This window comes from Arthrobacter sp. ISL-48 (assembly GCF_018613805.1).
Lineage (GTDB): Bacteria > Actinomycetota > Actinomycetes > Actinomycetales > Micrococcaceae > Arthrobacter.
Genome location: NZ_JAGGPL010000021.1, coordinates 56,546 through 144,488, shown reverse-complemented (window position 1 = coordinate 144,488; position 87,943 = coordinate 56,546). Strand labels below are relative to the sequence as shown.

Genomic DNA, 87,943 nt, shown 5'->3' with positions numbered 1-87,943 from the left:
ACTTTTCGACCATCGCTGACACCAATGCAGGTTGGTGACTGCGACGCCGCGCATGTGAGAATGGCGGCAGTGGCGGGATCACGTCCACCGGCTGCTGGACCGGGAACCCGTATTCGTCTCGCCCTGAAGGGTTAGTCAGGAAACCTTGAACCCTTTGGTATCACTGGGCGCTTAGCGGTCCGTCGTCAGGCTTGCCAGACGTTAAGCAATGATTTGCACACCCCAACCTGCCTCATAGGAGACACTCACGGAGGAACCGGGTGATGAGCTCCGTTTTCGATCGCACCTCGTGCTGTCACGGGCGTACCGATTCCGCATATAGCCCAGTCATCGAGGACCTGACGGACCCTTCCCCGATGACACGTTGAGCTACCGTCCACTCCCAGCCAACCTGATCACGGTCACCGAGCACTGCTTCATCTTTGGCTTGGAAGGCTGATTCCTCGTTTGGATGCAGGGAGAGATGCTGGATTGTTCCTTGTTCGTCTATGACCGTGAGAACCCAGATCAGTACGGATGCTTTGTCTCTGGCTAGCCGGGCGTTTACGTCGAGGACGCTTCCTGGGGTACATCCGAGTCGGTCGATGATAGCCAGTCTGTTCTCGGCGTAGTCAAGCATCAGGAGCCGTCGAGCGATAGATTCTTCGTCTATCCCGAGGGATTTGGAAAGCACTGGAAGGGACGGGGCCCCATTCTCCCAGGCAGAGAGAAGGGCACGGTCCGCTTCTGAATCCCAGAGGGCTTTTTGTTTGCTGCTGTGAGCTTCGCGTACATGGGCTTGCCAGTTGAAGGATTCATCGAGCGCGGCCTCGCGGAGTTTTTCTAAGGCGTCCTTCTGGCTGCTGATTTCCGTTCCCGCTGGAAGGAGCCATGGTGCTCGTGCGCGTATCCCACCGATGGTTCGTCGGACATGGATCGCGAGTTCCTCGTCGCTGTAGCCGTAACGGATGCCGCTGATGAGGGCTTCGTAGTCGGAGTACTCCCAGTCCTTACCATGTCGGCCAGGGCTGCCACCCGGGTCCGTTCCGGCTTTAAGGAATTCTCGCCCCACGGGGGCAGCCGGCGGTTCAACTACATGCTCGTCGTACACGACTGCTTGTGGTGGAAAAGACGTGGGATCGGTGTCGGTTTCCGGCGCCCTGGCTTCCTGCGTTTGGCCTTGCTCAAGCGCGTCCGCTTCGGGAGGTGCCGGCATGAAAAGGTCCGCGACCGTTTGGTCCTGTTGGCAGACCTTCAGCCGTGGTGCGAGCGCCTTGAAGTACTGCAGTTCTGTCCAGTGTTGGTGGTTGCCGATGATGTAGAGGCGTCGTTTGGCGCGGCTGACGGCGACGTTGAAGAGGTTGGGTGTGCCGACGGCCCAGTTGCGTGCGCCTCGGGATTTGCCTCCGAGAACGACGATGACGATGCTGGCTTCTTTGCCCTGTGCACGGTGAACAGTACCAGAACGTGTGCCGGTATCGATTTTGTGCTTCTTGGCGACTCTGACAATGCCGTTTGCTGCGTGGCGGAAGGGCGAGACGATGAGGACATCGTCCATGTCGTACCCGGTCTGTTGCAGGGCTCCGAGGAGCTCGTCCAGCTTGGTGAGTTCCTGGGGCGATGCGTGACCGTTCCATTGGCTGGTTTGCACGTGGAACCAGGCAGAGTCCGGTGCGGGCACAGGGCTGTCTTTGGGGAAGGGCCGATGTGGTTCCTTCTCGCTGTGGATCATGAGCCCGCCGTAGACTTCCTTGTTCACCACGTCGAACATGGGGTTATCGCAGCGCCGGTGGACCCGGAGCGGTGCCCCAACCCATAACTCATCGGCCCCCGGCGGCTGGATGGTTGTCCCGTATCGTGTGTGTCGGTCAGCAAGAACCTGGGCAGGGTTATGGGCTGGCAGCCACTGTTGGCCGGCCCCGGTGATCTCCAGAAGCCGGGCCTGGTACTTGTCCGGCAAATTGACCACGGGGGTGAGTTGGAGGGGGTCCCCGACAAGGAGAGAGCGGCGGACTCGTGCGATGCCGCAGAGTGCGTGTTGTGGGGCGGCTTGGCCTGCTTCGTCCACGAAGAGCCAGCCCAGCTGCTCGTTCTTTAGCGAGGCGAAAAGGCGTGGGACTGACGCGAAGGTTGTCGTGATCGTCGGTACGACCATGAACAACGCTTCCCATGCGTTCCTCACCACGGATGCCGTGGTCTCTGCAGGAACGTCGTTTTTCAGTACGTCCTGGACTGCGAGGAGATTTTGGCGCATGGCCGTTCTCTGGGCGTAGATAAACGCTTCATGCAGCTTCAACGCTTGCAGGAACAACGCTGACCGTGCCCGGTTGAATTCCTCATCGAGCCAGGGCGAGGACTTCTCCCGCGTGGAGCTGGCCGGGTCGAACCAATCATCAGGAGGCAACGATCCGCTTGCCTGCGCTTCGTCAAACTTTTCGCACTGTTTCTGGCGGTGGCTCAGTTTTGTTTCGGTTTGCTTGTACCGTCCTTGTAGTTCTTCGGCCGCGTTCCGGGAGTTTGCAAGGATCATCTTCAGGCCCGCGAAGGAGCGGCGGATCTGATCAATCTCGCCCGTGAGACGGTCGTGTCTGTCTCTCCACTGCGTCATGATCTCGCCCGAGGTGCGAATCTGTTCCAACAGTCCCGGCTTCGCAGCAGCATGAGCCTCCAGCTCAGCCCGCCTTGTTGACTCCAGCTGACGAAGCTCCGCCAACTCCCGGGTTTGTTCGGTGATGAGTTCTTCCTGGACGGCGCAGGAGTCCATGTCCGAAGCGAGGACCTGTTCCAGCTCCGCAACCTCCGTACGCAGTGCCGGCAATTCCCGGAATTCCTCATGGCAGGTCTGCCTTGCTGTCCGGAGCCGATCAACCTTGGCCTTGGCCGCGAGGAACGATGCCCTGGCCTCGGGCCAACCTGACACTTCTGGCCCCGGCGGGTTCTCTAAAAGCTGGATCAGTCCAGGCACGGCTTCACGGTCTTTGCGGGCTTCCCTGTCGCCATACAAGGCCGCCGAAACGAACGCTGTCCTGTTCTTGGAGTTCCCCAGTTTTGCCGAGACAAGCCCCCACGCATGCTTATCGGGCTCGTCCTCCCGCCGGTCTTTGCGGTCCCCGTCGTTCAACAGCTCCGTGGCAATGCCCGTGAAGTAGCCTGAGTTGCCCTGGAACTCCTTGGCGATGACGCCGTCATCTTTCAAGGGAATTTCCAGGCTGATGTTTTCAACCGCTCCGTTGTTGGACGAGGCGATCACCATCTCGAATCCGCGCAGGCTCGGATGCAGCTCATGGACAGTGCGTGAGAACTTTGTGCTTGATTTGAGCTGATGCCGGGCCACGAATGCCCCGGCGGGGTCGGCGAATGCCGCCAACGCGACAGCACGCCGTGTCGTTAACGCCGCGATCATGTCCCGCAACATCGTGGTCTTCCCCGTCCCGGGAGGCCCGTTGACCGAGAAGATACCCTCCCCGCCGCCAAGATCTTCCAACGCACGATTCACCGCGAACTGCTGAGACAACGCCAACGAATGACAGGGGTCGCTTGGCCAACGCCCGTCGGGAATCAAACGCGGGGCTACCGAGTCATAGACCGTGGTCAAGTCCTGGCGGACGTCAACCTGTTTCTGTCCACCGCTTCGGCCCAGATACTGGGCTGCGGCACCTGGAAGTGCCGTCTGCCGGGACAAGCTGTAAAGGTCCGCTGAGAATAGACTGTTCAGAAAGCCCGGTTCGGCCTCCATATCGCGCTTTTTCATGGAGATCTGTTCGCTCTTGATCCGGATCCCGCCCGCTGGAGCCCCATCGAACGTGAGCAATCCCGTCGTTCCTGTCTTTTTCAAAAACAGACCGAGGATAACGCTGAGATCGTCAAGCGAGACCGGGCGGCTGGCAAAACCTTCAGAAGAATCCGCCCCAACCCGGATGCCCCGGGCAACAATCAGAGCGTCAAGATCCTCACGCCACCGGGCCTCATCCGCGGCAAAATCAGCGAAAACATCGTCAAGACGCCCGCGGCGACGATGCATGCCTGCCGCCCAGACACACTGCGACAGGACCGCACTTTCCTGGCTTAATGTCCCATCTTCGTCCACAGTGACCATCGCGACGGCGCTCTGAGGCCCGGGGCGGGCGTCGAAATCCTCAGTCGGTGCAGGGTCAAGAACATCCCATGCTGACTCCAGATCAAACACTCCGAGATACACCGTGTGCCGCCACATAAACCCCTTGCGGGCCTGAGGCCAATCCGCCTCCGGAGCCCATGGCACAGCCATGGCAACACTGTAATCCGCTACGAACGGCACTTCGCTGCGGGATCGGGACCTTTCAGGAACGCTCTGAGGGGAGAACGCCTCAACCCCCAACCAAAAGTTCAACGGATCGTTCGAGCCCGTTCCGCGTGCGCGGGATATCCACGACGTACCAAAATCACTCACCGACATTTTTCCCTTTCGAAGTTGCACAGCATGCTACAAAGCAAATCTTCCTTGCCAAAGTCATATCTGCTGGCACGGATCATTCCCGCGGGAACTGTGCGATAAGAATCGATGGCCCCAGGGCGATCAAGCATATGAGGACGGCAATGATCAGTGCCCCAGCTCCGCTCAGACCAAGGAAGGGCAGATTGTCTCGCAGCTTGTGAAGATACTTGTGAGCCTTTTCGTGCTGCCTCAACCAACTGTTGATGTGTCTGGTCACTACGGAATAGCCGACCGAGGATGTTGCCCGTCCACAGCGCAGTTTGAGCAACTTGCGTCCTTGCCCTCTGGCTGCTGAGTTGAGGACAAGCCCGCGCAGACGCTTGGAGCCGAAGGTTCGACACATCCAGGTGGCTGCGTAGAACGGCGAAATTGTCACCAGCACGTAGAAGGCGATGTAGCGGAACAGTTTTTCGGCGACAACTGTGTCATCGGTACCGAACGCGCCTCCAAGAATGGCCTGAAAGATCCCAACCAGGAAAGCCGAACCGAACAGTGCCCAGAAGAGGATCCCAACCGCCAAGTGCCTCAGCAATGCCCATGGCCTTCTCAAATAGTGAAGAACGCACAACGTTCGGATGCTGTAGAACGCCACCACACCTAAGAGCGCCGACACTACGGTCCCAGCCAGCGCGACCGAAGGCGTGAACCAGCAAAACGCCGCAATCCCACTAATCGCGGGGCACCCTGCCAGCAGAACAAAGGCTTGTATTGTTTGCTGTCTTCTTGTCGGATGCCCCAGAGGCATCCTTGCCAGGACGTCTTCGCTGTCCTGGATTTCCTTCCTGCGATAGGCGTCGGTTCGTTCCGCGTGTTCGGCGGCATCACTGGCGAACAGCGCGATCAAAACCCCAAAAACGAGACTTCCCATCGCCCGCGTCGCATCGACTGCAACCCTGTTTGGCCACCTACTGAGATCAAAAGACTGCAGCATTGCCAGCGTCGTCAAGCCAGTATCGGCGAGAAGTACGAGCCAGCATGCCCAGCCCAGGAATTCAACCGGCCCTGGTCTGCTGCGCTTGTGATTTCTTCTGGTCGACCGGGCGAGAACCTGAATGGCCACCACAAGGGTTGCGAGCACACCGAAGCCGGAGAGGATGATGCTGCCGGAAACTGACCGGAGGCTAACCTCTGTGGCATCCTCAGGGTAATCGGCGACCTGCCAGAAATAGAAGAGGACTACCGAGCTAAGTATCCAAGCCGGAAAGACCCTCTTGAGGAGCTTCCATTGATAGCGGGACAGTTCGTCACGCAGTCGCTCCGTGGCAGGCTTCGGTCTATTCGCGGTGCATATCTGGGTCATGGGCTCTTGCTTTCATTCGTCGCGGTCATACCTCTGCCGTGCGCTGTGGGTTGCCCCCCGTGTCAGCAGCTATTCCAGATCCGTTCATGCTCCGGCCCGTACGTGCGCGTGATAGACACTCATGGCGTTCCCTGCCCGCTCGGCGAGGCAGACGGCGTCGGGGTGGGGGTGGGTCCCAGACCTTCAGGCCACAATGGTTGGGTCGGCGTCCACTCCAACTCGGGGACCCGCCAGTCAGGCCATTCAGACACCGGCGGGTTCGGAAACGTCGCTGTGACTACGTTGATGGCAACCTCTTTGTAGTCCATGCCGCCGTTGACGCTGAGGCGGATGAGACGGATGGTTCCCTTGCTCATACCCGTTCGTTGTCGAGGCGCTTCCGCGCGTGACAGCGGCGGTCAGTAGCGGTGACTTTGACGCTGCGGTCGAGATCGTCAATGTCGATCTTTCCGGCTACGACCGAGCACACGTTGAAACACTTCGATCCGGTCCTGCTTGGCCCAACCTCATGGAGCTGGCAGCGCCGGCCAGCGCAGAGCTACTGGCAATCAACCAATCTGTCTTCACGGCTCCGGGATCATGCGCTACGCCTACAACATTGATTGCAGGTGAGCTGAGCAGGAACCACTCACCTTATGGGCCAAGCGTTGAAACTACTGCATATTTCCTGGTTCGAGGGGGACCTTCTTTAAGTTTCGCCGTCGAATTCCAACTTGTCGCTGGGCAGCGGGACTGAGTCCCAGCAGGAAGACAAACACGGCGATGGCGGCCAATGATCCAGAAGCCAGCGCCGTGGTGCGGACGTCGAGGTTTTCTACAACTGCGCCACCAATAAGCGCACCTGATCCGATACCAATGTTAAACATCGTCGAACTGGTGGCCGAAGCGATGTCCGTGCTGCCAGGCGCCACGATGAGTACGCGTACCTGTACCGCGGCGGCAAAGGCGCTGAAGCCGAGGGCGACAACTGAGAACATCACAACCACCAGCATCACACTGGCCGCTCCCGCGTAGGCGCAAAACATGGCCACGGAGATGAGGGCAAGCGGTCCTGCAATCGCTACATTGGGCTTTCTTGGTGCCAGCCAGCCACCCAGAAAAACACCTAAAACGCCTGAGATGCCTGCTGCAAGAAGCGCCAGACTCAATTCAGAGGTTCTGAGACCAGTTGCCTCCGTCAGGAATAGCGTGATGTACGTCTGCGCGATAAATATGCCTGATACTCCCACCGCGGCCGTCAGCATGATAGCGCGAAACGTTCGCCGGTCCGGTGTTGATCCCGATGACGTGTCTTCATCGTCGCGAGAACCACCCGGCAGCAGGATGCTCAAAAGTATGAAAATGCATATACCCAGTGCGGACATTACTAGGAACGTTGGGCGCCACCCCTGCTGGTTAGCGATCCAGACGACGGCAGGAATTCCCAGAACTGTTCCCAATGAACTACCCGCGAAGACGATGGAAATTACTGTGCCATGTTTGGGCCGGTCGAACAGCGACACCGCGGTAGTGGCGACAATGGACCAGAAAACGGCATGTGCCAGGGCTCCTAGGATGCGGCCGCCGAGGAGAACGTAGTAGTTGGGCGCGAATGCGGTGCTCAGAGTCGCCAAAACAAGGAGGGCGATAGCCGAGCAAAGCAGTCGCCGACGAGGAATACCCATACTTAGCTTGGTCAGCGGGATTGAGGCCAGAGAGACAATCACCGCATAACCCGTTACGAGCAACCCGATCATGGCAGGCGGAGTCTCGAAAGATGGCGCCATGAGCGTAAGAAGACCAATGGGCATGTTCTCGACGGTTATGAACGTGAAAGTGGATGCCGCGAGTAGGGCGATTACGGCATAGGCTCTACCGTTTTTCCCAGGAGTGGACCTCATGGCCGTGCCGGCTTCAGTCAGCGCTGTCCTGTTCATTGGGCAACCTCATCGGACAGGCGCGTCTTCAGCGCGTGGTGAAGGGCAGTGTTAGACGCAATGATGCCGGTGGCACCAAGCCTTGTGGTACGCCCGCCTGCTTCTGCCACTATCAGCTTTCCCGCCGCCGTGTCCCATATTGCCAACTCATCCTCGAAATATGCGTCGAAGCGCCCCGAAGCGACCCAACACAGCTCGATGGCGGCACTGCCTCCACTTCGCATGTCTCTGACAGCAGGCAGGAGCGAGCATAAAGCCGTGGCTTGTCGGGCGCGTGAGGCGGAGTCGTAGGAGAACCCTGTCGTAATCAACGCTGCAGCCAGGTCCTCAACCGAACCCACCTGGATGTTCGCCCCGTTCATTCTGGCGCCCATGCCGGCCGCGGCGCTGAAGGTTTCTTCCCTTCCAATGTCGTGAACTACCGCAACCCATGGCACCCATTTCCCGTCGCGCAGAATCTCGCACGCAACGCTAACGGCAAAGGCAGGTATTCCGTAGAGAAAATTTACTGTGCCATCGAGGGGATCGATCACCCACCTGTATCCGCTTGAGCCAGATCGATGGCCGCGTTCCTCGCCGATAATTCCGTCACTGGGGCGGTAGCGTCGAATTAGCTCAACGATGGCATCCTCGCTCGCGCGGTCCGCCTCGGTGACCGGGTCAGTGGCGCTGGACTTCGTTGCGACTGCACCTGGCATGGCGACACGCGAGACTACTTCCGCTGCCCCTGCGGCTGCTGCCTGTGTGGCCAGATTCAGGAACCATTCCTTACTTCTGGCCCGCTCTCCCCCGTCAGTCATGTAGGTCTCGCGATATGGGGTCTGAGATTTGAAAGTCTCGGAACGTCGCTTCAAATCCCGCCCGTTCCGGAGCGCAGGACATCACGCCGACCTGGCAACTCTCTGACAAGTCGAGATAGCCCAGCCGCAGTAACTGCCAGATCCCCTCACCATCCAAATATTGAACCCGTATTGCCTCCCCGTGTCTGGTCAGCCGGATGGTGACTTCTTGCGGAACAGCGGCCAGAGGAAGAACTGACCAATCGGAGAACCCGTTGGTGATGACGGTACTCAGGTTGACCACCCCGTCGGCAAATTCCGCTCCTGTTTTGATCCAGGTTGTGTCACTTGCTCGCACCATCAAGCCGCACTGGTCGTAGAGTGAGGAAATATTTCCCCCGATTGTGACAGTGGCGGTAAAGTCTCCTGAAACCGTCCTGAAGTAGAAATGCCCTGTGTCTCTGGTGAATCCATAGAATGTTTTCCTCCAGAAATCTGTGCCTTGACCGGTCTCGACGTGCAGGACTTCGCCCTTCATCCGCCAGTTTTTTGGTTCGTTTATCCATTGCATATCCGAGTGCATCTGTTGTCTCCTCATTAGGCTCTTCCGGCTAAAGTGAATGAGTGTGTGCAGCAAAGTTTAGTTCCGTTGCATTTGTCTTTTCGCAGACTCGGATGGCCTCCGACTGCACTGCTTTCCGGTAATTATGGGAAAGGCCTCGGACAGGGGCCAGGGTAATTACATCGTGAAAGGACTTATCGCCAAACGGTAGTGCAAGACCGATCAGCGGGTAGGCTTCCCTGGTTTCGTTCGGCTCTGCTTCGGGAAGGCCTTCAAGGCTCCCATCAGCGGAAATAAGGGCGCCGAGGTAAAGACTTCGGACTTCTCCGCGGGTGGCGCAGACTGAGGCGAAAGACTTACCGGTTTCCAGGAGTTGATCCAGCTCTTGTCTCAGGGGGTTGATGAGCTGGTTTGCCTCGAAGTCCCCGAAGCACGCTGCGAGCTCCACCTCTATGGATGGCCACTTTTTTACAAAATATCGATAGTTAACGGCCTCAGCCTTCTTATTGTCAGCCAAGCTCCTGACGTGCGGCAGGTGGATGCCAAACGCACTTCGGCTCATCACGATGGGGATTCCGGCGGCGCTGATCCGATGGGCCCATTCAAGATCTTCGACACCGTAGCCCCAGAAGTTGAGGTCGAAGGTTAACTCGTGGCGCTCGACACTCTCGCGTGGCAGCGCGATCAGGGCGGTCCACGCGTAGGCCCAAGGAATTATATGGTCGAATTGAAGTCGAAGATCCGATTCGCCAGGGCCTTTAGCCTGCACCGCTTCGAGCCGGTCCTTGTAGTGGTTGTAGGGATGATGGTCGACGACGGTAACGTCTGTGTCATTGTTCGAGTAATCGATCATCTGGCCGACAACACATTGGTTCTCCCCGTTTGAGTAATGCTCATTCCATAAGCGGACGAGGAACTCGTCCGGCAGGACCATGTCGGCGTCGAGCAGGACAATTATCTGCCCGGAGGATAGGCGCATCGCCATATTGCGGGCCAGGCCCAGCTGCCACTTCTTCGCGCTGACGACAGAGACAATGTTGAGACGGTTCTCGAATTTTCTGCACAGCTGGGCATATTGCGGCGAGTTCTCCATGACACCGACTACGACTTCAAATTCATCAGTGGGGAGAGTCTGATGTGATAGGGACTCTAGCGCCAAACTCATGTTGGCCAGCCGGTCTTTGTACGGTATGACGATGCTGAACTTCATTGCGCCCATTTCATTCTCCTCCAATGCTTAAGAGAACCTTGCAGCTGGCATCGGGGGCAGGGCCTAGCTGCTGATTTCTGATGTCACATCCAAGCGTAGAGAAGGCCCGTTCATAATCCTCGAGACTTATCACGTCGCTGATCAGCTTCTCCGCCGGAAGGAGCCCCGATGCGATGAGGTTGAAAGCTTCTGAGAAGGAGCCATCACGGGAATCAATGGATCCGAGGATGGTAAGGCTGCGGTCGGCGAGCTGGAGGGCATCAATGGTCGCGTCTTGTGTTTTCAAGCCCACTGATAGGAAAGTGCTGCCGCAGGCCAACTGAGGGTACAACTCCATCAACATGCCCGATGTGGTGTCGATGACGAGATCGAGCGGGGCCTCAGGATCGTGGAAGTGAGATCGTCGCGCTTCTTCCAGTGAGCGGTATATTTTCGCTCCCTTGGGCAGGCGCGGGCCCGCGGACCGAAGCCGGGCTTCGGAACGTTCAATGACGATTGGGAGAACGCCTCTCAGGGACAGAGCCCATACATACAACAGGCCCAGGGGTCCCGCGCCAAAGACGAACGTGTACGGGCTGGGCAAGCTCAGGTCAAGTTGCCGGACACCCCCGAGGACACAAGCCAGCGGTTCGGTAAGCGCTGCTGCTTTAAGAGACACATCTTCCGGTAGAACGTGCACATATTCCTGGGTGGTGAGGAATCGGTCAGCGAATGCCCCGTCGTAGCTCACCCCACTTTCCGTGCCCATCTTGTTGGTGCAATGGTTCGTGCGGCGGCTCTCGCACATTCTGCATGCGCCGCAGAACGGTGTCGGGTTAATAACGACCCTGTCACCGACCTTGGCGTTTGTGACCTTCTCGCCAACTTCGGCCACTATGCCAGTTGCTTCATGCCCGATCGTGACTCCCTGCTGGGCGACCGGGTAGAATCCGGAAGCGATTCCCAGATCTGTCCCGCATATACCGCAGTAATGGATGTCGACAACCACATCGTGTGGCCGGAGAGCGTGAAGGGTTTCCACCTCAACCAGCCGAAGGTCCCAGGGGTCCGCGTATTTCAGTGCTCTCATGCCGTTTTCCTTATCGAGAGGTCGGCCAGGGCCGATCGTAGGGAGACGAGGATTTCGTCGACTTCGTCGTTGCTGATGATCAGCGGTGGTCTGACTTTGATCGTGTGTCCGAATCCGTAGCGGCTTCCGCGAAGGATCAGTCCGTGGCTCTTCGCAATGCTGATGAAGAGGGATGTTGTTTCTGAATTTGGAAGATCGAAACCAAGCATGAGCCCGACGCCGCGGACGTTTCGCATAATCGGGTATTCGGTCTCGAGTTCATGCAGTCCTTGTTTCAGGGCCGATCCAGCGACTTGCACGTTTTGGAGCACGTGATGATTCTTGATGTAGGCGATAGTCGCATCCATCGCGGCGAGGGCTAGCGGATTTGCGCCGGAGGTTGTCGAGTGTTCCCATGGCTCAAGCACGTCTAGTTCGGCGCGCATGACCACTCCGGCTGCCGGGATACCCACTCCGCCAGCGCCTTTCCCGAAGGTAATGATGTCGGGGCGAAGATCCTTGGCAAAACCGTTGCTGGCAAAGAAGCTCCCCGTTCTGCCGAACCCAGTTTGTACCTCGTCGGCGATGATGAGTATCTCGTTCTGATCGCATACTTCCCGGAGCGTCTTGAAGTAGTCCGGAGGAGGCACAATGTTTCCGCCGTTACCCAGAACAGGTTCGATGATTACTGCTGCTACTTGACCATTAGAGGCATATTCAAGAAAATCGTCGAGCCTTCTGGCGCACAGCATGTTGCATGAGTCGGGGTTTTTTTCATAGAAACAGTTCAAACAGTCCGGTGCCGGTATCTTCAAAGAACCGACAAAGGGAAGGGAGAAGCTTGCCTGCCGGAAAGCATTTCCCGAAACGCCTGCTGCTCCTACAGTCTGTCCGTGATGTGACAGGAACAACGACACAATGCCCGAACGGCCGGTGGCTTTTTGGGCGATCCTAATGGCACATTCGGTGGCCGAAGAACCGATAATGTCCCGGAACCAGAACGCCGCAATGTGCGGGGGTAAAAATTCTTTCAGCGACTCGAAAATGGCCGAAGTCTTTTCCTTTGTAAGCTCCGAGGAAAGGTGGGAACAGCGATCGATCTGCTCGTGGAGCGCGCTCGTCACTTCCGCATTCGAATAGCCGAGTGAAAGGTTGAAGGTGCCCGAAGCGCAGTCGATATAGGAACTGGCACCGTCGAACAGCCGCACCCCCTCTCCACGGTAAGACTGCCATTGTTCAACGAGGAGACTATTTTGTGTTGTCATGGTCAGCCTTCTCGACATCTCTCAGCATGGGTAGGCTGCTGCGCCGACATATAGCGTGTACTTCGATGGAGGCTGGACGCGGGATTGTGCATGTGCCTAGTGGGCCCAGACGGTTGCCGGTTTTGACCCGAATTTCAGAGTCACCGCGGTGCGCGCGCAAGAGCCGCACCACCGTCTACATCGAGTGTCTGCCCTGTAAGGTGTTTCGCCGCACTGGAACATAGGAAGGCGACGACCTTCGCTATGTCCCCAGGCGTCTGTTCCTTGCTAACGCGTTCGCCTGTTGATACCTGTGCCAAGGGGACTCTGTCCCTTACCACCTCGTCGAATTCCTGACGGGACACCTCCGCCCATTGCCTGCTCCAGACGAAGCCGGGCCGGACCGCGTTGACGCGGATCCCGCGGGGGGCTAATACAACGGCGAGCGACTTACCCCAGTGCTCCAGTGCAGCTTTCGCGGCCCCGTATGCAGGAGACACCACCCAAGGCATCCCCGCGGCAATAGAGCTGATGTTGCAAATGGTGCCGCCGTCCTCGATACGGTCATGAAGCCGCTCGGTGACTCGATATGGGAGGCCCATGTTCAGGACTGTGATGTCGTCCCACACGGCTGAGGGAGGCCAGCTCTTATCCTGGACGGCAGCAACGGACGGACGTCGCTCACCTCCCACAGCATTAATAAGCATGCAGATCCTGTCCGGGAGTTGAGCCCTGACCTGCTCCATCTCTTGTTCCCCGGACAGATCCACTTGGATATACCGCACGCGTGGATCTGTTCCAACATCTGGCACTCGACTGTCAAGGCACCAAATTTGATCAACTAACCCTGATTCCAGAAGCTCGGTGGCAATAGCATCACCTATCTGCCCGAAGCCACCGGTGATGATTGCGGATCTTGACCCAGTCATATTGTTTTCTTCCTTGCTATGAGGTGACGTCGGTAGTCCTCCACGAGGCGAGGCATCAAATACTGCTCACTTACTGATCGGGCCGCGGCTTGGCCGAGGCCAGCGCGGATGCCCGGGTCGTCAATGAGTCTTCGCACCGCCGAGGAGAACTCTTCTGCATTAGCGGGATCAATCAGGATCCCGTTTTGACCGTCCTGAATCTGGTCGATCATCCCGCCAACCCGGGTGGCGACGACGGGCTTTCCTTTGTGCATTGCTTCGGTGGCTGTCAGGCCGAAGCCCTCCTGGATGCTTTTTTGCACCACTACGTCGGCTCGGCGCTGGAGGGCGTTTACACGTAGCGCGTTCAGGGTGCTGTCTTGGAGCGAGAGCGCCAGCACATGCACCCGGCGTTTCAGATGAGGTTCCAACCCTGAGCGTGCGTCGAGGACAAGTTGGAGTTGTTCCCCTCCCTCCGGGTCATCGGAGATTTCGTCAGGATCCGGGCCGCACAGGATGAGATGAGTTTCTGCGGGGAGTGCGTGGGCGCAACCCAAGACTCCTATCATGTCTTTGAGCGGGTCCCACCTTGATACTTGGAGGACAACTGAGGCGTCCTGGGGCAGGGGTTCCTCCTGCCACAGCCTGTAGCCCACGGGCCTGCGGCAAGGACCGTGGAGCCCCAGACCGTCTAGGAGTTCTTTTTGCGTCGACTTGGGCAGGGGACGATTTTTGGGGGACCGCGGATCAATTGCTGGTGATACCTCGCGGATTTTTATGTCCACACCTGCCCCCGAAAGATATTCCCGCCGGGTAACAGCAATGGCATCGACTTTCGCCAGATCGGGTGCGAAAAATGACCACAGTGCAGCTTTCGCTGGTCCATCCTCAGCAGAGCCAACGTGGCAGTGCCAGACAATTCGGACGCCGAAAGGTGTCAGAGCACTCGCCAGGCCCAGTGTCTGGGCGTCATGGAGCACGACGGTATCCCCCGGCTGAAGAGAACTAAGCAGATCGCTGAACGGAGCGAGGAACACCCCTCTGTAAATAGCGGCGGATTCGCTTTGGAGGAGAGAGGGTTTGCCGCCTCCATGGAACAAGTGATGGAGATTCTTGGTGAAGTGAAAGAACTCCGCAGGTGCTTCAAGGAGAAGCCACCCTGATTCATACGGGCTGTCCCGCTCGTCAACTGTCAGCACTTCGAGCAGCTCTGCCACTCCCCCGCCTGTTGCAGTGGTGTTCACATGCACTACCCACGGTTTGTCGCGGCTGGCCGGTTTCCGGTGCCATCGCAGGCCTGCGGTTGTCTGAGTCATCCCACCGACGCCACTTTGCGATAGAGGTCGGAACGGTTCTCCTGAGACAGGCGCACCACTCCGGGTTCGACAACTACATCCGTGAAATCGGAGATGGTGTGTAGTCCGGCCGTTTCGCTCCCCTGGTAGCCGCCGACGACGACCACCGACGCGCCAGACGCCAGCCCCGCCGCGATCCCAGGTCCGGCATCCTCAAATACCAGACAGCGCTGAGGGTCAACTCCAAGGCGCGTGCATGCCAGCAGGTAGCCTTCAGGGTGCGGCTTGCCCACCTTGATGTCCTCGACGGTGACAAAAACTTCCGGCAGCACTAGCCCACATGCCTTCATGCGGGCCCTCGCCACGTCAGTGCCAGCGGAGGTGACAACGGCCCATTTCTGGTCGGCAAGAGCCTCCAGGACTGCAGCCGCACCGGGGATTTCAGTGACTCCGTCGGTGTCGATGCTCTCAGCATGTGTGATTCGGGCGGTTTCGCTTTCTGCTAGCTCCGGATTCCCGATGAAGAATGACACGGTTTCCGCTGTGGGACGCCCGTGTGCGTGTCCTATGACTGTTTCGTCGTCAAGACCGTGAAATGCCGCGAAGTTCCTCCAGGTCCTTTCCACGACAGCAGTGGAATCTACGAGAGTGCCATCCATATCGAACAGGATTGCATCGAATTGTGTTCGCATCTGGTCCTACCTTTCTAGTTGAGTAAGGGTGTTTTGCACCCAGGTAATGTCTTCACGGATCTCGGAGAGGGTTGCGTGTCGATGATCCGTTTCAATGACAAACGATCGGGCATACTTGAGGCGCAGAAGTGTTGCCATCGCCCCAGCAACTTCTGCCATCCCTGCCCCTAGTTGGCAATTTTCCAGCGGCGACTTGGGAAAATCCTTCAAATGCCATTCGCCCAGCAATGACGCTCGCGCTGCCTCGCAATAGGAAGGAAGATCCACGCCGTGGAGTGCAAGATTGCCAACATCTCCCTGCACTCTGAGGTTGGTGCGGCCGACCATCTGCAGAAGCTTCACTAGCTGTGGTGCCGTCAAGACGTTTTCCGTAGCAACCTCAATGCGCGCGGATGCAGCTTCATCGCAGATGATGCGCAGAAAATCGACAGTCCGTAGCAGGTCGTCATCCGTATCTATTGAGCTTTGCCGAAAGCTTGGGATAAGAATCGTCTGGACGCCGAGGGCATGGGCGGTGCCCAGGGACATCTTGGCGAAATCCACCGCCCGCGCAACTGCAGAACTGTCAACGCTATTAATCCCCAGGTCATTCAGCCGATTGACCGCCACGGCAGTGATCTGAACCCCGGCCGAGTTTGCGTGGTCCTGAAGCGTGGTTATGTGCTCCGCCGAATGCAGAACAGGTCCCCGGGATCCCCCGCCAACATCGATCTGAAGACGCTTGACGCCAGCCTGCGCGGCAATGCTCGGGGCGCCGAACGTGGTTCCAGGTAGACGCCACGAAGTCAATCCGAGTGGAACCTTCTTGTCCGCACCCATCATCGGCTGCCACTCTGGGAGCTAGGCATTGACCCTTCGGTAACTTCTGTCCAGGTACCGTCCGCAGCTACCGCCAAAACCTTCCCCGCGTCGGTCCTGCCCTTGGTCGTGCCAAGGTGATGGCCGATCGCCCCAAATTTATCCGGGGTCATATAGCCCGTGTAGTCGAACTGGGACGGGCGCCGGCTCCTGATACCTGGTGAATCCACCATTCCTGAGGGCAACAACTCCACGACGCGCAAATCCTTCGCGTCGTATTCCTGGGCAACAGACCGAACGAGTGCGGACGCTGCGGCTTTCACCGCGGCGTAACCGCTCCTGTCCGGGCCGAAGTTGTAAACGACCTCCGAGGAAACACTGATCAATAAGCCGTCGCCCCCATCCAGCAGTGCCGGAAGGCAGCTATGAAGCCCCGTCCACAATCCGTGCATCATCACCTGCACTTGTCGTGCCCACTCGAGCTCGGTCGTCTCCGCCATCTTTTTGCGGGCCTCGCCGTAGTAGGCGGCGGCAAAACAGAACACATCAAGTGGCTCGACTGCAAGGCTCTGCATGGTCCGGGAGGTCGCGGCCTGATCACGTAGATCGCACTGGTGCCAGCGTGCATTGGGGCCGAGACCTTTCGGCTCGCTTCTGCTGACGATGTCAACTGTGTAACCTGCCCGTATCAGGCCTTGGGCTATCCCATGACCGACTCCTGTTGAACCTCCCACCACAACGGCGCGGGCCGAATTGCGGTTGTTATCCTCGTCACGGTTCATTCGGAAACCAGACCCATCTGCATATCGATTACAAGTTTTTTGAGGGGCCGGTCGTTCAAGTTTCGGCTTCCTCCCTCGGAAAGATGGTTGAAATAGCGAACCGCAGCCATAGGGGAAACACAATGAGTAAGCAGCTGCTTGAAGCGGTTCGGATCCTGTTTCAGTATTTGTGCGGATGCCGTCAGATGTTTGGCCGATACGCCCCTGTGCCCGGTTACCGACAGTTCTCCTTTTCCGCCCAAGAGGGTGAAAGTGCTGGCGGTGGATGGATTACCACAAACATTTGATGCTCGTGTCTCAAAAATTCTGAGGTAGGGCCCTTGAGCCGGCGGCTGGAAACCGCCGATCACATCGATAAGGCTTCCCGGCGGTGCCTCATCCAGAGCGGCTGATAAGCAGTTCAGTGTCGAGTCTCGTGGCGTCGCAAGGATCACTCCGGCAGGAGTGTCCGTGTCGGGGAATATGCCAGACGGGTTGATCGTGTCGAAGTCCAGACGGGACACAACGCGAATATCAGCAGCAGGATAGCCACACCTTTGGAGCATCAGCGCATAAAGGTTCCCGATGACTCCGTCACCAAATATGACAAAGCGCCGCAGACCTACTGAGCGCACTATGGAAAGCGAGTACAGTACACATGCCAAGGGCTCAATGAGTACTGCTAACCTTGACGTGGGTCCTTCCTTGAGAGGTATCACCTGACCAAGGTCAAGTATGCGCTGCGGAATCGACAACCGTGACTGAAATACTCCAGGACTGTTGTGACCGAGAAGGAACGTAGGATCCTCGGCGGATGTAGGATTTATGATCACCAGTTCGCCCGGCACTAGTTCTGTCTTGGCGCCAGGGTCAATCGCGGCCACAGCGCAGAGTGCCTCATGGCCGAGAATCTGCGCCGATTCTTCGCGCATGCCGCGGATTATCTGTATGTCTGTACCGCAAAGCCCTGCGAACAAGACATCAAGATGGATACCTGCTTCCTTCATTGATGGGGGCATACTGCGCTCGAGGGTGAAGGTGTTTGACGGGGATCGGAGGATCGCCGTGGAAACGCCGGTGCTGCAGGTGCTCACTGAACCCTTTCCTACCGTCGGTTCTCGGAAGATAATGCTGCGCCAACAAGATTTGTGCTGGAGTCGCTGGCCGACGTTGTAATTTTCGAGGAAACCCAGTCGGGCGAGAGTACGGACGTCAGGTACACGCCTTTAGCTGTCATACGGGTCAGCAATGCATCCCGGTAGTGGCTTCCAATTGCCTCGATCACTCCACCAACGAGCACCAGCCGATCGATTGAAGGGTCTATGGTGAGCGCGTAAGAAAAGACGTCGGCCAACGGTTGTGTCGCCATCGAGAGAATGAGGAGAGCGAAAGGGTCAGCTCCGTCAAGTGCGTCTGCAAAGCCCTCTTCAAACTCCGAGCGATCCGACCACTGGGACATCATGGAATGCCCTGACTCCAATGGACGTTCCTGCATGAGCAACCGAGCGACTTGCTCTATACCGGGACCGCTTGAGTATGAGGCGACGTGATTCAGCTCCCCGCAATCGCACATCAGCTCCAGGCAAGAATCGCTAACGGCTGGCAAGTGACCTATTTCGCCCTGCAACCCCGCCGCGTCGAGCGGCACCCCACCCAGATCGGGAAGATACAGTCTGCTCGCTATACCGGTGCTTACGGTCGTCACCAAAACCTTGTCACGGGAAGCATCCGGTGCAGAGTCCTGGTATGCCAAAAGTGCTGCCGTGACATCGTTAACCACATGCCACTCGGTCTCTGGGCGGGTCTCTCTCAACTTCTGAATGATCGGGAACGCCAACATGTCGGAGCCAGACAGGGGTGCAGAGGCATAAAGAGTTCCTTGAGTGTGGTTTATGGCCGCACCCAGGCTGATGCTGGCCCTCACGGTGCCGGGAGGGACCAACTTCATGAGCATGCCGAGCAGTTGGCAGCCCAAAGGGTCGGCGTGTTCCTTGTCCAAGTAGGAAGCCGTGGGAACCTTACGAATCGACTCGGGCAGTAGACCCAAGCCTCTTCTCCACATTCCGGAACGGATCCAAGTTCCGCCGACATCGACTACCAGTATCGTGTCGCTGCTTGAGGCGTGGCGGTGGGGCCCATTCACCTTCTCGTGGGGAGTGAGCCAGGTAATGCTCATGCCTCTGCGGCCTGTCTCTGCTCAGGCAGAACCGGCCCGACGGCTAGCTTTTCCAGCCTGTTCACCGAACGGACAGCCTTGTGGAGTTCGAATGAGCTGACGTCGTTGAAGAAATCCGCCTTGCCGATCCCGATCAACAATGGAAGCCGTTGCTTGCCATCCCGGTGTTTCACGGTGTCGTTCAGCGCCTTGACAAGCAATTCGGGAGTAAAAAGTCCGTCGGAGACCGGCAGTCCAATGCCCGTCAGCAACCGGTACACGCGGACGGCCTCCTGTTCCGTCAGAAGTCTCCGGTCATGGGAAAGAGCTACACATACTGCCATGTCAATGGCGACTGCTTCTCCATGAAGAACTGGTGGATCCGCGATGAGCTCCAGGGAAGGGCTGAAAGTATGGCCAAAGTCGACTATGCGCTCAAGATTGGATTCATGGAGATTTGGCTCCAACTCCTCGAGCATTCCAGATACAGAGCGCCGGATGATCTCGCCGTGAATTGGAGAGTGGGACCCAAAACCGCCGCCGGACAGCTGCAACAGTGAATTTTCAAGAAGGTTGAAGAGCGCAGCATCTTTGACCAAGGCCATCTTTACGACCTCGGCCAATCCATTAACGATATGACGATGAGGCACCGAGCTGAGAAAAGTAGGATCAATGAGAGAGCAGGCTGGCGCGTAGTAGGTGCCCAACCTGTTCTTGTGATCGCCATAGTTCACGCCTGTTTTCACACCGACGCCTGCATCGACCTGTCCAAGGAGCGTCGTCGGTACCCGCACATAGGGAACTCCCCGCCGGAACAGGCTGGCCGCCATCCCGACCACGTCCATAACCACACCGCCTCCGATTACGACGACCTTTTCTGAGCGACGCAGCAGCCCTACCTCCCCGATCCGGGCGGCGACTTTCATCGCTGATTCAACGTCTTTTGTGCCCTCATTTCCTTCAAGAACCATGTACGAAGGCACCAGACCCCAGTGCACGAAGTAACTGTGGATCTCCTGCCGATAAATTTCGTTCACAGCGTCATCGAGAACGATAAGAACCTGATGCTCCCGGTCCTGCCTCGAAAGACACGACTCAGCCAGCACCGGGTTTTCTAGATCGAGCAGTCCCTTACAAATGCGAACCTCGTACGTGATCGTGTGGGAATGTTCCACTGTCCATGCGCCTGAAGTGTTTCGTGGGTCAAATTTCGATTCAGCCGGGAAGGTTTCCATAGTGTTCTCATTCCTTTGACCTAGAGCACAGCGGTATTGGGTAGCTTCTACATGAGACGGCATCATCGGCCGGAAATGGCGCTCCTAGCGCTCGATCTGTACCGTTACACAGCACGCTAGCCGACGGTGTAGCGTTACACAAATCGCTTGATAGAACTCAGTTGCCCACGTAGTCTCGATTGGTGACAAAACAGAACCAGCGCAGAGTGACCCTCCGGGACGTTGCGAATGAGGCGGGCCTGTCCGTGATGACGGTCTCGTATGCTTTCAATAACCCTGACCGTGTCTCCGAGGAGTCGCTCCAGCGCGTGCTCAATGCGTCAAAGGTTCTGGGCTACGCTGGCAAGAATCCATGGGCGACCTCGCTGAGAACCGGCAAGTCCAACAGCCTGGGCGTCGTCTTTGGCGAGCACCTGACCTACGCCTTCAGCGATCCACAGGCCAGTGAATTTCTCGCAGGAGTCGCCAGCATATGTGTTGAACGCCATTTGGGTCTTACATTTATTCCCACCGAAGGGACCCCTGGGGATGCCTCGCGGGTTTCGGAAGCCGCAGTGGACGGGTATGTCTTCTGGACTACGGTCATGGATGATCCAACATTGGGCGCAGCAGTCAGGACCGGCCGCCCTTGTGCCATTCAAGGGGGGCCTGAATACGACGGGATCGTCAGAGTGCGTGCCGATGACCGCGCAGCGGCTCGAGCGATGAGCACGACGAGCCTGAAGGGAACAAGCCATCCCGTGATTGTCAGTTTCTCACTCGATCACACGCGCACCCCTAGCCAGGGATACGGCTTGGATATAACTGAGGCCAAACTTCCCGTAACGCAGGACCGCCTGCAAGGTTTTCGGGAAGGCCTTGAGGCAGCGGGGTTCAATTGGAGTGACGTCTATGTCATCGCGCTTTCCCGTAACCTCAGAACCGAGGCGAAAACCACCTTCGACCTCCTTTTGAAGGAGGCGCAAATCCCTGTGGACGCTGTTCTGTGCATGAGTGACGAACTAGCTGTAGGGGTGTTGGAGACCGCCTCCGAAAACGGGCGAGTAGTGCCGAACAGTCTTTCAGTTTCGGGATGGGATGACGGGCCGGCGGCCGCCGCCGAAGGGCTGACGACCCTCCGGCAGTCCCTCTATGAGCAGGGGCGGACCTGCGGTCAGATTGCGGCTGGCCTCACCGCCGATCAGCCGCAGGCATCCTGGAGTGTCATCGAAAGGCAAAGCACCAGGCGCTGACTTTCGTCCACGTGGCATCTGGCGTATGCGAGTCTTGCCTAGGCCCGGTCGACCAGTTCAGGAACAGGGGAAGCGGCTGGTTCCAGCGACAGCGGCGTGAAAGCCCGCCGCAGGCGGATCACTATGAAGCCAGCGAAAAGGGCGATGATTCCTGCCCAAACCGGGACCATGGCGAGCTGATCCCGGTCGATCATCCATCCTCCAATAAGCGAACCGCCAGCTATTCCGATCTGAAACGCGACGACGTACACCGATGAGGCTACATCCGCAGATCCTGGGGCAACCCGGATAACGGCGGACTGCAGGCAGACGGGCACCGCCGCGAATGCTCCGCCGAGTGCAACCACCGAGACGATGACGGCGACCGGTGCCACGTCGGCAAAAACGGCCATACCGAACAGGGCTGCCGCCAAGGTGGCCAGACACACGACAGCCGCCAGCCTGGGGCGGCGGTCGGTCACTTTCCCCACGATAGATACCCCCACAAGCCCGGCAAGGCCGAAGGCCAGCAAAACCATAGACAGCGCAGTCCCCGTCACCCCCGCATAACGCTCAAGGAAGACGGCTATATAGGTGTAAGTGGCGAAATAGGCAACAACAACGAGCACCGTTCCCACACACAGCGCAATGAGTGTCCCGTCCTTGATCGTCCGGACGAACGGCTCCCACTGCGCCCGGTGGCCTCTGTCCAAAGTCGTTGATCCCAAAGCTGGAAGGGCCGCTCGGAGTCCGATGAAGGTGACAATTGCCAAGAAAGCAAGAAGGGCCGCGGCCAATCGCCAACCGATCAGCTCGCCCAAGGCCGTGACGAGCGGTGTTCCGGCCACCATCGCCAGAGAGCTCCCCGTGAAGGCAATCGCCGTGGCATAACCTTCACGGCCTCTGGGAACAAGCAGGGCGGCAGTGGGGGCGATCATCGACCAAAAGATTCCGTGCGTAGTGGCGGAGAGCAGCCTGGCCCCGAGCAGTAGTTCGTAGGTGGGCGCGACCGATATGGCCACATTGGAAACGGCCAGTGCGGCCACAGTGACCAGGATTAGGCGGCGGCGACCAATGGATGACGTCATCACAACTACAGGGATAACGGTGACTGCCACGACTGCGGCGTACAAGGTCAGTAGGGCGCCGATCTGGGATTCAGCCACCTGCAGGTCAGCCGACATCCTCGGGAGCAAGCCAACGGGAAACGATTCCGAGGTGTTGTACCCAAAGGCGGCCAGGGCAAGCATGAGCAGTCCAACTCGAACTCGACGTGTGATCATCATCTGTGTAACGATACACCTTGAATCCCCAATCGAGTAAAGGCTAGTGGCAGGATCATCAATACGCCGTGAAGTGCAATGAGTGCAAGAGGGGTTTCTGTTGGACAAGTCCGGTGCTTCTGTCCGTATATGAGTTGCCAGTGAATTCCGAACAGTACGTAGCCAAGGGACACGCTGGCCGAAGGTCCAGCTGTCCTCCCATGAAGCAGGTCGAATCAAAGGAGCGGCATTGAAAACACAACGGCGGCGGACAGCGGGTTTAACCGTCAACATCAAAGACGTAGCACTGGCCGCCGGAGTCTCGACGGCCACGGTGTCACGCGCCCTGAGACAACAACCTAGCGTCACACTATCGACCAGAAACAGAATCAACAGAATCGCTGCGGCCATGGGCTATTCCATTTCCCCCTCGGCCGCGGCCTTGGCCACAGGACGGTCCCGTATCATAACGGTACTGACCCCGACAGTGCGCCACTGGTTCTATTCCAAAGCTCTCGAAGGCGCCTCCCGCGCACTGGCGGCCCGAAACTACAGTCTCAACATCGTTGTAACCGATCCGCACGATTGCAAGCACATCGCGACGCTAGGCCCGAGCCATGTCGATGCCCTCCTCATCTTCGGCAACGCCGCCGAGTCAGGAACAGCACTCTTGGAGCTGACAGGCTCAACACTTCCCTGTGCTATTGTCGGCGGCCGCGCTTCCCGCGGCCACAGCGTGGGAGTGGATGAGCAGCAAATACTCTCCGCAGCAGTACGCCATTTGCGCCAATCAGGGCATAAGCGCATAGCCCTGTTGATCGCAGACAGCTACGTATGGATCGAAGAGGATACCGGCTGCCCGGAGCTCCTTGAGGCAGTGCGAAAGTCCTTGTCGCACAGGGCAACGGAATCACCCCTTGAAGCATTCACCCGGACTAGGGAGGTCTTTGAAAAGCTATGGACAGGTTGGACATCCGGACCTGCCGCGTTCATCTGTCCCTCAGATGAAGCGGCCATTGGGATCCTCTTCGAATGCGCGAGAAGAGGAGTAAAAATCCCTGAGCAGGTTGCGGTTGTCAGCTTGGAAGGAAACGACCTGGCCGCCCCCCTAGGATTGACATCCATCCTTCAACATCCAGCGGATCAAGCGGCTCTGGCCGTCCGAATCCTCCTTGATGAGCTCGCCGGGGCCAGCGGAGAGCCCACTTCCGTGACAACCCCATTCGAGCTGATCGTCCGAAGCTCATCATCCCCTCAGGAGCCGCCCGCTGCGTTGCCGGGCTCAGCCAGCTCCGCGAAGAGCCGTCCGGAGAACTCTCGCGACAGAATCAGATAGAGGTTACGTCCATTAGCGTGGTGTAACGGCCCACCTCGGGCGTTTTGCCGGATGCGAAGGCGGTCACCGCGTGATCCTTGGAAATGACAGTCCAATGTCTTTCCTGAAGGAGAACTCCGCGATGACCGCACCCTATTCTATCGATCCGACCCGTTTTTTGTCCGAGCAGCTCGAGCAGGCCTCTCCTGACCTGCTGCGCCAGATGCTACAGACCTTCATCACAGCCCTGATGGGCGCCGAGGCCGACGCCGTCTGCGGCGCCGAATACGGCCAGACCTCCGCGGAGCGGGTGAACTCCCGCACGGGTACCGGCAGCGGGACTTCGACACCCGTGCCGGGACCCTTGACGTCGCCATCCCGAAGCTGCGCCAGGGCACGTATTTCCCGGATTGGCTGCTGGAGCGCCGGCGCCGCGCCGAGGCCGCACTGACCTCGGTGGTGGCGACCTGCTACCTGCTCGGCGTCAGTACCCGGCGGATGGAGAAGCTCGTTGAGTCCCTGGGCATCACCCGCCTGTCCAAGTCCCAGGTCTCGATCATGGCCCGGGACCTCGACGAACAGGTCGAGGCGTTCCGGACCCGCCCTCTGGATGCCGGCCCGTACCCGTTCGTCGCCGCCGATGCGCTGGTGCTGAAGGTCCGCGAGGGCGGGCGGGTCGCGAACGTCTACGCCCTTCTCGCGACCGGCGTCAACGCCGATGGCCACCGCGAAATCCTGGGCCTGCAGGTGACCTCGGCCGAGGACGGGGCCGGCTGGCTGGGATTCTTCCGTGACCTCACCGCCCGAGGGCTGTCCGGGGTCAAGCTGGTGACCTCCGACGCCCACGCCGGCCTCGTGGCGGCGCTCGGCGCGACCCTGCCCGGAGCGTCCTGGCAGCGCTGCCGAACCCATTACGCGGCGAATCTGATGTCCCTCACGCCCAAGACCTCCTGGCCCTGGGTGAAAACCCTGCTGCACAGTGTCTACGACCAGCCCGACGCGGACGCCGTACACGCCCAGTTCGACCGCGTCATCAACGCACTGGAAGAGAAGCTGCCCAAGGTCGCCGACCACCTCGAAGCCGCCCGCGCCGACGTGCTCGCGTTCACGCCGTTCCCGAAGGGGCTCTGGCGGCAGGTGTGGTCCAATAACCCCCAGGAACGCCTCAATCGCGAGATCAGAAGGCGGACAGACGTGGTCGGGATCTTCCCGGACCGGAACTCCCTCATCCGGCTTGTGGGCGCCGTCCTGGCCGAGCAACACGATGACTGGATCGAAGCCCGCCGCCACCTCGGCCTTGACCTCATCCAACAGGCCCAGGCCGCCGGCACCCCGACCACAGAGGAGGCAGGAAACCCCACAGAACTGGCTCTCAGCGCCTAAACAAACCAAGGATCACACGGCAACCGCGTTACACCACGCATATGGACTTGACCTCCATAGTATACAAAAGTCAGGGCTGTCAAACGACGGCAGGCGATCTGGATTTGTTAGTAACGGATAGTCCCCGTCCATCCAGCTAAGGAAGAACCTTGGCCAAATTCAGCCTCTAATCGCGGTGGCGGGATTTTGTCGGCTGGCAACCCAGGCTGGATAAAGTGAACTGATGAGGCCGGTAAGGACTGATGCACCCATTCCTATGAGTGGCAAGCTGCCAGCCAGTACGGGCGTCCACCCTTGAGCTAAGGCTCCGAATAGTGTGCCTGCTACGCCTAGGGCAATCCCAATTGCCCCGCCCATGGACGAGATCAGAAGACCTTCAATCATGAACAGGCGTCCGATGTATCCTCGACCCGCTCCGATTGCCCTCAATAGCGCGATCTCAGAGGTGCGAGACTGAACAGTCAGATACATCACTGTGGCTGCGCTGGCGGCGGTCAAGGCCAAGAGAACTGATGAGAGGATTCCGACGAAAAGACCTAGATCATTGGACACTCCGAAGCGTAATGAGTCCAGATCCGCCACTGTTTGTGTCTTGATGCTGCCTGGACTCTCGGGGGCCAAGGAAAGCGGAACGGCCCGTGCAACGGCAGCAGGAAACCCCATGTCGGTCTTAATAACGATGGACAGCCGTACTCTGGGATTCTGGGAGAGCAGTCCGGGACTCACGATCACGGAGCTTTCGAGCTCGCTGAAGCGGTCACCCACTTGAAACAACCCAACGATCGGAACCCGGGCTCCGTCGATCCAGACGGCGTATCCCGGGGTCAATCCCATTCTGTCGTCGCCTAGAGGAAAACCTAGAGCCTCCGCAGCTTTTCTTGAAACCAATGCGACTGGTTGTACAGATGAATCTTCCAGTAGTTCTGTACTGGTTGACGGCACGATTTCGGTGGCCGCTTGTTCAATGAATGACCTTGAAGTGCTGGCCAAACCTATAGCCTGACTTGGTTCTGCATCACCGGCATACAGTCGAGATATCTTGGTGTCAGCAGGCTGAACCATTGCGAGAAACCCGGCATTTTGGACATGAGGCAGATTCGCCAGCTTGTCAAGATCCTTAGCAAGACGGTCGCTTTGGGGATTCAGAAAAGCGGACGGACGATCGAGATCGACACGGACCTCATCGAGTGCAGCGGCAGTGAGGCGGCTACTGATTTGCGCCGACGCTGTTTCACTGAGCCCTACGGAAGTTACAAGACCTCCGATGCCAAGGGCAAAAGCAGCCATTAGCAGGAGCGTCCGCACGCCTCGCGTTGAAAGAGCCGATACGGCGGCAAGGACGTCATCGACCAGCGATCCCCAAGGGCCTAGATGCCTGCGCTTCTGTTTCGGACGGGGATTACCAGGTCCAGGGACATAATTCGCAGACTCAGGTGAGGCCGTTGTAGAGTCCTCGACAATCCTCCCATCAAGTATTTCTACTCGCCGCGAGGCTGTTGCGGCGACCTCCATGTCGTGCGTAATGACAACGACTGTGGCCCCGGAGCGATGCAAGGCATGCAAATGCTCAACTATCCTACGGCTGTTCTCGGAATCCAGGTTTCCGGTTGGCTCATCGGCCAAGATCAGGGCCGGTGAAGTTGCTATCGCCCTGGCAATGGCAACACGTTGGCGCTCTCCCCCGGACAGCAACTTGGCACGGCTGTCTATCTTTGATTTGAGCCCGACCTGGACAAGGGCATCAACAGCGCATTTGACGCGGTCGCGAATGGCTACCCTTTGGACTCGTAGCCCCATCGCTGCGTTAGCCAATACGGAGTCGTCTCCCAGGACGTGGGAGGACTGGAAGACAAATCCGAAGGTTTTTGAACGCAGGTGATTGCGGCCCTTCTCATCCATTGCTATGGAATCGATGCCAAGGACTTGGTAGTCGCCGCTGGTTGGGCTGTCGAGTAGGCCAAGGATGTTTAGAAGAGTCGATTTTCCTGATCCTGAGGGACCTACTATGGCCACAAAGTCGCCGGGATAAACGTCCAAAGAGACATCGTCGATCGCCGCCGTTTCGCTTCCCGGGTACAGACGGGAAACCTTTTGCAAGGACAGGAGGGGGACACGGCTGTCAAGCGGCGTGTTAGCTGGCTGAAGGTCCGAATCAAGTACCGTCATTTTCTATGAAACCTTGACCTGATCTCCTGGGTGCAGATCGCCACTGATGGCGACATAGCCCCCACCGGAGCGGAGGATGGATACACTAACCCTGACTTCCGACGGCGGAGATTTTTCCGCGCCGGCCCCGTCGGGTTCTCTTTCACGGGTTTCTGAACGTTTTGTGACGAAGTGCCCGGAACCGTCTTCCCGAACGGCTATCAAGGGAACTGAGAGAGCCTCTTCGACTTGTCCGATGGTCTGGATGGTCGCCGGTTGATCAACGGGCAAATCGAGGTCGCCAGCTTCGGCGGGGGTCAGCGCGACCGGTTTTCCCGGTAAGGTGCCGTCCTTTCCCTCCTGAAAATTGCCGATCTTATCCACAACCGCAGGGAACTCCTTTGGGCCGACTCGGGCAGTCAGCTTCTGCCCGATTTTGAGTTGATCTGCTTGGGAGACTTCTGCCACGAATTCGACATAGCTGGACGTGGTGCGCAGTGTCAGCAGGGGCTTCTCTACGTCCACCTCAGCCCCTATCGGTGCAGACGAAGTGACTAGGCCGCTTCCTTCCGGCATTAAGAGAAGTTGCCGAAAGGGAATGTACGGGGTAGCTGGCTTAGGCAGGTTCTCCGTCTTCTGTTCCGTCTTCGCAGCAGAGCTCGGAGGAGCGGCTTCGGTGTCCGACTTAGTAAGTTGCTTCGGCAACTCGAAGTCGGCCGCCGCGAAAATGTCGCTTATTGCATTCATGGTGAGCCGGTCGACTACACTCGTCAGTTCGACATAGTAGCCCAATGTTGCTAGCGATTTCTGTAACGCCAGAACATCATCGCCGCTGTCGTTGAGTACGAGATCGCGGTACAGCGGGAGCGGGCCGGAGAGCAGGAAGTAGGGACGCCCAGATACGACGCCTGCCAAGGATCCAGGTTCCACTCGGGCTCCCGGTGTCAAAGATTGCCTCACTACAACGTTCGGCTTTGTCTCTGAAAGGGCAACAATCTTGACCGTAGTGCCAGGTTGGACTCGTCCCGTAAAGGTGAGGCGGTTATCGACAACTCTGGTTTCAACTGTGGACCATACGGCGATTGTCTGTTGGGCGGACTGGATAGCGTCGCGAGGAGGGGACCCAATGAAGCGGCCCGCGAGAAAGGCTGAAGCCAGCAGCGCCAGCACACACATAACGACCGCCACAGCGCGCTTCGGATGAGCCACTCTCTGTGCTCGGATCTCTTCACCATTATCGTTCAAGGTCACCGAAGGTCTTCTATTGGTTGGTCGCAAGATACTTCTTGGCGTTCTCAACGTACGCTTGGTTCTTTGTCTTTTCTTCATTCAACGGGGCCTGTTTGGCCTTGATCAATGTTGCTTGGTATCCCGCCTCAAGGTCGCCAAGGCGCTGGGTCAGCTGGGTGCTCTGGTTACACTTAGCTTCCTTCAGCGCGGTACGAATTTCCTCTTCTTTGTCTGCGGGGGAAGGGTTCTTCGGATCGATTCGCGTGAGAATGTCTATCGCCTGCTGACTTGCCCAATCGCTGTCACCGGTGCGCGGGAGGAGTCCGACGTCCTTCAAGCACTGCCACCAGTCTTCGCGATACTCTGACCATTTCGGATCTTTCTGGGCGTTGTGCTGGGCCTCCGCGCGCACCTCATTCGTTGCTGAACGGGTCATGAGAGGGTCCGGCGGGGTGAAACCCGCCACTTCGCTGGAAGTGTCAGACAAGCATTGGCTTCTTGCCGTTTCCCAGGCCTCGCCCTTTGTGTCGGTACTCTGCGTGTCTCGGTTTTCCTGGATCATGCCGTATCCGTATCGACCTGCACGCTCTACGTTCCAAAGGCCGTAGTCCCGATCCTCTGCAACCGAAAGCTGGGGAGATCGGGTGGTCACGAAAGCGTGCTTGGCCATGCATTTGCCAATTGCGACCTCACGCGCCAAGGATATTGTCGCATATCCCATGTTGGAAATGTCATAGTCATCCAATGGCATAACAATCGTCGAATTGCTTTGATCAATTTTGGCCCGGGCCGATTCGTCAGGCTTAACTTCACCGCCACAACTACTAATCAACAGACCTGCAACCGCCAGGGTGGAAACGACTGCATATTTAGACCTTTTCAAATGCCCGGACACCTTTTCTTCTCAAATTCCACAGAGGCAACTTTCGAGCTAACACCAATTGCCGGAGCGAGGGATAAAACTGCAGGCGCCGCTGAATCCAGCGAAATAAGGTTGGATTCAGCGGCGACCCTCAGAACTTAGACGCGCTGGTAGCTGCTGATCTCATCGTTCCAGTTCCACCAAGGATTCATCATGAGCGACGTCAGGTCGTTGTAGTCGTAGCTTGACGTGAAGTTCGTACCAAGATAGCCAGCATCCTGGTAAAAGCGAACGTTATAGCCGAAGTTCCTTATAGACGTTGCCGCGTTATCGAAGCTTCCAACGTTGGGCGCATTGTCCGCGCCATACGTTCGTGCCGCACCTGAGGCGTTGTAGTTCGAGTTCTCATAGAGAATGGTGGCATTCGCGGCAGGAATCACCGCGCCGAAGCTCGCGACGACTACAGCCAAACCCGCAAATGCTTTTGTAGACCTTTTCAATTTTTACCCCATCTATTTTTATTGGATGCGACCAAAGGGAATTGATTGGTTCGCAATCTTGACAATAACCAACGATGTCAAGTTGGACAACTATTACAGACTATTACGTCTTTAGTAATTCGGGAAAACGCGACAGAAAAGCGGCGCGAGATTAATACTCTCGAGCTCTTTGTTGATCAGCTACCGCATAAGAGACACATATCGAGGGTCAGAAACGATGACGTTCGGAGTGGTTGGATTGTCCTTATCCAGACCAATTCCGAGGGTCAAAAGCAGGGAATCCGGCTCATGGCAGAGCATACACTGATTTTCTCTTTAGGAGCAAGGAAGGCAATCGGTTTCTTGTTGGCTAAGTTTTTTGTCGCGCATGATACATCAGACAACCGATTTTGAGTTGTCACGTAACCGACAGCAGTAAACTAAGGAGGCTGACTAATTTCGCAACGAGCATTCGCAGGTCTGCGACCGACGTCGAATGGGCTAGAAGTTCACCCCGATACCCCTACGAGCAGCGGCAGGGTGCGGAATTCCCAAGCGGACTCGGCCTTGGTCAGCGTTCAGACGCCGCCCATGTGGGACGCGCCGGCATTCAATGGCACCTGCCGCTATCCAAGAGACACCGATCTCGGGGTTGAGTAGGAACTGAACAGCGATTAGCGTTAAGGCCCGGTACTCCTGGAGTCGCCGTGAGCCGCCAAGTTTGGTTGATGCCCTGGAATGACGACACTGCGCTCCTGCAGGCCTCCGAGCGCGCTCAACGGAGGGTTTGTGAAAAGTGAAGAGTCCGACGGCAGCGTGGGGAGGGGAGCCCTGGCGGTTGGGTCTTTGACTTTGAAGTTCATTGGCGGGTGTTGTAGTCTGCGTTGAATTGCGAATTGCTAAGACATATTGGGGAATGTGCGCGTATGGCGGCATGGGGGACGGCTGGCGGGATGTTGTCGTGCGCGCGAATAGCGTGAGGAATCCGGGCGCAGCAGGTGTGGTTGCGGTGGCAGCGAGCCTAACGGTCCTCCAACTCGGCAACGGTGTGGCCGTTGGTCTCAATGAAGCCGTAGCCCCGGAATGGCGACGTGTCTAAGAGTGGGAATCGGAGCTTTGTTGCTCCTCCCTGCGCTCTGGTTGGCACGATACTCCGCTGCGGCTTCCAGAGGCCGGATCATTGCATATGGCTTCGTTTTAGGCTTGATGCAAACTTCTTCTATTAAGCAATTTCACACATCACACTGTCCTTGGCCGTTTCCATTGAATTCGTTGTCCCCCTGGCATCGGCTGCCTGCCTTCGCGTTCCTGGGCGGTCCGGTTACCGGTCTTGGGTGCTGTGGCTGGGTTATTCCTCATTGGCGACTACGACGGTCAGGCTGGTCTCATAGGAATCCTGTGGGCTGTGGCTACCGGGATCCTGTTCCGAGTCGGAACGGCCACGCCGGCCGGGTCCCAGCCACTTGTGGTGCTGTCCAAAGCCCTGTGGGTCGCGTTGCCAGTTGTTCTTGCAGGCCAACTCCTCGGCCCCGGTCCCCGCCTTGCCCCGCAGTAGGCCAACAGTCCGGCATGGCACTTGTCGGGGCGCTGTTGACCATGGTTATTCCATTTTCTCTTGAACTTTTCGCCATGAATCGCCTCCGTGCGCTTCCCTTCGCATTGATCTCGGCTTTGGATCCCACACTGGCTTCGGCCGTCGGTGTTTTCGATCTGCACCAGTTTTTTCAACGCTGAGCTTCGTCTCAAACGCCACGCCAAAGTACGGTGGCGATGCATAGAACCTGTGGTTGTCGCTTTGACTAGTGCCCATACGCATCGATCCGCTGGGCTGAACCGGCTTCCGGAGTCAACAATCCTGAGCGTACACTGCCCCGTCCCGGGCACCACGGGTTGACCCGCTCGATGGGCAGGGTCGGTGCGTGCGCGGATAACGCCGCGATGGAGTCGTTCTTCTCTCTGCTGCAGAAGAATATCCTGGACCGTCAGCGGCGGCTCACAAGCCAGGAACTTGTCAGCGATGGTCGAAAAGTGAGCCATTTCGTGGGTTGAAAACTGAGCCACGTTGACGTGGCTATTCTGCCGTATTTTCTGGTCTTGTCGAGGGCAGCGAGTCTGTCTGTGCATGTTTGAGTCGGTAGCTGGAGCCTTTGAGGGTGATGACTTCGGCGTGGTGGACGATGCGGTCGATCATGGCTGAGGCGACAACCTGGTCACCGAACACGTCTCCCCAGCGGGCGAATGGCAGGTTCGAGGTCAGGATCAGCGAGGCATGCTCGTAGCGTGAGGACACGAGCTGGAAGAACAGGTTCGCAGCGTCCTGCTCGAACGGGATGTAGCCGACTTCGTCGACGATAATCAGCCCGTATCGGCGCAGCCTGACCAGTTCCTGAGGCAGTCGCCCGCCCTGGTGTGCTGTCTGGAGCCGGGCGACCCAGTCGATGGCCGTGGCGAACAGGACCCGGTGACCGAGCTGGGTGGCCCTTAGTCCCAGACCGGTGGCGAGGTGTGTTTTACCGGTTCCGGGCGGTCCGAGCAGGACGATGTTGGAGGCTTCGGTGAGGAACGCGCCGGTGGCCAGGTGCGCGATGATGTCGCGTTTGAGGCCGGGCTGATGGTCGAAGCTGAAGTCCTCGAGTGATTTGCGGGCCGGAAATCCGGCTGCCCGGGCACGCGTCTCGGCTCCGGAGGCTTCCCGGGCAGCGACTTCCCGGGACAGGACCGCGGCGAGGTATTCCTCATGGGTCCAGCCGTTGTCGCGGGCCTGGTCCCCGAGCCGGGCTGCTGCTTCCCGGATCCGGGGTGCCTTCATCGCCCGGGAGTAGTACTCGATCTGTCCGACGGTTTCCTTGGCTTCGGTCATCAGGCGACCTGCCCGTCATCGAGAACGACGTTGAAGGCCCGGTCGTAGTCCGCCAGATCCCGCAGCCCGGCCGAGTCTGCGGCCGGCGCAGGGTTCTGGAAGGCTTTCCGCAGGGTCCGGGCGGCCTCGACATGGTCCGGGTCGGTGATCGTCAGGCCGGTTCCCCAGGATCGGGGGTGGTTTCCGACGGATCTGCCGTCCAGGCTGATCGTGACGGTTTCCAGGTCTGCGGTGACGTCGACGAACCTGCCGATGGCCTGCGGGTGGACGGAGTAGTCGTTGGATCCCATCCGGACGTAGTAGTCCCGAGGGAGCCGGACGCGGGCCGCGAATCCCGTGACGGGCGGAACCGGCGGCAGCCCCAGCATCGCCGCCTTGTCCGGCCCGATAAGCTCATCGGGCCGCGCCCCGGTGCGCCGGACTAGTCGGGCGTTGGCCGTGGGCAGCCACTTTCCGAGCTGGGAGTTGAAGTCAGCCGGGGACTCGAAGGTCCGGCCGGGCAGGAACGAGGTCTCCAGGAACTGGTTGGCCCGCTCCACCACGCCCTTGCTCTCCGGGTCATAGGGTTTCACCTGCACGATCCTGGTCGCGAGTACGCCGGCGAATGCAGCCACTCCGGCGGCGTAGCTGTTCCGCCGCCCGATGCCGGTCTCGTTGTCCCAGATCAGCCGCCGAGGAACGGCCCCCAGGGATCCGATCAGCTCCCACATCCCGGCCAGCAGATCCCCGGTCATCCGCGACGGGATCATCCGGGCCATGATGAACCGCGAATGCGAACACACCATCACCAACACCGGCAAAACCCGGGGTTTGCCGGTCCCGACAGGTATCCGTATTTCGGGGAACCAGAGGTCGCACTGCGCCTGGTCACCGGCCTCGTAACTGATCCGGTCGGCAGGATCAGCCGGAGCATACTCCGGACGAATCATGGCGACGTTCTCACGAAACCATGCCGGTGACCCGGACCAGCCCACCCGCTCTGCCAACACCGTCGCCGGCATCCGCGGGTTCTCCTTTAACAGCGCACGGATCAACGGTTCAACGGCTTTGATCCCGGAATCCTGCGGCACACGGACATACGTTGGTGGTCCGTCAGCGCTGACGGAATTTTTCAAGCTGAACGGTACCAACGGGAGTTAGGCGGCTAACTGTTCGGTGATTTCCTTGGGTTGGTTGATCCACGCTGGTCCGGGGAGCGCGAGGATTTTGGGATCAGTGGTTGTCGTGAAGCGTTCGGGGTGTTTTGCACGGGCTGCAGCGAGGGTTGCCGAGCGTTCTTTGGCGACGCCGGAGGCGTGGCCGTAGTTGACGTTCGCGGGGGTGTGGAAGCCGATTCCGGAGTGTTGGTGGTGATGGTTGTACCAGTCCACGAAACCGCTGATAAATGCCCCGGCGTCGTGGACTGAGGGGAAGCGTTCGGGGAATTCCGGACCGTATTTCAGGGTCTTGAACGGCGCCTCGCTGTACGGATTGTCGTTGCTTACCCTGGGTCTGGAGTGGGATCTGGTGACCTCCAGGTCCGAGAGCAGCGCGGCGACGGTTTTGGAGGTCATGGACGTTCCCCGGTCCGCGTGCACGACCCGGGGGATGCCGTGGATCCCGAAGATTCCCTTCATCATTTCCACGGCCAGCATCCCGGATTCGGTGGTGTGGACGTGCGCGCCGACGATGAACCTGGAATGGATATCGACCATCATGTAGCAGTCGAAATACTTTCCCTTGACCGGGCCCGCGAGCTTTGTAATATCCCACGTAAACACTTGGCCCGGTGCAGTGGCCACCAGCTCGGGAACCGTCCGGGGTGGGTGTGTGGCCAGCCGGCGGCGTTCCTTGACCTGCTTGTTTGCCTCCAGCACCCGGTAAAACGTCGACAGGGACCCCAGATAGATCCCCTGATCCAGCAGCTTCGTATGGACCTGCATGGGTGCCAGGTCCACGAACTCCGGTGAGTTCAGCGCCGCCAGGATCTCCGCCCTCTCGGCGGCGGTGAGCTTGTTCCGCGGCACCACCGGCGTCTGGTCCCGCGGCAGGGCCGGTTTCCGGTTCGCGGTCGTCCTGGAAACACCGGTCAATGAAGCCGCCCGGCGTGAGGGAATCTTCAGGTCCAACATCGACCGGTAGGTGGCCATCAGCGCTTCCTGGACCGGGGCCCGTCCGGCATATCCTCTGAGGCGCTCTCTAAGAACGCCTGTAGTTTTCCCATCAGATCCAGGGCTGCCTCGGTCTTCTTCAACCGGCTCTCACTCACCTCTAACTGGCGGCGCAAACGCGCGTTCTCGGCCTGGTCCGCGGAGAGTTTCCCGATCGATTCCCCGGCCTTCTTCCCGGCCAGGACGCCGGCGTCACGCAGCCGCCGCCACTCGGTCATCTGCGAGGAATACAGCCCCTCCCGGCGCAGGAAAGCACCACCCTCATTGCTCCCGCACGCCTTCTCATACGCGGCCAAAAACTCGAGCTTCTGGGCCGGGGTGAACGACCGTCGAGGCCGCGGACCACCGGCCCGCGGACCGGAACCACTACTACTACTACTACTACTACTCACAGCACTATCTTCTCGTACTGCACTCAAAACTGGACTGGACATGATTACTGGATTCCTGGCTCTCGCCCGACGCGATTAAACGGACTTGCTATGAGCCGTTGGTACCGTTCCAGCCTGACACGTAGGGTGACGGCCTTCGCGACAGTGTTCCGGGAAATACCCAGCCGCGCCGCTATAGACCTCATCGACTCACCCTCGGCAACATGCAACCGCCGAATAAGCGCCCAATCCTCCACTGTGATCACCCACCCAATCGTTTGGAATAGGTGGCTCAGTTTTCAACCATCACAATGGCTCACTTTTCGACCGTCACCGACAGAACTCCGGCTGGCCATTACAACTTGGATCGAAAAAACTTACCACCGCCGGCGACAGGCAAGACGGCTGGGAAAACTCACGCCCCTCGAATATGAAACAATCAACCGGACCGCGCTCACAGCGGACTAAGACCCCGAGTCAACAAAAGCCGGGGCAGTCCCTAACTCGCACCCATACATGAGGGTTAGAGTGTCCTGATGCTAGAGCAGGAAAGGCAAATGATGGGGTATCAGGCCGGACTCACGGAATGGATGCTCAGCTACAGGCACGTTGATGTCGGAGAGGGCCTGCAAACCCGGTAACCGTGATGCAAGGCGGAGTCGGCCGGCAAGTCTAAACATGACGTTGGGCGAGCCAGCCGCCTCAGACCACTCGATTGAATCTACGCCTTCCTTAATCGTCTGCACGTCGCCAACTCTTATCGCCGCCATCACAATCGTGTCTAGCACCGTCAATTGACCGGCGGCGGGAATTCGTATTCGTTCAGCCTCCAACTGCCCGAGCGCGGTCTCGTAATTGCTAGCGTGCCTACCTGAAAACGATCTGCGTTCCAAATAACGTGCTGCCTCGACGCTTTCGAGGTGGAGCATGTACCGCAGAGCGCTTAGCCGCATTCGTGGGGGCACTTCCGACGAAAGAATCGGATACAGGCGACTTCGTCCAGACTTAGGATCCTCAGCGATAGCGTCTAAAGCCGCACGCCGAACTACGAGATCGGCACGCAAGAGGTCGTAGTCACCTATGTCATGTTGCAGATGCCGAAAGGAGGCAAGCGCCTGGTCAAGCTCAACTGCTGCTGCCGTAGTAAATCCGTGCAGCTGCAGAACGTGTGCGCGCGTCTTACGCCCCTGAATTGCTGCACGAAGCGACTCAACGTCCTCGCCCTGCGCTTCCTCAATCCAGGATGAAGTCCATGCGAGTGCCGTCAGGGACTCTGCGTCACGAAAAATATTGGACCCTAATTCGAGAAGCCAGCGTCGTCGTCCCATTCCACCTGAAGCAGCATCAGGTATGACCTGCATGGCGTTGCCGAGCATCAGCGGCAGGGCTAACAGGTCCCCCATGGACCAAGATTTTTCTAATTCCCCTAAAGCGGTATCCGGGTCATCGGATAGTCGACATGTAGTAGTCGACAGGCCCCGCCCCGCTCCACGTGCCATGAGTAACATGCGGCGCTCTGCCGAACTCGCAAGCTGAATAGTTAGTCGTGCCGGTCCTCGGGTACGGCTCCTCACGGATCTATCCCGGCCAAGGGGTCTCGCTCGGCTCTTCGGTTTGAGCTCCGCAAAGTCAGCTGTCGCCGCGTAGAATCCATCAGCGAGGTCAATCAGCCCATCCGCGCGCAGCAGTGCGGATTCGATTAGGCCAAGAACAATTGAATCCACCTGATCAGTCCCACCTAGGTCTATAGGAAAACCTCGCTCCGACGCGAGGGTAGCCAGTGATGCATCGACGCGTTGCAAACGGCTGTCAACAGCCCTTGCGCTGAGTCCCAAGTCGGATTCAATGACGGATCTTGATATTTTCCGTCCCTCGAGGGACGCCGCGCGCCCCCATGCAAGAGCGTCTGATACCGGGCAGAGATGCCGCTCAACTAGCGCAGCCACTGCATGACGAAGGCTCCGCGCGCAGGCAACGGGATCTGACTTCCACACTTCCTGGACGATCCGAGGTGGCGGTGGCCGACGTGCCTCAACGACATTGAACTGTTCCCACAGCCATCGCCGGATCAAGCCAACATCTGAGACCGAAATTATCGCTTTCGTTCGTATCGTAGATCGCTGGTAAACAGCCTCGTCAGGAAGTCCTGCCGGTTCGTGCAACGATTCGCCTCCTACCGTGACTCGCTCATCAGGGATATGGGGTCATAGTCTTATGAACGAAAATCGCAAAAGTCCCCAAGAAGAAGAACGTAATCTGCGGATCGCAAAATGGATTGTTTTCGGCCTTCAGACCGCTGCCGCCATAGGATCAATCATTTATCAGTTTCACCAAGCATTCTGAAGCCTCCGCTTCTGGTCCAGCACTACTAAGGTATGGAGCGATAGGCCTCATGTGCCTACAACATGTCGGCGGAAGGAGAAGGCCGGTGCTATCCTCTTCGGTCGGTCGAGGCTCTACGAATCGCTCCGTCAAGAGCTTTGGCGGTTGCAGCAACAGTGAATCGCGCTGCGGCTGCCCGCGTCCGTGAAGCCTGAGAAAGTTGGTCCATCTCCCCCGGCTTGGACAGTAAGTCGGCTAGAGTGCCAGCAATCGATTCCGGCGAATTGCTCGCGTGAATAACAAAGTCACCGCATACCTCATCTACGGATGTTCCTGGCAATGCGACTACGATACATCCGTTTGCCATCCCCTCAAGCGCCGGCAAGCCGAAACCTTCAGCCGTTGAGGCGACACAGGCAATTTTGGCGGAGCCATATAGCTCGGCCAAGGACTGGTCATCAATGCCCTGGTGATGCTCAAGCCAACCACCACTGCGACCCGCGCCGATCAGGTGAAGCACCTCCGCCGTGTACTCAGGGTAGAGAGTGCTCGGCGACCCAACTATGCATGCACGGAAACTCCGGTCACGCTCCCAACAATGCGTCCACGCTCGGAGAAGGGTGAGTTGATTCTTGCGTGGCTCAAACTTGCTTACATGAATGGCATCAAGCGATTTATCTCGGGGTGCACGCAAACTGGCGGAAACAATAGCAGGATCCGGAAAGAGAGGGAGCATCTCAAGTTTGTCAGCCGCGCCTGGGTAGTGATGAACGATACTCCGGAAAGATTCATCCGAGACTGTCAACAGTGCCGACGCCTTCTCCACAGAAAGGTCATAATATGCCTTGTAGAGTCTGGCGGCCTCCTCGCCGGCTGGGATAGTAGCGCTATCCAAAAGGGCCGTCACGACTCGCCTGACGCGCGCATGACCGAACGTTGATTCCACGTTCCTCATATCAGTCAGTTCCGTTCCAGTCTCAAGCGGAAACGTGTCGTGCAAAATCCGCACCTGAGGGCACTCGGTCCACGGTGAATTGTAGAATTGGGGAGCAATTAGGCAATCAATCTGAAGTGATTGAAGAAATGTATCTAAGCCGTAAAGGTCCTCGTCTGACAACAACGGCGCACCGTATTCAACCACCTCCGCGCAAGGAAACTGTTTTCGGAGAACCTCTCCTGGACCGAAAAGCACAAGTTCGACGGAAACTTGGGATAGGGCCACAGCGAGCAACCGCGTGACGCGGGCCACGCCATTGTCACGCTGCCTCCTGGCATCAAGCGCAACACGAGTCAGCATGTTCCCCCACCCCTTATATCGAAAAACCTACATAGATCACGCTGGTCCATGCCGAGACGTTATCTCAACCCACGCAATTTCGTGCCAAGGCACGCGATTAGAGGACTATGTAGCATTCCCTTTACTCAAGCGCCGTTAACCCACGCCTGACCAAGACGTGCGGATTCCCCGCCGAGCTCCGATTTGAAAATAGTCTCAGATGACAGTGTCAGCGACCCCGTATTCGCATCGACGTCAAACCTACTCAGCTTGCCGCTACCCAGTCCAGAAGCTGCGCGCTCGGCCAAAGCTGGCGCATTAGCTGAGCAGCATGACTGCCATAAGTGGTCGGAGTAGAATGTTTCGATTTCACGATCGGGAACGAACCTTCCGCCGAACTCCAGGTCGGTTTGCCGGCCGGGCCTGAGACTTGCCCTCCTAGTCATGGCTGTGGTTCCGCTGGCAGTTGTCGTCGTTCTGAATAGTTCCGCATCATTGGGGGGAAGCATAAGGCCCAGCACTCGTCTATCAGCGTCAGGACAAGACATGGGGCTGACGCCTCAAAGCAGATAACGGCGCGGTCATCGCGGATGACGGCACCCCGGCAATGAAACCGGAGCCGACGCAGGTTGGCCGACGCAGCCGGGGACAGGATCAGGCTGCAGACAGAAAGTCCGGCACCTCTCAAACAGGCAAAAACTGCGTCCTCGGCAGCCTAACTACAGGGAGCCGAGCTCGACGGGCGGGTCCGGGAGGACACAGACGTAGAAGCCGTTCGCTGACGAGGGCATCGGTCCGCACCCCGGGACCGCGCTGCGGCATGCAAGACCGTACGCCCGCGCAAGGACGTCACGTGAATACGGTTCGTGCACCCCATTGGTATTCAGGGCCAATCCGGGGGTGAATGGCAGAGAGCTGGCTGGAAAGCCCCTTAGTCGGGCTCGCCCTACATCCTGGAGCCCCGACAAGACGAGCTTGAACACTAATCTTGAAACATGTCGCTGCTACCTACGTATGAGAATTTCGTTAGTGAATATGCCGCAGCGAAGCCGACAACACAAATACCGCCAGAAGCGGCGTGGGCGATGTACGAAGGCGAAATTCTAAGAATCACCCGGGAAATGCAGGCAGACGGCACGGTTTCCAGGGCGGCGCTACGGGAGGTCCTGGCACACGAGTCGGTACGAACACACATGGGTCAGGACTGGTATGAAGCCAACATCCGCTCCATCGGACCGGCCTCGCGGGGTTACCTCTACCCTGACACGGAAGGAACGGCCGCGCGACTAATCTCCAGACACCGTGTTCAACAGCTGGGCATGCGACTTCATCAACTCCAAGCTCACCCTTGGTTCGACAGGTTTCTTAGCCATATGTCAACCAGCCAGCTTTCCGGATCCGCTTTCGAAGCCGACATCCTCACGGCCCTCATGGCTATGCCGGGGCAGGTCGTCCGAACGGAGGAAGCGGGCAAACGTGGCCAGGACTTCGACATTTCTGTAAATATGGGCACCCGCAGAATCCCCGTGGAAGTAAAGACCAAGGATGATGACACACCGTTCAGCGAACGGACCGTGGTCAAAACCGTCAAGAAGGCATCCTCGCAACTACCTGTGGGCGAGCAGGCTGTCCTTTTTCTTCGTATCCCGGCAGCCTGGATAGGCCCCGGTCTCGACGAGCCGTATACGGATGCACTTTTCGACGCGACGCGGCAGAGCAGCAAGATTGCCGCTGTCATAACCGTCGTTGACAAGACCCACATTCATGAGGGGACCTCAAGAGGCAGGGTGCACAGGCACTATCAACCTTTCAAAAGCCCGAACGGTGCTGAAGATCTCTGGAAGTTCGCGCTGACGTTGACTCAGTTCCTCGAACTAGACCTCACCCTTTTGGCCCCACGCCTTCCATTCTGAAGTCCGTCTCATCCCCCTGATCCTGCTTCGCCGCATGCTGCGCCCGTTAGACCGTGGTCTGATCAAACTCTCTCGGGCCGGTGCCTGGAGCAACTTGTGGGAACACAACACGGGCTCCCGTACTCCAAGTGACTGGGGCCGAGGGAGAACCTCACCTGCGTCAAGGTCCAATGGGCAGACGCAGTGGGGAACCGTTTACAGTAATAGTGGGGCCACGTGCCTGGAGGCTCCCGGCACTCAATCTTGGGCAAATCTTGAGCAAAAATATTCCAAATTGCTTGCACCGTCGGGTATTCTGGTAGCTATGCTGACGGCAATCATCACTGAAGCAACTGCCCCCTTACCTCGCGACGTCATGGGGCCCCTTGTAGAGCCCCACGCTGCCCGCCTCAGTCAGGTGCTGCTCGAAGCGCTCACCGCCTTCAACCGGGCCGCTGACTCGTCCCCGGCAGAATTCGCGCAGCTCGGGGCGGCAGCGCGCGGACTTCTCGTCGCGGATTTCGTGCGGGAACCGGCACTGAGAATCTTTGGGGGCGTTTGGGACGCTGAGGTCGACCTTCGCCACGGCTATCCGTGGGTGAGCCTGAATGGCGGCAGAATCCAGATCCGCTTCAGGAAACTGGGCCGCGACCTAAGCCTCTCCCCGAGTGACAGTGCACGGTCCAAAATGCTGTCCTTCCATTTAGGGGAACCCTGCCTCCCGGGCCTGGAACCGGCTACCGTCCTGACAGCGGGGTACGTGCTCGACGAAACCGGCATCAAACCAGAGCGCTTGGCACTTGTGTGTCATGTCGGTACCGTCCTTCACTACGCAATGGACCTGCCAATGATCGGCGCGGTCCAACCGGCCCCCGAACAGATCCCGGTGTTCCCGTTGTCTGCGCCCCTCATCCGTTCGGCGCAAGGGGCAGCGAAGTTGCGCCTGCCAGGGCTTCAAGGCGGATCGCAATGAAGGCAGGTGCGCCGCGGATGGTCACCCTGGTCCGGGAGTCCAAGGGCTGGACCCAACGCGATCTATCGGACCGGCTTGAAATGACGCAGGGGTTGGTTTCCAAGGTGGAGAACGGCCTGATTGCGCTAACGGGTGACAAGCTCGAGAAGGTCGCGGCCGTTCTGGACTGCCCCGTAGATCTGCTGATCGACGAGCATCCGGTCCGCGGCCTGGAAGTGACGTGCCTTCACCACAGACGTAAGGGGTCACTCATGCCTGTAGGAGTGAAAAAAAGAGTGGAAGCCCTGACCCATCTAACCCGTGTGAGCGTAGAAGGATTTTTGCGGGGAATCGATATTGCGACGGACGAGCATCTGGAACGCCTTCCCATAGAAGAGTTTGAGGCGGGGGCAGAGGAAGTTGCACAAGTTCTTCGTGCCCGTTGGAGAATTCCGAGCGGACCGATTACAAACATGGTCGCGCTGCTTGAGGCTGTAGGAATACTTGTCGTGATCCGTCCTCTCGGGACGCACGCGCAGGACGCCGTTAGCACGTGGCCACATGAAATCGGAAGACCTCCGATCATGTTGGTGAATTCTGGCCTGTCAGCAGATCGTCAGCGGTTCACCGTCGCGCACGAGCTCGGTCACCTCGTCATGCATGTTATGCCAGGGACGGAGCAGGAACGGGAAGCGAATGTGTTCGCCGCTGAGTTCCTTGCGCCGGCCGAGGAAATCAGGCCGCAACTAGAGGGGCTGCGGCCCAGCGATTTCCCCCGTCTGGTGGAGCTGAAGGCCCAATGGGGTCTATCGGTCGCCGCGCTCATTCAAAGAGCCAAGGATTTGGATTGCATCACCGACAAGCAATTCCGGGATTTCAGGATCAAGCTGAGCAGGATGGGCTGGACCACGCGCGAACCCTTAAACCTGCCTGAGGAGCGGCCGCAAACACTCGACAGCGTCTTGGAGGTCCACCGTCGAGACCATCACTACAGTGTTGACGAGCTCGCCGCTATCGCCAAGATGACGCCTCAGGCACTGTGCAAGTACTATCCAGCTGCTTCAGAGCAGCCGAAATCGACGACACTAAGGCTGGTCAAGTGATGCAAGAAGGCGAAAACGTCAACGATCCGATCCTTACGGAAAGTGTCTTGCCCGGCCTGGACAACAGCGTTTTCATACAGGCTCCCCAGGCTCGTCACGATCTCGTCCGGGACCTGGTCGTAAATGAGAGCATGGGCGTCGTCTACTCCCTGGATCCTGGGAGGCGGAGACGCAATCGCCAGGCTGAAACCCGCGCCATCGTCGACTACACTCGGCACAGGGCGCCGCGAGCTCCGATCATGGTCGACGCAAATCTGTACTCCGGCAGGAACCGCAAAACCGGAAGCCAAGGCCTGACAGCGGGCTGGACGGACTTTCAACAGACGGTGTGCTCCCTCCCCTATGCCCTTACCGATTCCGGTTACATCGGTGAGCACGACGTTGCCGCACTCGATACCGTGCTGGCGGCGGCTGACAAGCTCACCGGCCGGGTTGTCACGGTGCTTCCCCTGCACTGGAAATGGCTCACGGAGCACCTGGACGTACTGAAGGCGCGCTTGGAAGCGTTTGGTCGGCCTGTGGCTCTGGCCCTGGAAAACAAGACCGATCCGCTTGGTGAAAAAGGGGCAGCGGCCGGGCTCTGCTCCCTCATCGCTACGGGAGTGCCGATACTCCTATTGCGCTCAGACACCTCGGCGATAGGGGCGCTGGCATACGGAGCCTGCGGAGTTGCCGTCGGTACCGAATCGGGTCTTCGCCACGTATATCCCATCGTGAACGGTAGCGGAGCTCCCGCCATGACAAGCATTCTCGTCCCGGAGCTTCTCACGTATTACACGCTCGATAAGGTAGGCGACGCCATCCAGCTGAACCCGGATCTCAATCTGTGGACGTGCCGGTGCCTCCACTGCGGTGGCCGCCGCCTCGACTGGATCCGTTTCCATGGCGCGGCCGCTGATCAAGCTTTCGGGCATTCGTTGAGCAGCTTGTCGGCGCTGGCACGATCGATTGCCGCCACACCGGCAAGCCTCCGCCCGGAAGCCTGGACGGAAATGTGCCAAAACGCTCAACTCGCCCACTACCAGATAAAGAAGGTCAACGAAGAGGAGACCTGGGAAGGCAAGAGCGTGCTGAGGGAATGGTCTTTGGTTACGCCGACACGGACAGGCGCATAACAGCAGGGGTACAGGCCCTGGCGAAGAACAGTTCCTCAAAATAGCGGTCGGAAACCGACCGTCTGGCTCGAGGATGCCGTCCGGCGCGTCCGCGCACCTGGAGTTCAACGTTGCCTGCTTCAGCGTGGACGACAGTCAGCCCGGCGAGATCGGCTTCCATGAGGCGCATGGAACTGCAAGCCTTTTCTCGGTTTGCGCCCGTCAATGCCATGACCTTGCCATATCCACTGAGTGACACAGCTGCATTCAACGCCGATTTCCACTTGTGAGGGATCACAAACCCCTCCACTCGAAGGGGTGACGAGGGTGGCTGTCCGGGGTCCTCTAAGGGCCAGCTTTCCCACATGGACAGGATCGTCGCGTCCAGCTGCGCGTCCTGCCCGGCAGTTAGTCGCGCTGCGGCTCCTGGAAGCCACTCAACGACCGGGAAGACCAGGAAAGAGGACACACGTTGGGCCGGCAGGACTGCACCCGTCCAACCGGCCTTCGCTGCGGCCGCCGTGGCAACTTCATGCAATCCGTCCATAACAGGGATCCAGCCTTTCATTTCCCGCCACTCATATCAACATGGAATCCTGTACCGGCCCGGAAACAAGCGCCTCAGGAATGATGACCAAGGACTTGGGATGCCTCGTGGACTGAGCAACATAGACCCTGCCCGTTTCCTTGATGGCATGTGCGTCCAATAACTTCCTGGGAATCACCACCTGGCCCGAGGCGACAACACTCCTCACCGGAGCGGCACCCAGTTCTCCCGCTTCGGGGGAGACCAGGATTCCCTCCGGTGCCGACTCGAGTCGGACTCTTGTCCTAGGCTGAATACCTGCCGCTTTCATGAGGCGCCTTGGTAGACAGACCTGGTGGTGCCGTGTGAGAGCCCGGGGGCCGACAGGCGACTCAATGGGCGCGACGGGGTCCATTCTCATACTGGAATTCTATTAGAAATAATAGAATTGGACCAGGGGCACCCTCTCATCCCCCGCATTGGCGAGCAACGGGGCCAGTTTCGAAACACGGCGCTGAAGTGCGCCGCTGATAAGTTCAGGTCATGCCGTATTACGTCCGGGGCGAACTGATGACCTCGCACCCCGAATTCACCAACGAGGTCAGCAAGTACTCCACGACCAGCCTCCTTGAGCTGATCGGGCTGGTATGCGCGAAGTATGCAACCTGGGAGGAGTGGACCGATCCCAGCGGAGGAAACCCGCCCCCGCCTTCAGACGTGAGCCCGTGGGCTTTGGCGCACATCGCACGTACGGCGATACTGCACCGGAATGAACGAAAACGCGTACCGGAAGCTCGGGACCTCATCCGGCTTTGCGGGCTGTACGTCCACATCAAAGAACCAGTCCTCGCATACCGCGAGGAGGCCGACGCCTTACTCCGCCTCGGAATCAGGCTGACCCAGGAACAACTCCCCTATCAAACCGATCCCTCAGTCGACCTCGCCCGCATGGGTGCATTGCTATGCAACACCCGCTTTCCGATGGATCGGACGCCGAAGTTCTTCACGCCTGGGTGGGATGAGCAGATACTCGGCATGCCCCTGAAGAACTACATGAACATGATCTACACGCTTTGGGCGTTTGCCGTCACCAACAAAGGCCAGTTCCGCCTCCAATGGCTCAACGAGCCGCAACACCAGTTTCTCGCCGACTACTTCCAAGTCGACTCCGCCCATGGTCCGTTCAAGAGCGACTGGTCCCTTCATATCGAGGATTTTCCTGCCGCGAACGAAGCCCTGGCCCAAAGCGTGGAAGACGGATACAGGAAGTATGAGGTCAACCCGCTATGGACACGCCCGTTTGTTGGCCTGCCGGACGGACGGTTTATAGCCCCAGTCTCCCAACTGATCGTCAGGAAGGCGTCGCCCACGGGCATCTTCTACTCGGTCCCTGAGGCCCGCCGAAACCAGTTCGCCGTGGAACTCGGATACCTGTTCGAGGAGTACGTAGGCGACAACCTCAGACTCATCCCGGGCGCAGACGTGATCAAAGAAATAATGTACAACCACATCGGAAATCAGGGCTCCTGCGCCGACTAAATATGCGTCTTGCCGGAAGTTGTGGTGGTCGTCGAATGCAAAGCCATCCGGCCACGGAGGGACGTGACGATCGGTACACAGTCTGCCGCCAACAAACTGCGAGACGCCATGAAAAAGGGATTAGCGCAAGTCGCTACGACAATTCAACGCATCAACGAGGGACACCCTGCATTCACATTAATTCCTCGGGACGGCCCCGTCGTCGGGCTGCTGGTCACCCTGGACCGGCACTGGGCTTTTGACACAGCCGGTGGGCGAAGCGCTCTCACGGACCCGCTCAGCCCTATCGATATCGTGAGCTCATCACAACTTGAAAACCTCGTGATTCTCAAGTCCTCCACTTTTGGAGGCGCAGTAATCGAGAGCCTGAGTGCTGCTGGCCTTCACATGAACCGAGCGTTCGGGAATGCCGGCGACGGCGAGAATCCCCTCCTCATCGAGGGGGAAAGGTCAGTAGGACTCGGACCGTAGCTTTCGCTACGTGCTGGCAGAGTCACCTCATAACTGCCCTGTCAGCCGGTCATAAGGCTTCCCAGGTAATATGACCTGCGGTGCTGTATGCCAGGCAGTGCGGGTAGCGCCCCATCCCGAGTCCATTTGTCGCATATACTTTCGAACAACCGAGGGGGTTGAATGACGTATGCCTGAGTCCGTTACCCAGATAAGGAAGCGCGCTGCCGAAGCAGCGGCCCGAGTCTTGAACGAGCATTGGGCTGATGAATTCGGGGAATGCCCGCTCCCCGTAGATGCTACAAGGGTCGCCGAGTTAATGGGCGCGGAGGTTTTCTTGGCGGACCTGAGCCACGAGCCAGGAAATCTATCCGGATTCGTATACATCCCGCCTGCAGGCGAAGGGCCAGCGCAGATCACCATCAATTCTGAGGACCATATTCACCGGAGACGTTTCACGTGTGCCCACGAGCTCGGACATACGCTGGATGTTCGTAATGACGACAAGTCAGAACATGGTTTCGTAGATCGCCGTGATGACCTAGCTTCTCAGGGAACTGATAGCCGGGAGATATTCGCAAACGCCTTTGCATCTACACTGTTGATGCCCAGCGACGAGGTCGAGTACTACGCCACGGAATTGGACGTATATTCGCTGGCACGCAAATTCAAAGTGTCAACGGAAGCTATGGTGCACCGGCTCAACGTCTTGGGGCTCCGAGCCCGTGACTGATCCAGAACTTCACGTAGTGCCGCGAGATGCCGCGCCCTCGGAGCAACTTCAGGAAACGAAGGATCTCCAAAAGCGGGTGAAGCGAAAGACGCCCGTCGATTCAGACTCCGAAGCAGATGATGCAGCCAAGGCTCACGTTCAAGGACTCGACGCGGTTGTTCCCGGCGTCGCCGCCCTCCAGGGAGCCAGGCATGTCATGCCGTTCATGTCCTTCCTGGCTCAGTACGCGGACAGGATATACCCGGATATTAAACCCGAACGGCGCATGGCCATGGTGCGCCGGAAGCATAAGGGGTGGATTTACGTCTGCGGCCTTCTGGACGGCATCCTCCAACTTGTTCTTGTCGCCGCAGTTCTGGCGGGCCCCCTTGTCCTGGCGTATATCGGCCTCAAGCAAACGCTAGGCTTTTAAATCTGTCAAAGAGACGGCCTACCTCGTCCCTGACCAGTTCGAACACGAGAAGCTGGAAGCCGAGGGGTGGGTAACGCTCCATGACAACCTCGTGATTCATCCCAAAGAGGAGTGAACCCTCCAGTGCTGCGGGAGGCACTTCTTGGCGTCGCCCCGGCAGTCCACCGGAGGGGGTGATGAAATTTGACGCACGAATCACTGCCGTTGAAGACGGACGGTGTTCCTCATCTCTCCAAAAGATTCCCGCACTGGATTTGCAGACCAACAGCTACGAAGAGATCCAGGAGACGGCGTGCAGCGCCGAAGCCACCCACCTGCGCTGATGCCCGGAAGACCTCACTGTAGACATCCACTTCCAGTTCATTTCTCCGGGCTTCTGTAGGACGCAGCCACCAACGCTCGCTTAAGCTCCATCAGATGGCGATCCCGATTCGGGAAGAGGCAGCAGGAACACGTGATCGGCGACAACACTATTCTGCGGCGTTTATGTTCAGTAGCCGGGTTCGGCGGCACTCGAAGATGGGCGTCTTCGCGCTTCACAACCATGACGTTGCCGCTGGTAGAACTAGGGGATCTGGCTGCCCGGTACATTACAGATTCCAGAGCTCCCCCAGAAAATCCCCGAGCCACCACAGTTCACCGTAAGGGCCGGAAAAAACTACTGCCGCATCATCGCGCATCAGGTTATGACCCTGCACCGTTGCAAGGACCGGCGGTTAGCCCCGGTATCCCGCGCAACGGTGCACCCACGGGATTCGCCGGACCCCGTATGAGGCACCCGACTCGCCGCCGCCAGGATCCTCCCGCGCGCTGTTATCCGGGCCATAACTGCACCACGGGTGCTGCCGGGTGATAGAAATAAACAGACACCGGACCAGAACCGCGAAGACAAATGCAGTTGGCCCGCGGATCGCAGGCCACAGCTGCCACTATTGGGGGAAGCGACACACAATGGCATTAAGCAAAGGTAGAAGAAGAAATCTCGTTCGCAGCAGGTGGATCAGGGCAGCTGTCTCAGTAGCATTCGGGTCCTTCGGGGTGGGCTTCATCCTCATGCTCGCCCAAGCGTTTCGACCCAACCTGGTGTCCTACTTGATTGCTTTCGTCATAATGGCCGGCATCCCCTTGGCCATCCTCGGCATTCTCAACAGGGTGCCTGCAAAGGAGATGCCGAAACCGGACCCGGACACGCTCATCAACATCGCCGGACTGCTGGTCACCTCTGCCGGTTTCAACCTCATCCCCGTGTGGAAATGGCTCAACGAGGCTCTGCAAACCGCGGATGGCTGGCTTAACGTACCGCTCCCGGAGCCTGACTTTTCCCTGCCCAACCTGGTTTTCACCTGCCTGGCGCTCGGCTTGTCCGTCGTAGCACTCTTCCGGGGTCTGTCTAACCCGGGTCAGAAAATCGTGCAGGCCAGGGCAACGATCGGCTATCTGCAGCAGACTAAGACGGATCTATTGAAGGTTGTCCGGAGGACGGACGACTCACCGGGCCTTAAGAACTTGCAGTCTGACCTGTCGAAACGAAGGTTTGCGATGAACCCAGAAGAAGAGCACGAGCAGCTGCACCGGATCTTGAGTGCGTATCTGCGGGGGTTGCGGCGAAGCGGCGATGTTTCCGCGGGCACGGGAAGCAAGGCTTAACCGGGAGCGGTGCCAGGCGCCGGCAGGCCGCGCATTGCGGTAAATGCGAAGAAGTAGTTTCAGATCAAGAAGGAACGTGCTTTGTCAATTCTTTACGGAGACGACCCCCTCAACGCGGACCACATCGACATCCTGGGCCGGGAAAGGATAGTCAAGCGGGTCGTGTCCTCCCTGAACGTCATTCGAAGCAGAACGCCCAGCGCGGTCGCCGCTCTCGTCGGTCCCTGGGGCAGCGGCAAAACCACACTCCTGGCTCAGGTCGAAGATGTCTTGACGGGTGACGGGGAGTGGCAGGTCGCCAGATACAACCCCTGGTCCTACCCTTCTCTTGAGACTGCCGTGCCGGCGTTCTTTTCCGAACTCAGAAATGCTTTGCCGGCCGGGACAAGAGGATCTAAGGCCCGAGAGGCAATTGGCGGCTGGCTGTCGAGGCTCGCCCCCGCGGGAGACTTGAGCAGTGTTGCCGGGCCAAACTTGTCTGGCCCGGCGCAGGTTATCGCTGACCTGGTCACAGGTGACCGCAGTCCTGAGAAACTTCGGGCCGAAGCGGAGGAGCTCCTTCGAGAACTCTCCACCCCGGTCCTCATGCTCGTTGATGATCTTGACCGGTTGGGCCCGGACGAGCTTCTCATGACATTCAAACTTGTCCGTCTGCTCGGACGGCTGCCCAACGTCTACTACTTGTTGTCCTATGACGAAAAGACCCTAGAGGACCTCCTCATGCGGACAGGCCTGGTAGCTCAGGACAAGAGCCGTGCACGCGAGTACATGGAAAAAATGGTTCAGCTGCGGCTCGACATCCCCACTATGCTCCCTGACGAACGATTGACTCTTGTCAACGCCGTCTTGGACGAGGTACTCGGCAACCACCGCATGCGACTCTCTGCGCGCGATTTGCGGCGCATGAGCGTCGGCTGGCAAAAATGCCTGGACATCTACATCAACCAACCACGCGCGGCTAAGAGGCTCTTCACCCAGGTCGACGCAGCCTGGACGGATGTGGAAGGCGAGGTCGACTTCGTCGATTTCGTCCATATGACTTTCCTGCGAACGTTCGAACCAAGGGTTTACGACCTTGTCGAAAGGCACTCAGATGAACTTCTTTCGGCCGGTGCCAGTGTGTTGGGCGTCAAACCCAAGGAAACCCACGAGCAGCGTTGGGACCGTTGGATCAAGAGCATCACCACCGAGGGCGCTCGGCATCCCAACAAGGTTGCGGACCTCCTCGCTGAATTGTTTGTTCCTCTGCGGAGCGCGAGAGACAAAATGGAGTTCGGGAGCGCGGCGATGGCTGATATAGCCAACCGGCGCGGAGTTGGACATCCTGACTACTTCTACCGGTACACCCAGACTGGCGTTCCGGTGCAGGATATCGCCGAACGCACCGTTCTAGCCTCCCTTCGAGAACTCCGCGATGATGCGCCAGGTCCTGCTTTGATTAAAGTCGAGGCCAAATTGAAGGAAGACCCTCAACTGGTTGTGTCAAAGATTTTGCGCAACAGCCCAGGGTCGGAGTTGCCGGCGGAGGGGCTGATGAAGTTACTGGCCCGGACCTACGAAGCCATGGGTGCTAAGGAACACGGAATTCAGGCATCCCGTCCCTCGTGGGTCGCCCTAAACCTTGCCGCGCACGTGCTTTCGGAGACACCGGACGACGCGGTCGCGTTGATAAAGGCCTCCACGGAATCCGCTGAGGGCCTCACACTTGTATGTGATCTTCTCCGGCAACAGATGCGTGCAGTCTCAGAGGATCAGCATTGGCGAGACCTAATCGACAAGGTACGCACGCACGTTGCCGAGCTTATTCAGGCGGATTTGAAGGCCGCATTTGCTCCGACAGCGGACGGGCGGGACCTGGAGAGAGCCTTCCGGAACGTTTATGCCTTGCGGGATCTCACCTCTGAAGCAGAGGTCCGGGATCTGCTGTGGGCGCTGATTGACCGGGAAGCGACCTGGAACGTCGGAGATGTCCTCGCCGCGATCCTCCCGCTCGGGATGGGCAGCACCGGCGAGGATGAATGGATAACCGTTGGTGACGTGGAAGCCGAGACGGTGGAGTGGCTGCTAGGCATCGAGAAGGTGGCCTCCATATTGGACGTCTCCCCGGCGCCCTATGGTTCACGCCGGAGCGAGGCGCGCTTCGACAACCCGCCCACCCTGGAGGAACGCAAACCACTAGCTTTGGAGGGCTTCAGGCACATTCTCTATTACTTTCGGAACCAACAATCCTGAAACCACACCTTGGCCTGTCACAGCATCGGCGGCAGGCTTTTCTCCGTGAAGCTGTGGTTGGATCGGGCATCGAGTACCCGCCGGGCACAAGGAACTCGATCCTGTACAGCCTGGACTTCGACACCATCTACCCGAGTAACGCATTTTCAGAGTCCGTAAAAGTCCCGGCATTGGCCGAAAGCCATAGCTACGGAAAACAAAAAGGAAGCGTGGACGCCAGATGCGTCCACGCTTCCTGTTCCCTGACAGGAACTCAGGCAGCGGCATCGACTGCGGCTGGCTTCTTGAGAAACAATGCCACCACCAGGGCGGTGGCGAGGCAGAGTGCGGCGTTTACCCAGATGGCCAGGGTGACGCCGCTGAGTACCGCTGGCGCGTCCGAGGAGCCGAGGGAGACGAGCTGGGCGGTGAAGATGGCGCTCATGATCGGGATGCCCATGGTAATGCCGATCTGCTGGCTCATGGTGGCCAGGCCGGTTGCAAGTCCGGCTTCGTCTTCAGGAAGGCCGGAAGTTGCCGTGACCATGAACCCGACGATGACGACCAGGTTCGCGACGCCCCCAACGAACGTCGCGACCAGCAGCAGGATAATGGCGGCAGGGTCGCTACTGAGCACGACCAGGGACGCGGTGGCGATGGCCTGAACGATGAAGCCGTACACAATGGCACGCTTGTTACCGACCTTGGCAATGACCTTCGGACCCAGGACACCACCAAGGACGGTTCCGAGACCCAACACGGCGAACGCGAGTCCGGCCCCGAGCGGGGTGTATCCCAGCACCCGCTGCAGGTACAGGGTCAGCAGGAACACTAGGGACGTTTCGGTGACGAAGGCCAGGATGCCGGCGATGTTTCCCCATGCGACGGTGGACCGCTTCAGGATGGCCAGCGGGACCAGCGGGAATTCAGCCCGGCGCTCGACAGCGACGAAAGCGGCGAAGAGGACCACGGCGGCGGCCAGCGAGCTGAGGGTCAGCGGGTCGGTCCAGGAGTTCTCAGCAGCGTGGGTCATGCCGTAGACGAGGGCGAGCAGGCCCAGGGTAACAGTGATGGCGCCGGGCACGTCCAGACGGGTTTTGGCGGTGGGCCGGCTTTCTGCCAGGACGACCGGGGCGATGACCAGTACAGCGACCGCGACGGGAATGTTGATGAAGAACGCCCAGCGCCAACTCATCAGGTCAGTCAGCAAACCGCCGAGGATTGCTCCGGTGGTGAAACCGGCGGCCATCAGTGCGCCGTTGAGGCCCAGTGCCTTGGCCCGCAGGGGCCCTTCCGGGAACGACCCGAGCAACAGCGACAGGGCAGCAGGAACAACAATGGCTGTGGCAACGCCCTGTCCTACCCTGGCGATCAGCAGCACGGCCGGGTCGATGGCGAGCCCGCCCATCAGTGAGGCGGCTCCCAACAGTGCCATGCCGATGAGGAACATCTTCCGGCGGCCTGCCAGGTCAGCGACGCGGCCAAACAACAGGGTCAGGCCAGCTGCGCAGAGCGAGAATGCTGTCGCGATCCACTGCAGGTTCTCGAGACTGAAGCCGACATCTGAGCCGATGGTGGGCAGGGCGACGTTGAGGATGGAGAAGTCGACAGCAAGGGTGAAGCTAGCTGTGAGCAGAACGATCAGTGCCAGCCGCTGACGGCCGGTCATCCGCCTGTCTGGGGCGGTTTCTGCGTGAGCTTTAGTGGCGGGTGGAACGCCGGGTCCTGTGGTGACATCCGGTTGCGTGGTCATAGGGTGATCCTTCTCTGGAGACGTAGCCGCCAGCGGGCGGCATCTTCACAACTCCACATTCACCCAGCGCGCGCGGATCAACCACACCCCCTCTTGCCTACCACTGGCAGTGACAGGCGGAAACGTGTCCTAGCGTGCTTCGGTGCAGTTGTCATGTCACAAGAATCAATGCGACGCCGGGTTTAGGGTGTCACTGGCAGGGACAGGACAGGGCCGCGGAAGACCGGCAGAATAGGCGCATGAGTAATCTAAGTGAACTTGGGGAGTTCCTTCGCGTTCGAAGAGCTGCCCTACAGCCAGAGGACGTCGGCCTTCTCAATTACGGCATCAGACGAGTACCCGGCCTCCGCCGGGAAGAACTGGCCATGCTTGCCGGGGTCAGCAACACCTACTACACCCGACTGGAGCAGGGCCTTAGCAACAACGCCTCCGAGGCGGTCATCGACGCCATCGCCCGGGCCTTGAATCTGAATACGGATGAGCGCGCGCACCTGTTCAACCTTGCCCGGCCCGGCACGACCAAAAGGCGCACCTTGACCAAGCCCGACAAGGTCAGGCCGGGAACATTGCGCCTGATCCAGTCGATGTCCAACACACCGGCAGTCGTCCTGGGACGCCGCAGTGAAGTGCTGGCGTGGAACCGGATCGGTCACCGTCTTGTCGCCGGCCACCTGGAGTTCGCCGCGCCCGAAATGCCCTCAACCAGGCCCAACATGACCAGGTTGTTGTTCCTTGACCGGCACACCCGTGAGCTATACGCGAGCTGGCTCGAAGAGGCCACCCGGGCTGTATCATCACTGAGGCTGGTGGCAGGCCGCGCCACCGATGACCCGGAACTCGCGTCCCTAGTCGGTGAGCTGACCATGAACAGTGAAGAGTTCGCCAATTTGTGGGCCCGACACCCGGTCGAGAACTGCATGTCCGGGCTGAAGTACATGCACCATCCCGAAGTCGGCGATCTTGAGCTGAACTTTGAGGTCCTCACTCCCCCGGACGAGTCCGGACATCGGATTCTTATGTACACGGCTGATCCTGGAACCCCTGCTGCCGAAGCCCTTCAGCTGCTGGCTTCCTGCGAAGCAGGCGTGATCGAGGAAACCGAACACGCTCCATCCAGGTAACCGCAGCTCCATAACACCCGCGCCGCCACGGCGACCAATCGCAGCTGCCCACCGTCCCGACGCAAACGGGCGGTGGGCAGCTTTCGTGGCTTTCTGTACCAAGATGACTTCATATCCTGCTGTCCAGGGGAGGATGACCATGGCTGAGAGCAAAGAGGAAACATGGCTCGCCGGGCGCAGCGAAACGCCCGAAGAAGCGTTGCGCGCCGGGAGCGAGCTGTCGAAGATCTTCGATTCAATTGACTCGTTCTACGTCGACGGGGCCATCAAACTCCGCGCCGTGGAAGCCCGTTCTTGCTTGGGCGGGGACGACAAAAGGACGAATGCTTTCCCTTTGTCCCTTGCCGTGACCCGGAACCTTTTGATCGCTATCGACCATCTTCATTCGCTTCGCGTCGCTGCAGATTGCCAACTCCTTGCACCCTTATGCCCCGTTCACTCTCGTTCGGGGCAGTCTTGAGGGCGCCATCAATGCCCTGTGGCTGCTGAATCCGGAGCAACGCAAGGAGCGAATCACCCGGTACGTGCTGGCTTCCCGAGCTGATGACAGGGACCAGGACACCATGGCCTCCTGTGTCGAGGAACCACCGGCAACCTCCAGGAGTGAATGGATCGAAGCCCTCATTGCCGAGGCTGGTTGGGACCGGTCCCGGGTTCTCGGCGGCGTCCCTTCATTCGGCTCCATCGCGAAACCCGTTGACGGAGAAACGTGGTGCGATGCGGAGAACATCGGGGAGCTAGGCTGGCGAATGTGTGCAGCGGAATGGCCCATGGACGTGAATGGGCCACATTGGACCTCTTGCATCGGCAGTTCCTGCGTGAAGTCGCGAACGGCGTATCTGAGGTTCGTCTCACGGCAGGAATGAGCGATATGTCTGTGATGACCCAGCTCGCCTACTCAATGCTGACCGAGGCCGTGAAGCTGTACTCGACGCGGTCAATCAGGCACTACTGACAGCGGTCAGAACAACCGGAAGGCCCGATCCAACTGGACCAGGCCTTCCGTTTGAGGTCTATTCAGGCGACCTTCAACGGGCTTTGCGCGCGTTCAGGCTGGACTGGTTTGGGCCGGGGGCGCGCCCAGCGGTCCATGACGGGCTTTTCCACGAGGGCGTACAAGGCCCATCCGCCCAGCAGGGTCGCCACGAAGAAGCCGGCAACGACCAGCCAAGCCACCGGTGTCGGATATACCTCGTTGCCCAGCAGGATGCGGCCGTAGAAGATCACGACCCCCTGGCATAGGTAGAACCCGAAGGAGATGTTCCCCAGCCAGAGCATGGGTTTTGAGCCGAGGAAGCCTGTGCGGCCGGCAATATCCCTGGTCGCAACGGTGCAGATGATCGCTGCGACCGGAATGATGGTGGCCACATTGAAGGAGTACACGAACGGGACCACCATCGCTGCGACGTACCCGGCTGCGCACAGGACGAGCGTGTGCCACATCTTCAAAGGCACCCAGCGGCCGGACAGGACGATGCGAGCCAGGATGGAGCCCAGGATGAATTCGAACAGCCGTGCGGGCGGGAAGATGTACCCGAACCAGAACTGTGCTTCGGAGATCGGGGTCAGTGCTGAGACGGGGGTGGCGGGGATCAGGTACGTGGTGACCAGCTGTACCGCGATCATGGCACCCACAATCATCCAGGCCCAGGCCCACAGCCGGTTCCCTGGAATCTTCCGGATCGGCACCATCAGCAGCGGAAACAGCAGATAGAAGAGCAGTTCGCTGTTCAGTGTCCACGACGGGGGATTCACCGCGACGTAGACGGAGGCATCCGGGATGAACGAGTTGACCAGGAAGAGGTTGCTGATCCATCCCGGCGGAGGGTTGATCGCGGCCGCGAACAGGATCATCGACAGAACCCACATCGCCAGATGGTTGGGGAAGATCTTCAGGAGTCGACGGCGCCAGAATTGCCGTTTCGGCTCGCCCGGCTGCGATGCCCAGGCCAGCAGGAAGCCACTAAGGACGAAGAAGAAAGAGACACCTACGTACCCGGCTTTGCTGACCAGCCATTCCAGCGTGGATCCGAGCTGGTCGTCGGCGAAAGGGTTGATCGGGTCGTTGGGCGGGATGGGCGAGTTGGACAAGGTGATGTGAAAGAAGAACACCAGCAGTGCAGCGAAGAACCGCAGCCCGGTCAAGGACGGCAGTTTACTGAGCCGGGGATGCGCGGTTGTCGCTTCCGGGACCGGGGCGGTCATGAGCCACTTCCTGCAGGGAGTTCAATGCCGAGGCTGTGGGTGAAGTAGTTGGTCGGATCCCAGCTGGCCTTGGCACGCTGGAGCCTGGGGTAGTTGCCCTTGAAGTACAGGGTCTGCCAGCCCACGCCGGAGCTGTTGTGATCCGGGCTGGCCACGTCGACGTCGGGGTAGTTGATGTAGCAGCCATCGAACTGGTCGCCGGGTACGGGGACTCCGCCGGTGGTCTTGAACATCCCTTCGTACGTTTCCCTTTCCCAACCAAGGTAGAAGTTGTCATCAGCCGCATCCGGCCAGAACGTTTGCAGGCAGAATTTGAACGCCGACTGGCGCTGGGCGTTTGCTGTGGCATCGGGGGCGACGGCGTTGACCTGCCCGCCAAAGGAGAACAGGACGAGCATGGTGTTCGGGTTGGTGAAGTCGGGCCGGCTCATCTGGCGGTACAACACCGCGATCTGGTCATCGGTGAACCTTTGGTTCAGATACGCAGATTTGTGGGCGCCGCGGCTGGTGGGGTTGGTGATGACCGGGTTGTCCGTGCCCACGAGCCTGGTCGCTTGCAGCCAGGGTATTTCCCGGGTCTTGAAGAACTCGGGCATGGCCGGGATCTCGCCGTTGGGTTTCTCCACGGGTTCGGGGGTGACGGCCACCCCTTCCAGGATTGCGGCAACGTAGCGCTCCATGACGCCCTTGGCATCCGGGGATGCTGCGTCAATCTGGGTGAACATGCCCAGGCTTCCGTGGGCTTTGGAGCTGACGTTGAACAGGCTGCTCAGGTGGGATTCAGGGGTGCCGGGTTGACGGTACTTCTCATGCCAGGCACCGAAGTTGGTGATGAGCCGTCGGAATTTGGTTTCATCCAGTTGGTCCCATGGGATGGAGATGGCGCTCACGAGCACTGTGGAGGGGGCTTTGATGAGCTGATCGGCGGGGTCCTGGCTCCGGGTGCCCGGGGACCGGAACCAGTACTTGGTGACGATTCCCCAGTTTCCGCCTCCCCCGCCTGTGTGGGCCCACCACAGGTCACCGAGCTCACCCTCGTCATCACGGGTGGCGGTCACGGTCCGGACCTTGCGGTTGGCGTCGACGGTAACGACCTCAACGGCGTAGAGGTGGTCCACGACCAAGCCATAGGAGCGTGAAAGGAGGCCGTAGCCGCCACCGGCGATGTGTCCGCCGGCGCCGACGCTGTAGCAGATGCCGCCTGGGACGGTGACGCCCCAGTTCTTGTACAGCGTTTCGTAGACATTCATGAGGCGTGCGCCCGGCTCCACAGCGAAGGCGCCCACCTTCTTGTCGTAGTAGACCGCGTTCATCGGGGAGACATCGAGGATGACCTGGATGGAAGGGTTGCAGACAAAGTCGGCGAAGCAATGCCCGCCGCTGCGGACCGAGACCTTCTTTCCGGTGCGTACGGCTTCCCGGACGGCGTCCTCGGCGTCCTTGGTGCTGGTGATCAGCCGGACGTAATCGGGGTTGGAGACGAATCGCTGGTTATTGCCCGTCATGAGGTCCGCGAAGCGGGAGTCCCCGGCTTTGACGACGGAGCCATCAGGTACGACAGCGGAACCGGTGGCCGCATGGACCTGCGGGGCGTTGGCGGTTCCGATTGCGGCCAGCGAGGCTGCCGCGAGGGTGCCTGCGGAACCGGCCATGAAGAAGCGGCGGCCGATGCCGCTCTTTTCGGTGGTGGTCATTACTTGGATCCTTCGCGTTGGACGGTGTTGTTCGGGTGCAGGGTGATTTCGGCCTTGGGAGCAACGAAGTAATGCTGCACCGAATAGGAGATCGTGGCGAAGTCCTCCACGCCCCTGCCGGTGAAGTCACCGGCGACGATCCGGGCGATGGACTCCCCGGAGACTTTCCATTTCAGGAACAGGCCCTTGGCCAGGTCCACGGCCTTGTAGTAGTAGGCGCCTTGCCAGGGTTCGGGACCTCGCAGTCCGATCAGGAATTCATCATCGCCGTCCCCATCGAAGTCGCGGCACATGACGGTGTGGCCCGGTCCTTCGCCGTTCTCGTTCGGGTCCCCGTAAATGTCCAGCAGGTGCCGGGTCCAGCCGGCAGCCTCCGCGTCTCCCCCGCTGCGGACATACACGGCAACGGTGTTGCCGTGAAAAGGTTCGATGGCGGCGACGTAGGCCAACGGGTCATCGCCGATGCGTCCGCCGTCAACGTCTCCGCTACCTTTGAACGTTGTCTTCTCGAACTGGCTTTCCTCGCCGTCGCCGATGTGCTCCCATCCCCATTGGCCGTTGTCCTGGTCGTAGTAGAGCCAGGTGACGCCTTCATCGGAAGCCATGAGAATCGAGTCCAGCGGTGACCCGGTAATGAGTCCACCCTTTTTGGCGACGCCGTGGATCATGCGGAAGTCCGAGTCGGAGATGATTTCCTTGTCCCATTCGGCGCGGGGGTCATCGGTGGGGGTGAAGAGCACTACGGGCAGGACCGCGTGGACGTCTTCGACAGCGACGATGGGGAATCCGATGATCTGGATTTTGTCGGTGCGGGTGAAATGGCCGACCCGCAGGCGGTGCATGCCGATGGCGCGCCCGACGTAATGCCGTTTCCAGTTTTCGGTTGCTTCCGAGGGGTTGCCGGGGTTTTCGAGCCAGTCGATCTTCCCGCCTTCAGGGTCGGCGTGGTGGATGGTCCCGCCGGGACCGTACAGCTGGTAGCAGACGACCAGGTCTGTTGTGCCGTCGCCGGTGATGTCACCGAAGTCCATTCCGACGGGTTCTTTGATTTTGTCGAGCACCAGCTTCTTTTCCCAGGTGGGGTTCTTGTACCAGTAGATTTCTCCGACTTTGAGGCCGTAGCCGACGAGGTCGGGTTTTCCGTCGCCGTCGATGTCGGCAGCTTCGAGCCAGTAGCCGTCGCGTAGGAAGTCCGTGACTGTTTCTGTCCCGAAGGATGGTTCGGTGACGTCCAAGGTCGGTGTGGTCTTGGGCAGTGCCGGTGAGGTCATGAGAGTCCCTTTCGTGTCAGTGCGGGTGCGGGTGAAGGTGTTAGTGCGGTTTCTGTTGTTCCGGAGGGTGGGGTGTTGTTGGTTCGGCGCAGCAAAAGTGAAGCTGCACCCATGAGCGCGACGGCGGTTACGGCCAATCCCGCCCCGACCCACACGGGTGAGGACAGGCCAAGCCCGGCGGCGATGGTGGTCCCGCCAAGGTAGGCGCCGATGGCGTTGCCGAGGTTGAAAGCGGAGATGTTCACCCCGGAGGCCAGAGTTGGTGCCCGGTGCGCGAAGGACAGGACGCGGGTCTGCATTCCGGGCACTGCCGCGAATCCGACTGCCCCGAGCAGGAACAGTGTCACCGCGGCGCCCCACGGGTTGTGGACCGTGATAGTGAACACCAGCAGAACAATGGTCAGGGTCGAAAGGAGGACCAGCAGGGACTTGTCCAGGTTTCCGTCCGCGGCCCGGCCGCCGATGATGTTTCCGGTGAATAGCCCCGCGCCGAAGACGACCAGCATCCACGGCACTGCCTCGGCCGGCATCCCGGCCAGAGAGGTAAGCATCGGTGCGATGTAGGTGAAAGCACCGAACATGGCCCCGAACCCGAAAACGGTGACCAGGATGGACAGCCATACCTGGCCAGACGTGAAGGCCCCGAGTTCACGGCGCAGCTGACCCGGTCCACGTTGGGCTGCGTCCTGGGCCGGGACATAAGCGACCAGCCCGGCAAGGGCAATCACCCCAACGACGGTGATCGCCCAGAACGTGGACCTCCACCCCAGCTGTTGGCCCAGGAATGTGCCCATCGGCACTCCGAGAACGTTCGCGATGGTCAGCCCGGCGAACATGATGGAAATGGCTCTGGCTTTCCTGTCAGGGGTGACCAGATTCGAGGCCAGCACGGCCCCGATCCCGAAGAACGCCCCATGGCACAACGCCGCTACGACCCGGCCTGCGAACATGGTGGCGTAGTCGCCGGCCACGGCGGAGAGCAGGTTTCCCAGGATGAACAACACCATCAGGGCGCACAAGACTGTCTTGGGTCGAAGGGCCGCAGTCGCGGCGGTAACCAGCACCCCGCCGACGGCGACGCTCAACGCATAGCCGGAGACCAGATGACCGGCGACCGGAATGCTGACGGCGAAGTCCGCGGCCACCTCTGGCAACAGACCCAGGATGACGAACTCTGTGAGGCCGATGCCGAAACCTCCCAACGCGAGGGCGAACAGGCCCAAGGGCATCTTGGTCATGCTGCAGTTCGTGTCGGTGCCGGTACGAAGTCAGCGCCGGGAACGAAAGGCATCGCGGCCGGGCCCATCCGGAAGAAGTGGGCGACGGCGGCAATGCTCCGTTCGGTGGCTTTGCCATCTCCGTACGGGTTTATGGCGGTGGCCATCTCCATGTAGGCATTGGCATCATCGAGCAGACGCTCTACTTCGTTCACGATCTGGCTGCGGTTGCGGCTAACGAGGCGGGAGCTGCCGGTCAGGATGGATTCGCTGCGTTCAGTGATTTCGCGCAGCACCAGGGTCGGTTTGCCAAGGGCCGGGCCTTCTTCCTCAGCTCCGGAGCTGTCCGAAAGGATCAGATCGCTGCGCTGGAGCAACCTGCAAAAGCTCAGGTATGGCAGGGGATCGACCATGTCCACGTTGGGAAGCCCGGACAGGACAGGGACCATGACTTCGCGGACTTTCGGGTTCAGGTGCAGCGGTACAACGATCCGCACGTCCTCGCGGCGCCTAGCAATATCTGCCAACGCTGCAGCGATCTCCCGCATAGGACGGCCGTGGCTTTCACGCCGGTGGGTGGTGGACAGAATTACCTTGCGGGGATCATCGTCCAGATCCGCCAGGGCCGGTTCCCCATAGCCGCGAAGGTTGTTCATCCCCCACTGCAGGGCATCAACGATGGTGTTTCCGGTGACGACGATCGAGTGTTCCCGGACGCCCTCACGGATGAGGTTGGCACTGTTTCCCGGCGTTGGCGCCAAGTGCAGGGCAGCGATCTGCGCGACCAGCTTTCGGTTCACTTCTTCCGGGAACGGGGAGTAGTTGTTCCCGCTGCGGAGGCCGGCTTCGACGTGTATAATCGGCACCGACCGGTGCAGCGCAGCCAGGGCGCCGGCAAGGGTCGTGGCGGTGTCACCGTGGACCATGACCGCGTCCAGGCCTTCCATGTGGTCTCCGGAGCACAGACCCTCCAGAATCCGGTGCGTCACTTGGGACAGGGTTTGCTGCTCCTTCATGATGCGCAGCTCGACATCGGGAGTGATGCCGAACTCCTCCAGGGTGCTGTCCAGCATCTCGCGGTGCTGTCCGGTGGAAATCAGGACCGGTCGGAAGCGTGGGTCCTGGGCCAGGGCGTGGATGATGGGGGCGAACTTCACGGCTTCGGGCCGTGTACCGAAGACGATTCCAATGGTTTTCATGTGCTGTTCTCCTGAAAATGGGCGTGGAGGACCTGCCGGTTGTCGCCGGCGGGCCGCGAAACGGGGTGACTAGCTGGGGTGGTATTCCAGGGCGAGCCAGACACAGTCAGTGTCGGCACGGTACTGGTGCCACGGGTAGATGAAAGTGCCCTCTCGTTCCAGACAGAACGGAACCGGGTTGGTGTTGCCCGGGCTCAATTGCTGGTCCTCATACAGGGACGCATACTCCTGTGAGGTGAACTTCTGCATGCGCCCGAGCCCGGAAATCTGGGTATGCACTTCAATGAAGTCGTGCCGGTTGTGTATCCCGCAGTCGGTTCCGGCAGGGCTGAACCACAAGTTAGCTTTTACGGAGAAGGTCTTCTCGCCAGAATTCAGCCCCGGTTGGTGGAGCACGACGGCCGGGTCCAGCCGGACTGTGCCAATGGTGTCCTGCCCGGAGCGCAACAGAACAGGCAGGCCGGGTTCACCGCCGTAGAAATCGGCCCAACCGAGGTCCCGTGCGATCTGTTCTCCGTTCGGGACTTTCTCAACGGAAATCACCATGAGCAAAGCCCCCGTCATGGTACCGCCATGGAGAATGGTGGAGCTAAAGCCAGGCAATGCCGACGACTGTCCATGACCGACAAAGGCGTCGCTACCGGTCAGGTTCACTACGACGGTAGGCCCCGCAACCTCGTACTCCTGCACATCCCGCAGGACGGTGGCGTGAGCCAACACGCTGCTGAAGGACAGTTCTTCCAATAGGACAGTTCCCATAATTACCCCCGATGTCATCAGTCAGTCTCTGTGCACTTACGGATCGGCACAAAGAAATGGGGCGGTTCGGACCATTCTCGCGGCCACCTCACCGTCCCACTGAAGCAAGTATCAGCAGTGTCACGCAGAGTTATCCACCCCCTGTCAGTGATAGGCAGAGCAGGGACAGGCGCGGATGGGCCATGGCGTGGAGGATGAAGTCATGACTTCAGATATTTCTGCACGGCCCGGGGCAGAGTACCTCCGCGAAAAGCGGCTCGACGTGCCTTGGGCGGACACCTTCGTGCAGGGGGCCGACGGTGTGGACATCCGGATGCGCGTGTATGAACCCGCGGCCCGCCCATCGGTAACGTTGGTGTGGGCGCACGGTGGCAGCTGGACCCGCGGTTCGATAGAAGGCTGGCACGAAGCCTGCGCCGCTTTGGCCGCCCTCGGTACAGCCCGGATCCTCAGCGTTGGCTACCGGCTCGCTCCCCGATGGTTGCACCCAACCGCCGTCATGGACATCGCTGCAGCAACCCTCTGGGCGCAGCAGACGTACCGTCATCCCGTCTTGGTCGGGGGTGACAGCGCCGGTGGAACCCTTGCCGCTGGTGTCGCCCTCTGGTTCCGGGACAACGGCCTGCCCTTGGACGGGCAAGTCCTCGCCTACCCTCCGCTGGATCCCGAGTGCACCGCAGACTCCTACCGTGAATCCAGGTCCTTCCCGCCCCGGTCGCTGCTGCTTGATGCGTGGGGTGAGTACGCCGGATCCGGCGCTGACCTCCGGGAACGGTTGTACCTTTCACCGCTGCACGCCCCAAAACTCACGGGCCTCTGTCCGGTCTCCCTTATCGTCGGCACGACCGACCCGGTGCGGGACGACGTCGAGCAATTCGCGCAGCGGCTGATAGCTTCTTCGGTCCCCGTTGACCTGGCAGTAAGCCCGGCTGTCGCCCACGGACATTTCCTGGATAGCTCGCTGGCTAACCCGGTCCACCATTGGATTCAGACCCGGCTGAGCCTGCCAACCAACCGACCCCCCACAACCGATGGAGCATGAAATGAGCACAACAACCAGCCCCGACGCCGCATACACCAAGGCGCTGCTGAGGCACTTTGCCGACCTGCGCGACGGAACGCACGGAGAAGCCGTGAGCCGGCAGGACAAGGAAGAACTGTTTCGTTCCGCAGTGGACTTGCTGGACCCCTACGCGAGGCAGGCACTCAATGAAGTCAACGACGTGCTCATGCTGGGGCAAGGGACCGTGGAATCCTCAGGTGTCGGCAGGTCGCCGGACACGGGCCTGATCTGCTCCTGGACCCTCAATTGGGCCGAACAGCGCGCGGCCGGCATCCCACCGATAACCATCCATGCCTACTACGGACGTGGTTTTCACCATCCGCATCTGCGGGGCGGGACCGTCAAAGAATGGCCACTGAACGTGTTCACGACCGAACAGGCTGCACAAGAGCTGCCGATCCTGCGCGCCATCGCCTCGGCCGAAATCCACAACCTCGTCTTCCTGGCCGACTACACAATCGTCCCATCGTCCAAGCCCGGCACCACCACGTCGACGCGATGAAACTTTCCGTCCTCGACCAGTCACCCATCGCCCACGGCCAAAGCAGAGCCGAGGCTCTACGTGAAAGCATCGCATTGGCTTGTGCGGCCGAAACCTACGGCTACCACCGGTTCTGGCTGGCCGAACACCACGACTCCCCCAGCTTCGCCGGCACGACCCCGTCCGTGATGGCCATGGCCGTCCTGGAAGCCACCACCGGCATCACTGTCGGCTCGGGTGGTGTCCTACTGGGCCTGCATGAGCCCTGGCAGGTCGCAGAGACCTTCGAAATCCTGGCCGCCCTCCACCCGGGCCGGGTAAACCTCGGCGTCGGCCGCGCCGGCAGCGGCGGAACCGGCACCTTCAACGAAAAAATTATCGAACTGCACGCCCGCTTGGGTCTCGTCCCAGGGGCAGCGCGCCGTGAAGACCTGGACATCTGGCTTCTGGGCGCCGGCAGCGGATCAGCCCCCATGGCTGCCGCCACCGGAGCAGGATACGCGCACGCGCACTTCCTGAACGCAGGCAGCGGGAAGACAGCTCTCACCCACTACCGCCAAAACTTCCAGCCCAGCGCACAACGGCGGGTTCCGGAAGCTCTTGCCGCTGTGCGCGTCATAGCTGCCGAAACCGGCCCTGAAGCCCAACGGCTGGCCGGCCCTGTTCGGCTCTGGAGGGCACGAAAAGATCTGGGCGTGGACGAACCCTTCGTCTTCAATACCGACCCTGCGCGTTGGTCTGTCGAAGAAAGCCGGCGCAGTGAAGCCAATGAAAGCCGGTTGATTGTCGGTGCCGCTGAGGACGTTGCCCACCAACTCGCAAACCTTGCCGCGGACCTGAACGTCAACGAACTGATGATCAGCACCCCGTTGCCGCGTGTTCGGGACCGGATCGACTCCTACCGGCTGATAGCCGAAGCCAGTGAGCTACTGGCGTCGACAGACCGCAGCGACGCTGGAACAAAGGAAGGGGCAGTGAGTGCATCCTCTCGTTTCAGCCATTCATGACATTGCCAATTACGATCCGGGCAAGGCTGCCATCCGTTGGAGGTGCAACGATTTCCCGTACGCTGCCCTCGACAGGCTGATTCACACCCGCGCCTTGGCAATGCAATTGAAAGGAATCCGGGCAGGTGAGCTGGTCGCCTTCGATGCAGTCCCTGGCCCCGAAACCATGGTCGACGCGGCGGCGCTATGGGCCCTGGGGGCCGCGGCGCTCCCTTTCCGGTCAACACCCGAGGAACCGTTACCTGCGCACGCCATCCTCAAAGGGGTCACCGGTTTCATGCATCCCGAGGGCGACTACATCAAGGCTGCCACTATGTCCGGAGCGCCCTCAGGGCACACGTCGCCGGCGGCGTCCCTGTGGTTGCATCAAAGGGCCGGCCGGCCTGCCACTCCCATGAATGAGCAGCAGTTCATTGCCATCCTTGAGACTGCGGAAAAGCGGTTCACCCTCTCCACGCGGACCTCCCTGGCACTCACCAGCGTCGTGCACCCAGAGTCGCTGCTCGATTCGTGGGCGGTCCTGGCGGCCGGAGGGACCGTGGATCTGCTCAACGATTACGACAACCTGCACGATCATTGCCTGCTTCAACACCTTCGGGAAACCGAAGCGGACCTCCTGATCGTCCCATCGACCTTGCCTCAGCGACTCGGTGACTCCTCCGGCGCCTTGTTCGCGCAGTTCAGGGACATCATCGTCACTGAACTCCTCGATGAACTTTCCCGCACTGTCCTCGCAGACGCCTTCCCGTGCGCCATTTTCCACCAATGGGACACCACCACCGGTGTCGAGGCCATGAACGACAACTGTCCGGCAGACTTTGTCGCCGGGAGTGACCACTTCTATCACCACGATCCTAAGGACCCTCATGCGTAAAGCAGTCATACCCGCCGCCGGACTCGGAACACGATTCCTACCGGCTACCAAGGCGATGCCGAAGGAAATGCTCCCAGTGGTCGACAAGCCCGCCATCCAGTACGTCGTCGAAGAGGCCGTACGTGCGGGCCTGACCGACGTCGTCATGATCACCGGCCGGAACAAACGGGCCTTGGAAGACCACTTCGATCGTGAACCGTTCCTTGAGCAAACCCTTGCAGCCAAGGGCGACCACGCGAAGCTTGCCGCAGTCCAGGAGTCTTCCTCGCTGGCGGACCTTCACTACCTGCGCCAGGGCGACCCGAAAGGCCTGGGACATGCCGTCCTCCGGGCCCGGGCACACGTAGGCGACGAACCCTTCGCGGTTCTGCTGGGCGATGACCTCATAGATGAGCATGACGGCGTCCTAGAAGAAATGGCCCGGATCCAGGATCTGACCGGCGGCTCCGTCGTCGCGCTCATGGAGGTCGAACCTGAACAGATCAGCTCTTACGGCTGTGCCGATATCGCCGCCAGCGAGGTCGGCGGTCCACTGAGGATCCGTGGCCTCGTCGAAAAGCCCGAACCCTCCCGCGCACCGTCGAACCTTGCCGTCATCGGTCGCTATGTCCTCCACCCCCGGGTTTTCGATGTCCTTGAGCAAACCCCGCCAGGGCGGGGCGGGGAAATCCAACTGACGGACGCCCTGCAGACCCTCGCAGTCTCCGAAGGTGAAGGCTCCGGCGTGTACGGCGTCATCTTCCGTGGCCGCCGCTACGACACCGGCGACAAACTGAGCTATCTCAAAGCAGTGATGACAGTTGCACTGGAACGTGACGACACCGGGCCTGGTTTGCGGGAATGGCTGAAGGGAGTCCTGACTCCCACCAACTGAGAAGGTTCTCCGACAGGTAAACGGTGACTGGGAACCCCGCCCTGATGCGAAGAATCCCTTTTGTATCCATGCAAATTTCAACCAACCACGAGGAATTTCATGACAGAACCAACTGCCTCCGTCCAGCCGATTCTGTCGGCGCAACCACAGTATCGACCCTTTACCATTGCCAGAGCCGGCGAATTGGCGGCCTACAAAGATCTGCCGCCTGCTACCCACGCCCGAATCACGCCGGTCTTCATCATCGCCGCCCGCGGCTGGGACTACGACCAGGAAGTCTTCGTCAAGACCCCAACAGCCCATCTGGCCGATCTACCCAAGAAGCTGCACGGCGCCCGCGGCAACCGCCAGGCATACGTCGACCTTTCCCTTCTAGACGACGAAGGTTTGGTCCACGGCCAACACCCGCTGCACTGGCTGGTCACCGAAGCCCAGAAGCTGGGGCTGCTCTTGATCCCCTTGGTTACTTCACAGAGCTCCCCAGCGTTCCTTACCGCCGCCAAGAGCCTCCAATCCGCCAACGGCCGCGGGATCGGAATACGCTTAACAACCAACGACTGGCCCAGCATCAACCCTGCAGAAGCAGCACGGTTGATGACCGCCATTGGTGTCTCCCATGCCGATGTTGACTTGTTTCTGGACTTCGAGGCCAAATTCGACCCGCTGATCATTGCGGGGGTTCAGAACGAGATGCGCTCAGCGACATCCACAGGCTGGCGTCACGTCACCGCGGGCGGCCACTCCTGGCCCATGGTCCAACCAACGGGGCAGGGTACATTCGTCCTCCCCCGCACCGAACTAGCCCAATACGTCAACAGCTACAGAGGCCTAAAAGGGAACGGCACCCGCATGCCGGACTTCTTTGACCACTTGGTGGCCAATCCGGAAGCGACCTTGGGCGTCGACCCGAAACTGCTGACCATCAGCGCCACCTTCCGATACGCGGCCGAACCTCATTGGGTCTTCGTCCGGGGCGGGCTCTATAAAGCCTCTGGAGGTAAAGGCGAAGGCGGCGCAGCGGTCGCACCGGCGCTACAAGCCCTAACCCAGCATCAGCTGTATGGGACCCCCATCCGAACAAAGACGGAAACCTGGATCGATGCCGCAGCCGCCGGAGGACCGTCGGGCAACCCCATGACCTGGCGGCGCTGGGCGACCTACCGGCACATTGAAGTTACGCTGCACACCCTCGCCAATTCGCTCTGACCTTCAACTGCTCACGGACCAGCACCCGCATCTCGTCAGCGCTAGTGCGTTCAACAAGCCGCGCCATGAGCACATGGCGCGGCTTGGAGCGCACACCCTTGCCGATGCCACGTTCCTCCAATGCAGCCAGCAGTTCCTCGCGCCACAGTAGCGTGGCAAGGAAGGAAGGATCAACCTTCGGGTTGGGCCGCGCCGAACGCTCCTCGGCCAGAACCAACCCCTCATCGGTACTGGTGGCGGTCACCACCCCCCACCATTCAGGCAGCAGCGGCAGGGCATGGCTGACGTGCTTGTCAGCAACCACCAACGTCATATGGTCAAGCATTTTTGAGTACACCTCAACCTGCTTGGGGAGCCTCCGCAGTGTGTCATGGGCGCTCTTGATTTCGTACCCCGAGAACGAACCGTTCAAGACTGCGACGTCTACGCGGACTTCGCCTGCCAGACTCAGTTCGTCGATGAGTTTAGTTTCCGAGCGCTCATGCCCGTGTTGCTCTTCCAATACGGCGTGCAACGCCAAACGAACATCTCGATCCCACATACACCAACATTAACAGGATCTTGTGATGTCTCGGGAGCTCGGTGACAGTTCTGCCTCACGACTTCGGTGGCACTTGATGTCTCAGGGCATCGGTGACAGCTGTCCTGAAGCCTTGCGGAAGCGGGTGAGGGACCTGCTGATCCCGACGCATCCGGTGCCTTCTGGTGGCCACTCGTATTCTGCGATGACCTCGCCCTCGGTGTTGGCGAACATGACACCTTCCTGGTCCCAGGCAGCAACGACGATTCGTCCGGAATCTGCGGCCCGGACTGTCGAAGTAAAAAGGCCTTGCATGCCGATAACTCCGTTGCCGTTAGGCTCCGAGGTAGTCAGCGCTGGGAACTCGCTAGTGACTCACCAGATCGTCAATAGCTGTAGTTCTGCGTTGTCGGTGTTGCTTTGGAACTGCACCGTAGTCCGAGAGCTGATCACCCCAGAGGCTCTGGACTCGCCGTTTGAAGCACCAGTCACGAACGATCCGGAAGTTGAGGGACGCCAACGTTACCGCCAACAGGAAATGCTTTGCGGGGTCGCGAGAAGACCTTAGTGTAGCCGCGCCGCCAACTGAGCTTATTCGTCCGCACGTCGGCGTTGAACGATTCAACAGCGTTGCGGGCGCCGTACAGCTTGCACCAAGCCGTCGTACCAAAGAGATACGCGAAGTCGATGTCCCCGTCTTGGGCGAACACTACTCGCAACAAGCTCTAAACTTTTCTGTCCTTGCGCACCGGGACTGAATGGACTTACTCGAAAGATACTCGAAAGTCTGAGATTCGTATTATCGGATTGCTGCCCATGAAGCTCGCGGATCGCGCTGGCTGTTCCCGGACCACAAAACCAGACGCTGCTCCTGTAGAGCGCGCAACTGACGAAGCGTGGTTGGTCTTGACTGCTGCATCGCATCTGCGATCTCACCAGTGCCAAGCGCTTGCTCTGCTTGCTCTAGGAATTGGAGCGTCTCAAGGGACCGCTTGGGCAAGCGTGCAACTACTTCGCTTGGGATTCGTGCGACAGCTCGTAGTATGAGCTCCACCGATTCGCTACGCTGGCGGTATTGGGGCTCTGCAAGCCCCGCATCCGCCATCTCTGCGAAGATGCGCCGGATCCCCTCACCGAGTTCACGGGTGATCCCAAGGTCGGAGCAGACACGCGCAATTAGCGGGTTGCGCGAGTACCTCGAAATATTGAGTGGATTGTTCAAGTCGACGAGCCCTGGGAACCTGCCGGGCGACGAAATTTCCACCCGGTCGGCAAAAATTTCAAACCGCACGTGATCTCCAATCTGGCTGTATGACCGGTGAACCACGGCATTTACCAGACCCTCCAGCCACACATCCCGAGGCAGTATAGAAACGTCACCAAACCTGCCTGAGGGGAGTAGCGCCGTGCGTTTCGGCATCCACTCTTCGACCAGGTGCTGGGCTTGTTCTATGACCTTAGGAATCCCTCCGCCGAGGCGGATGTCTTTCCCGGCCTCAATAGCTAGCGAGCTTCCCGTCCCTCGCTCTTTCCCAACGTATTTGATGACTCGAACATACGCTTGACTGAACGATTTTTGCGGATCTTGTCCGAACAGGAGGACGGCAGCATTCGTCGGTGTCCGATCCCTAGTCAAGAGATTCCTAGCGTTCAAGACGCTTTCGTCCGTATCTGCCCCTAGTGCGTCCCGCAGTTCTGCGAGCCCACCGTGATCAAGATCCTCGATGGTCACGTCACGGGCTGGCTCGGCTTCAAACCTTGCCATCCCCCGGTCATAGTTCAACTCTCGTTCCTGATCGAAGCTCAACTTGATGCTCGAGTCACCAACTCGCAAGTAGGTGTCACCAGAACGACTACAATGAACCCTCTCACCGGGTTCGACGGTGAAAACTAAGAGATGCTGAGTGCTTAATATGGAATCGAGAACGGCGATTTCTGAGACTTTGTGCCTGATCGGAAGGTCAACGAGCTCAACAGGCACCCTGCGGAGTGCGTTGACCTTGGCTTCGTATTGAGAGCTTTGTTCGACCGCGCCGTCGCTGAGGCCAACAACCAAGACGCCGCCCTCTGCGTTGGCGAACGCGATCAGGCCTTTGGCGACATCCTTCGGATCCACCCGATAACTCTTTCGCTCAAACCACTGGTCTTCCTTCATCAGCAGAAGCTTGCGTGCCCGCTCCCCTAGTAGCGCTTTCAATGCATGGTCAACTAGTTCTCTAGGCATGTTGACAATCTACTCTAAACATTTTCTAGTACATAGTTTGGGCGGCATCAGGATATTTACATGGACCCTTGGGCTTACTCCAAAGCCACTCTAAAGTCTCCTGGGGACAACATCATCCGTCCATCCGAAAGCTCTTGTCGCCGACACGTGCCTTGCGGTGGCTAGTCGGTGGCCCCTTTCCTATTGGGGTTGGCGGTTCAATAGGACAGCACCGCCTGTCCCGTTGTCGGCTCGGTCGCTACGTCTTTTTTGGGCACGACGCCTGTCCCCGGTGGTGAGGGCGAGGCTTGGCTAATGCCTCTCAAGGCCTCTCAAGGGCTCTAGGAAAGACTGGCTTTATCAAGAGTTGGATCAATGGGATCTATCTTGAGCGGGCGGACGAGTCTGATGCGGTCGTTGAGCCGGCTAAGAGTTAGCTGAATCTCTCAAGCGTGAGTGGATCTCACGTCGTGCTGCCGATCCGGGCGAGATCGCAGGTATCTGACAGCACGGCGGAAGGCGTCGCCTGACCAAGCCATCTGCAGAAATTGGCACAACACTCGGCTCAACCAAGGTGAGACGAATGTCCTGCTTTTCCTTAGTTAACCTGTTCAGCATGGATTCGCCAATGACATCCAGCCAAGGATGCGACCGATCAGGCCTTTTCTGGCCCTTCGCAGATGAGCGTGGTTAGGGTGGCGCTGCTCGGTGTCGAGGGCATCCACATCAACTCAGTCAGCACATCATCGGCCGCTCTGATTCTGCGGGTCGAAACCGGTGAGAGCCGCACCGGCTGTCCGGACTGCGGTGACATCGCGGTAGGCCATGGCCGCCGCCCGGTCCGCCTCCATGACATCCCGTGTTTCGGCCGTCCGGTCCGGCTGCTGTGGGCAAAACGTGTCTGGCGCTGCGCGGACCCTGACTGTCCAAGGGCCACGTTCACAGAGGACCATGAACCGGCCGGGCCGCGGGCCAAACTGACCGCCCGCGCCGTGGTCTTGGCGACCGACGCATTGGCCCGGTTCGACACCTCCGTCTCGGCCCTCGCGCACCAGCTCGGGGTGTCCTGGCACACCGTCTGGGACGCTGTCAGGGCTGAAGCCACGCGGCGACTCGGAGGGGCCGGCCGGTTGCAGGGCGTGGACGCCCTAGGCGTCGACATCGAAGGTGAGCTGGCGCAGCTCGGCCCTACGGGCTACCGGCCATTGCGGGTGCGCGACACGCTGTTCTGACGTGCGAGGGCTGGGGGTTGCTCCTAAGAACCCCGCGTAAATTCCGAATGTCTGCAAGTGTCTCGACATAACGATTGGATGATTTCTCGACGAAAGTACGCGTGGCTCTGGACGTGATCGAGCGAAGGTCCAGCTTCATCGAACGACGACCAGAGCCGACGATCGTCACTTGATGTAGGAGGCCGCCTCGGCTCCGACCAGCGCCGGCATCCTCTTGCGTGCAGCACCTTCCCCGACGGCGCTCACCATTGTCAGCGCAACCGCTGCGACGATTCCTGCGACAGCTGCGTCCTGCGGCGTTCCGATTTGCATTATGACCGCGGACAGGCTGGCGGCAATGCCGTAGCCAACACCCTGGACCGCGTACATCATCGAGTAGCCTCCTGCATGGAGATGCGCGGGCAGGCGCTCCCTGAGGGCAAGGTTTCTGGTAATGAGGACGCCTGACTGGAAGAGGCCTCCGATAGCAAGGAACGCTGCCAGGACGATGATGTCACCGACGAGCGCAACAACCGTGAGGGCTGCCGCGGTGACTGCCAAGAACACATGGCTTTGGGTGCTCGCCCGACCGCTCCACTTGAGCGAGCCGTAGCCGACTGCGCCGAGGGCACTGGATGCAGCGAAAGCCACCAGGAGAGGCCCAGCCCAGCACACTGCAATGCCCCGGAACTCAAGCAGGGCGGGGATGACGAGCTCTACGGACGCAAGCATAATCATCGCGGAAGCGCTCATGAGATAGATCGGCCAGCCCGAGAGTAGACCCCGGGAGCGCTGCGCCTCGTTGCTTTCCACGGCAGGACGGTGTTCCTGCTGCCGGTTGTTGCCGAAGGACCGGGTCACGAAAATGAGCACGCATCCTCCGGCGGCCAACGCAGCAGCACACCATATTGGCGCAGCTGCACTCACGTTCAGGGCCAGGAAGACGACCAACGCGGGTGCGGCGGCCCATGTGATCTGGGTCAGCGTGGTTTCGATGCTGAGAGCCTTAGGCACCAGCTCCTCGCGCACCAATCCCGTGAGGTGAGCACGGAGAGCGCCAGGTGCTGCGGCGGGGGCAGCCCCGGCGAGGAATGCGAGGCCTATCGCAGCTGGCAGTATTCCTGAGCCCAGGAGGGCAAGCATTCCGAAAGCCACTGCCCCCACGATGAATCCTGCTGCCACACCGGCGCGGGAAGTGCCTCGCTGTGCCCGCCCAAGCAGGAGGGCGCCGACGACTTCCCCGGCGACGTAGACAGCCGCAAGGACGGCGCCCCGGGAGTAGCCTTCAGGCGCCTCCCGGGCGAGGAATACCATGGCGACGGGAGCCATTGCGACTGGGAGTTTGCTGATGAGCGACATCGCTGCCCAAAGGATCACGTCCCTTTGCAGCAGCTCCAAGTACCGGGTTCGGCTGGCTTCCTTGGCCTTGAGGGTCATCGATCAGGCACCTGCGGGCTGGCCGGCGCTTTGGAGGATCCCTGCAAGTCGCTTCTCGATCTGCTCGGCTTCGTCCATATCTTTCGCGATGATGCAGTATTCACCCGACTCTCCATGTCCGCTGTCATCAGCTACGGTCACCACGATTCCGCTTCCGCCGCGTTGGTAGGAAAGTTCCTCGGAGTCGAGCAGGCGGAGGAAGTCCTCGAATGGCGGGAAGTCGCACCGACGGAGTTCCATGAGTACGGTCGTGTCGAAGTAATCCTCGCCCACCACCTTCTGGCCGAGTGTATGGATGTGGGTCGATCCGCCTACGCGGCAGTTAAACTCGTTGATAAGGATCGAATTGTCAGGCGTCACGATGGCGTCGACGCTCACAATGCCACGGTAGCCCATGGCCCGCAAGGTCCCACAGATGTTCCGTCCGCCTTCCAGGAAGTCCTCAAAGCCGGGCAGGTCGCGGGAAGGCGCAGGCACGATCAGCCCGTTGATCACGGGCATCATGCGCATTTCACCGTGGCCGGTCAGGTCCACGCCACGGTCGTGGACGACATATTCGGCATAGATCGGAGCTGATTCTGGGGTGTAGTGCTCGATGACGACCTTGTGGCGGCCTTCCTCGGTGAACCAGGACCACTTGTTGTTCAAGAGGTCTTTGAGGCTTTCCCAGGAGTTGACGACGTGCATCTGCTTGGCGCCAAGCGGGAACACCTTCGGATCGGGTGAGATCACTTCATTGCCGAAGCCGGCCACGTGGTAGTCCTGCTTCAGGATCACCGATTCGCCCTGGGAGATTTTTGACCAGATGTACTTGAGCGCCGGCGCTTGGTCAGTTTCGACCCGCCCCTCGGGCACGGCGGCGGTTGTGCCCTGTGCGATAGCCCGGAAAGTCGACTTGCTGTTGACCAGTTCTGAGCCGCGCTGGTCAAAGAATGCGAAGCCCGGGACGCTGTCGATCAGGTCGAGTTCCTGTACGAGAGCGGTGATGGTGCTGTCGAAGTGGAATGGCGTAACAGAGTCGATCTCGGTCAGGTCGACCGCGGCCCGAAGCTGCCGAAGGAAGGTGCTGTCCAGCAGTCGGTCACGTGAGAGCATCCCTCGACCGGAACCTCCGGCCTGCGGCACTAGCACCTGGATGGAGCGCTCATCGATGCCCAGGTAGGAGGTGACGTATTTGAGGAAGCCGGCTGGCGGTTCGACGGGCAGCACGAGAATGTCTCCGGCTTGGAGGCACCAGGCGATGCGCATTGCTTGGTTCCCGATGTAATCGCGGTATTTCGGGTCAAGGAGGTCGAGGTCGCCAACCATTTCTTCGGTTCGCTGGTTGCTGATGATCAGATTGCCCATTGTGGCTATCCCTTCAGTGGTTCAGGTTCTGGTTGGTCAAGGAGGTAGTTCAGAGAGTTCTGCAGTATGGCCAGCCCATCGAGGGAGAGAATCGACTCCGGATGGAATTGGGTGGAGGTGAAGTTGTCCCCTTGAAGCCCGTGAATTTCTCCGGTCTCCGGGTTTGCTGACACGTGCACCTGCGTTCCAAGAGGGTGGATCGGTGGATTGGTAGGGTGGGCAATTCCGGAGAAGGCGTTGTAAAAGCCCACCGTCCGCCGTGCCCCGAAGTGTCCTATCTCCGCCTGAAGTCCCTGGTTGGGTGTTTCCTTTTGCTCCACCTTCAGGGTGAGAAGCCGGCAGAGGATTTGGTGGGACAAGCACACCGCCATGAAGGGGACGTCCCCCACTAGCAATCCACGGATGATCTCGGTCATCCGACGGACTTTCGGATCTTCATCGTTGTTCGGATTCCCTGGTCCTGGTCCGCAAACGACGAGGTCGTAGAGTCCGGGGTTGAAGTCCTCGCTGTACCGGATCACAGCCGTACTCGCCCCGAGCGCCTGGATCTGCTGTTTCAGCATCTGGGTGAAAGCGTCCTCGGCATCAATGACGAGTACCTTCGGCCCATCCGGGGAGTTTGCAGGCTGACGTAGAACCGGGTCGGTCCAGAACGTCGACAGCTGGGCATTTTTTGCTTCCAGCAGCTGCCTGGCTTTTCCGAACTCCTGCGGGGACAGTGGCGGGACTGCCTTCCCGAGACGTGCCGAAACAGCCTTCCCTGATAGAGCGTGCAGTATCGAACTGGCCTTCGCGGCGGTTTCCGCCACCTCAGACATGGGGTCTGAGTGACGAACTAGTGTGGCGCCAACGGTCAGTCTCAACGCTCCCACGCCGTTGATGTGGGCCGCTCTAATAAGGATGCAGGAGTCGACAGATTCCTTACCCTCCGCGTCGGTCTCCACCAAGCCCAGAACCCCGCTGTAATAGCCACGTCCCACTGGCTCGTACTTTTGAACAACCCTCGTGGCGTTTTCGAGGGGGCTACCAATGATGGTTGGGGCGAACATGGTGGCCCGGAGGAGGTCTTTGAATTTCCAGTCTGACCGGCCACGGAGTGTGTACTCGGTGTGGGCCAAGCGGGCCATCCACTTGATGTCAGGTCCGTAGGCGGTTGCACCGTCGGGGCAGAATTGCGACATCATCTTGAGCTCCTCATCGACGACCATGCGGAGCTCGTCGGTCTCCTTCGCGTCGTTGAGGAAAGCGAAGATGCCAGCGCCGGTGATCCCTTCGTCCGGGTAGCTGTATGTTCCACTGATGGGGTTCATCTCCACCTCGCCTCCGACCGACGTAATGTGCTTCTCCGGTGAGGCCCCGACCAGGTAGTGCCCTTTCCAGTGCACGAGGAATGTCCAGTACGCACCTGTCTCCTGTTGCAGGAGGCTACGGAAAAGTGCGACGGCCGTTGCTGTGTCGAAGCCCGGAAGCTCCGCTTGGAAGGAGCGCGCAATGACGAAGTTGGCGCCCTGCCCGGTGCTGATTTCGTCGCGAATGACGGCCTGAACGATGTTCGCGTATGTGGCGTCGTCCAGATCAAAGTCGCCGTCCACGGAACCTTTAAAAGTTGGCCCTTCCGAGGCTTCGGAGATTGTCAGCCGTGTCCGGCATAACACGTCCAGGGCGATGAGCTCTGCGCCGTCGGGATGATGAGCCAGCCCCCGCTCGGCGAGTTGCTGGTACGGAACGATGATGAGCTGAGAGCCCGCTGGTTCAGGTGAAGCGATGCCACTGAGCGTGTTGTGCACTGTTGCGGCGCCCTGCAAAACATCGACCGCTTGCCCACTTCCAACCGCCCTGGAGATGAGGGCGAACGCGGGCTGATCGCCGTCTTGCAGGATTCTCTCGATCATTCCTTCGGCTCCGGCGCCAGCCTGATGGTGTTGGTTCACAGCATGCCCCCAAGAAGGTATTCGATGGTCCTGCCTTGCTTGATCTAGCCTTTCGCTCAACCCACGGCCCAACAACTACTCACCCGAGCAGTCGCACCAGCCTGCTCGATCCAGACCTACTCAAATGAGTCGCCCCTCGCGCTGGAGATCGGCAATAGGTTGGGATTCGGAATCACACCACAGGAGAGGGGCGACATGCAGCAGGGACTAACACCCGGGTACGACTTGGATGCACCGGCTTTCGCCATCCGGGCCAACGGTGTCCTCAAAACAGTGTCCAGCGTGCCGCTTGCCAATCAGGCTGACCTCGGGGCCATGTACGTGCCAGGGGTTGCCCAGGTCGCTGAGGCAATTCGTGATGGCGTCGACGGAGCCGCCCGACACAGCTGGTCATCGAACGTAGTCTTCGTAGTCAGTGACGGAACCGCAACGCTGGGCCTCGGAGACACCGGGCCGGAGGCGGCTTTGCCAGTCATGGAGAGCAAGGCAGCAATCCTCGCGCATTTCGGCGGATTCAACGCGGTTCCCCTCGTACTTGCCTCCCGAAGCAACGACGAGATACTCGCCACGCTCAAGGTGCTGCGCCCATCCTTCGCGGCCATCAACATTGAAGACGTTGCAGCCCCGCGATGCTTCGAACTGGAAAAGATGCTGATCGATGAACTCGGCTGTCCCGTGATGCACGACGATCAGCATGGGACAGCGATCGCAGTTCTCGCCGGGCTCACCGGGGCTCTGGAAGTTACAGGGCGCCAGCTAGCCAGCAGCCGGGTGGTCATCTCAGGTGCCGGAGCCGCAGGTATCGCCACCGCAAAGATGCTCCTGGCAGCCGGTGCCAAGGATGTTGTTATTACTGATTCCCAAGGAATCCTGGTCCTCGGCCGTGACTTTTTGACGGAAGTCAAGTCCGAGATGGCCGCCCTGACGAATCAGGATCTACTCCATGGCGGCCAGGCCGAAGCGCTGAAGGGTGCCGACGTCTACATTGGTCTTTCGCCGGCCCCGCTGACGAGGGAGGAGGTAATTTCCATGAGCGATGACCCGATCCTCTTTGCACTCTCCAACCCCCGGCCGCAGATCGAGCCGAAGCTTGGGACGCTGCTTGCCGGAGTCTTTGCAACCAGCCGAAGCGACTACCCAAATCAGATCATCAACGTCCTGGCCTCGCCTGGACTTTTCAAAGGCACCTTGCGCTCACAGGCTGCAACTATCACGGACTCCATGAAGCTCGCAGCGGCGTCGGCGCTGGCGCGTTTGGCGTCGCCGGGCCTTGGCCGGACCGCCATATTGCCTGACCTGCTGCATCCGGGACTCACCGATTCCATCGCCCAGGCCGTTGAAGACGCAGTGGCCGAGCGTGTTCTCGTGGCCTCCTAGCACCCGCTACCTTTTCAGACCACAGGAGTATCAGATGACTTCACCCCTACTGACCCAGCCCGTGCTCGACCGGCCCTTGAATGAGGCCCAAGTGCAGGAAATCCGATCCCCTCCCGCGATGCAGCAGCCGGCATGGCCTGACGCAGAGGCTACTGCCTCCGCCACTGCGCAGCTCGCCGACGGCCCGGGCATAGTCCCATTCCACGAAGTTCAGGAATTGAAGGGGACGCTTGCCCGCGTAGCCTCCGGTGAGGCGCTGGTCTTGCAGATCGGCGACTGCGCCGAGAGCTTTGATGACTCCTCGCTTGAACGTGTAGCGGCGAAGACATCACTGATACGCATGCTTGCCGAACTGATAACCGCCAATACTGGCAAGGATGTCGTTACGGTTGGGCGCATCGCGGGACAATATGCCAAGCCCAGATCGTCGGCGACTGAGAAAACGAATGGCGTCGAACTTCCCGTCTACCGCGGACCGCTGGTCAACTCACCGGAGCCCATCGACGAGGCACGGGCAGCGGACCCCCGGCGGCTTATTCGTGGGTTCGGAACAGCTGCAGAGACCTACCGGAATACCCGGTTGCTTTCTACCGGCGACGACCGCAGCCCGGTGTGGACGAGCCATGAAGCATTGGTGCTGGATTACGAGGTGCCTCTCGTCCGGATAGCAGAGGACGGCAGCGCCTATCTGTCATCGACGCACTGGCCGTGGATAGGCGAGAGAACCAGGCAGCTGGACCACGCCCACGTCTTCCTCGCGTCAGCAATCAGCAACCCTGTGGCATGCAAAGTCGGGCCCTCTATGACGGAGGGAGATCTCCTCGCACTGTGCGATCGCCTGGATCCTCACCGCATACCCGGGCGGCTGACGCTCATCTCCAGATTGGGCGCCGATGCCATCTCTGACCGGCTGACGAGGATGGCCAGAGTCGTACACGACGCCGGTTTCCCAGTCGCCTGGTTATGCGATCCCATGCACGCGAATACCTATAAGAGCGCCAGCGGCATCAAGACCAGGGACGTCGGCACCATCATCCGCGAGGTGAATGCTTTCCAGGATGCCTGCGCGGCTGCGGGCGTAGCCCCCGGCGGACTCCATCTGGAGACGACGCCGGATCATGTCAGCGAATGCGTAAATGATCCCAGTGCTGAACACGACCTGGAACGCGCGTATACGTCGCTTTGCGATCCACGTTTGAACCCTTCGCAAGCCTTCACAGTCGTAAATGAATGGAGATGAGTCATGGCAATCGCTGACATCGAAGACTACGAGCTCCCTGTACCGGAGCAGCTGCCGCAATCGAAGCTGAAATGGCAGGTGGATCCCCGGCGTGCAGCTCTGCTGATCCACGACATGCAGGAGTACTTCGTCGCACCCTTTTCACGGCAGAGTTTGCCGATGCGGGAGGTGTTGCGCAACATCGTCGAGTTAAAGGCAGCCTGTGCCAAGGAAGGCATCCCGGTGTACTACACAGCTCAGCCGGGCGGCATGAGCAGGGAACAGAGGGGCCTGTTGCTGGACCTTTGGGGCCCTGGCATGACTGTCAGCCCGGCGCACCGACAAATCCTGGCAGAGCTTTCGCCGACCGCCAGTGACACCGTCCTGACCAAGTGGAGGTACAGCGCCTTCCATAAGTCGCAGCTGAAGTCGCTGCTTGACGGCGGAGGCCGAGACCAGCTGATCATCACCGGCGTTTACGCCCACGTTGGCTGCCTGATGACCGCCGTAGATGCCTTCAGTCAGGACATCCAGCCATTCATCGTGTCGGACGGTGTGGCTGACTTTTCCCGTGAAGAACACGATCTGTGCCTCAGTTATGCCGCAAGCAACTGCGCGGTTGTTACCCCGGCCAGCAGCGTACTTCGGCCGCTTCAGATGTCGGTGGCCGGCTGATCGCTTGTGGACCGGTTGAACGCCGCTGCCCCGAGCTGGGCTCGTGAGCGGATCTCCAGCTTCCGGTAAATCTTTCGAAGGTGGAAGTTCACCGTGTGGTGGGAGATCTGAATTTCGGACGCAACTTCCTTATTCGTCAGTCCGTCCGCTACACGCTCTGAGATCCGCAGTTCCATGGGCGTCAGCAACTCACGCGGGTCCAGGTCCTCGCTCGTATCCAAAACCTGTATCTGGGGGGCAGGCACCGGGAGAACCGTCCCGGCTGTGTGGCTGCTGGTTGCGAGGAAGTCCTGGAGGTCCGTCGACGCGTGGGACTGCGCCTCGGGGTCCGTGTAGGTCGCGATGCAGCCGACGACGCCTGCGAGGTCTTTGCTGAGCAGGCTCGCCGCGTGCTTGGCCGAAGTCTGCAGGTTGACATATCCCGGGTTCTTTTCCGACACGCCGGTCAGGGTCTTTGAGACCTGGAGGGCGATCCCTTCCAGACCGGTGGAGATAGCGGCCCTTACCAACCACGGTCCGCTTGTGGGTTCCTTGATCAGCACGGCAGGACGCTCAATTGCTATACGGTAGCCAGCACGCAGCAGTTCGGTGTGGTCTTCAGAGGAAGCCGTTTCGTACTGGTGCCGGAACTGAACCCACCGGTAGAGAGCTGAAGGAAACGGCGACGAGACCACTTGGAGTTCGTCCTGCACCGTCTCAAGGTAGCGGCGCGATTCGTCGTGGTCGCCTCGCCGGAGTGCAGCCTGGGCCAGCACAGTGAGCGCAAAAGGCAGCAACATTTTTGTGCCTCTTTTCCTGGAAACCTCCACGCCCCGTCGTGCTGCTTCTTCCGCGGCCCGGACGCTGCCAGCACGCAACAGGATCCGCGAATGAATGATGTCGGGCGCCGCTGCGTGAGCAACGATGTCAAAAAGCTTCACCTCTTGGCGCACTTTGTCTACGATCATTTCTGCTTCGCTGATCGCGCCCGCCTCACCCAGTTTCCTCGCGAACGTTAGCTGAGGATATGGACGCTGGTGAGTGGGCAACTCCGATGTCGCAGCTTCGGCAGCGTAGCGTCCCCAGCACAAGGCACTGGACAGGTTGCCTTGGTCCCATGCCGCATTGGAAAGGGCCGTCCACGAAGCCACGCTCTGAGCTGGGGTGATTTCATCGGGCTTGTCGAGGAGCTTTTTCGCAGCTGCTGCGCCGGATTTGCGGTCGGCGATCGTCAGACCGAAGACGGCCGCTGCAGTAATTCCACCGGGCAGAGACACGACGGCAGGCGCCCCTTCGAGGTCGAGACCCTCCAAGGCCTGCTGTGCGCATCCGTTCATCACCTGAAGGTCAAACAGGAAGCTGCGGAGGCCGTAATCGCCCTCGCCAGTTGCCGCGCCCGCGAGAGAAGTGCCAAGCAGGGTGGCTTCGCGGTTGAAGCCCTGCCCAACGAGCAGTTTCAGCGCCTCGACTTCTTGAACCCTTGTGCGATCGATCGCATCTTCCATTTACATTCCCCCAGATGAACACACCATTGCCTACAGCGTCGAAGACGCCGTTCATTCATCATGGGGGAAGAGTCTCCAGCGGGCCAACCCGACCCGACCGTAAGAATCGTCCGCTGGAGTGGGACGCGGGCTCCTTGCATTCGTTCAGCGATGGAGAGCCCCTTAAAAACATTGTTCTCCCTGCACTTATGGGCCATCCGGCGTCCTGCGAGGTCAGGTGTGACCTGATCCACGCGAATGTTTTCTCCTAAGCCCTGCCGCTCGATTTCGAAGAGCAGAAGTTCCAAATCGTAGGGTGACACGCCCTGGCCAAGGCGAAGAAGCGCTTGCCCGGAGCGCAGTTCCGGGTCGGCCTGCAGGTGCTTGACCATCTGGGACCCGGCTGCTGCCGCGCCCCACCGCGGTTCCCGGCGGCTAAGGAGGACTTTCTCTGGTGGCTGGGTGTAGATGAAAAGTAGACAAACCCCTCAGCACCAGGCAGATTCGAACAGTCTGGGGGAGGAACAGAAAGCGCGTCTGACCTGCTCAAATAGGACTATCCCGCATGAGACAGATCGGGTCAGGACGCGTCGACTCTAACTGTAAATCAGCTGGCAACGTCGAGTCTTCAAACCCCATAACCGACTCCTTACACACATGATCTTTGTCTTCCCCTCTACGTCAGGCTGGTTCCTTCGGAGGATGCGAGCGGCGCCACCTGGGACGTCTCAATCTCCTCACCAGAGGTGTGCTAAATCTGGCGCTTAGCCTGTGCCAACCGATCGGACAGCAGTTTGAGTCTCCTTCTGCCGTCTGGGATGTGGTCAATTCGTAATACCCCCGCCACGTAGAAAGGCCCCGGATCCCTTTGTTTGCAAGGGATCCGGGGCCTTTTGCTTTACTCAAATCAGGCTGGTGGGCACATTTTGGGCACATTCAAAAGTGAGACGGCGTGATCCAGAGCGTCCGAAACCGAGTCCAGGTCCCCGTCAAACAGGTCTGCGTAGGTGTCCAGCGTCATGGCAGCCGAGCTGTGACCGAGCATTTTTTGGACCACCTTGACGTTCGCGCCGGCCGAAACGGCAAAGCTCGCGGCCGAGTGCCGCAAGTCGTGTGGCGTGATTCGGGGAATGCCCGTCCGCTTCCCTGCCTGTCTATGGCTACCCTGGCCATAGGTCCTCCTTCAATTCCCGAACCGCCTGACGCTAGGTACTCCGCCGCCCTTCATTCCCGTTCACGCCTAAAGGTAAACGTCGGAGAAGATCTTGGTCATGCGGAAGTACTCCGCGTTGTTCCCTGAGAAAAGGTCAGTGACAAGGGAAGTGCCGTAGCCGATTCTTCAATCGAACCCATGGGTATTAGTCTCGCAATGACCAAGACCCGTTGACAGAATCAGGCCCGCGCTACTGAGTTAGGTGGGCGAGCATCTCGGGCGTTGTCACTACTACTCGCGGGGACGATTTCATCTGGATGACCAGGCCCTCAAGTTCCTGCCCACCATCCAACAATTCAGCAACCCATTTGGCGCGCTGCTTGTTTACATAGCCGATCTTTCGTTCTGGACGACCAGCCATGATGGCGACTGCGTTGGGGTCGTGCTCGTTGTCGGATTCACGATTCACAGCCACGCGCTGGCCGTTCCGGAACTTCAACGGCTTTTCAGGATCCTCGTAGTAGCCCATGCCGACGACGCGAAAGGCAAAGATGTTGAAGTGGCGCAAGGCCAAGGTTTTGTAGTCCACCAGCTTCCCGTCGGGAAGGGTGAAGTCGAGGCCGTTGTTTGACGAGGTCAATCTCAACGGAGGCAGCCCGTCAGGTCCGGCGACCAGCAATGTCTTGGCTTCCTCTGCCGGGATATATCCGGCGCGGTAGCCCTTCACTGTCTGCCCGGCAGCCTGCGCGCGCCGCTTCTCAGCTTCATAGAATTTGCTCGTCGCGTCTGACTGGCGGTGCGGCTCGGGCAGGGGTGTTACCACTGGTTCGGGATGCCTTAGGGGCTCCGGAGGCTGTCCCTCGGGGAGGCTCGGGGCCCCATGGCATGGATTGGTGGATTCTCCGTCATCGACGCCGCCGAATGCCTTCTTGAACCATCCCCATATCCCCATGGGCTGACTATATCCGGGAAGACCCGTCGCCCTGCTTTGAACCTTCCTTCCGGGTGCCTAGCCCTCATGCTAGCTTTGCCCCAACAGCGCGCGAGCACAGTACCTATCAGGGGACAGCATGGTTGATGTGACATTGGACCCGGAAATCTTTGACGCCCAGGGAGAGGCTTACCCGGATCCGGAGGAAGGCTGGAACGGGCCGTCCCCCGTCTTCCTCGTCCAGTCTGACCAGACGGAACAAGCCGCCCAGGCACTCCACAGAGCCATAATCCGGTGCAAGTTCGTTGGCACCAGCGGCAGAGAACTTACGCGGGAAGAGGATGCCACGGGAGAGGAGTACACCGCCAACTATTATTCGCCCGTCTACCTTACTGATGCAGGCCCCATGGCCTATCTGGACACAAAAGGTGAATTGCCGCGAGCCATGGGGGAGGCAATGCTCCGCATCCTCGTGGAAGAACTGACCGCCCAGGGAATTGATGCCTACCTGACAACGCCATCTTTAGACCCCGATGAGGAGTGGCAGTGGCCAATCTGGGAGCCGGACGAGGGATAGGAGCGCCGGGCCGCCGTTCCTGCTGACGGGTCAGTGACGAATCCCGCTGATCAGGCTAGTATCCGAGCAGACGCGGTCGTTGGGGGCTGCCGATTGTGTTCGGGGACCTGGATGAAGCTTTTGGGAGTCTTGACTGGGCTCGTCATGGCAACTGCGTTGTCCGCTTGCGTTGCTCTGGGCGGGGGAAACCGGGCTGTCTCCCCCTCGCCGACCGTGTCCTCGCAAACCGCTTCCGGGCCTCGTACGCCGGCCCCGCTGCTCGGGTCAGCCGGTACCTTTCACATACGGGACTCCAACGGCTACACGTTCGATCTCATCTACAGCTACGCGCCGGCACGGATAAAAAGCCGGCCCCTGGTGATGGCCAACTCCCATATGGCCGAGGTGCAGATCGAGGCCCAGTACAGCCTGCAAATCATCAACACCACACAGGACCACGCACTGTCCTTCAAGCCGTCGTCTATCTGGGAAGCCACTTTCGGGCTTTACGCCTTCTGGGAGTCGCCCAACCTGATCTGCGACGGAATTCTTGGGCCAGGACGTGCAGGAGATTGGTGTGCGGTAAAGCTTGCCCATTTCCACATTGATCAAGAGGTCCCTCCCGGTGGCTCAGTTCAACTCACGGCACACCCCGGCTTCTCGGACTCGTATCCGGTAGACGCCGGAACCGTGGCTGTGAACCCCTCAGATGCGCTCGACATCAGAGATGCACTCGCCCGTCCGGACGACTATGGCATGGATTACCACGGAAGCGACGGCGGGCGCTTCATCGATAGTTGCCCCCTTCAGGGCCGGGAAGGATTTTATGCACCGGAGGACAGCACAAGGGTTATCGACTGGCCTCTGCAAATTGCCGCGCGCGGTGGCACATGCCGGGCGTTCATGGAGCAAAGCATCTTTCCAACCAACGCCAAATACGTGAATCCGAACGATGAGTACACCTACCTCGATTGAACATGCCAGGCAACAGCTCAACCAGGATTACCCGCGTCCCGCTTCAGCGACGACGCTACGATGACCTATCCCCGGCAGAGAGCAACTCCGCTCACACATTGTGAGGCCGGGTCTTACCGGGGCAACACCATGAATGTTAGGTTGTGGCTCACTGGAAAACCTTATGAGGGGGCAACGTGGGCAAGGTGACCGTAGACCCGCACATCTTGGACGGGCAAGGCGAGGAATGGGAGGGCGGCGGCGGCCGGACCGGTCCGTCACCCTTCTTCATCGTCACTTCAGACCAAACAGACCTAGCTGCGAAAGCCCTGTACAAGGCCATAATCCGGTGCGGGCACGTATCTGAATCCGGCAGGGAGCTGACGGACGAAGAGCTGCATACGACTGCGGAATACACACCCAACTACACATCCCCGGTCCGCCTCACCGATAAAGGCCCGATGGCCTACTTGGATACAAAGGGCGAATGGCCTCTGGAGATGGCTGAGACAATGCTGCGCATCCTCATCGAGGAAGTAAGCGCCGTGGACATCGACGCATATCTCACAACGCCACCAATAGGCCCGGTACCCTCACGGGACTGGCCAGTATGGGAGCCACTGGAGTAAAGCACTCGCAAGGGTAAGGGCGGTCAGAATCTCCGCACCCCACGCGCCTGGGCCCCTTTCCCGGTAGTGGTCCCTCCCCTCCTGACCGTTTACCGGGGTCGCGCGCGTGAGCGTCGATAGATTGTGGACGCCCGGTATGTTCTTCAGTCGTCACTGGTAATTCTCATGGGGAAAATGAAAAAACTGCTACCGGCCTTGACCGCGGTATCGCTGCTGGTCGGGCAGCGCCCCCTGTGCTCCATGAGCGAATCCGTTGGTGGTCACATGTAGTGACCTGCGCTGCATATCCCGGATCGTGACGGACCGATTACTCATCGGTAGGAATCGCTAGAAAGAAACGGCAGCCACCCCGCTAGGGTGGACGCATGCCTCAGGTACGCGCCGAACGCTTCATCAGACTCGATCCCGAGACAGCTTTTGCGTTCTCCCAGACCACCGGCGAGTTCCGCCTGAAGTGGGACCCCTTCATCTCGGCGCAAGGCTGGATGGACGGTGCGCTGTCCGCCGGCAAGGGTGTCCGCACCCGGACAGTCTCGAAGATGGGGCTGGTGATGGTGAGCGAATACGTCTCCTTCGTCCCGCCCCGGAACGTCGGTATGACCATGGTGTCCGGGCCGTGGTTTTTCACAAACTTTGGCGGCGGGTGGCGGTTCACCGCGGACGACGGCGGCACACGGGCGGTCTGGAAGTACACCTTCTCCTGCCGGCCGGCGTGGCTGCGGCCAGTGGCGGAGAGGATCGGCAGTTGGTTGCTGGGCCGCGAGATCGAAAAGCGCATTGAAGCCTTTGCCCGGGCGTGCGAGGACCCGCAGCTCGTGGCGGAGTGCCGGCGAAATATCGCCGAACGGAGCTAGCCATGGCCGATCATCGTGATGATGCATGCAACTGCCGGCAGTGCGCGGGGCCCCTGGGCTGAGGCGGGTTTTGTCATAAGCGGCGAGTGTTTGCTCCGTCATGGCCAAGCAATGTTTAGTCTTTGTCAGGATGCCATTGACGCACGGTTGCCCCGGCGGGGGTAACCACGCCGCCGGTCATCTTGTCCGGACGTCCGCGTCTGTTTGTTTGAGTGCTCGCAGGGACAAGATAGCTCGGGCTGCGAAGGTGATGCCGGCAAGAAGTAGAAGGACTGCCGAAACGACGGAATACCAAACTCCACTGGAGGTCAGTGCAACTGATACGCCGATGAGAGAGAAAATAACTGCCCCCAGCGACCATATGAACGTATCTCTTCTGGTGTTATTCATGAGTCCCATCCTAGGCAGCCTGCGGATGGCTAGACATCCGCCCCGGTGTCGCTGGGTGGTTGATCTTTCCTTGCGCGAGCCCGCAACCCGACGATAAGGAACGTGATGCCCATCGTGAAGAATGCGATCCAGGACACGTTCCCCAGAACCAGCATGGCGACAGCCAGCGCGAGGAACACAATCCCGAGTGGCAGGAATGCTGTGCTTTGGGACGATCGGCTCTTTAGCTCCGGCATGCGCGTTTCCTCTCTGTTGTCTCCCCGACGCTACGTGGGCGAACGGGACGGCACAACCGGTTCGCCTCCTTTTACGCCGGGCTGTAAGTCTGCCTAGTATCACCCCGGTAGCGGTTCCTGAGATAGCGGAATGCGCGCCGCTTCGAAGAACACGCCATGTGCGTGGGTCTTGCGTTAACAGGATGATGGGGAAATGTTCGTGCTGATTGCCCGCCTGGATGAGTTCGGACACGTAGGCCGCAAAAACCAAACTTTAACATCTATTTGGTCGGGCAAAGTCGCAGGCGACACCGCACTGCATGACCTCTGGTCCGAAGGTACTTCCGGCGGCAAGTCAGAGGAGGGGTGCTTG

At 59.4% G+C, this 87,943-nt stretch carries 75 protein-coding genes and 5 pseudogenes (1 of these 80 only partly in view); 33 read left to right on the top strand and 47 right to left on the bottom strand.

The features are described 5' to 3' along the window. Positions 1 to 295: 295 nt before the first annotated feature. From J7E83_RS17985 to J7E83_RS17905, 17 genes are all read right to left on the bottom strand, one after another. A complete protein-coding gene (locus J7E83_RS17985) occupies positions 296 to 4,246 on the bottom strand; it encodes an ATP-binding protein (protein WP_214964944.1) in 3,951 nt (1,316 codons plus the stop codon). Positions 4,247 to 4,487: 241 nt separating this feature from the next. Continuing rightward, positions 4,488 to 5,753 carry a hypothetical protein gene (locus tag J7E83_RS17980; RefSeq protein ID WP_214964943.1) on the bottom strand — a complete coding sequence of 422 codons (1,266 nt, stop codon included), beginning with the start codon at positions 5,751 to 5,753 and terminating at the stop codon, positions 4,488 to 4,490. Positions 5,754 to 5,872: 119 nt separating this feature from the next. Further along, complete coding sequence (locus tag J7E83_RS17975) at positions 5,873 to 6,109, bottom strand: hypothetical protein (RefSeq protein WP_214964942.1); 237 nt, start codon at positions 6,107 to 6,109, stop codon at positions 5,873 to 5,875. Between the two features lie 297 nt (positions 6,110 to 6,406). After that, positions 6,407 to 7,669 (bottom strand): MFS transporter, encoded by a 1,263-nt coding sequence (locus J7E83_RS17970; protein ID WP_214964941.1) that lies wholly within the window; start codon positions 7,667 to 7,669, stop codon positions 6,407 to 6,409. After that, the gene (locus J7E83_RS17965; RefSeq protein WP_214964940.1) at positions 7,666 to 8,469 is read right to left on the bottom strand and encodes an inositol monophosphatase family protein; all 804 of its coding nucleotides are present in this window, start codon (positions 8,467 to 8,469) and stop codon (positions 7,666 to 7,668) included. Before J7E83_RS17965 ends, J7E83_RS17970 begins: the two co-directional genes overlap by 4 nt. Then, complete coding sequence (locus J7E83_RS17960) at positions 8,462 to 9,031, bottom strand: DUF1349 domain-containing protein (protein WP_214964939.1); 570 nt, start codon at positions 9,029 to 9,031, stop codon at positions 8,462 to 8,464. Before J7E83_RS17960 ends, J7E83_RS17965 begins: the two co-directional genes overlap by 8 nt. A 28-nt stretch (positions 9,032 to 9,059) precedes the next feature. Then, positions 9,060 to 10,229: a glycosyltransferase family 2 protein gene (locus tag J7E83_RS17955; protein ID WP_214964938.1), complete on the bottom strand. Its 1,170-nt coding sequence runs from the start codon at positions 10,227 to 10,229 to the stop codon at positions 9,060 to 9,062. 1 nt (position 10,230) lies between these two features. Continuing rightward, positions 10,231 to 11,289, bottom strand: a complete 1,059-nt coding sequence (locus tag J7E83_RS17950) for a zinc-binding dehydrogenase (RefSeq protein WP_214964937.1) — start codon at positions 11,287 to 11,289, stop codon at positions 10,231 to 10,233. Further along, positions 11,286 to 12,533 (bottom strand): aspartate aminotransferase family protein, encoded by a 1,248-nt coding sequence (locus J7E83_RS17945; protein WP_214964935.1) that lies wholly within the window; start codon positions 12,531 to 12,533, stop codon positions 11,286 to 11,288. Before J7E83_RS17945 ends, J7E83_RS17950 begins: the two co-directional genes overlap by 4 nt. Before the next feature lie 140 nt (positions 12,534 to 12,673). Beyond that, the gene (locus J7E83_RS17940) at positions 12,674 to 13,441 is read right to left on the bottom strand and encodes an SDR family NAD(P)-dependent oxidoreductase (RefSeq protein ID WP_214964933.1); all 768 of its coding nucleotides are present in this window, start codon (positions 13,439 to 13,441) and stop codon (positions 12,674 to 12,676) included. Beyond that, complete coding sequence (locus J7E83_RS17935) at positions 13,438 to 14,736, bottom strand: glycosyltransferase (protein WP_396020571.1); 1,299 nt, start codon at positions 14,734 to 14,736, stop codon at positions 13,438 to 13,440. Before J7E83_RS17935 ends, J7E83_RS17940 begins: the two co-directional genes overlap by 4 nt. After that, complete coding sequence (locus J7E83_RS17930) at positions 14,733 to 15,407, bottom strand: HAD-IA family hydrolase (RefSeq protein WP_214964929.1); 675 nt, start codon at positions 15,405 to 15,407, stop codon at positions 14,733 to 14,735. The genes J7E83_RS17935 and J7E83_RS17930 overlap by 4 nt, the downstream gene beginning before the upstream one ends. A 6-nt stretch (positions 15,408 to 15,413) precedes the next feature. Further along, positions 15,414 to 16,229 carry a sugar phosphate isomerase/epimerase gene (locus J7E83_RS17925; RefSeq protein ID WP_214964928.1) on the bottom strand — a complete coding sequence of 272 codons (816 nt, stop codon included), beginning with the start codon at positions 16,227 to 16,229 and terminating at the stop codon, positions 15,414 to 15,416. Then, positions 16,226 to 16,987, bottom strand: a complete 762-nt coding sequence (locus J7E83_RS17920; protein ID WP_214964927.1) for an SDR family oxidoreductase — start codon at positions 16,985 to 16,987, stop codon at positions 16,226 to 16,228. The genes J7E83_RS17925 and J7E83_RS17920 overlap by 4 nt, the downstream gene beginning before the upstream one ends. Continuing rightward, entirely contained in the window at positions 16,984 to 17,973 is a 990-nt protein-coding gene (locus J7E83_RS17915) for an alcohol dehydrogenase catalytic domain-containing protein (RefSeq protein ID WP_214964926.1), read from the bottom strand. The genes J7E83_RS17920 and J7E83_RS17915 overlap by 4 nt, the downstream gene beginning before the upstream one ends. Before the next feature lie 98 nt (positions 17,974 to 18,071). Further along, the gene (locus J7E83_RS17910) at positions 18,072 to 18,965 is read right to left on the bottom strand and encodes an ROK family protein (protein WP_214964925.1); all 894 of its coding nucleotides are present in this window, start codon (positions 18,963 to 18,965) and stop codon (positions 18,072 to 18,074) included. Between the two features lie 173 nt (positions 18,966 to 19,138). After that, entirely contained in the window at positions 19,139 to 20,356 is a 1,218-nt protein-coding gene (locus J7E83_RS17905) for a sedoheptulose 7-phosphate cyclase (RefSeq protein ID WP_214964924.1), read from the bottom strand. A gap of 182 nt (positions 20,357 to 20,538) precedes the next feature. Between J7E83_RS17905 and J7E83_RS17900 the strand changes: the two genes are divergently transcribed. After that, positions 20,539 to 21,588 carry a LacI family DNA-binding transcriptional regulator gene (locus J7E83_RS17900; RefSeq protein WP_311379762.1) on the top strand — a complete coding sequence of 350 codons (1,050 nt, stop codon included), beginning with the start codon at positions 20,539 to 20,541 and terminating at the stop codon, positions 21,586 to 21,588. A gap of 38 nt (positions 21,589 to 21,626) precedes the next feature. On the opposite strand, the gene J7E83_RS17895 is transcribed toward J7E83_RS17900, so the two are convergent. After that, the gene (locus J7E83_RS17895) at positions 21,627 to 22,853 is read right to left on the bottom strand and encodes an MFS transporter (protein ID WP_214964922.1); all 1,227 of its coding nucleotides are present in this window, start codon (positions 22,851 to 22,853) and stop codon (positions 21,627 to 21,629) included. 226 nt (positions 22,854 to 23,079) lie between these two features. On the opposite strand from J7E83_RS17895, the gene J7E83_RS17890 reads away from it, so the two are divergent. After that, positions 23,080 to 24,165 (top strand): LacI family DNA-binding transcriptional regulator, encoded by a 1,086-nt coding sequence (locus J7E83_RS17890; protein ID WP_214964920.1) that lies wholly within the window; start codon positions 23,080 to 23,082, stop codon positions 24,163 to 24,165. 121 nt (positions 24,166 to 24,286) lie between these two features. Then, a pseudogene (locus J7E83_RS17885) lies at positions 24,287 to 25,527 on the top strand (IS256 family transposase). Between the two features lie 159 nt (positions 25,528 to 25,686). Here the strand turns inward: J7E83_RS17885 and J7E83_RS17880 are convergent. The 4 genes from J7E83_RS17880 to J7E83_RS17865 form a co-directional block, all read right to left on the bottom strand. After that, entirely contained in the window at positions 25,687 to 27,693 is a 2,007-nt protein-coding gene (locus J7E83_RS17880; RefSeq protein WP_214964918.1) for an ATP-binding cassette domain-containing protein, read from the bottom strand. A gap of 3 nt (positions 27,694 to 27,696) precedes the next feature. Continuing rightward, positions 27,697 to 28,923, bottom strand: coding sequence for a hypothetical protein (locus J7E83_RS17875; RefSeq protein ID WP_214964916.1), 1,227 nt, complete (start codon positions 28,921 to 28,923; stop codon positions 27,697 to 27,699). Positions 28,924 to 28,933: 10 nt separating this feature from the next. Continuing rightward, positions 28,934 to 29,797 (bottom strand): hypothetical protein, encoded by an 864-nt coding sequence (locus J7E83_RS17870; protein WP_214964914.1) that lies wholly within the window; start codon positions 29,795 to 29,797, stop codon positions 28,934 to 28,936. 125 nt (positions 29,798 to 29,922) lie between these two features. Then, the gene (locus J7E83_RS17865; RefSeq protein WP_214964912.1) at positions 29,923 to 30,234 is read right to left on the bottom strand and encodes a hypothetical protein; all 312 of its coding nucleotides are present in this window, start codon (positions 30,232 to 30,234) and stop codon (positions 29,923 to 29,925) included. A 1,578-nt stretch (positions 30,235 to 31,812) separates the two neighbouring features. Here J7E83_RS17865 and J7E83_RS17860 point away from each other — a divergent pair. Both J7E83_RS17860 and J7E83_RS17855 read left to right on the top strand, forming a co-directional pair. Next, positions 31,813 to 31,977, top strand: coding sequence for a hypothetical protein (locus J7E83_RS17860; RefSeq protein WP_214964910.1), 165 nt, complete (start codon positions 31,813 to 31,815; stop codon positions 31,975 to 31,977). Positions 31,978 to 32,127: 150 nt separating this feature from the next. After that, positions 32,128 to 32,253: pseudogene (locus tag J7E83_RS17855) on the top strand (IS3 family transposase); the annotation flags it as partial. Positions 32,254 to 32,314: 61 nt separating this feature from the next. Here the strand turns inward: J7E83_RS17855 and istB are convergent. The 4 genes and pseudogenes from istB to J7E83_RS21280 form a co-directional block, all read right to left on the bottom strand. Beyond that, positions 32,315 to 33,103 carry an IS21-like element helper ATPase IstB gene (gene istB, locus J7E83_RS17850; protein WP_214964908.1) on the bottom strand — a complete coding sequence of 263 codons (789 nt, stop codon included), beginning with the start codon at positions 33,101 to 33,103 and terminating at the stop codon, positions 32,315 to 32,317. Then, a complete protein-coding gene (istA, locus tag J7E83_RS17845; RefSeq protein ID WP_251044052.1) occupies positions 33,103 to 34,218 on the bottom strand; it encodes an IS21 family transposase in 1,116 nt (371 codons plus the stop codon). The genes istB and istA overlap by 1 nt, the downstream gene beginning before the upstream one ends. A gap of 21 nt (positions 34,219 to 34,239) precedes the next feature. Then, a protein-coding gene (locus J7E83_RS17840; RefSeq protein WP_214964905.1) for an IS3 family transposase occupies positions 34,240 to 35,645 on the bottom strand; the annotation gives its coding sequence in 2 pieces (ribosomal slippage) (positions 34,240 to 35,306 and positions 35,306 to 35,645; 1,407 coding nt in all). 128 nt (positions 35,646 to 35,773) lie between these two features. Further along, positions 35,774 to 35,890 (bottom strand): annotated as a pseudogene (locus J7E83_RS21280) (helix-turn-helix domain-containing protein); the annotation flags it as partial. A 73-nt stretch (positions 35,891 to 35,963) separates the two neighbouring features. Here J7E83_RS21280 and J7E83_RS17830 point away from each other — a divergent pair. Next, positions 35,964 to 36,092: pseudogene (locus J7E83_RS17830) on the top strand (IS3 family transposase); the annotation flags it as partial. A 71-nt stretch (positions 36,093 to 36,163) separates the two neighbouring features. On the opposite strand, the gene J7E83_RS17825 reads toward J7E83_RS17830, so the two are convergent. Both J7E83_RS17825 and J7E83_RS17820 read right to left on the bottom strand, forming a co-directional pair. Next, positions 36,164 to 37,027: a hypothetical protein gene (locus tag J7E83_RS17825; protein ID WP_214964901.1), complete on the bottom strand. Its 864-nt coding sequence runs from the start codon at positions 37,025 to 37,027 to the stop codon at positions 36,164 to 36,166. A gap of 1,028 nt (positions 37,028 to 38,055) precedes the next feature. Continuing rightward, positions 38,056 to 39,243, bottom strand: a complete 1,188-nt coding sequence (locus tag J7E83_RS17820; protein WP_214964899.1) for a glycosyltransferase — start codon at positions 39,241 to 39,243, stop codon at positions 38,056 to 38,058. Positions 39,244 to 40,217: 974 nt separating this feature from the next. On the opposite strand from J7E83_RS17820, the gene J7E83_RS17815 reads away from it, so the two are divergent. The 4 genes from J7E83_RS17815 to J7E83_RS17800 all read left to right on the top strand — a co-directional run bounded on the left by J7E83_RS17815 (position 40,218) and on the right by J7E83_RS17800 (position 44,284). Continuing rightward, positions 40,218 to 41,135, top strand: coding sequence for a hypothetical protein (locus J7E83_RS17815; RefSeq protein WP_214964897.1), 918 nt, complete (start codon positions 40,218 to 40,220; stop codon positions 41,133 to 41,135). Positions 41,136 to 41,439: 304 nt separating this feature from the next. After that, on the top strand, positions 41,440 to 42,087 hold the full coding sequence (locus tag J7E83_RS17810) for a hypothetical protein (protein WP_214964895.1): 648 nt from the start codon (positions 41,440 to 41,442) through the stop codon (positions 42,085 to 42,087). Next, positions 42,084 to 43,169 (top strand): ImmA/IrrE family metallo-endopeptidase, encoded by a 1,086-nt coding sequence (locus J7E83_RS17805; protein ID WP_214964893.1) that lies wholly within the window; start codon positions 42,084 to 42,086, stop codon positions 43,167 to 43,169. Before J7E83_RS17810 ends, J7E83_RS17805 begins: the two co-directional genes overlap by 4 nt. Continuing rightward, a complete protein-coding gene (locus J7E83_RS17800; RefSeq protein WP_214964892.1) occupies positions 43,166 to 44,284 on the top strand; it encodes a hypothetical protein in 1,119 nt (372 codons plus the stop codon). The genes J7E83_RS17805 and J7E83_RS17800 overlap by 4 nt, the downstream gene beginning before the upstream one ends. On the opposite strand, the gene J7E83_RS17795 is transcribed toward J7E83_RS17800, so the two are convergent. Then, positions 44,259 to 44,810, bottom strand: a complete 552-nt coding sequence (locus tag J7E83_RS17795) for a hypothetical protein (protein WP_214964891.1) — start codon at positions 44,808 to 44,810, stop codon at positions 44,259 to 44,261. The genes J7E83_RS17800 and J7E83_RS17795 overlap by 26 nt on opposite strands. Before the next feature lie 522 nt (positions 44,811 to 45,332). Here J7E83_RS17795 and J7E83_RS17790 point away from each other — a divergent pair. The 7 genes from J7E83_RS17790 to J7E83_RS17760 all read left to right on the top strand — a co-directional run bounded on the left by J7E83_RS17790 (position 45,333) and on the right by J7E83_RS17760 (position 51,802). Continuing rightward, positions 45,333 to 46,328, top strand: a complete 996-nt coding sequence (locus tag J7E83_RS17790) for a hypothetical protein (RefSeq protein ID WP_214964890.1) — start codon at positions 45,333 to 45,335, stop codon at positions 46,326 to 46,328. Positions 46,329 to 46,391: 63 nt separating this feature from the next. Continuing rightward, positions 46,392 to 46,799, top strand: a complete 408-nt coding sequence (locus tag J7E83_RS17785; protein ID WP_214964889.1) for a hypothetical protein — start codon at positions 46,392 to 46,394, stop codon at positions 46,797 to 46,799. Between the two features lie 169 nt (positions 46,800 to 46,968). After that, positions 46,969 to 47,511: an ImmA/IrrE family metallo-endopeptidase gene (locus J7E83_RS17780; protein WP_214964888.1), complete on the top strand. Its 543-nt coding sequence runs from the start codon at positions 46,969 to 46,971 to the stop codon at positions 47,509 to 47,511. Positions 47,512 to 47,587: 76 nt separating this feature from the next. Next, positions 47,588 to 47,923, top strand: coding sequence for a hypothetical protein (locus tag J7E83_RS17775; RefSeq protein ID WP_214964887.1), 336 nt, complete (start codon positions 47,588 to 47,590; stop codon positions 47,921 to 47,923). Positions 47,924 to 48,099: 176 nt separating this feature from the next. Beyond that, positions 48,100 to 48,246: a hypothetical protein gene (locus J7E83_RS17770; protein WP_214964886.1), complete on the top strand. Its 147-nt coding sequence runs from the start codon at positions 48,100 to 48,102 to the stop codon at positions 48,244 to 48,246. Positions 48,247 to 49,006: 760 nt separating this feature from the next. Continuing rightward, entirely contained in the window at positions 49,007 to 49,570 is a 564-nt protein-coding gene (locus J7E83_RS17765) for a hypothetical protein (RefSeq protein WP_214964883.1), read from the top strand. 81 nt (positions 49,571 to 49,651) lie between these two features. Further along, on the top strand, positions 49,652 to 51,802 hold the full coding sequence (locus J7E83_RS17760; protein WP_214964881.1) for a P-loop NTPase fold protein: 2,151 nt from the start codon (positions 49,652 to 49,654) through the stop codon (positions 51,800 to 51,802). 253 nt (positions 51,803 to 52,055) lie between these two features. Here J7E83_RS17760 and J7E83_RS17755 read toward each other — a convergent pair whose 3' ends face one another. Next, positions 52,056 to 53,450, bottom strand: a complete 1,395-nt coding sequence (locus tag J7E83_RS17755) for an MFS transporter (protein ID WP_214964960.1) — start codon at positions 53,448 to 53,450, stop codon at positions 52,056 to 52,058. A 323-nt stretch (positions 53,451 to 53,773) separates the two neighbouring features. On the opposite strand from J7E83_RS17755, the gene J7E83_RS17750 reads away from it, so the two are divergent. After that, the gene (locus tag J7E83_RS17750; protein ID WP_214964879.1) at positions 53,774 to 54,655 is read left to right on the top strand and encodes a helix-turn-helix transcriptional regulator; all 882 of its coding nucleotides are present in this window, start codon (positions 53,774 to 53,776) and stop codon (positions 54,653 to 54,655) included. A gap of 139 nt (positions 54,656 to 54,794) precedes the next feature. Beyond that, positions 54,795 to 55,115 carry a hypothetical protein gene (locus tag J7E83_RS17745; protein ID WP_214964877.1) on the top strand — a complete coding sequence of 107 codons (321 nt, stop codon included), beginning with the start codon at positions 54,795 to 54,797 and terminating at the stop codon, positions 55,113 to 55,115. Between the two features lie 557 nt (positions 55,116 to 55,672). Here J7E83_RS17745 and J7E83_RS17740 read toward each other — a convergent pair. The 6 genes from J7E83_RS17740 to J7E83_RS17715 form a co-directional block, all read right to left on the bottom strand. After that, positions 55,673 to 56,860 (bottom strand): acyltransferase, encoded by a 1,188-nt coding sequence (locus J7E83_RS17740; protein ID WP_214964875.1) that lies wholly within the window; start codon positions 56,858 to 56,860, stop codon positions 55,673 to 55,675. Next, positions 56,857 to 58,554, bottom strand: coding sequence for an FAD-binding protein (locus J7E83_RS17735; protein ID WP_251044050.1), 1,698 nt, complete (start codon positions 58,552 to 58,554; stop codon positions 56,857 to 56,859). Before J7E83_RS17735 ends, J7E83_RS17740 begins: the two co-directional genes overlap by 4 nt. Continuing rightward, positions 58,554 to 59,825, bottom strand: coding sequence for a VCBS repeat-containing protein (locus tag J7E83_RS17730; RefSeq protein ID WP_214964873.1), 1,272 nt, complete (start codon positions 59,823 to 59,825; stop codon positions 58,554 to 58,556). The genes J7E83_RS17735 and J7E83_RS17730 overlap by 1 nt, the downstream gene beginning before the upstream one ends. Further along, on the bottom strand, positions 59,822 to 61,054 hold the full coding sequence (locus J7E83_RS17725; protein ID WP_214964956.1) for an MFS transporter: 1,233 nt from the start codon (positions 61,052 to 61,054) through the stop codon (positions 59,822 to 59,824). The genes J7E83_RS17730 and J7E83_RS17725 overlap by 4 nt, the downstream gene beginning before the upstream one ends. Before the next feature lie 5 nt (positions 61,055 to 61,059). After that, entirely contained in the window at positions 61,060 to 62,241 is a 1,182-nt protein-coding gene (wecB, locus tag J7E83_RS17720; RefSeq protein ID WP_214964871.1) for a non-hydrolyzing UDP-N-acetylglucosamine 2-epimerase, read from the bottom strand. A gap of 69 nt (positions 62,242 to 62,310) precedes the next feature. After that, positions 62,311 to 63,018 carry a hypothetical protein gene (locus tag J7E83_RS17715; RefSeq protein ID WP_214964869.1) on the bottom strand — a complete coding sequence of 236 codons (708 nt, stop codon included), beginning with the start codon at positions 63,016 to 63,018 and terminating at the stop codon, positions 62,311 to 62,313. 184 nt (positions 63,019 to 63,202) lie between these two features. Between J7E83_RS17715 and J7E83_RS17710 the strand changes: the two genes are divergently transcribed. The 6 genes from J7E83_RS17710 (at position 63,203) to J7E83_RS17685 (ending at position 68,505) form a co-directional block, all read left to right on the top strand. Continuing rightward, positions 63,203 to 64,042: an alpha/beta hydrolase gene (locus J7E83_RS17710; RefSeq protein WP_214964868.1), complete on the top strand. Its 840-nt coding sequence runs from the start codon at positions 63,203 to 63,205 to the stop codon at positions 64,040 to 64,042. 1 nt (position 64,043) lies between these two features. Beyond that, on the top strand, positions 64,044 to 64,565 hold the full coding sequence (locus J7E83_RS17705) for a hypothetical protein (RefSeq protein WP_214964866.1): 522 nt from the start codon (positions 64,044 to 64,046) through the stop codon (positions 64,563 to 64,565). Continuing rightward, positions 64,562 to 65,551, top strand: coding sequence for an LLM class flavin-dependent oxidoreductase (locus J7E83_RS17700; RefSeq protein ID WP_214964865.1), 990 nt, complete (start codon positions 64,562 to 64,564; stop codon positions 65,549 to 65,551). Before J7E83_RS17705 ends, J7E83_RS17700 begins: the two co-directional genes overlap by 4 nt. Further along, on the top strand, positions 65,523 to 66,425 hold the full coding sequence (locus tag J7E83_RS17695) for a hypothetical protein (RefSeq protein WP_214964863.1): 903 nt from the start codon (positions 65,523 to 65,525) through the stop codon (positions 66,423 to 66,425). Before J7E83_RS17700 ends, J7E83_RS17695 begins: the two co-directional genes overlap by 29 nt. Then, positions 66,418 to 67,299 (top strand): UTP--glucose-1-phosphate uridylyltransferase GalU, encoded by an 882-nt coding sequence (gene galU / locus J7E83_RS17690; protein WP_214964861.1) that lies wholly within the window; start codon positions 66,418 to 66,420, stop codon positions 67,297 to 67,299. The genes J7E83_RS17695 and galU overlap by 8 nt, the downstream gene beginning before the upstream one ends. 99 nt (positions 67,300 to 67,398) lie before the next feature. Beyond that, positions 67,399 to 68,505, top strand: coding sequence for a beta family protein (locus tag J7E83_RS17685; RefSeq protein ID WP_214964859.1), 1,107 nt, complete (start codon positions 67,399 to 67,401; stop codon positions 68,503 to 68,505). On the opposite strand, the gene J7E83_RS17680 is transcribed toward J7E83_RS17685, so the two are convergent. The 3 genes from J7E83_RS17680 to J7E83_RS17670 form a co-directional block, all read right to left on the bottom strand. Beyond that, on the bottom strand, positions 68,474 to 69,046 hold the full coding sequence (locus tag J7E83_RS17680) for a sce7726 family protein (protein ID WP_214964858.1): 573 nt from the start codon (positions 69,044 to 69,046) through the stop codon (positions 68,474 to 68,476). The genes J7E83_RS17685 and J7E83_RS17680 overlap by 32 nt on opposite strands. 81 nt (positions 69,047 to 69,127) lie before the next feature. Next, positions 69,128 to 69,340, bottom strand: a complete 213-nt coding sequence (locus tag J7E83_RS17675) for a hypothetical protein (protein WP_214964857.1) — start codon at positions 69,338 to 69,340, stop codon at positions 69,128 to 69,130. Between the two features lie 484 nt (positions 69,341 to 69,824). Continuing rightward, on the bottom strand, positions 69,825 to 71,249 hold the full coding sequence (locus tag J7E83_RS17670) for an ATP-binding protein (protein WP_214964856.1): 1,425 nt from the start codon (positions 71,247 to 71,249) through the stop codon (positions 69,825 to 69,827). A gap of 659 nt (positions 71,250 to 71,908) precedes the next feature. Here J7E83_RS17670 and J7E83_RS17665 point away from each other — a divergent pair. After that, positions 71,909 to 72,460, top strand: coding sequence for a transposase family protein (locus J7E83_RS17665; RefSeq protein WP_214964855.1), 552 nt, complete (start codon positions 71,909 to 71,911; stop codon positions 72,458 to 72,460). 165 nt (positions 72,461 to 72,625) lie between these two features. Here the strand turns inward: J7E83_RS17665 and J7E83_RS17660 are convergent, their stop codons facing one another. Genes J7E83_RS17660 through J7E83_RS17650 form a run of 3 tightly spaced genes read right to left on the bottom strand, consistent with a single transcriptional unit; the run spans position 72,626 to position 77,115 of the window. Continuing rightward, positions 72,626 to 73,876 (bottom strand): MFS transporter, encoded by a 1,251-nt coding sequence (locus J7E83_RS17660; RefSeq protein ID WP_214964854.1) that lies wholly within the window; start codon positions 73,874 to 73,876, stop codon positions 72,626 to 72,628. A gap of 3 nt (positions 73,877 to 73,879) precedes the next feature. Further along, entirely contained in the window at positions 73,880 to 75,223 is a 1,344-nt protein-coding gene (locus J7E83_RS17655; protein WP_214964853.1) for a peptide ligase PGM1-related protein, read from the bottom strand. A 5-nt stretch (positions 75,224 to 75,228) separates the two neighbouring features. Further along, positions 75,229 to 77,115 (bottom strand): anthranilate synthase family protein, encoded by a 1,887-nt coding sequence (locus J7E83_RS17650; RefSeq protein WP_214964852.1) that lies wholly within the window; start codon positions 77,113 to 77,115, stop codon positions 75,229 to 75,231. Between the two features lie 234 nt (positions 77,116 to 77,349). On the opposite strand from J7E83_RS17650, the gene J7E83_RS17645 reads away from it, so the two are divergent. From J7E83_RS17645 to J7E83_RS17635, 3 genes are read left to right on the top strand one after another with little or no spacing between them, the layout of a single operon-like run. Next, entirely contained in the window at positions 77,350 to 78,531 is a 1,182-nt protein-coding gene (locus J7E83_RS17645) for an NADP-dependent malic enzyme (RefSeq protein WP_214964850.1), read from the top strand. Positions 78,532 to 78,565: 34 nt separating this feature from the next. Further along, complete coding sequence (locus J7E83_RS17640) at positions 78,566 to 79,771, top strand: 3-deoxy-7-phosphoheptulonate synthase (protein WP_214964848.1); 1,206 nt, start codon at positions 78,566 to 78,568, stop codon at positions 79,769 to 79,771. A 3-nt stretch (positions 79,772 to 79,774) separates the two neighbouring features. After that, the gene (locus J7E83_RS17635) at positions 79,775 to 80,425 is read left to right on the top strand and encodes an isochorismatase family protein (RefSeq protein WP_214964846.1); all 651 of its coding nucleotides are present in this window, start codon (positions 79,775 to 79,777) and stop codon (positions 80,423 to 80,425) included. Here J7E83_RS17635 and J7E83_RS17630 read toward each other — a convergent pair. The 3 genes and pseudogenes from J7E83_RS17630 to J7E83_RS21445 form a co-directional block, all read right to left on the bottom strand. Further along, positions 80,404 to 81,909 carry a LuxR family transcriptional regulator gene (locus J7E83_RS17630; protein ID WP_214964844.1) on the bottom strand — a complete coding sequence of 502 codons (1,506 nt, stop codon included), beginning with the start codon at positions 81,907 to 81,909 and terminating at the stop codon, positions 80,404 to 80,406. The genes J7E83_RS17635 and J7E83_RS17630 overlap by 22 nt on opposite strands. Before the next feature lie 886 nt (positions 81,910 to 82,795). Further along, positions 82,796 to 83,038, bottom strand: a pseudogene (locus J7E83_RS17625) (tyrosine-type recombinase/integrase); the annotation flags it as partial. A gap of 253 nt (positions 83,039 to 83,291) precedes the next feature. After that, positions 83,292 to 83,864, bottom strand: a complete 573-nt coding sequence (locus J7E83_RS21445) for an HIRAN domain-containing protein (RefSeq protein ID WP_214964842.1) — start codon at positions 83,862 to 83,864, stop codon at positions 83,292 to 83,294. 247 nt (positions 83,865 to 84,111) lie between these two features. Between J7E83_RS21445 and J7E83_RS17615 the strand changes: the two genes are divergently transcribed. The 4 genes from J7E83_RS17615 (at position 84,112) to J7E83_RS17600 (ending at position 86,965) form a co-directional block, all read left to right on the top strand. Then, positions 84,112 to 84,549, top strand: a complete 438-nt coding sequence (locus tag J7E83_RS17615; protein ID WP_214964840.1) for a hypothetical protein — start codon at positions 84,112 to 84,114, stop codon at positions 84,547 to 84,549. Positions 84,550 to 84,906: 357 nt separating this feature from the next. Then, a complete protein-coding gene (locus J7E83_RS17610) occupies positions 84,907 to 85,503 on the top strand; it encodes a hypothetical protein (protein ID WP_214964838.1) in 597 nt (198 codons plus the stop codon). 176 nt (positions 85,504 to 85,679) lie between these two features. Next, on the top strand, positions 85,680 to 86,111 hold the full coding sequence (locus tag J7E83_RS17605) for a hypothetical protein (RefSeq protein WP_214964836.1): 432 nt from the start codon (positions 85,680 to 85,682) through the stop codon (positions 86,109 to 86,111). A gap of 365 nt (positions 86,112 to 86,476) precedes the next feature. Then, on the top strand, positions 86,477 to 86,965 hold the full coding sequence (locus J7E83_RS17600; RefSeq protein ID WP_214964834.1) for an SRPBCC family protein: 489 nt from the start codon (positions 86,477 to 86,479) through the stop codon (positions 86,963 to 86,965). Between the two features lie 419 nt (positions 86,966 to 87,384). On the opposite strand, the gene J7E83_RS17595 is transcribed toward J7E83_RS17600, so the two are convergent. Beyond that, complete coding sequence (locus tag J7E83_RS17595) at positions 87,385 to 87,591, bottom strand: hypothetical protein (protein ID WP_214964832.1); 207 nt, start codon at positions 87,589 to 87,591, stop codon at positions 87,385 to 87,387. A gap of 334 nt (positions 87,592 to 87,925) precedes the next feature. Next, positions 87,926 to 87,943 carry the final stretch of an FtsK/SpoIIIE domain-containing protein gene (locus J7E83_RS17590; protein WP_214964830.1) on the bottom strand. Its footprint extends 4,323 nt past the window's final position, so 18 of the gene's 4,341 nt are visible here — the last part of the coding sequence; its start codon lies off the right edge, out of view — the gene reads right to left on this strand; the stop codon is at positions 87,926 to 87,928.

Excerpts from the sequence above, each read along its gene's own strand:
- J7E83_RS17985 (WP_214964944.1), bottom strand. The coding sequence starts at position 4,246 with ATGGCTGTGCCATGGGCTCCGGAGGCGGATTGGCCTCAGGCCCGCAAG.
- J7E83_RS17980 (WP_214964943.1), bottom strand. The coding sequence starts at position 5,753 with ATGACCCAGATATGCACCGCGAATAGACCGAAGCCTGCCACGGAGCGA.
- J7E83_RS17975 (WP_214964942.1), bottom strand. The coding sequence starts at position 6,109 with ATGAGCAAGGGAACCATCCGTCTCATCCGCCTCAGCGTCAACGGCGGC.
- J7E83_RS17970 (WP_214964941.1), bottom strand. The coding sequence starts at position 7,669 with ATGAACAGGACAGCGCTGACTGAAGCCGGCACGGCCATGAGGTCCACT.
- J7E83_RS17965 (WP_214964940.1), bottom strand. The coding sequence starts at position 8,469 with ATGACTGACGGGGGAGAGCGGGCCAGAAGTAAGGAATGGTTCCTGAAT.
- J7E83_RS17960 (WP_214964939.1), bottom strand. The coding sequence starts at position 9,031 with ATGCACTCGGATATGCAATGGATAAACGAACCAAAAAACTGGCGGATG.
- J7E83_RS17955 (WP_214964938.1), bottom strand. The coding sequence starts at position 10,229 with ATGGGCGCAATGAAGTTCAGCATCGTCATACCGTACAAAGACCGGCTG.
- J7E83_RS17950 (WP_214964937.1), bottom strand. The coding sequence starts at position 11,289 with ATGAGAGCACTGAAATACGCGGACCCCTGGGACCTTCGGCTGGTTGAG.
- J7E83_RS17945 (WP_214964935.1), bottom strand. The coding sequence starts at position 12,533 with ATGACAACACAAAATAGTCTCCTCGTTGAACAATGGCAGTCTTACCGT.
- J7E83_RS17940 (WP_214964933.1), bottom strand. The coding sequence starts at position 13,441 with ATGACTGGGTCAAGATCCGCAATCATCACCGGTGGCTTCGGGCAGATA.
- J7E83_RS17935 (WP_396020571.1), bottom strand. The coding sequence starts at position 14,736 with ATGACTCAGACAACCGCAGGCCTGCGATGGCACCGGAAACCGGCCAGC.
- J7E83_RS17930 (WP_214964929.1), bottom strand. The coding sequence starts at position 15,407 with ATGCGAACACAATTCGATGCAATCCTGTTCGATATGGATGGCACTCTC.
- J7E83_RS17925 (WP_214964928.1), bottom strand. The coding sequence starts at position 16,229 with ATGATGGGTGCGGACAAGAAGGTTCCACTCGGATTGACTTCGTGGCGT.
- J7E83_RS17920 (WP_214964927.1), bottom strand. The coding sequence starts at position 16,987 with ATGAACCGTGACGAGGATAACAACCGCAATTCGGCCCGCGCCGTTGTG.
- J7E83_RS17915 (WP_214964926.1), bottom strand. The coding sequence starts at position 17,973 with ATGAAGGAAGCAGGTATCCATCTTGATGTCTTGTTCGCAGGGCTTTGC.
- J7E83_RS17905 (WP_214964924.1), bottom strand. The coding sequence starts at position 20,356 with ATGGAAACCTTCCCGGCTGAATCGAAATTTGACCCACGAAACACTTCA.
- J7E83_RS17895 (WP_214964922.1), bottom strand. The coding sequence starts at position 22,853 with ATGATGATCACACGTCGAGTTCGAGTTGGACTGCTCATGCTTGCCCTG.
- J7E83_RS17880 (WP_214964918.1), bottom strand. The coding sequence starts at position 27,693 with ATGACGGTACTTGATTCGGACCTTCAGCCAGCTAACACGCCGCTTGAC.
- J7E83_RS17860 (WP_214964910.1), top strand. The coding sequence starts at position 31,813 with ATGGCACTTGTCGGGGCGCTGTTGACCATGGTTATTCCATTTTCTCTT.
- istB (WP_214964908.1), bottom strand. The coding sequence starts at position 33,103 with ATGACCGAAGCCAAGGAAACCGTCGGACAGATCGAGTACTACTCCCGG.
- J7E83_RS17825 (WP_214964901.1), bottom strand. The coding sequence starts at position 37,027 with ATGGGGGACCTGTTAGCCCTGCCGCTGATGCTCGGCAACGCCATGCAG.
- J7E83_RS17820 (WP_214964899.1), bottom strand. The coding sequence starts at position 39,243 with ATGCTGACTCGTGTTGCGCTTGATGCCAGGAGGCAGCGTGACAATGGC.
- J7E83_RS17815 (WP_214964897.1), top strand. The coding sequence starts at position 40,218 with ATGTCGCTGCTACCTACGTATGAGAATTTCGTTAGTGAATATGCCGCA.
- J7E83_RS17810 (WP_214964895.1), top strand. The coding sequence starts at position 41,440 with ATGCTGACGGCAATCATCACTGAAGCAACTGCCCCCTTACCTCGCGAC.
- J7E83_RS17805 (WP_214964893.1), top strand. The coding sequence starts at position 42,084 with ATGAAGGCAGGTGCGCCGCGGATGGTCACCCTGGTCCGGGAGTCCAAG.
- J7E83_RS17795 (WP_214964891.1), bottom strand. The coding sequence starts at position 44,810 with ATGGACGGATTGCATGAAGTTGCCACGGCGGCCGCAGCGAAGGCCGGT.
- J7E83_RS17790 (WP_214964890.1), top strand. The coding sequence starts at position 45,333 with ATGCCGTATTACGTCCGGGGCGAACTGATGACCTCGCACCCCGAATTC.
- J7E83_RS17780 (WP_214964888.1), top strand. The coding sequence starts at position 46,969 with ATGCCTGAGTCCGTTACCCAGATAAGGAAGCGCGCTGCCGAAGCAGCG.
- J7E83_RS17770 (WP_214964886.1), top strand. The coding sequence starts at position 48,100 with ATGAAATTTGACGCACGAATCACTGCCGTTGAAGACGGACGGTGTTCC.
- J7E83_RS17755 (WP_214964960.1), bottom strand. The coding sequence starts at position 53,450 with ATGACCGGCCGTCAGCGGCTGGCACTGATCGTTCTGCTCACAGCTAGC.
- J7E83_RS17750 (WP_214964879.1), top strand. The coding sequence starts at position 53,774 with ATGAGTAATCTAAGTGAACTTGGGGAGTTCCTTCGCGTTCGAAGAGCT.
- J7E83_RS17745 (WP_214964877.1), top strand. The coding sequence starts at position 54,795 with ATGGCTGAGAGCAAAGAGGAAACATGGCTCGCCGGGCGCAGCGAAACG.
- J7E83_RS17740 (WP_214964875.1), bottom strand. The coding sequence starts at position 56,860 with ATGACCGCCCCGGTCCCGGAAGCGACAACCGCGCATCCCCGGCTCAGT.
- J7E83_RS17735 (WP_251044050.1), bottom strand. The coding sequence starts at position 58,554 with ATGACCACCACCGAAAAGAGCGGCATCGGCCGCCGCTTCTTCATGGCC.
- J7E83_RS17730 (WP_214964873.1), bottom strand. The coding sequence starts at position 59,825 with ATGACCTCACCGGCACTGCCCAAGACCACACCGACCTTGGACGTCACC.
- J7E83_RS17725 (WP_214964956.1), bottom strand. The coding sequence starts at position 61,054 with ATGCCCTTGGGCCTGTTCGCCCTCGCGTTGGGAGGTTTCGGCATCGGC.
- wecB (WP_214964871.1), bottom strand. The coding sequence starts at position 62,241 with ATGAAAACCATTGGAATCGTCTTCGGTACACGGCCCGAAGCCGTGAAG.
- J7E83_RS17715 (WP_214964869.1), bottom strand. The coding sequence starts at position 63,018 with ATGACATCGGGGGTAATTATGGGAACTGTCCTATTGGAAGAACTGTCC.
- J7E83_RS17710 (WP_214964868.1), top strand. The coding sequence starts at position 63,203 with ATGACTTCAGATATTTCTGCACGGCCCGGGGCAGAGTACCTCCGCGAA.
- J7E83_RS17705 (WP_214964866.1), top strand. The coding sequence starts at position 64,044 with ATGAGCACAACAACCAGCCCCGACGCCGCATACACCAAGGCGCTGCTG.
- J7E83_RS17700 (WP_214964865.1), top strand. The coding sequence starts at position 64,562 with ATGAAACTTTCCGTCCTCGACCAGTCACCCATCGCCCACGGCCAAAGC.
- galU (WP_214964861.1), top strand. The coding sequence starts at position 66,418 with ATGCGTAAAGCAGTCATACCCGCCGCCGGACTCGGAACACGATTCCTA.
- J7E83_RS17685 (WP_214964859.1), top strand. The coding sequence starts at position 67,399 with ATGACAGAACCAACTGCCTCCGTCCAGCCGATTCTGTCGGCGCAACCA.
- J7E83_RS17680 (WP_214964858.1), bottom strand. The coding sequence starts at position 69,046 with ATGTGGGATCGAGATGTTCGTTTGGCGTTGCACGCCGTATTGGAAGAG.
- J7E83_RS17675 (WP_214964857.1), bottom strand. The coding sequence starts at position 69,340 with ATGCAAGGCCTTTTTACTTCGACAGTCCGGGCCGCAGATTCCGGACGA.
- J7E83_RS17670 (WP_214964856.1), bottom strand. The coding sequence starts at position 71,249 with ATGCCTAGAGAACTAGTTGACCATGCATTGAAAGCGCTACTAGGGGAG.
- J7E83_RS17665 (WP_214964855.1), top strand. The coding sequence starts at position 71,909 with ATGAGCGTGGTTAGGGTGGCGCTGCTCGGTGTCGAGGGCATCCACATC.
- J7E83_RS17660 (WP_214964854.1), bottom strand. The coding sequence starts at position 73,876 with ATGACCCTCAAGGCCAAGGAAGCCAGCCGAACCCGGTACTTGGAGCTG.
- J7E83_RS17655 (WP_214964853.1), bottom strand. The coding sequence starts at position 75,223 with ATGGGCAATCTGATCATCAGCAACCAGCGAACCGAAGAAATGGTTGGC.
- J7E83_RS17650 (WP_214964852.1), bottom strand. The coding sequence starts at position 77,115 with ATGATCGAGAGAATCCTGCAAGACGGCGATCAGCCCGCGTTCGCCCTC.
- J7E83_RS17645 (WP_214964850.1), top strand. The coding sequence starts at position 77,350 with ATGCAGCAGGGACTAACACCCGGGTACGACTTGGATGCACCGGCTTTC.
- J7E83_RS17640 (WP_214964848.1), top strand. The coding sequence starts at position 78,566 with ATGACTTCACCCCTACTGACCCAGCCCGTGCTCGACCGGCCCTTGAAT.
- J7E83_RS17635 (WP_214964846.1), top strand. The coding sequence starts at position 79,775 with ATGGCAATCGCTGACATCGAAGACTACGAGCTCCCTGTACCGGAGCAG.
- J7E83_RS17630 (WP_214964844.1), bottom strand. The coding sequence starts at position 81,909 with ATGGAAGATGCGATCGATCGCACAAGGGTTCAAGAAGTCGAGGCGCTG.
- J7E83_RS17615 (WP_214964840.1), top strand. The coding sequence starts at position 84,112 with ATGGTTGATGTGACATTGGACCCGGAAATCTTTGACGCCCAGGGAGAG.
- J7E83_RS17600 (WP_214964834.1), top strand. The coding sequence starts at position 86,477 with ATGCCTCAGGTACGCGCCGAACGCTTCATCAGACTCGATCCCGAGACA.
- J7E83_RS17595 (WP_214964832.1), bottom strand. The coding sequence starts at position 87,591 with ATGCCGGAGCTAAAGAGCCGATCGTCCCAAAGCACAGCATTCCTGCCA.